This is a genomic window from Flavobacteriaceae bacterium (genome assembly GCA_003443635.1).
In the GTDB taxonomy this organism is placed as follows: Bacteria; Bacteroidota; Bacteroidia; order Flavobacteriales; family Flavobacteriaceae; genus AU392.
Window position 1 is genome coordinate 3,114,257 of the sequence record CP031964.1, and the last position, 115,343, is coordinate 3,229,599.

The window sequence follows — 115,343 nt, forward strand, 5'->3', positions numbered from 1 at the left end:
AAAGTATCCCTATGTGGTAAGAATGGGGTCTAATAATGGGCAGAAAGGTTTTATTAACGAAAATGTAGAGTTTCTAAACGAAGGTAACACTATCTCATTTGGTCAAGATACCGCTACCATGTACTACCAAGAAACACCCTATTTTACAGGTGATAAAATTAAAATATTGAAATCAAAGTTTAATCGTTTTTCTAAAAACAATGCTCAGTTTTTTATTTCCACAATGATGAGAGCTTTTAGTTCTTTTTCTTGGGGCAGTAATAGTTTTAGCGTTGATATTATTAAAGAACAAACTGTATCACTACCTGTAAAAGGCGACCAAATAGATTTTGATATTATAGAAACCATTTTAGCTGAACTTGAAGCGGATTGCATAAAACAGTTAGAGACGCACTTATCGTCATCAGGTTTAAAAGATTATGAACTTACTGAAGATGAGCAAAAATCTATAAATGAATATAATAATCTTGAATGGAAAGAATTTAAAATGGGAATTCTATTTGAAAGATTAAAAACAAAAAAATTACCTTTTAAAGCGAAAGATTTACCGAATCAATTTGTAGGTGATTATACACTCCCTTGTCTCACATCTAGTTTCAATAACCAAGGTTTAAACTATTTTGCATCTAAAAATGGAGCAACCATTTTAAAAAATGTAATCTCGATTCCATCAAATAGCGATATTTATCGAGCATACTTCCAATCAAACGAATTCACTGTTTTATCAGATGCTTATGCAATTCAGTGGATTTTTAATGACGATAAACTATTTCCGAATCAGTATTTATTTACAGTTCAATGCATTAATAAAGTGACAGATTTACCTATATACTCATACAAAAATAAATTAGGAGGTTGGAATGTTGTAAAAGATAAAGACATTCAATTACCTATCAAAAATGGTAAACCCGACTATGAAATAATGGACACTCTAATTTCTGCTATTAAAAAATTGATTATAAAAGATATAGCTTTGTATATTGATAGAAAAAAGAAGGAATTACAACGGTAAGTGGCAACAATACGATGTAAAGCACTAGTCGAGCTCTCCAAAGTTAATTTGGAGGTGAAGTAATAAGTCACTTATTGAATTAAATTATAGAAATGCCCAATATGTTTTGATTACCTTAAAGCAATAGAGAATAGAAGAATCAATGATAAGTAATATTTACCTAATTTCAATAGTACATAAAGAGAAAGGTAATTGCACTTCTGATAGCCTATATGAAATACTCGTTAGAATTAAACCAGATGTAGTATTTTGTGAAGTTTCTCCTAAAATGTTCGAGTCATTTAAAAAAGGATTAATTCAATCTTCACTGGAACTAAATTCAATTAATATGTTATCGAAAAATCATTCATTTTCTTTTGTCGCTATTGATAGTTATCCAGCACCAAATATGAATTTCAGAAATCAAGTAAATGAAATGTTTGATTCAATAGGAAAGGATGAAAAACACACGAACGCTTGGAGAAAAAACAATGAAAACACACATAAATTTGGTTTTGAATATTTAAACAGTAACGAAAACATCATGCTTTTTGATGAATTGGCTAAAAGAGAAAAAGTAATGATAACTCAACTTGGCAATTCGGAATATAAAAACATATACAAGAAGTGGTTGGATTTCCATGATAATCGTGAAAATGAAATGCTAGAAAACATTAACTCATACATTGAGAGAAATAAGTTTGAAAAAGCTGTATTTCTTTGCGGGTCAGCTCATAGAAAGTCATTTATTTATAAGATTGAGCAAATGAACTTTAATTTAAATTGGATTTTTCAACTACCTAGATGAAAGGAGGTATAAAAAATCCAAATACTTAATTTGAAGTCATTAATAAAATGAAATAGATTCTGGTATTAGAGCTTTTGACTTTCAAAACCTTAAGTTTTTTGTGACTGAATTTTATACTTAAAACCACCTATTTATCTTTGTTAAAAATAAATGTAATGAATTTTGAAGAAGCCTTAAAACTTAAATTAGAAAAACAAATACAAAACTCTAGTGATTACATAATTGTCTGTCCACATGCCATAGATGACCCAATTGGAAATGAGAAATTTAGAAATGACATACCAAAATGGAAATTGACTGATCTGGATGCTCAAAATTATTCAACCAACGGAAAATTTGGAATAATGGACATAAACATCAATTCTTTTAATCATTATAGATAGCCGAAATAAAAAACGAAATACCAACAATGCTTTGTGCAAGAAGAAAGTAACAGACTGCAATGAGAGAATCTAACATTATATCTATATTAAGTGCTTATTCAAAACTACCAACAGATATTTTTGAATCGTATTTAAATTATTTTTCAATAAAGATTAAAAATGATGAATTAGATGATTTAATAGTTTTATATAATCATTTAAAATCTCTCACTAATAATATTGAATTATTTGATAAATATTTCATTGGATATTCCATTCCTCAAATTGGTAAAGAGTTTGACTTATTGAGGTTTGATGAAGAAACAATTGTGAATGTTGAACTGAAAAGAGAAAGTGATTTAGAAGCAATTTCTGACCAGCTCAAACGAAATAAATACTATTTAAGCTTTTTAAGAAAAGAAACCCATCTATTTGCCTATATATCTTCCTCTCAAAAACTCTATGGACTTGATAATGGTGATAAATTGGTTGAATTAAACATTAGGCAATTAATTGAAAAATTAGCCTCTCAAAATGTAATTAAACTAGAAAATATAGATAACTTCTTTAACCCTTCTAATTATTTGGTGTCACCATTTAACTCAACGCAAGAATTTGTAAAAAGTAAATACTTTCTAACTGTTCAACAAGAGGATATTAAAAAGCAAGTTTTAAAAGAAATAAATACACAAAGCCATTCAATTATAGCTATTAAAGGAAAAGCTGGAACAGGTAAAACCTTACTAACTTATGATATAGCAAAGGAAATCTATAAATCAAAAGAAATTATTGTTATTCATTGTGGTTTATTAAATAATGGGCACGTTACTTTAAGAGATGATTATGCTTGGAAAATTATTGCAGCTAAAAGTCTGATGCATCAAGATTATTCAAAGTATCATCTAATAATCGTTGATGAAGCACAAAGAATATATAAAAATCAATTGAAACATTTAATTGAACAAACAAAACTACACTCTAAAAATTGTATTTTTTCTTATGATTCTGTACAAACTTTAAGAGGTGGGGAAATTAGAGCAAATACTAGTGCAGAAATTGAAAAACACACGACACTAGATTGTGTTGAATTGACTACAAAAATAAGAACTAATAAAGAAGTTGCTCGTTTTATAAAATGTCTTTTTAATTCAAATGAGGTAATACATAAATTGGATTACTCTAAAATTGAATTAAAATATTTTGAAAATTATAAAATTGCAAAAAAATATCTAACTCAATTAAGGTCTGAGAATTGGAAAACAACAAATTACACGCCATCAAAAGGACATTCTTTACCTTATGATCAACACCGAATTGAGGGTGAGTACGATAATGCACATACTATTATAGGTCAAGAGTTTGATAATGTGGTAGCAGTTATAGATGAATATTTCTATTATGAAAACGATAAACTATCCACACAAAACTATAGAGACAAGCCTTATTATCATCCGTCCAAAATGTTATTTCAAATTGTTTCAAGGACAAGGATTAAATTATGTATTGTAATCATAAATAATCCATTGATTTTAAAGAGGTGCTTGAGCATAATGAGTAAAAATACCAGCACATAATAAAGAGGCGAGTTAAAAAACAAGCAATGTTAAACTAATCTCGAAATAAAGTTTCCATCATAAGCATATATGAGAGGTGGAAATAATAAAGCTATTAATCCACTACTTTAATTATAAAAATCTATTATAAAGGCAGGAAAGGCAACTCAAATCTTAAAGTTTAGTATGGTAAATAGCTTTGTTATTCATTATTAAAAGTATAGTTATTTACTAATTTAAGCTACCCTTCTTACCTCTCTCTAGTTATCATGAAACTCTTTTTAAGTTGAGTTCATTTACATCAGGGTCGCATTTAATCGTATCAATCGCATATTTAGATATTCCTTTCTTCTTCACCACGGAATAACCTAGCATTCTTAAGACCTTACCCAATTGAATTTGGTTTGTATTATTCACCTGAATACCATGTTCTTCATTCAGACTAGCTAATAATTCTGAAGCATTTAAATATAGTTCAGCACTATATCTATCCTTAGCTGGTATAAACTTACTTGTTATCAATTCTTCTAATGGTGAAATGGTTCTAAATCTTTCATTTCTAGCATTAATTTCCTGTATCTCATCCTTATCGAAATAGAACTTAAATTTAGACTTGTAGAGAGCGTATGCTTGGCTATAAATGCCTTTATAGTCTATTTGGCTCTCATAGTCTATTTTATCTACTTTGAAGCACAGAAATCGTCTATTACCTGTCAAATCGGTCAAGAACTTCTCATCATTTAGTGAACCAATAAAAGATGCTCTTCTTACTAAATTTTCATGCATTCTGCCAAATGCTCTTCTAAGCTTAATCTTTGATTTTGTTATTAGCTCCTTAACATCATTGTTCTGTTTTCGAGTTAGGTTCGATAACTCATCTAAATCAATAATTAGGCACTCAGACAAATAAACTAAAGTATCTCTTGAGTGTGGATTAATATTTCCTGAATAAGAATAATTTCTTAATTGTGGAGGTAATAGATTTCTAATGAATGTAGATTTACCTATCCCTTGATTACCTGAAAAAATTATCATGGTATGATTAAAGGTTAAATCGTTAATACCAGAACCGACCATTGCCACAAACCATCGTTTGAAAGCATCAGCAAAAAATTTATCATCGTCAGTTTTTATTTTAGAAGCCAGTTCTGAAATGTAATCGGTTTTGCCATCCCATTCTGGTAAAGTTTTCACATAATCCTTTAATGGATTATATAGTTTAGAAAAGTCTGATTTGAATTTATCATCCAAACTTCCTCTTCCAGTTTTATACTTGTTTACCTTTAGTTCTCTAACTAAGGAGTTTAAGTCAAAGTCTGTCATTTCTTTAAATGATTTCTGACTCTTTAATTTAAATTCTACGCCATTACTATAAACATTATAGCGAAAATCATATTTGTTCTTTAAATACATCTCCATTGGTAATCTTGGAGTTTCTTTTGAATTGTTCTTTTTTGATAGGCTACTATCATTTTTCTGGTTTTTACTGTTTTTTTCCATTGTAATAAAAATTTGTCCCAATATTGATTTGGGGTTATTATTAATTAAATGAAACATCGGAAACAGGAATTGGAAGATTTAGTCTTTTATTTTGACTTCTGTCCGCATTCTAAGCCACCTTGGTCTTACTATGACTAGGTTGGCACACATTAGTGTTCTTGTGTTCTAGATGCCTCGTAGTTACAATTTATACTCTTGTTAGAGTGTTTAATATTCTATCTATGCATAAACACCTCCTTCCATTGCATCATCAATATCTTTTCTTTTGTAATAAACTCTACTACCAATTTTTGTAGCTGGTAAAATTCCACCCTTGTTATACTTCCATAACGTGGCGTAAGAAATTTTAAGCAGGTTTTTTGCCTCCTCTCTTGTATAATATTCCTTATCCCCTTTTCCTGTTTGAATATCAGTTAAATTATTTATTGGTGGGACTACTGACAAAACCACCTCTCTAATTAATTCAATAAACTCTTCTGTAGTCAATTGAAAAACATGCTTATTAATACTCATAATAGTTTGTTTTAATTAAATGTTATACAATTAGTTCAATTTCTTTTTTATCTGAACCGTGATAGAATAAATTGAGTGCACATCAAAATTCTGAAAAGCAAGTAAGTACTTTTTAAAAATCTAAACAACCGTTTAAGAGACTTTAACATACTGTATATCAGTACTTTAAATTAGTTAATTTAAAACAACCCTACTTTTTAAAAAATACTGATAACCAATAAGTTACAACTAATCTTAAATTAGTTAATATGAATAATATATTGAATTAACTAATCCTTTTAACATTTGGTGTTGAATTAGCTAATTCATTAAAAAATCGAGAACGATTTTACGTGTTAAATTTTGTTAATTCTTCTAGTTGGAGTAATTCTCTCAGAAAAAGTGATAAAAAAAGAGCTAAAAACTAGCCTTTTTTCAGTATTAATTATAAATGATTTTTGAAGATTTTAAACAGGAATACATGAACTCTTAAATGCTTCTGTTGAAGTTATTTGAGATACAATTTCTTCCTTTGGATTAAGAATGTACTTCTTGAACTCCCTGAGAGTAGAATGACCACTAAGTTCCATAATAGAATGTACTGGAACTTGAGCTTTATACTTCAAGGAGCAATATGTCCTGCGTGCAGAATGCCCTTTGATTAATTCATATCTCTCTATTTCTTTAGTTTCTAGCTTTCCTCCTCTGGTAATTTTAACTTCTATTTGTCCATTAATATTAGCCTTTTTCCCTATTATCTTAACATAATCATTTAGCTTTTGTTTAGTAATTTTTGGAGGCAGCTTTCCTTCATACCTTTCATTCATAATAGCTTCAATTACTGGCGTGATTTTACACAAAACTACTTTTTCTGTTTTCTCTTGCGTAATCTTAATGTATCTCTCATTATTATGGGGAACAATTTCATGCATTTGAAGATTATGATAGTCACTAATACGTTGCCCAATTTCACAACCTATTATAAATACATCCCTTGCTAGTTCTAAATGAGGCGTATTATGTAAATCCAATTCATACATGCTCTTGAGTTCATCAATCTGCAAAATAATAGCAGTTGTTGCCTCAACCCTAACCTTAAATCTCTTATATTTCAAATTGGAATGATAATCTTCCATCAAAGCTGCCCCCATGAAAACTTTCAGGTTCTTGATTTGCTTACCAATAGTATTTAGCGAATAATGCTTTTCCTCCTTTTCGCTATACTGATAGGTTTTAGAGTTCATATACTCTATAAATTCGGAATAAAATTCAGCATCTAAATCAAAACCAAGCTCTGTACCGTATTCTCCTTGAAATCCTTCTAAATGGCTCAAGGTCTGCTCATACGATTTAACCGTATTGTTTTTATAACCATTCACAGCCTTAGGCAATGACCTTTCTTTTTGCTTTATATATTTTTGAATAAAAGGTATTAAAGTTTTTATTTCGGTTTCATCTTCTTCTATAACTTGCTCCCTCTCATTTCTAAAATCATCTAAACAAGCTTTCATAATAGGATTGGTCAAAGGAATCTGGTTAGAATCACAATTCTTTACATATTCTTTTAGAACCCTTGTTAAATCGTCAATTCGTTCATTTATGGTTTCGGCATTTTCAACTGCACGGACATTTTTAACCTTACCCTTCTCTTTAATCCAATATTTTGGATTTACAGAATAACCTATGGAATACTTAAACCGATTCTTTCTTCCATATGAATAATCAAGGAATATTGGTTTCTCTGGTTTGGTGGATGCTTTAAGTCTAAATACGGGTGCAGCTCCTTTTGTTCTTCTGGATTGAATCATGGTAGAAATCTTTTCGCAAAGATAATAAGTAGGGACAACATTAGGGACAACATTTTTAAATCTAAATAGGTTAATTAAATTCAGGTAAATTTTAAATCCCTATATTTACTGATGATACAGAAGATATTAAAACTGGTCAAATCGCACTAAACTATATTTTGTGGTACTGGAGGTACCACAAAAAAATCCCGAAACTTTATTGTTTACGGGATTTTTTGTTTTTTAATAAAATACCGTTTTAAAAAATATGAAACGTATTACTATTTGTTTCTCCTTTTTTACCAAGGCTATTAAATTTCCAGCTAAAACTCAATAAAAAATATTGTTGTAATACCGTACTTTGAGAATCCTGTATAAAATTTGCATTGGCAGTACGTTGCGCATTTGTATTCTGATTTAATAAATCGTAAACTTTTAAAGTTAATGTTCCTTGATCTTTTAATATAGAGTATGCTAGGGTAGAATTCCAAAATACTGAATTCTGTTCAAATCCAGATGCGACATCTGGATTAAATATATAATTTATATCATTTCTCCATTCTAATCCTTTCGGTAAAAAAGTAGCAGTTCTTAATCCAACTGTATGTCTCAAAAACTCTTGATCATTAAAATCATTTATATCAAATGTTGTTTTTCGATATGACAATCTGTAATTAGGTTGAATTTCAAAAATATCTTTTACAGTATAAGTTAACCTAATATTTGGTGTCACGGAATTGTTTATTGATGCATATTGAATTCCATTATTAAAATTAATAGTTCTTCTACTATTCCCAAACAAGCCTAATCTATATTTAAACGTTTTTAAAGTATCTATTTTTATAGTTTTACTAAACGAAGCGCTTCCAGATACACCACGATTACCATTAACGTTTACATAGGTAGTATTTCTAACAAAATTTTCATCTACAGTAGTTTGCGCGATCACTTGATCAGTAACAAGATCTGCATTTAGAAATAAAAAAATACCTGTTCCTTTTTGAAAATCAAAATTATGATATCCTAAATTAGCTCTATGTGTATTTATAGGCTCTAAATTTGGATTACCAATTGTTGTATTTAATGGGTCTGAAACATTTTGAAAAGGTTGTAGTTGAGATATATTAGGGGGTCTATTTCTTAAATTATAACCTCCATTTATTGATGTTGTATTAGTTAATCTATAATTAAAATTAGAATTTAACTCTAATGCTTCAAAATCACGATTCAAACTTAAATTTGGTCGTAATTGATCACTATTTTCTAATCTTCTAAATACATATCCTGCTCCAGCACTAATTGACCATTTTTCTTTTTGTAACCTTAACCGAATTGAAGGCGTATTTGTTCTATCTATAAATTCAAAATCTGTACTTAAATTTTGATTAAAGTTTGTAAAATCTTGGGTAGTATTATCAAAATCAAATGTACTTTTTAATTCTTCTCTTTTATTGTTTTCAAAAGTATATCTAAGGTCTAAAAATAATTCTTTAGCCTTTAATGGCAACCTATAAGTAATATTAGTTCGTAATCTGTTAAAATCACGATCTTCATCTGTAAATTGATTTCTGATTTCATTAGTCGGATTCAATCCTCTTATAATTGTTTCAGAATTCAAAAAATCTTCAACCTCAATATTATCAAATTCGTTAGTCAAACTAAATTTGAAGAAAGCACCTTTATTACCAAATCGTTTTGTTATGTCAATATCGTTTCTAAAATTCTTTCCTATTGTTTCTACAAACGAATTAGAACTAGATTCGTTATCTGGGTTCGGAAAATTTGTTGCCAATTCGATTACGTTTCTATCATCATCCGATCTTTGATTACGATCAAATCTATTTTCATTTGTAGTATAATTAAAGGATGGATTAATATTAATTAAAAATGTAGAATCTACTTCAATATCAAAACCTAAGTTAAAATCATGATTATTACTGTCATTAATAGAATTTGAATTGGAGTTTGTAAAAAATCTTGAATCTGATAAAATATTTTCACGATTTGTATTTGTTACGTTTTCTGAATTACTATTAGAAAAAAAATAATCTGCAGTAACTTCGATTTTTTCACCAATATCATCTGCATAATTAGCCCCAGCAGTATTAGACCTTGTTATACCTTGACCTCCTCCAAAAGACCTATTATTAATTGCAAAAGAACCATTAGAATTAAAATTTATTGAATTAGCACCTCCAAAAAACTTTTCGATCTCTCCAAAACTAAATCCTGGTGAATTGATATTATTTCCTCCAGATAATATGCTAAGTCGTCTATCATTATCAAAATAATTAAATAACCCTGCATATTCATAGCGATCATCAGTACCTCCTCCAGCAGCAACACGACCAAAAATACCTTTATTTTTTTCTTCGCTTATGGTAAGGTTTATAGTTTTATTATCAACATCACCTTGTTCTCCTGAAAATGCTTCAGATTTAGTTTTAGTATCCGTTATTTGTACTTTATCAATAATTTCCTTTGTTAAATTTCTAGTAGTAATTGTAGGGTCGTCTCCAAAAAAAGGTTTTCCGTTTACTAGTATTTTATTAACTGGTTTTCCGTTTACAGTAATCTGACCAGCTTCATCCACCTCAACACCTGGTAATTGTTTTAATAGATCTTCGACATTGGCATCTTTCTTTGTTTTAAAAGATTTAACATTAAATTCTAAAGTGTCTTTCTTTATTGTAATTGGGGCTCTAGATTTTATAAGTACTGCATCTAAAGTGTTATCATCTATCTCTAAATTAATCATTCCTAAATCTAACTTAGATGAACTCACTTCGATTACTTTTTTATAAGTTTTATATCCAATATACGAAACAAACAAATTAAGTTTAGAATCGCTAGATCTACCTTCTAATGTAAATTTTCCATCTTTATCAGAGATTGTATAAGTTATCAAAGTAGAGTCATTTTCACGTTCTAAATAAACTGTTGCGGATTCAAGCGTCGCTTTATCGTCAGCAGTAATAATTTTTCCAGAAATTTCGAATTGTTTGGTTTGACTAAAAGAAGAGAATACACTAAATAGTAAAAAAATTAATACAATAAATTGCTTCATAATTAGGTTAATGGGTAAGTTAATATGCTTTTAATGTTAATATTGGTTGTGAGCTCAAATATAACTATAAAAACAGTTTTAAAACTAAATAAATAGTTAAATTGTATTTTAAGATGAATGTGGTGTCCCCAAAAACTATTTAACAAAATAAAATTTTGCTTGATTTATATAAGATTATAAAAAGTAAGATTATTATAGTAAAAATAATCGAGAGCTTTAAATATTTAAAGCTCTCGATTTTTCAAGTTAATTCCCTTTTCGCAGATAGATACTACCAGAGCCTGAATTTAATTTCATTTTTACATTCCCATTATTTAGTTGGAGTTTCATATTTTTTAATCCATCTACAATTTCATCTTTCGAAATTTTAAAATCGAGATCACTTAAAATACGGTCACCGGTGGCATCAATATTAAGGTTTGAATTACTAGGTAATTCTACATCAATATAACCATCTTTACTAATAAGAGAATACAACTTGTTTGGCGTTTTTTTATCAAAAATAACTTTAATATTTCCGCCTATAGTATTCACTAAGGTAGGCCCAGTTACATCAGTTAGAGTAATTCCACTATAAGATGATGAAATCTCAACTTCACCACTAAAATCTGATAATTGCCATGGGTTACTAGAAGATCTTACTACAAAGGCTTTAGCTTTAGTTTTCTGGCAGTTTTCTACATTCCAAAGTAATTTTATAGAATTTGGCACTAATAACTCGTATTTATCATAATGATAAAATGTAGTCACTCTACCGCTTACTGTTGTATTATTATTACCAGAAGAATGCACAAAATCTTTTATGACTAACTCACCAGGGCTTTCATTAATGTCTAAATATAAATTGTCAGCAGGATTAGTAGATTTATTACCTAAAGGTTTTAAGCCTTTTTCTCGTTTTTTTTGATCATTACTATTCACAAAATATCTAAAATTGTTTACGAGAACCGAATCTTTATCTTTTCTATCGAATGTAGCTGTTCCTGTAGCAGAAATGCTTCTTCTCTTCTGTGGAAAAGCTGCATTATTATATAATACCCTGTAATTATTATTGGTTACACTCTTAATGATCACTTCATCACCATCATAACCACTAATTTTCATATTAGAAGATGTACAGATTTTTAAAGTACCATTATTAAATTTAATTCGTTTTTCTTGAGCATAGGTTGTAATCACACAACACAATATGCAAATTATTAATATTTTTTTCATGTTTTTATTTTATTGATTTAACATTGCTAATGAAGCATAAGCCGAGCCTTTTACAGAAGGCAATATCTCTTCATCATTTATTATATTTTGTAAGGGTTGTTTAGCACGCTGTTCTCTTAATAAAGCAAGAGATTCCATTAATTTAATTTGCACTAAAGGTTCTTTTTCTTTTTCTAAGGCTTCAATTAATTTTAAACGCATTTCTTGATTATTAGGAAGAGTTAACAAAAAATCTATTGCAGCTATTTTTACATTTCCATTAGCATCTTTAAAAAGCATTTTATATAATGCATTTAAAATCTCCTGGTCTTCTTCTTTTTTATAATTTTCCTCAATTTCATATACAGCTTCAATACGTTGACTCGCAGTATTACCATCTAATGCTAAAACTAGCTGATTTCGTATCTCATTTTTCTTATTAATTGATTTATTATACAAATAACCCAATGAAAACATTAATACTAAGCTTGCTGCAATAGATAAATATGAAATCAATTTCTTACTATTCGATTTTGATTGATGCAACTCTTGTTTTAGTAATGATTCAAATAATTGATCTGAAGCTTTAGGCATCTGTTTATCATTAAAATCATTTCTATGGTTTTTAATAAATTGTTCTAAACTCATGATACTAATTTGTTTTGCAATTTTTCTTTTAAAAGACGTTTACCTCTTACATATTGATTTCTCACTGTACTTTCTTTTAAACCTAATTGTTCTGCAATTTCTTTATGGGTATATTCTTCAATAAGGTATAGCACAAGAATAACTCTGTATTTATCTTTTAACGCATTAATCGCTAGCTTAACTTCTTTTACTTTTAAAGTGATATCTACAGATTCCACAGGTTCTTCCTCATATTCGTAAGATTCATCGACGCTTTGTAACCAACCTAATTTCTTTTTCTGTCTTAAAAAATCTAAAGAACAATTAATTACAATACGTTTTAACCAGGCGCCTAGGTTAAGGTCATTTTCTAACTTAGATATATTTTGAAACGCTTTAATAAAGGCATCATGAACAGTATCTTGTGCATCGTATTCATTCTTTATAATTCTAAAGCTTGTATTGTAAAGCATATCTTTATACAATTGATATACTTGCATTTGCGCTTTTAGATTATTTTTTTGACACGCTTTTATTAATTCCGGATGTTCCAAAAATTAGTTTTCGTTTGGTTAGTTTATATAATAACTCAACTTTTCTGAATTTGTCTCAAAAAATGAATTAAAACTCACTAACTCTAAAACTAATGATTGTTTTATTGTTTAGGAAATTTATCTATGTAAAGTGTATTCTTGGTATTACTTTACTAAAACGCAAAGAAATTTCAATTAACTTTTTTTAAGTTCTAATTGTCTTAGCATTTCTTTAGTGATACTCTCTAAGTCAAATGTATGATTCCAATCCCAATCTTTTCTAGCATTAGAATCATCTATCGATTTTGGCCAACTATCAGCTATTTGTTGTCTAAAATCTGGAGTGTAAGAGATTGTAAACTCAGGAATTTGTCTTTTTATAGATGTAGCAACATCTTCTGGAGTAAAACTTATAGCTGCCAAATTATAAGATGATCTTATTTTTATATCATTAGTATCAGCTGTCATTAATTTAATAGTAGCTTCTACAGCATCATCCATAAACATCATTGGCAACTCTGAAGATTCATTTAAAAAACAGTCGTAATTTTCTCTAGCTACTGCTTTATGATAAATATCTATAGCATAATCTGTCGTGCCTCCTCCAGGTAATGTTTTCCAACTAATGATACCTGGATAACGGATACTTCTTACATCCACTCCATAATTTTTAAAATAGTATTCACACCAGCGTTCACCAACTTGTTTCGTAATTCCATAAACTGTTGTAGGCTCCATAGTAGTATATTGAGGTGTGTTTTCTCGTGGAGTAGTGGGTCCAAATACAGCTATACTTGATGGCCAAAACATTTTGTCTATAACACCTTCTTTAGCCAGATTTAGAACATTAAAAAGCGTAGTCATATTTAAATCCCATGCTTTTTCTGGATATTTTTCTCCAGTAGCACTTAACATTGCTGCCATTAAATATACTGTATCTATATTGTGCTTCTCTATACAAGCTTTTACAGCATCATAATCCATTGCATTAATCATTTCAAAAGGGCCTGCATTTACTAATTCTAAATTATCTTTTCTAATGTCGGAAGCAATAACATTGTCAATCCCGTTAAGAGTTCTCAGTTTTGTTGTTAACTCAGAGCCTATTTGCCCTCCTGCACCTATAATTAGAGATTTTGAAATCATTAATTTAAATAAAAAATTAGCAATCAAAAGTAATACTTTTTTAAAATTCTTTATAAGTTTTTAACTTAAATTACGCAATAATACAATTATACAATATATTTGTTTTTTCTATTGTTTATCCTTTATGTATACATATAAAAAGCTTTCATTTTTTACAATATCAATACTCGTATTAACATCTATTTTAAGTTGTACGAACACATCAAAAAAAAATGATGATATAAAAGACGAACAAATAAATACAGTAATTACTATTACTTCTAAAGATGTAGAAACGTTAGAATATATAGATTATGCATTTAGTAATGCAGCTAGTTCAGTCATTTCAAACTGGGCGAAATTTACAGAATTAGAAAACCATATTCAATCTATTACAACTGGGAATCTATCTGTTTTTAAAGATATTGATAGTAAGACAATTATTAGTAGTCTATTTGCTGATTTAAGAAATGAAATTCCGCTAGCATTAAAAACAACTCCTATATTAGTGAGAATCACAGTTTTAGAAACTTTTTTTTTAAAAATTGAAGATTTAATAAAATATGAACATTCAAAAGGAGATCTTTTAAATGATATAAAAGAAATTTTAGTAGCGAGATCAAATATTATTCTTCTAATAAATAAAAAAGTAGAAAATGACTCTCAAAATATTACTAAACCCTCTTTTTAAAGTTACTGTTTTTTGTTAAATTAGCACATTACTGTAACATTATGGCTTGTAAAGCTTCTAAGTAATGTATAACATTCCAAAAATAATTTTATAAATGAAAACTAAAGTAAAAAAGTTAGGTCTTTTAAGCTGTTTTACCTTTTTAGGTTTAATCGCTTGTAAAGAAGATACCAAAGAGGACACTGCCCAAGTTGAAAAAATACCTGGTATTGTATTAGAAAATATGGATACTAGTGTTAACCCTAAAGATGATTTTTATAATTATGTAAATGGCACATGGGCAAAAACTAACACAATTCCTGATGACAGAACACGTTGGGGAGGTTTTGGTGTATTAAGAAAGTCAACAGATAAAGATGTATTAGAAATTCTAAATACATCTAAAGAATTAGGTTCTTATTCAGAAGGATCTGATCAAAAAAAAGCATTATTAATTTTTGAATCAGAATTAGATACCATAGCTAGAGATAAAGCAGGTATTGAGCCAATAAAACCATTACTTGAAGATATTGATGGCATTAACAACCTTAACGACATGCAAACTGTTTTAGCTACTAGTTTAGGAGTTTCTGCTCCATTTATGGGTTTTGGAGCTTCACCTGATCTTAATGATAGTAGTATGAATATTGCTTGGGTATTTACAGGAGGTTTAGGATTACCAGACCGAGATTATTATTTAGAACAAGATGAGAAATCTGTAGAAATTAGAGCGAAGTATGTAGAGCATATTTCAAGAATGCTTCAGTTTATTGATTATGATGAAACCAAAGCCGATGCAGCAGCTAAAACTATTTTAAAATTAGAAACCAAACTGGCAGAACCTAGATATGATAAAGTACAACGTCGTGATGCTCGTAATTTTAACAATGTTGGCACAATTGAAGATTTGCAAAAAGTGACACCGGCAATTGATTGGAAAAAATATATTGCTGATATTGGAGTTACTAAAGGAGCTGAGAAAATCAACGTCTTTAACCCAAAATATATGGGAGCTTTAAATTCGTTCCTAACATCAACCTCTATAGAAGATATTAAAACGTTGATGGACTGGAGTACTTTTAGAGGAGCTTCAGGGTTTTTAACTACAGAAATAGGAAAAGCAAACTGGGAATTTTATAGTAAATATCTAAGTGGCGCTCAAAAACAACGCGATGCTGAAGAACGTGCTCTAAATACCGTAAATGGAAGTGTAGGAGAAGCTATTGGTCAGTTATATGTACAGGCAAAATTCCCGCCAGAAGCTAAAGCAAAAGCAGAAAAGATGATTGCTAATGTTATTAAAGCATTCCAAAATAGAATTCAAAATCTAGATTGGATGAGTGAAGATACTAAAGTAAAAGCTGTTGAAAAACTCGATAAGTTTACAGTAAAAATTGCTTATCCAGATGAGTGGATAGATTATTCTGAGCTACAAGTAGAAGAGAATAACAGCTATGCTGAAAATATGATGGCTGTTGGTGTTTGGGGTAGAAATAGAAATCTTGCTGACCTTGGTGAGCCAGTAGACCGTTCTAGATGGGGAATGTCACCACAAACGGTTAATGCATATTTTAACCCTAGAAATAATGAAATTGTATTTCCTGCAGCTATTTTACAACCTCCATTCTATAACTATACAGCAGATGAAGCTGTAAATTATGGGGGTATTGGAGCGGTTATAGGTCATGAGATATCGCATGCCTTTGATGACTCTGGTGCACGTTATGATGGTGAAGGAAATCTAAAAAATTGGTGGACCCCTCAAGACCTTGAAGAATTTACAAAACGAGGAGATGCATTAGCAGGTCAGTATAGTGCTATTGAAGTATTAGAAGGCGTAAATATTAATGGTAAATTTACTTTAGGTGAAAACATTGGCGATCTTGGTGGTGTATTAGGAGCTTATGATGGTTTGCAGTTATTCTTTGAAGAAAACGGACGTCCAGAAGATATTGATGGATTTACAGCAGAGCAACGTTTCTTTATGTCTTGGGCAACCGTATGGAGAACATTAATTAGAGACGAAGCCTTAAGAACACAAATTAAAACAGACCCACATTCACCGGGAGTACAAAGAGCAATTCAACCTTTAAAAAATATTGATGCTTTTTATGAAGCGTTTGATATCAAGGAAGGCGATGGTATGTTCTTAGCTCCAGAAAAAAGAGTTAGAATTTGGTAACTCTAATAATAAGTTAAATAAAAAACCCAACTTTAAAAGTTGGGTTTTTTATTTAACTTATTATAAAGATTTAATTTTTAGTTTCTGGTTGCGGGTTTTTCTGAGATTCTAATGCATTTCTACTTATCTGTGCCAGATTAAAATTAGGAGCTAAAGTCAAAGCTTCATCAAATAAAGCTATTGCTGCACCTATATTTGCTTTTTGATCTTCAGAATATTTCAGTATTCCTTTTAAATAAGTAAAGGCAGCTTTAACTGATACTTGATATGGTTGTTGTCTTTCAAAATAAGATCGTTTTTGATCATCTTTTGCATTGGCCAATCCATAATCAATATATTGCTTTGCATCTACAAGATTATTTGTTTGTATTTTTAAATCTGCTAATTCATAAGCAACAAAAACATTTGAATTTCGTTTAAATAATTCTTCAAAAGGAGGTATCGCCCTTTGTGCTTGGTTCAAATTTTGTAAAGATACTGCCTTAACTTCTAAAGCTAGATTTGAATCATTAGCATTCATTTCTATTCCAATAGTATTTAATGCTTGAAGGTGTTTATTATTATTCATATAATATGCAGCTAATGTATCTTTACGCGCTACATTTGGAGATAATACATTTAAATGTGTTAATGCATTTATAATACCTTGTACATCTCCTTGAATTTTCATCTGCTTATAATACGCTTCATAATGCTTTACAAGCTCGTTATTATCTTGAGCATTAACTTGTAAAACAAGCATAAAAATCATTAATCCTAATATTTTTTTCATTATTTGTTAGTTTTTATTTCGTTCCAAATCTAAAAAAATAAGGGTTTAAACACCTATACTTTAACGCTTTTATTTTAAAACTACTTAAATTTTAAGTGTTTGTAAGGGAAATTTGTCTAGGATAGCTCATTAAAAATAAATAACTTTAGGTAATTCTAAAAAATTAAAGCTATGGGTATTAAAAGTTTTCAAGGGGCAAGACGAAAAGCAAGTAATCTTTCAGAAACTATTCCTTTAAAAGTTAAAGATTATATGACTACTAATCTTATAACTTTTAAACCAAATCAATCTATTGAAGATGTTATACAATCACTTATTAAAAATAAGATCTCTGGAGGGCCTGTAGTAAATGACAACAATGAACTTGTTGGAATTATCTCTGAAGGGGATTGTATAAAACAATTAAGTGAAAGTCGATACTATAATATGCCTATGGATAATCTATCTATAGAAAAATATATGATAAAAAATGTTGAAACCATTGACGGTGAGATGAATATATTTGATGCAGCCAGCAAGTTTATCGAAGCAAAGCGTCGTCGTTTTCCTATCGTTTTAAATGGAAAATTAATTGGTCAGATTAGTCAAAAAGATGTTTTAAAAGCTGCCATAAATTTAAAAGGTCAGAACTGGAAATAAATTATCTTTCTCGTCGATTTACTTTATTTTTTGGTAAATCTGTTATAATTAATTTTTGTTTTGCGGTACTTTCTAAAGTTGCAATTTTTGAGTATGGATACTCCGGAATTGGTTCGTTAAGTGATTTCCATTTTGCAATGCCCGCTACAGTAACCTCTTCTCCAATTTCAATCACAGCTTCTGTGTAACGTAATTGTTTATTAAAGCCAAAATAATTAGAGCTATCTATACGATATAGCTTTAATAAAGATTCAAATTCGGGAGTCGGGTCATTAAAAGTACCTGAAGACGTTTTTTTATCAACAACCAAAAAGCTTTTATAGTTTTTAGGATGTTTAGAAGGTTTTATAATCACTAAATCACTTTTTTTCTCAACAAAAAACTCTTGAATTTCTCGTTCATCAATTAATGTTTTCCAATAACTACTTTTTCCGTTACTTTTTCTTTGTTGAATTTTAATTGAGTAAAAAATACATTTTCGTTTACTCAAAGGAGCTATTAAAGGTTCTTTTACATGAAGTGCTTTGCCTGTAATTTTTGTTAACTCGTTTGTTTTTAAACCTCCAATAGGTTTATTAGGTGTTTTTAAAAGTGTACGTATAATAACTTGTTTTAAACTAAAAAAATAAACTAAAAAGATTATTGTTGCTACAACAATAATTATAATTAAAAATAAAATATAGGGTTCTGGAGAAGCTAAAAGAATCATTAATTAATGGTTTTGATCTATTAATATGTAAAGCTTTACACTGAAATGTTACAAAATCTTAATTTATTCAACTCCCTCTTTTAACCAATGCATAAAAATCACTTTCTAAAGGTAAATAACCTTGATCGTATACAAAATAGTATACTGTGCCTGCTTTAGTAGTATAAATACTTGTAAAATAATTAAAGTCAAATCCTTTTTCAATAAGCTTTGCTCGTGAAGTCCTTGTTTTTTGGTTTGGATTAAGTGTTTCCAGTATTCGCCAGTTTTTACGCAATCGATTATTTATATTTCTGATAAGGTTTTTACTGTCTTTATTAAATTTATTGTTATACGAATTACGACAAGCATCACTACAAAACTTCTTATCAATTCGTCCTACAATCTTATTCTCACATTCTAAACAAACTTTTGTTTCCATAAATTATAGCATTTTAAAAACGAGTTCTTTAAATAATTTATAAGCCACCATTGCGGTCATATTATTAACATCTCTTGTTGGATTATATTCCACAATATCTGCTCCTATTATAGGGGCACTTATAGATTGGATGATCTTAATTAGTTCTCTTGTTGAAATTCCTCCAGGCTCGTGATGTGAAACCCCTGGCGCATAAGCTGGATCTAACACATCAAGATCTAAAGAAATGTAAAGTGGGTTTTCTAAAGTTTTTATAAAATCTAAATTAAAATCTTTCATTTCAACAAGCTTCACATTAAATCTCTTAGCCTGTTCTTTTTGATGTGTATTAAGTGTTCTAACACCTACTTGTGTTAATGATTTTATTTTCCCCTTTTCCATTAACCTAGCAAAAGGAGATGCGTGTGAATAAGGGTTGTTTTCAAAATTATCATACAAATCTGCATGTGCATCCAGATGTAGTACATTTAAATTTTTGTATATATTTGTATGTTCTTCAATAATTGGAAATGATATAGAATGATCTCCTCCAAAACAAATAAGTTTATCAGATTCATTTATATCTTTATACACTTGTTCTTTAATAGCCTGATAAACTGCTTTTGGGTTCATATCAAAAAACTGAAGATCTCCTAAATCAATATAGTTTTCTCCATCTTTAATTTCAATACCAGATTCACAAAATGCATTTGCTGAACCATCACTATCCATTAATCGAATACGCGGTGGCGCTAAAGCTGGCCCTTTTAAAAAAGAAGAATTACCGTCAAACGGGATACCTAATAATTTAATCATAATTAATCTTTTACTATTGAAATATATTCTGCAAAAGGGCCCATACTTTCCTTATATTGCTTTGCAAAAACTCTTGTTATTTGATAAATATGCCCTAGATCATGTACCGTCCAAGCAGAAATTAATTGTTTAATCGTTACCGCTCCAAATGCGGGATGAATACCAGCTAGATCAAATTTATCTTCAGTTAATTTTAAAGATTCAAGGTAATTTAAGTTCTCATTTCGTAAATGCTTAAATTCTTGTAATAAATCGTTCAATGTTTTTCCTTTTGAATTTTCAAATTGCGCAAATCGATCATAAGGATCAAACTTTTTATTCTTATTATCATCCAAAATAATGTTCAATCTAGGAATCCAATCAGTTTTTTCGCCATGAATAAAATGTCCTATAATATCGAATGCGTTCCAAGTATCTTTTCCTTCATTTACAAAAATCCAATCGTCTGAAAGGTTAGATAAAAACATTTCGAGCGTGCTTGGTGTTTGCCTTAAAATCTCAACAGATCGATCTATACTAAATTCCATAACATTTTAATTTTCAGACAATATACAATTTATTCGTTTACAAACGACTACAAACGTTTACAAACGATATTAAATATTTAACAACCGAATATCTTTTGGTTACTGTTTCATATTTGCAGAGTCGAAGCATAAGTTTTTCGATGGTATTAACTGTTTAATCTTAAAATTAATTATTATGAACACACTTAGAAACAAAGTACAGTTGATTGGAAATTTAGGAAATGATCCTGAAATTATTAATCTAGAATCTGGAAAGACATTAGCAAAATTTTCTGTAGCTACAAATGAAAGCTATAAAAATGCTAGTGGAGAAAAAATAACAGATACGCAATGGCATAATGTAGTAGCATGGGGGAAAACTGCTCAAATTATCGAGCAATATGTTACAAAAGGAAAAGAAGTCGCTATTGAAGGTAAATTAACTTCTAGAAGTTATGAAACGAAAGAAGGTGAAAAAAGATACATCACAGAAATTGTATGTAACGAATTGCTAATGTTAAGTAAGTAATTTAAGAAAAAGCCGCAAGTTATGCGGCTTTTTTTATTTAAGCTTATCTAATAATTCTTTTGCCTCTTTAAATTTAAAATTTGAAGAGTTAGATCTGATTTCTTCAAGAAGCTTCTTAGCATTAAACTCATCTTTTAACTTTAAATATGCCAATGCTTTAAACCAAAGTCCCTTTGATCTATCTAGAATATTTGAAGTAGAAACTATTTTAAACGCTTCAATAGCCTTATCATTTTCATCTAATTCTAAATATGACATCCCTTGATACAAAAACATTAGTGTATCAACTTCTGTTGAAGTTTTTTTATAAACTTCAAAATCAATTAAAGCCTCTTTATATTTTTTATTTTGAAAAGATAAAACTCCTTTAGACAATTTATTTTGTGTATCGTCTCGTGTTACAAAAGATGGCAAATCATTAACATTATAGTATTCAACATATAAGGTATCTATGAATTGATTAGGGGGAAAAATACTTACTCTTAAAATTATCATTAATAAAATTACAGCAGCAGAAGTCATAAGAACATATTTATTTTTATTAAAAAAACTTTTCTTATGATGATATTTCTTTTTTGCTTCCTCCAATTGGGTTTTTATAACTATGGCTTCTTCACTTTTTAAAAACTCATTAAGTTTCTTCGTGTAATCATTATTTGGGAAGTTTTTATTGGATATTTTTTCTCCTAGGTAATGATTTAAATCATCATAAAGCTCAACTTCTTTTTTTAGATCTTTGTTTTCTAGTATACGTTTCTCGAAACGTAACATCACTTCAGAAGACATATCTCCACCTAAATAAGCTTCTATTTCTTTATAAAACTCGTCTTCCATTATGACACCAAATTTCGATATTTAGAATCTGCTTTTATTAAATCTGCTAATTTCTTTTTACATTTAAATACTCGTTGAAACGCCACATTTTCACACGAATACTTAAACTTTGCAACTATTGTTTTATAGGATACTTTATTAAAGAAATCTTTTAATAAAGCTCTACAATTATCAGTAAGTAATTTCAATTTTTCTTCAAATAAATCCCATTTCTCCTGTTCTAAGATAGAAGTTATTGTATCATTTTCATTCGCTTTTAGTTCAAAAACACCTTCATTTCTTACCTCTTTTTTTCTATTATTTAATTCTTTAAGCCATAAATTTTTACAGATTGTAAATATATACCCTTCAAAAGATGATTTGATTTGAACACTGTTAACTTTAGCTCGAGTGATTAATTGAAATAATGCATTCTGGAATATTTCTTCTGCATCTTGAGCTGTTCCATTATTACGCTTTATATAAACAATTACTCTAGGTAGTAATTTAGTATATAACAATTTTAAAATTAACGGATCACCATTAACAAGCAGTTCTATTTGCGCATCATTAGAAACTAACTGCATACAATATCTTAATTATGGGTAAGATTTTCAATTTATATTAACAAGTAAGCAAAATACAGTATAATTTATTAATTTTAAAACTTATATTTATGAAGAACAAATTTATTTTAACACTAATAATGGTGTTTTTAGCATATGCTTGTAGTACAGACGATGAAACATTCGATAATCAAACCATTAACGAAATTGAAAATTTAAATCAAGAATTTCCAAACGAAGATAATTTAATAATCATAAATGCTTCTGATACAATATCTTCAAGCAATCCATTAAACTTAAACATTACAAATAATTCTATTCCTGAACACGAAAATTCTTTTCCAGGCGGTGAAGATATTGGAGATGTTCCAGACAACGGAGGTAATGAAAGTGATAGCGATAATGGTGGTGATTCTAGTAATACAATTTGTTCTAGTGCTGGAATTCCAACTGCCACAGTTGAAGATTTAGAGCTCGGTATAGTTTTAGCAATAACTTATAGTTCTTCATTATCAATAGGTGAAATAAATTGTGTACGACAAGAATACTTTCAAGATCCGGAACTACTTTGTTTAAGTTTAAAAAGACCCCCTTTTCCAGCTAATGATCCTTATCACGATACATGGGTTATCACAGGCGAAGGTTGTGATTCAGGTCCAGGCGGAGGATCAGCAGGTGGAGGGTCAACAGGTGGAGTATCATCAAGCACTCCTGTTACTAATAAAACACAGAATGATCCTAGAGTTAGCATATCTGTGAATTAATTTATTATATGATTAAAAAAAAACAAAATCAGTATTTTAATTATCTATTAATAAAGTGTTTTTTGTTGATTTTGTTTTTTTTTATATCCAAAAGTTTTTCACAAAATCGGGTTCAATTCAAAAAACTGATTAATTCTCCTATTTCTAAAAGTAAAAAAATACAAAAAGCAGATTCTTTAATTACTATTTTTGAAAGTAATGATATTGATTCTTTGCCCTACATATATAATGATTACGCATATTGGTTATTTGATAACAATGAGATAAAAAAAACTATTCTGCATGAAGAGAAAGCTTTAGTCCTCTCCAAAAAAAAAGTTTTTATAGATACTGCTTTTGTGCAAAGAAGCGCTTCATCTTTAGGGTTTTATTATTCACATAATAATCAATTACAAAAAAGTATTGATGCATACCTTGAAGTCATTCGAATAAATAATAAAACTCGCAGAGCTTCAATAACCTACCTTACATTGGCTGATGTTTATGATGCTTTACAAGATTATCATAAAGCTTATAAATATTATGAATTGGCTATTTCCTTATTAATTAATAGCCAACAAGACAAACATTTTTTAAGAAATGCATATCAAAACTTAACATTTACTTGCTATTCAATAAAAACAAAAGAAAGCCTTAAAAATGGACGAAAATTTGGAAGAGCAGCTGATTCGCTAGCAGCTATTATTGAAACTCCTACAAGCGAATTATTTAAAATTAAATTAAATTTAGCATTAATGTACAACGAGGAGAAAGCCCTAAATTTTAATAGTGCATTACACTATTATAATGAAGCACTCCAAATTGCAAAAAAAGCTAAAGATAGCATCAAAACACGTAGAGTTTATCAAGGATTAGGTGATTTATACAATATTTTTGATCACAATAAATCTATAGAGTTTTACAATAAATCTATAGAGTTTGCTAATAAAAAAGATACTCTTTTTTTAAGTGATGTACATTATGGTCTAGGGCATACCTATAGTTTTAAAAAAGATTATGATATTAGTTTAAATTATCGGCATAAAGCTCTGGACATTTTAACAAGAAATAATTTTCTTAATCCCAAAGAAATAGATTCCACTTTTCTTATCAACTTCCAATATAAGAGGCAACTTTTAATTAATTTACAAGAACTTGCTCAAACCTATTTAAATTATCATGAGGATAAAAAAGATGTAGATGTTCTCGAAAAAGTAGTTGCCTATTTTAAAATGTGTGATACTCTTATAGATGCTTTAAAAGCAGATAGTAGTGATTTTAAATCACGTTTATATTGGCGAGAATTAAGTACGGATATTTATGGAAAAGCTATTAGAGCATGTTACTTAAATAATAATATTGAGGATGCTTTTTATTTTATGGAAAAAAATAAAGCTTTATTGTTATTAGAAGACATCTCTAACAAAAAATTTAAACGTGCTTTACGATTACCTCCTAATCTTTTAGAAAAAAGCAGCATACTAAAGAAAAAAATCACTCTAATAAATAATCGTTTATATAATGAAAATATTCTAACTAAAAAGGAAATTGATTCTTTAAAAAAACAACGTATAGACCTGGGGATCGAACTTTCTTTTCTTGAAAAAGATATTAAGGTTGAAACACTAAATATCGAGACTTCCATATTATCACTTCAAGATGTACAGTATAATTTAAGTAACAATGAGGTGATTATAGAGTATCACATCTCTATCGATGATGGTTATGGTATTTTAACTAATAAAGACAATGGGTATGTTCTATTTATTACTAAAGATGATACTCATTTTTTTGAGATCGATCAGCTTGGAGAACTAAAAAAAGAAATTATAACTCTAATTAATTCTTTTAAAACTCCTTTTAAAACAAATCAAGATATTAAAACATTTAGTGCACTTTCTAATACTGTTTTTAATAAACTATTCCCATCTAAGCAAGTACAGCAATTAATTAAGGGTAAAACAGTTACTATTGTTCCTGATAATTATTTATCGCTACTCCCTTTCGAAACCTTATCAACCAGTTCGGATAATACGTCTTATTTAATTTATAATACAGAAATACACTACCTCTATTCTAATTCTTTTTTAGAAAACACAAAAAAAGAAGGATTTTCTAACAACAAAAGTTTAGCAATAGCTCCTATCAATTTTAAAGATAAAGGCCTATTAACATTAAATCATAGTGAGCAAGAAATAAATAGTATTCAAAATTATTATCCTGGTACAATTTTATCAAATACTAATGCTACAAAAACTAATTTTCTTAATGCACTACCTTCTAGTGGAATTATACATATTGCATCACACGCAAATGCACAAGATAAAAGATCTCCTTGGATCGCTTTTAATGATGAAAACATCACTTTAGAAGAACTGTATTTAACTCAAAATAATGCTTCTTTGGTAATGCTTAGTGGTTGTAACACCTCAATAGGCGAGCAAGAAATTGGTGAAGGGGTGATGAGTCTGGCTAGAGGTTTCTTTTACTCCGGTTCACAAAGTGTCATTTCATCACTTTGGAGTATTGATGATCGCATAACTTCTGAAATCACAAACAGTTTTTATAAAAATTTAAGTGATGGGCAAACAAAATCTAAAGCACTACACAATGCTAAATTAACTTATTTAAACAATCATAATTTATCTGAAGCATCTCCTTATTACTGGGCTTCTTTTATTTTATTAGGAGAAAATAATACACTTAAACCACCCTCTTCTAAATGGTTTTTCTACTTATTTTTTTTCATATTAGCCTGTATAATTCTTTATTTTATTAAAAAAAACAAGCCATAACATTCTAACATTCAGTTAGTTTTTAAATTTATTTGTTTTTTTAACAAAAATCTGAGGTAAGAATTATTTTTTTGATGAACACTTTATTGAAAAGCAATTTTTAATACTGTGAACAATTCCTTAGCAACTCAGGTAGAACTATTATTATTTAACAATGCCATCTCTTGTGATAAAGAAGAGTTATCCTTTCAAATAGAAAGCCATCCTTCCTATCCAAGTCTACATTCCATAACAGGAGTCCTAGATCATTTTAATATCGATAACATCGCTCTGGATGTCCCCATCAATCAAGAAACACTATCGCAACTCCCTAATTGTTTCTTAGCTCAGATCAAAGATGAAAGCGGAATGAGTTTTGTTATTGTGAACAACAATAATGAAGTTTATAATCTCATCTCTGGTGATAAGAAAAAACAAAATGTGTCCTCTAGTGAGTTTCTAGAGAAATTTACCGGCATCATCGTCGCTGTCGAAAAAACAGAAGGTATTGAACTTAAAAAAAATAACACCTCTAAAGTAAATACTATTCTTATCTCTTTATCTCTAATGCTCTTAGCTGGTCTTTTTATTAAAGTGAGCTCCAGCTTAAGTACTGCTGTCTACTTTTTATTATCTGCCATAGGTGTCTATATAAGTAGAGCTATTATAAAACAAGAACTGGGTGAACAATCTCTCTTAGGGGATGCCTTCTGTTCTCAATCTACCAATACAGGCAATAGTTGTAACTCTGTATTATCTTCTAAAGGGGCTCAATTTGGAAGGTATAAGTTAAGTGATTTTAGCATGGTTTACTTTATTGGCCTTGTGTTATCTACATTACTATTAACACTTATTGAAAGTAGTTTAACTATCGTATTTGTTTTTAGCTTAATTGCCATCCCTATCACAGTGTATTCTATTTACTACCAATATGCAGTTGTAAAACAGTGGTGTTTCTTATGTTTAAGTGTTACTGCTGTACTTTGGATTCAGGCTGCTCTTATTCTTTCTCTTAATTATAATTCTATTGTACTTTCTAATATTACTCTAAATGCTCTACTGGTGAGCTCCTTTAGTTTCTTATCTGTGTTTACCATCTGGAATATACTCTCTCCTAATATTAAACTCATCAAAGAACTTAAAGAGTCTAAGATCAAGTATTTTAAGTTTAAAAGAGATTACAGCTTGTTTGAGGCTTTATTAAATAAATCTACAGTTGTAGATACTACTATTACAGGTGCGTCTGAAGTTGTTTTCGGAAATCCTGAGGCACCTTTAAACATTACACTTATCACAAGTCCGTTTTGTGGGCATTGTAAACCTGTACATACCTTAATAGAACAGGTACTAAAAAAACATTCTGAAAAGGTTCAGATACATATTCGTTTTAGTGCTCACCAGGCTAATACGCCTTTAATTAATATTACCAGTAGGTTGTTAGAGTTGTATCATACTGAAAGCAAAGCAAAATGTTTAGAGGCCATGCATGATATTTATGGAGGCTTAACGTCTGAACAGTGGTTTAATAAGTGGGGAGAAACCAATAACAAAGCGCCTTATTTAAATACGCTTAAACTAGCTAGTGAATGGTGTAAGGACAAAAACATCAACTTCACTCCTGAGATCTTAATAAACGGACGTTCTTTCCCTAAAGAATACGAACGTTCTGAACTGATCTATTTTATTGAAGATCTCTATGAAAATGCTAACCTGAAACAAACTAACACTTTACATAAAACTGTATAAGGTATTGAAATTAAAATTTCCATTTTACAAACAAGCCGAGGCTAAAGACTGTGGTCCTACCTGTATCAAGATCATTGCTAAACATTATGGTAAGACCATTAGTGCCCAACAATTACGTGAACTCTCTGAAACCACTCGTGAAGGTTCTAGCTTATTAGGCCTTAGTGATGCAGTGGAATCTCTTGGCTTTCGCTCTCTTGGAGTGAAACTCTCTTTTGAGAAGTTAAAACAAGCCTCCTTTCCCTGTATTGTACATTGGAACAAGAACCACTATATCGTGGTCTATAAAATAAAAAAAGATACTGTGTATGTCTCTGATCCTGCTCATGGGCTATTAACATACTCCAAAACTGAGTTTATCAAGTTCTGGATCGGTAACAATGCCAATGACGCTACTGAAGAAGGCATTGCCTTACTCTTAGAACCCACACCCTTGTTCTACAACGAAGAGTTTGATGAGGATAAACAATCCTTTGGCTTTGGGTTTATCTTAAAGTATGTCTATAAATACAAACGGTTTGTCGTACAACTAGCCATTGGTCTGCTTGCTGGGAGTCTATTACAACTCATCTTCCCATTCTTAACTCAAAGTGTGGTCGATGTCGGTATTAAAAATCAAGATCTCAACTTTATCTATCTCGTACTTGCAGCTCAACTCTTCCTATTTGTTGGTAGAGCTTCCCTGGAAATTATTCGGTCTTGGATTCTTTTGCATCTCAGTACACGTATTAATATCTCTCTGATCTCTGATTTCTTTATAAAGCTCATGAAACTCCCCATCTCTTTCTTTGATGTACGAATGACAGGGGATCTATTACAACGTATTAACGATCATAAGCGTATTGAAAGGATTCTAACCACCTCCTCACTTACCATGTTGTTCTCTTTCTTTAATCTGATCGTCTTTAGTTTTGTGCTGGGCTATTACAGCTTACAGATCTTTAGTGTCTTCTTTTTTGGAAGTTTACTATATGTTGGATGGGTACTCTTCTTCTTTAAACGCAGAAAAGAACTCGATTATAAACGGTTTCATGAAGTCAGTAACGAGCAGAGTAAGGTCATTGAGCTTATTAATGGTATGCAGGAGATTAAACTCCACAATGCTGAAAAACGCATGCGATGGAACTGGGAGTTTGTACAGGCACGCCTCTTTAAGATCTCTACCAAGAATCTTGTCTTAGAACAAACACAATCCGTGGGATCTAATTTTATTAATGAACTCAAGAATATGTTCATTACCATTCTCTCTGCTAAGTTAGTGGTTGATGGAGATATTACGCTGGGGGCCATGCTGGCCATTACCTCTATCGTAGGGCAGCTCAATGCGCCCATCAGTCAGCTTATTAGTTTTATGAGAGATGTCCAAGATGCTAAGATCTCTTTAGATCGTTTAGGAGAAATTCACAATAAAGAGGATGAGGAATTAGCTACTGACGAAAAAGTGAAAACACTCCCTAAACATTCAGACATTCAACTCAATAATATCTCTTTTAGATACATCGGAAGCTTAGAGCCTGTGATTAAAGGGTTATCCTTAACCATTCCTGCTAATAAAACTACTGCTATTGTAGGAGTGAGTGGTAGTGGGAAAACCACGCTGATGAAACTCTTACTCAGATTCTATGAGGTAGAACATGGTGATATATCGATCAATAGTTTTAATCTTAATAATATCTCTCAAAAGGTATGGCGTGAGCACTGTGGGGTGGTCATGCAAGAGGGGTATATCTTTAATAATACTATTGCTCATAATATTGCAGTGGGACAGGATTATGTGGACAAGGATAAATTAGCTCATGCTATTGATGTGGCCAACATCTCTGATTATATTGATAATCTCCCTCTGGGGGTGAATACTAAAATAGGAACTGAAGGAACAGGTCTTAGTACTGGACAAAAACAGCGTTTGCTTATTGCTAGAGCTGTCTATAAAAATCCGAGATTTCTATTCTTTGATGAAGCCACCTCGGCATTGGATGCGAATAATGAAACGGTGATCATGAAAAAACTAAATACTTTTTTTAAAGATAAAACGGCTGTAGTGATTGCACACCGATTAAGTACTGTAAAAAACGCACATCAGATCGTAGTGCTCGATGGAGGAAAGATCGTGGAAATTGGAAATCATCAACAGCTCATCAAACTAAAAGGAAACTATTACAACCTGGTCAAAAATCAACTTGAACTGGGTGATTAAAATATTCTCTTGCAAGGAGTAGACACAAACTGTGAGTGTCTTTAAATGTTCACAGTTTTTTAAACAATTATTAAAATTTTAAATCATGAAAAATTTAAAAAACTTAGGGAAAACCCTAAACAAAAATCAACAAAAGCTAATTAATGGGGGAAATCTTCCTGGTCCTGTTGGAGAAAATGAAGATTGTATTATCCCATCTGGAATAGCTTGTAATCCTCATCCTGGGGCAATGAATGTATGTCGTCACAATGAAGTTTGTGTTCCATATGATGAAGGGTTGGGCCCATGGATCAATATTAATGAATCTTTAGGAACATGCCTATGTGGATTCCCTATTTAATTCATTCTTTATAGATAATTCTTTTATTATTTTAAAGCTATCTTTTGAGAGAGTAAGCTTAAGTTTACTCTCTCTATATTATACTTTAATCATTGTTAATCACTTATTATTCTATAATGAAATTTTATATAAGCGAAAAATGAATATAACCCCTAAAATTATCACATAAAAACCAAAATTCATTTTTAAATTTATCCATCGGTTTATTAATAAATTAAACTTAATAGGAATGGATTCAAGTCATAAGAATTATTAAATGGTTAATAATCTAAATTTAATTTTATAATTATGCCAGAAAACAGTCAACACATAGAACTCCGCAGTGAAGAAGTCCAAGAGATTCTTGAAGCCACTCCCTCTTGGATGATTCGTTGGGGGAACATCTTAGTACTCTCTCTAATTGTAATGCTCCTCTTTATCTCCTGGTTTGTAAAGTATCCAGATATCATTGCTTCTCAAGCACTAATCACAACTATAATCCCTCCTCAAAAAGAATATGCCACAATAAACGGTAAAATAGCATCTGTTCTAGTCTCGGATAATGATACTTTAAGCTCCGATACTCCTCTTGCCATTCTAGAGAACACAGCTAACTATAATGATGTCTTTCTTCTCAAGTCTATTATAGATACTATTGCAGTTAATAATAAATCCTTTGAGTTTCCCATTGCTTCCATTCCTGTTTTAAACCTAGGAGATATTCAACAAAACTACGCTGCCTTTGAACTTGATTTCTTAAGATATATCAATAATAAAAAATATCGACCTTTCTCTAACGAAGAAAATGCAAATCTCATCTCTAAAAAAGAACTCATCTTTAGGCTACAAGTACAAAAAGCACAATACGAATCTGGTAAAGCTGAACTAGCACTTCAAAAAAAAGATCTTGATCGTAATAAGGATATGTTTAGTAAAGGTCTTATCGCTGCTCAAGCTTATGAGAGAGAAGAGGCTAATTATATTCGAGCTGAAAGTAATTTAACAAGTATTAGCAATTCTATCTCTCAAACCAGAGAGGCCATTAGTAATGCTAATAAAGCATCTAAAACCACTACAATTAATAAATCTACAGAAGAGGTGTTGCTATTTAAAACGGCAGTTCAATCTTTTAATCAATTAAAACGTGCTATTAAAGATTGGGAGCTGCGTTATGTCTTACAGTCTAATATTGATGGAAAGGTTTCTTTTTTAAATACTTGGACGGTAAATCAAACTGTTAATCAGGGAGATCTGCTTTTTACTATTATCCCTGAAGAGAATTCTGCCTATATCGCTAAATTAAAAACACCTGCTCAAAACTCTGGAAAATTAAAGGTTGGACAAAGGGTAAATATTAAATTACAGAATTATCCTGATACTGAGTTTGGAACGCTACAAGGGCATATTGAAAGTATTGCCTTATTTCCTGATGAAGAAGGGTTGTATCTGGTAAATACTTCGTTACCTAAAACACTGATCACTTCTTATAAAAAAGAAATCCCTTTTAAACATGAAATGAATGGGAGTGCCGAAATTATTACTGAAGACTTGCGCCTTATTCAGCGTTTCTTCTCCCAACTTAAAAATGTGTTTAACAACTAAAAATATTACTTATGTAATTTTAATTGAATTCGTTTTCGAGGAATATCAACTTCTAAAACTTTTACAATAATTTGTTGATGTAAACTTACATGTTCATTTACATCTTTTACAAAAGAATCAGATAGATTAGATACATGAATTAATCCACTTTCTTTAATACCGACATTTACAAAACACCCAAAAGCGGTTATGTTATTCACAATCCCTGGGAGTAATTGTCCTTCTTTTAAATCCTTAATAGTTTTTATATTTTGATTAAATGTAAATACTTTGGCTTGTGCTCTAATATCTAACCCAGGTTTTTCAAGTTCATTAATAATATCTTTAAGTGTTGGTAAACCAATAGTTTCTGTACAATAGTTATTTAAATTGATATTCTGTAAAACAGATATGTTTCCTATTAATTCTTGTATATTTTTAGAAACATCTTTAGCCATTTGTTGTACAATAGGATAACTTTCTGGATGTACTGCAGAATTGTCTAAAGGGTTTTTAGCATCTTTAATCCTTAAAAAAGCAGCACCTTGCTCAAACGCTTTGCTTCCTAAACGAGGTACTTTTTTAATATCATTTCTAGATAAAAACATACCATTTTCACTCCTGTAGCTTACAATATTTTCTGCAAGCTTTGGTCCAATTCCAGAGACATAACTCAATAACGATTTACTGGCTGTATTTATATTGACACCTACTGAATTGACACAACTTTCTACAACCGTATCTAAAGATTCTTTTAACTTATTTTGATCGACATCATGTTGATATTGCCCTACACCAATAGATTTTGCATCTATCTTAACTAATTCTGCTAACGGGTCTGATAAGCGCCTCCCTATAGATACCGCTCCTCTAACCGTAACATCATAGTTAGGGAATTCTTCTCGTGCTATTTTAGATGCTGAATAAATACTCGCTCCTGCTTCGCTTACCACAAACACTTGAACGTCATTCTTAAAATGTATACGACGGATCAATTGTTCAGTTTCTCGTGATGCAGTTCCATTTCCGATAGCTATGGCTTCAATTTTATAAGCATCTGCTAAAGAACTAATCTTTTTGATGGCTCCAGATGCATCGTTTTTTGGTGGATGCGGATAAATAGTTTCATTATATTTTAAATCGCCTTTTGCATCTAAACATACTACTTTACAACCTGTTCTAAACCCTGGATCAATTGCCAAAATTCGTTTTTCCCCTAGTGGTGATCCTAACAATAATTGCTTTAAATTTTTTGCAAACACATTAATAGCAGCATCGTCTGCTTTTTCTTTTGCCAATTGTAATGCTTCGTTAGATAATGAAGGCAATAACAAGCGCTTATAAGCATCATTTATTGCTAGCTCTATTTGTTGCGCACATTCATTATTTGATTTAATGATTCTATCTTCAATTTTAGATAATACCCTATCGTTATCTATTTCAATCTTAACACGAATAAAACCTTCGCTCTCAGCTCTTAATATTGCCAATAGTCGATGTGAAGGGCAACGCTGTAATGACTCGCTCCACTCAAAGTAATCTTTGAATTTCTGAGCTTTATCATCTTCAAGTTTTGCTTTTATCACTTTTGTAGAAATCATTGCATAACGTTCTAGCTGATAGCGAATATTATTTCTAATATCTGTACGTTCATTAATCCATTCTGCAATAATATGCCGTGCCCCTTCTAAAGCTTCTACTTCTGTAGCAATAGCTGTATTTGTATATTTATATGCAATAGACACAACATCATTAGCATTTTGAGCCATAATGATTTTTGCCAAAGGCTCTAACCCATTTTTGCGAGCAGTTTCTGCTTTAGTTTTTCGCTTCTTTTTAAATGGTAGGTAAATATCTTCAAGTGTCGTAATATCTGAAGCCGAATTAATTTTCTGCTTTAATTCATCTGTTAAGACGTCATCTTCTTCTAACGTTTTTAAAATAGCTATTTTTCTTTTTTCTAAAGCTTCAAATAGAGTTTTATATTTTACTATGTCTCCAATTTGAACTTCATCTAAATTCCCTGTTCGTTCTTTACGATATCTTGAAATAAAGGGAATTGTGCAATCCTCGTTTAATAATGCAATTGTATTTTTAATTCCAGATTCTGGAAGTTGAGTTTTTGATATGATGAAATTTATCATAGTATTAAAATAAATAGACCTATTAGGTTTAAACTTAATAGGTCTATTTTATGTTATAAAATAAGGTTAATAATTTGTTGAGATAAATTTATTAAAAATTAAGCAACTTTTTTAATTAAATCAAAACATGGGCATTTTTTACAACGTTTGGCTTCAGATTTTTTATATTTTTTACAACATTTGCTTTTACACTTACCAATTACACAGCCGCCACAACTTTGTATCTCTATAATTCGTTGCTGTTTAAGTGCTTTATCTTTTTTCTTGCCCATTTTATATTTATAAAACAATGCAAAAATAGTTTATTTTTATTAAATCTAAATAAGTTTTGTTAAAAATTAACTGATAAATAATCCATTTTAGATAACACTAGTATCAATGAATTCAATAATACTAATTTCCTCTCTTTAGAAAGTTGTCTCTTTAATAGTGTAAATTTTATTATCCAGCTAAGAAAAATAATTTTTAAGCATAAACTCAGCTGAAGCATATTTGCCTCTAATATCTCTAATTTTATTTAAAGCATTATCAGCTTTTTGCCTTTCTCTATAAGAAGTTATTCCGCCAAAAAATATACTTAATACAATATTTAAAATTCCTAATTTCGTATCTTCTTGTTCTATATCGAGATTTGGAATTGCTCTTACATAATTTAATATAAACTCATCCTCTATATTAGATTCTAAAAATGATTTTATCTCATCATTATATTGTGAGAATTGTTCGATTTCAACAATATTGGCTTTATTCTTAATAAGTCTATCAGCTTGATTTTGAATATCTACAATTTGCCTTATAATGTTTCGACTCATAAATTAACTAATATGTAGTCCATTTTCAACGTCATTAGTATCAGGGTTTACAAATACTAGCTTTCCCTCTTCATTCTCTGTCATTAAAATCATTCCTTGACTCTCTACACCACGAAGTGCTCTAGGTGCTAAATTTACCAAAACAGTAACTTGCTTACCAATAATTTCTTCTGCTGTAAAACTTTCAGCAATCCCAGATACAATAGTTCTTTTATCTATACCTGTATCTATTTTAAGCTTCATTAACTTTTTAGTTTTAGGCATTTTTATTGCCTCTAAAATAGTCCCAACACGTATATCAAGTTTTGTAAAATCATCAAATGTAATCGTTTCTTTTTGTGGTTCAATTACTTTATTAGCAGCTTCATTAGCTTTCTTATTCGCTTCTAATTTATCTAACTGTATTTGAATTTCTTTATCTTCAATTTTATTAAATAACAACTCTGCTTTTCCTATTTGATGCTTGGATGGAAATAATATTTTATTTAAAGTAATATCATTCCAATTAGATTCTGATTCGAGTTCAGAATGACAAAGTATGCTTTTTAGTTTAGTTGACGTAAACGGTAAAAATGGTTCACTTAATGTTGCTAATGCTGATGCAATTTGAAGTGCAACATACATAATGGTTTGAACACGTTCAGGGTTCTCTTTAATTTGTTTCCAAGGTTCTTCATCAGCTAAATATTTATTCCCTAAACGCGCTACATTCATCAACTCTCCAAGTGCCTCTCTAAATCGGTAACGCTCTATAGAGCTTGAAATCACATTTGGATATGCTCTTAGAGTTGTTAATGTTTCTTCATCAACAGCTGTAAATTCATTTGGAATTGGTACTATCCCATCATAATATTTATTAGTTAATACCACTACCCGGTTTATAAAGTTTCCAAATATCGCTACTAACTCATTATTATTACGTGCCTGAAAATCTTTCCAGGTAAAGTCATTATCCTTAGTCTCTGGAGCATTTGCAGTTAAAGCGTAACGTAACACATCTTGCTTTTCTGGAAATTCTTCTAAGTATTCGTGTAACCAAACGGCCCAGTTTTTTGAAGTGGATAGTTTATTTCCTTCCAAATTTAAAAATTCATTCGCAGGTACATTTTCAGGTAACACATAACTTCCTTCAGCTTTTAACATAGCTGGAAAAATAATACAGTGAAATACTATATTATCTTTTCCTATAAAATGTACTAAAGTAGTATCTTCATCTTTCCAATATGGTTTCCAATCTTTTCCTTCTCGTTCTGCCCATTCTTTTGTCGCAGAAATATAACCTATAGGTGCGTCAAACCATACATATAATACTTTGCCTTCTCCTCCTTCTACAGGCACTGGTATTCCCCAATCTAAATCACGAGTTACTGCACGTGGACGTAGTCCATCATCAATCCAAGATTTTACTTGCCCATATACATTAGGTTTCCAATCTTTTTTATGACCTTTTAAAATCCATTCTTTTAAAAAATCTTCATGCTTATCTAATGGCAAAAACCAATGCTTGGTTTCTTTTAAACTTGGTGTCGCCCCAGTGATTGCAGATTTTGGATTAATTAAATCTGTTGCATTATGACTCGTCCCACATTTTTCACATTGATCTCCATAGCTTTCTTCATTGCCACATTTTGGGCAAGTACCAATTACAAAACGATCTGCTAAAAACTGATTTGCATCTGCATCATAAAATTGTTCTGTAACTTCTTCAATAAATTCTTCTTTATTATATAAAGTTTTAAAAAATTCTGAAGCAGTTTCATGATGAACTTTAGCTGATGTGCGCGAGTAATTATTAAATGATATTCCAAAATCTTCAAATGATTGTTTGATAATGGCATGATATTTATCTACAATATCTTGAGGTGTTACACCTTCTTTTTTTGCTTTAATAGTTATTGGCACACCATGCTCATCACTTCCACAAATAAATGCTACATCATGACCTTGTAATCTTAAGTAGCGTGAATAAATATCAGCAGGCACATAAACCCCTGCTAAATGACCAATATGTATGGGACCGTTAGTATAAGGTAATGCTGCTGTTATGGTATATCGTTTAGGTTGACTCATTTAGTAAACTTTATTTTTATCGTCATTGCGAAAGAGATACAACTGTGGCACTATTTAAAAATAGTGATTTAAATTAAACAGATTCCTGCGCTTTGCTCGGAATGACGAATCATTTTGAAGCCACAAAAGTACACATTTTAACCCCTTTATTGAAAAAAAATGTACATTTACAAAAAGCCTATTTTATGTTTTTTAAACGACTATTATATCTCATTATTTGCATTGCTTTTTTTAATATTAGTAATGTATTTTCGCAATCATTTAATACAGACAATCGTATGCAAAAATTAATACAACCTCCATATTTAAAAATTGGAGATACTGTAGCTATTGTAGCCCCTTCTGGAATTTTAAAAAACAGAATTGAAGAGATTAAACGTGCTACAGATTTGTTAGAGGGTTGGGGGTTACATGTTATTATTGGAAAACATGTTTTTAAACAAGCTAATCATTTTGCAGGAACTGATGAGGAACGTTGCGAGGATTTTCAGAATGCATTAGATAACCCAAAAGTTAGTGCCATCTTATGTGCTCGAGGTGGTTATGGGGCTGTCCGAATTTTAGATAAATTAAATTATTCTAAATTTAAAATCGATCCAAAATGGGTTATTGGGTATTCTGACATTACAGCATTACACAATCAAATTCACAATGAAGGCTTTCAGTCATTACACGCGTTAATGGGAGTGAGTTTAACTAAAAATTTAGAAGAGATTAAAGAAACCGTTGCTTCATTTAAAACTGCCATTTTTGGAAAACAGTTATCTTATACTCTTGAAGGTTCTAAATATAATAAAACAGGAAGTGTTACTGCGCCATTAGTTGGTGGAAATTTAACGATGTTACATACCATGCTTGGTTCAAAAACAAGTATAGATACTTCTGGAAAAATATTATTTATTGAAGAAATTGGCGAATACAAATATCATATCGATCGTATGTTACAAAGCTTAAAACGTGCAGGATATTTTGACAATTGCAAAGGAGTAATTATAGGCGATATGACTAAACTTAGAAAAAATACAACTTTATGGGGAACGTCTATAGAGCAATTGATTTTGGATGTTTTATCTGAGTACAATTTTCCAATTGCTTTTAATATGCCAGCTGGTCATGAAAAAGATAATCGTGCTCTGATTTTAGGAAGAATAGTTAAGTTAGATGTAAATAATGAACGATCTACAGTAGTCTTTGAAGAATAAATAATATATACCGTTATGAAAGCAGAGATTCCTGCTTTCTCAGAAATTTATGACATTTTACGATTTATCAAAAGAAGAACGAGTTGTATTGGTTGAAAAAATAAATCAAGAGATTGTCATTGATTTATCTTCAAATCAGGTTGATCATATTATTCAATATTTCTCTGATGAAGATACTTACATTCGTAAAACAGCTTATTTAGCTATCGGAAAACTTTTTTATGCTCAATCTGAATTACAAAAAATAATTCTTTCTATTTTAAAACAGTTATTAAATTCAGAAGTTGACAAAGTACGTCAAACAGCTATTAATGCTGCTGGAGAGATTGGCAAATTCCATTTTGATAAGGTTCAAGAGTTTTTTGATACTGGATTGTTTGATAAACATCACTCTGTTAGAAATGCCGTAATTGGTTCTGTAAAAAAAATGGGGGAGAAAAATCCAACCCCTATTTTAGCATGGGCAAAAACCTATCTTAAGCATCCAGACAAAGAAATACGCCGTGAAATATGTCACGGTATAGAACTCCGTGGACGTAAACACCCTCAAGATGTTTTACCATTACTAAAAGAATTAGAGTTTGATAACACGCGACGTGTATCCGATACCTTAGTTCATGTATTAGGTCAGATTGCTTATAAAAATGGTTGTTTAAAAACTGTTATCACTCACCTTAATACTTGGAAGAATAAAGAATTGGTTCAAAAAGCTTTAGATGAAATTATAGATGTGCATGATCGTTATAAAAGTTTTGCAGCATTAACACAACAGCAAGCTATTGATTACATTGATTCTAATTATAAATTATAAAAATATTTAAAGCATCTTATTTTATTTTTTTAAATATAAACATATCTCCATTTTGTTTTACAGTAAAACCTGTAATTAGATCTTGTTCATTTCGTGTAAATTTAAAATAAGCACTAGCAACTTTTAATAATAAAATATCTTTTTTTGAAGGTGTTAAAAAAGCACTGCTTTCAGGTTCTTTCGGATCGCTTAAAAGAACTTTACCATCAAATAATTTAATTTCAAAAGTTCTAGAAATTTCTTCGCTATGCATTTCATAAACACCAACATAATCTTTCAACAATTCTTTTGAAATTTCTTTTGAGCTAAAAATTTCCAAGGGTTTATCTATTAAAAGACTAGCTATATAATTAGCTATTTCTTCTGTTCTATCATATTTTGTATTGGCTAATATGGAAACAAAAACATCTTCATTAGGAAGGTGTAATACAGTGCTAGTAAAACCATATAAATTACCTCCATGTTGCACAGTAGGGCTTCCACTTATATTTTTAAGAAAAACCCCATACCCATATCCAGTTCTTTCTCCTGAGTCAATTATTTTTTCTGTGATCAGCTCATCTACAACAAACTTTGAAATTATTGTTTTATCTATTAAAGCCCTATTCCATAGAAACAAATCATTAGTGGTAGAAACCACCCCGCCTGCAGCATACATTGCTGATCCAATAATTTTTGGTGCAGGAAATAAACTATCGTTTTTATGATTGTATCCTATAGGGATTCTTTTCTTTTTAATATTATCGTTATACCAAAGTCCCGTGGAATTCATTTTCAAAGGTTCAAAAATATTTTTCTGCAAATACTCCTTTAAAGATAATCCTGTTACTTTTTCTAAAGCTGCTCCTAATAGCGGGTAATTAGAATTGCTATAATTCCATTTTTCACCAGGCTTAAAACTCAAAGGTTCATCTTTATAATAAGCAATCAACTCTTTTGGCGTATGTTCTTTAGCTAATAAATGAAGTTCATCATCTTCAAGAATGAAGTATTCAGGAATGCCAGAGGTTTGTGATAACAAATGATGGATTGTAATTGGGTGTTTTTTTGAAGGATAATAAGGTACATACTTCTGAATAGTATCTTTCAAAGTCATTTTACCATTTTCTACTAATTGAAGAATGGCTGCAGCTACAAATTGTTTAGTAATTGAAGCTATTTGAAAAACCATATCGGTTTTTAACTTTTGCTTAGATTTTAGTGACGCCAATCCATAAGCTTCTTCAAAGATAATTTTTCCTTTTTTTGCTATTAGAACCACAGCACCGGGTTCATTTTTTGGATATTCAATGGTTAAAAAATCATCAATTGCTTTTAAATGTTTCGTTTCATTTTGAGCATAATTAAAGCTAATAAACAATGTAAAGAATAGGGCTATTAAATTTATTTTCATTTGTTTTATTTTTAGGCAAATGAATTGATTTTACTGTTATTAGTCTATTCAAATCTAGATTTGAGTATAATTTTAAGTTATGCTTTTAGATGTGTTTTCCTGAATTGACTGGGGGATTGATTTGTATTTGCTTTAAATACACGTTGAAAGGTAGCTTGAGAATTAAACCCACATTCAAAAGCTATTCCTGTGATAGTGAAGTTTTCAGAATTATCTGCTAATAATTGTTTTTTAAATTCTTCAATTCTATATGTATTTACATAATCATTAAAGCTCTTATTTAGGTACTGATTTAAAATTGCAGAAATTGTTTTTTGAGGGATTCCTGTTTGTTTCACAACGTCACTGAGTTTAAGTAATGGATTTAAATACAAATGTTCTTTTTTCATTAAGTCTTCTAAAGTTGTAATAGTATTTAAAACTGTCTCATTTGAAAAGCCTTGAGGTTTTGATGTTTTTTTATAGGTTTTAAAACTTATGATATAACCATTAATCCCCAACCAATAAACTAAAACAATTAAAGGTATATATATAGGGTACCAACTAACAAACTTTAGTAATATATTGGATAATGAAGGAATTAAATAAGGGATTAAATGTAAAAGCCATATTACAGAAAAGATTGAAAACCCTAAAATAAAACGTTTTACCCATCTTATTAAATCCTTATTACTTTCATCTTTTTTATAACTTGAAATAAATTGAAATGTTAACCATAAATATATGATTAACGATAACCATCTAGGAATATCTACATAAAGGTTATACCTTTCTATAAAGTTACCCAACGCAATATTACTTTGTGACTTAATTAAACCTAAAAAACCACCAAGAATAAAAAGTATGACAGCAAAATTTGGAATAAAATCTAATAGGGTACTATAAAAATGTTTACGATTAGGTTCACTTATTTTAAATTCTGGATTTAGAATTGTTTTTACATAAAAATAAATTAAAGGTCCAATGGGCATAATAACAACAAGTGGTATAATGGCTTCCAAAATTAACAAAAGTGAAGATGTGCTTGTTACTGTTTCTAATAAATAAGTATTAAAACACGCTAGTGAAATTAGTAAAATAACCCATCCTAACAATTTATTTGCTTTTTTATTAATTCTTAACCTAAATAATAGAATTGATGTTATAACTCCTTGAATAGTGCCAAGTAGAATAATAATGTTTAAAAAATTGAATAATGAATTCATCAAAGCAAAGTTATCTGTTTTTAGTAAATTACTGTTTTTTAAAGATAATTTTATGAGATTCCCGTCTCTCGGGAAATATTATGGCACAACATAACGAGCTTGGTAAAAAAGGAGAACAATTGGCGGTAGATTATCTACTGAAACACAATTATATTATTCGCGAACGTAATTATCGTTTTGACAAAGCCGAAGTTGACATTATTGCTCAGAAAGAAAATATTTTAGCTATTGTTGAAGTAAAAACGCGATCAACTATAGATTTTGGAAATCCTCAAGATTTTGTAAAACCTAAGCAAATTAAAAATTTGGTGAAAGCCGTAGATGAATATGTAGTTACAAATGATTTAGATGTCGAAGTTCGTTTTGATATTATTGCTATTTTAAAAGAGCACAATTCTTATAAAATTGAACATTTAAAAAATGCTTTTTATCATTTTTAATTATTTATTTATCATACAATTTACGAAGCGCTTCGATATCGTAAGGTTTAGCAATAATTTCCTTGTCTTTATCTAAAATATAATATGTTGGCGTAGATCTAATATTATAATTTTTAGCTGTAGTATTTGCCCACTTATCTTTGCCATAAACATGAATAAATTCAGGGTATTTTTGAATTTCTTTATTCCAATTTTTAGGTTCGTCTTCTAAGCCAAATGCAATTACTTTAAAATCGCCTACTTCAAAGGTTCTTAAATAACTTTGTAATTGTGGAATTTCTTTTAAGCAATGCCCACAAGTACTACTCCAAAATACAAGAATATATTTATCAGCACTTTTTAGATCACTTAATTTTTTTGTTATTGTTCTACCTTCTTCTGTAATTTCAAAAGAAAAATCAGGAGCTTTGTTCCCTATAGATAAACTTTTAAATAACGTTAACCCATTAACCAGTTCTTCATCCTTTAAAGATTTAGCGATATCTAATAAATATTTTTCGGCAATATAGTTTGCCAGAGATTCATAATTAGCATCTACCATTTGTTGCCATAAAACTTCTAGCAAATTGCCTTTAATTACTAGCCTTGCTTCTTTCATTGCTAAATAAACAGCGTCAATATTCTCTCTATATGATGTTTCCTGATCTTTTTCACCAGATGACATTCCGAACACAAAATTAAGAATACGCTCGATTAAAAAATCTGAGCTTTGTAATACCTCATCGTTAAAATTTACATGATCAAAAAAATGTGTTCTTATATTTTGCACATAAGTAGTTACATTTTCATAGTGTTCTGGAATATAAGGTGTATTTGCTTCTATAAAATGTAATGCTAATGTTTCTTTAGCAGCTTCTTCATAGCTTGCTTGTGTTTCTTTTTGAGTTTTAAATATAGAAGCTAAAGTTAGAGAGTCTTCACTTTTGCTCTTATAAAAATCTCCTATTTCTTGAGTCACTAACCCCATACTATTTGTATATGAGTTTATTAATGTATTCTCTATAGATGATTGATATTTAATCCCTACACCAGCTGTAAAAGCGAGTTCTACATCTTCTTTTCCATTGTAAATTACATCAAAATTAAATTCGTCTTGAGGTAAAGCATATACTAAACGATACATCCCTTGAGTTGCTGTTGAGTCTAATTTAATTTCAAAATTACCTTGTTCGTCAAAAGCTGTATGTGCTATATACTCTGAAGCTGTAGGTGTTATTTTATATAAAATTACATTATCGAAATCTTTAGGAGGAGAAAAATTACCTTTTATAGAATGTTGCGCAAACATAGCCAAAGGTAAAATCATTAATAGGGTCCCTAATTTTTTAAACATTACTTTTTTAATTTTATAACTCTTTATTTATTTTATCTATTTCTTAAAAGACAATAATCAAGCCAAAATAGGTTGAATTGCTTTTAATGCTTTCTCTATAGTATTTATGCTTTCAAAAGTAAGCAATAATCGTAAACCATTTCGGGTTTGTTTTTCTTTCATTTTACAAGCATTAGGATTTGATTGTACATAATGTAATACTTTTGAAAAGCTAGCACTTTGATAAAATTTGCTTTGCTGATCATTTATAAAATATCCAACAAACTTACCTTGCTTCATTATTATTTTTTCGAAACCAAGTTTTGTCGCTATCCATTTTATTCTCACACTATTTAATAAATCCACTACTTGTATTGGAAATTCTCCAAAACGATCTAATAATTCAGTTTCAAATTTTTGTAACTCCTCTTCTGTTTTTAGAGTATTCAATTCTGTATATAAATTTAAGCGCTCTGCAATGTTATTTACATAATCATCTGGAAAGAGTAATTCGAAATCAGAATCAATAGTAATATCTTTTACATATTCTTTTTCTTCTAAATAATCTTTATATAAATCCTTAAATTCGTCTTCTTTAAGTTCTTCAATAGCTTCTTTTAGAATTTTCTGATAGGTGTCAAATCCTATTTCATTAATAAATCCACTTTGTTCTCCTCCTAATAAATCGCCTGCCCCTCTAATTTCTAAATCTTTCATCGCGATATTAAAACCACTTCCTAACTCTGTAAATTGCTCAAGTGCCGTAATTCGCTTTCGTGCATCACTAGTCATTGCAGAATATTCTGGTGTAATAAAATAGCAGAATGCTTTTTTATTACTACGACCTACACGACCTCTCATTTGATGCAAATCGCTTAATCCAAAATTATTGGCATTATTAATAAAAATAGTATTTGCGTTTGGTACATCTAATCCGCTCTCTACAATAGTTGTACTTACCAAAACATCAAATTCGCCATTCATGAATGCAAGCATTAATTGTTCTAGCTTTTTACCTTCCATTTGTCCATGACCAATCCCTATTTTTGCATCTGGCACTAAACGCTGAATCATTCCTGCAACTTCTTTAATATTCTCGATACGATTATGTATAAAAAATACTTGACCGCCACGTTGAATTTCATAACTCACCGCATCACGAATTGTGGTTTCACTAAATCGTATGACATGACTCTCTATCGGAAAGCGATTTGGTGGAGGTGTAGTAATTACCGACAAATCTCTTGCTGCCATCAAACTAAATTGCAATGTTCTCGGAATTGGAGTTGCTGTTAATGTAAGAACATCTACATTCTCTTTAATAGATTTTAATTTCTCCTTTACTGCGACCCCAAATTTTTGTTCTTCATCAACAATTAATAAACCTAAATCCTTAAACTTTACATTTTTATTTACCAATTGATGCGTTCCAATAACTATGTCGACACTTCCAGTTTCTAACTGCTCTAATGTTTCTCGTTTTTGTTTTGCTGTTCTAAACCTATTTAAATAATCTACAGTAACAGGAAAATCTTTTAATCGAGCACTTATAGTTCGATGGTGTTGGTAAGCTAAGATTGTTGTAGGCACCAAGATGGCTACTTGTTTACCGTTATCTACTGCTTTAAATGCAGCTCGTATCGCAACTTCAGTTTTACCAAAACCTACATCTCCACATATTAAGCGATCCATTGGGCGTTCGCTTTCCATATCCGCTTTAATATCTGCTGTTGCTGTGCTTTGATCTGGTGTATCTTCGTATAAAAAAGAAGCTTCTAATTCATGCTGTAAATAACTATCTGGATTATATTGAAATCCTTTTTCTACTTTTCGTTTAGCATAAAGCTTTATAAGATTAAATGCAATCTCTTTAACTCTTGATTTTGTTTTTTGTTTTAAAGCTTTCCAAGCTTTACTTCCTAGTTTATATACTTTTGGTGGCTTGCCATCACTACCATTAAACTTTGTGATTTTGTGGAGTGAATGTATACTTAGATATAGTACATCTCTCTCTCCATAAACTAGTTTTATAGCTTCTTGCTTTTTACCCTCGACATCAATTTTTTGAAGCCCTCCAAAACGTCCGATCCCATGATCGATATGTGTAACATAATCACCTACATCTAAATTAGTCAACTCTTTTAAAGTAATGGCTTGCTTCTTAGCATAACCATTTTTAATATGAAACTTATGATAGCGTTCAAAAATTTGATGATCTGTATAGCAAATAATTTTATCATCGTGGTTTTGAAATCCTTGATATAGAGATAATACTATTGTTTTATAATGTACTTCAACCTCAACATCTCTAAAAATATCATCTAAACGTTTTGCTTGTTGCTCACTAACACAAGAGATATAATTAGTATATCCTTTTTTATGATTAGCATTTAAATCTTCTATTAATAAATTAAATTGCTTATTAAATGAGGGTTGTGGTGTTGTATTAAAATTTATGTCTTCATTGCTAAACAATGAAGATGTACCAAATTCTACAATTGTATAGTTTAGCAATTGTTTTTTTAACAACTCTGAATTACAAAACAACTCTATTGGTTCTGCATGATTAATTGTTTCTGAAAGTTTAGTAAAAGCTTCGCTCGCTTTACTGAATAACAAATCTGTTCGGTCAAAAAACAATTTTGAGTTTTTAATGAATACCACTGTTTTTGAAGCAATATATTTTAGAAAACTTTGCCTACTTTCTTCTAAAAATTTATTAGCTACATTAGGGATGATACTTATTTTTTTAATCTGCTCTGTTGAAAGTTGAGTTTCAACATCAAAAGTTCTAATACTATCTACTTCATCTCCAAAAAACTCGATACGATAAGGTTGATCATGAGAAAACGAAAATACATCTACAATACCCCCACGTACTGAAAATTCTCCTGGTTCAGTTACAAAATCAACACGTTTAAATTGATATTCAAACAGCACTTCGTTTACAAAATCGATAGATAAATTATCTGTTACAGATATTTTTAGAGTATTACGTTCCAACTCTTTACGTGTTACTACTTTTTCAAAAAGTGCATCTGGATATGTGACAATTACAGCTGGTTTTTTGCGAGAATTAATACGATTAAGTACTTCTGCTCGAAGCAATACATTAGCATTATCTGTTTCTTCTATTTGATAGGGTCTACGATAACTTCCAGGGTAAAACAATACTTCTTTATTTCCTAAAAGTTGCTCTAAATCGTTTAAATAATAAGCCGCTTCTTCTTTATCATTAAAGATGAGTAAATAAGGTTTATCAATTTCTTTAAATGTGTTTGATACTACAAATGAAAATGAAGACCCTACAAGTCCTTTTATATGTATCTTTTTTTCGTTTTCGGCAATAGCAATTTGCAGTTTTTGCAATTGCAAAGACTGTATAAAAGCTTGCGAGGTTATTGTTTTACTCACTCTAAAAAAATTTAGGCAAATATAGTTGAAGTCTTATTAATTATAAATGGGATTTTTTAATTTTTACTAAACATTAACGCATTAGTATTTACTATTGTACCCTTTTTATATTTATAAAAAATACACTAAAAAATATAACATGAAGCATCACTATATAGAATACTAAAAAAGCTAAAATTTTAATTTTAAAAGGGGTTTAGTTTATCTATATTTGCAGCACTAAAAAAACAATACAAAGTATGTCAATTTCAGATTTATTTGATAGTGCGTTTAAGAAACGTAATGAAGATCATTTTGCAGCAATAGTTAGGTTAGCAATGGACGATTGTATAATCACTGATGAAGAGAAAGCATTTTTAGATCGTTTGGCTAGAAATTTAGATATTAGCGATGCGCATTATAAAGGTATTTTAAAAGATTATAAATCACACCCAATTAATCCTCCGACATCTTATAACCGTCGCCTAGAACGTTTATATGATTTAGCAAGAATGGTATATGCTGACCATATTAAAGATGAGCATCAAGTTGTATTATTAAGAAAAATTGCTGTTGGTTTAGGGTTTACTCCAGAAAACGTAAGGTATGTAGTTGATAAAGCGTTGACTTTGGTTAATGAAAATATTGACTTAGATGATTTTATTGTTGAAATAAAAAATATGAATAGATAAGATTAATCAATTCTTATTTAGAATATAAAAAAGGCTAACCATTATTTTTGGTTAGCCTTTTTTATTTAAACTTAAATATAACTTTTATTGTTTTGCATTACGCATAAACTCTTCTGCTTTTTCTACCATATTTTTGCTTCCACAAATAAATGGCACGCGCTGATGTAGTTCTGTTGGCTCAACATCTAAAGTTCGTACAAAACCATCACTTGCTTTTCCATTAGCTTGCTCTGCTAAAAATGCCATTGGATTGCATTCATATAACAGACGTAGTTTTCCATTAGAATTTTTAGAGCTTCTAGGATATAAATAAATACCTCCTTTAATCATATTTCTATGAAAATCAGATACTAAGGATCCTATGTAACGAGACGTATATGGGCGATCTCCTTCTTCTTTTTGGCAATACTTTATATAATCTTTTACACCTTGAGGGAAATGAATATAATTTCCTTCGTTTACAGAATATATATTCCCATTTTCAGGAAATTGCATATTTGGGTGGGACAGATAAAATGTACCTATAGCTGGATTTAATGTAAATCCGTTTACACCATCTCCTGTTGTATAAACTAACATTGTAGAAGTTCCATAAACCACATAACCTGCGGCCACTTGCTCACTACCTTTTTGCAAAAAATCGTCTATGGTAACTGGTGTTCCTAATGGTGTTACACGCCTGTAGACAGAAAAAATAGTTCCTACAGATACATTAACATCTATATTAGACGAGCCATCTAAAGGGTCCATTAAAACCACATATTTATTTTGATTATTATCGTCCTGACTATTAATACTTATAAAATCATCTTCTTCTTCACTTGCAATACCACAAACAATGTTTCTGTTAGTTAAAGTTTGGATAAATTTATCATTAGCATAAACATCTAATTTTTGCTGATCTTCACCTTGTATATTCGTATCTCCTGCTGCTCCAATAATATCTACTAATCCAGCTTTATTCACCTCATAATTCACCACTTTTGCAGCTAATCTGATAGAATTTATTAATCGAGATAATTCTCCTGAAGTATATTTAAAAGAAGATTGATGCTCTATAATAAATTCTCCTAAAGTTTGGTTTTTTTGAGACATTTTTATTGGATTCTTTATTTACAGCAAATATCGTATTTTTTAACAAACAATATCATTTTCGCTTACTTGTTTTTATCTATTTAAACATATTTCATAAATGATAAACTAAGCAATCTAATGAACTTTAAACTATATTTGAATTCATTTTAATAATTTATGGAAATAACAATTAGAGAGGCTAATAAAAGTGACATGCCTCAAGTATTACAATTAATTCAGCAATTAGCAGATTTTGAAAAAGAACCGCAAGCTGTTGAAGTTACTATTGAAGATCTAGAAAAAGATGGTTATGGAACACATCCTGCTTTTAAGTGTTTTGTTGCTGAAACAAAAAACAAGGTTGAAGGAATAGCTTTAGTATACACACGTTATTCAACATGGAAAGGTACTGTTTTACATCTTGAAGATTTAATTGTAAATGAAGCAATGCGAGGTTCTGGCATAGGCACTTTATTATTAGATAAAGTCGTAGTATATGGTGCAGAATTAGGCGTAAAACGCATAAGTTGGGAAGTATTAGATTGGAATGAGAATGCTATTAATTTTTACACTCAAAAAGGAGCTAATGTCATGCGTGATTGGGATGTAGTGCAATTAAACGAAGAAGGTATAAAACATTATATATCTAATATTAACTAATGCAAATATTTAAATTTGGAGGTGCTTCTGTAAAAGATGCTAAAGGTGTAAAAAACATAGCAACAGTATTACAAGCTGTTGGTTATGAAAATACTTTTATTGTAGTTTCTGCAATGGGAAAAACTACAAATGCTATTGAAAAAGTAATCGATAATTATATTAACAACCGTAAAGAATTACAAAGTTCTATTCAAGATATTAAAAAATACCACAATGCTATTTTATTAGATTTATTTGAAAATGAACAACATCATATTTTTAATTCTATTTCTAATTTATTTAAAGAATTCACTCATTTCTTTACTACCAACAAATCTCCTGATTATAATTTTATATACGATCAAGTAATTGGTTACGGGGAGCTTATTTCCACCACAATCGTAAGCGTATATCTTGAAGAAGTTAATATTAAAAATAATTGGTTGGATGTACGTCAATTTATAAAAACAGATAATTTTTATAGGAGTGCTAAAGTAAATTGGGAGGTTACTCAAAACTTTATTTCAAAACATATAAATCGTAGTCAGTTAAATATTACTCAAGGGTTTTTAGCAAGTGATGCTAATAATTTTACTACAACATTAGGGAGAGAAGGAAGTGATTATACTGCTGCTATTTTTGCATATTGCTTAAATGCAGAAAATGTAACTATCTGGAAAGATGTTCCTGGTATATTAAATGCAGATCCAAGACATTTTGAAAACACACAATTATTACATCAAATTTCATATAGAGAAGCCATTGAGCTTGCTTTTTATGGTGCTTCTGTAATACATCCAAAAACCTTACAACCATTACAACGTAAAGAAATTCCTTTACTCGTAAAATCATTTTTAAATCCAAACAATGTAGGTACTCGTGTTAGTAAAGGAGTAGATTTAGAGCCTAAAATACCGTGCTTTATTGTAAAGAAAAATCAAGTATTAATTTCATTATCTTCTTTAGATTTCTCTTTTATTGTAGAAGAAAATATTAGTGAAATTTTTAATTTATTACATCAATATAAAATGAAAGTAGATATGATTCAAAATTCTGCAATTAGTTTTTCAGTTTGTATTGATAATAATTACAATAATTTAGAAAAATTGCTTCAGACTCTTAAAGCCAAATTTAAAGTAACACATTACGATAATGTGTCTTTATATACGGTTCGTCATTATAATGAAAAATCTATTCATTTTCTAGAAGAAAATAAAACTATTTTATTAAAACAATTGTATCAAGAAACGATGCAAATTGTAGTTAAATAAGCCAATACTATTGTATTTTGTTTTTAAGTATATTTGTAAATCATCAATAAAAACGTAAATGGGTTTAGTAACAGCTAAAGAAGTTTCAAAGGCTATAAATGCTAATAAATATGGTTTTTTAGGTACGTGTTTTGGATGGTTTTTAATGAAACTTCTTAAAATATCTACACTCAATAAAATATACAATCGAAATAAGCATTTAAAAAAACTTGAATTTTTAAATGCTATTTTAGAAGAGTTCCAAATAAAATTTGAAATCCCTGAAGAAGATTTAAAACGGTTACCTAAAGATGGTTCTTATATTACAATTTCTAATCATCCTTTAGGAGGCATTGATGGCATTTTACTTCTAAAATTAATGCTAGAGCAGCGTTCAGATTTTAAAATTATTGGTAATTTTTTATTGCATCGCATAAAGCCTTTAAAACCTTATGTTATGCCAGTAAATCCTTTTGAGGATAGAAAAGATGTTAAGTCTAGCCTTACTGGTTTTAAGCAATCTTTACTGCATTTAAAAGAGGGGTGCCCTTTAGGAATTTTCCCTGCAGGAGAGGTTTCTACCTATAGAGATGGAAAATTGGTTGTGGATAGGCCTTGGGCTGAAGCTGCAATGAAATTAGTACAAAAAGCCGAAGTCCCTGTTGTACCTATTTATTTCCACGCAAAAAATAGCAAATTCTTTTATACACTTTCTAAAATTAGCGACACGTTTAGGACTGCTAAACTGCCTTCTGAACTTCTAACTCAAAAACGCCGTGTCATAAAAGTTCGTATTGGACGTCCTATCACTGTTAAAGCCCAAAAAGAGCAAGAAAATTTAGCCGATTTCACAGATTTTTTAAGACGAAAAACATACATGCTATCCAATGCTTATGAAGAAAAATCTAAACGATTAGAAAATATTTCGTCCACATTAAAAACACCTCTTATTCCCAAAATCCCTAAAAAAATTGTAACTCCTATTGATTTTGAGGTTATGATTAAAGAAATTGAGGACTTAAAAGAAGGGGATTACAGGCTTTTAAAAAGTAAAAATTACGAAGTGTATTTAGCTCCTGCTATTAAATTACCTAATATTCTTCAAGAAATTGGTCGTTTACGTGAAATTACTTTTAGAGAAGTAGGAGAAGGTACTAATGAAGCTATTGACCTTGATAAGTTTGACACTTATTACCATCATATGTTTTTATGGGATGATGATAAGAAAATAATTGCTGGAGCTTATCGTATGGGGTTAGGCACTAAGATTTTTGAAAAATTTGGAATTAATGGTTTTTATCTACAAGATCTATTTAGGTTTGAGCCTGAACTTCATAAAATGATGAGCCAATCCATTGAGCTTGGTCGTGCATTTATTATTAAGGAATATCAACAAAAACCAATGCCGCTATTTTTATTATGGAAAGGAATTGTGCATACCACTTTAAGATTTCCAGAGCATAAATATTTAATAGGAGGAGTGAGCATTAGCAATAAGTTTTCAAATTTCTCAAAATCTTTGATGATTGAATTTATGAAATCACATTATTATGACCCCTATTTAGCACAGTACATTCACCCTAAAAAAGAGTTTAAAGTAAAATTAAAAGATGCTGATAAAGACTTTGTATTTGATGCTACCGAAGCTGATCTTAACAAATTTGATCGCATTATAGATGAAATCGAACCAGGTAGCTTAAGGCTACCCGTATTACTTAAAAAATACATTAAGCAAAATTGTAAACTTATAGGTTTTAATGTAGATCCTTTATTTAATAATGCAGTAGATGGTTTAATGTATATTAAAATTTCTGACTTACCAGATAGTACTGTACGCCCTGTTATGGAGGAGTTTCAAGCAGAATTAGAACGTAAATTCATGGCTGGTGATGTGGAATAAAAATATTTTCATAATATCTTTTTTCATTATAGTGGGATTACATACTTATTCTCAAACCATTACTGGAATAATATTAGATAAAAAAACAAATACACCTATAGAAAGGGTTTCAGTGTATTTTGACAATACTACTATTGGTACTACAACTAACTCAAAAGGCGAATTTCAGATCGATAATGAACATAATATTAAATCGCCACTAATTATCTCTTTTATTGGCTATAAAAAAGTTATACTAAATACTATTAATTATAATGAGAGCTATACCATTCTATTAGAAGAAGAAGCGTTTTCATTAGGAGAAGTTATAATTACTAATGATGATTGGCCCAGAGCGTTGAAGCTAGAAGAATTCCGAAAGCATTTTTTAGGAACATCTAAGAATGCAAAATCTTGTACTATTTTAAATGAAGATGATTTAATCTTAAGATATGACAAACAATCAAAACAACTAACAGCCGCTTCTAAACAACCTTTATTAATTAAAAATAAAAATTTACAATATTTAATCACATACGATTTACAAGAGTTTTTTATTGAATACTCATATGTTAGAGGTGAAGAAGAGCGCGTTTACAGATACACTTTCTCTTCAGGAACTAGTTTTTTTAAAAAAACTGAATCTAAAGATAATTCTAAAATTAAAAGAAGGAGAGCTAATGCATTTAAAGGTTCAACACTTCACTTTATGAGGGCTTTAGTTCAACAAAAATTAAAAGACAGAAAATATCAATTATTCGATGGAAGTTTCCAAACACAACCTGAAAAATTTATAACTATTACTCCTATTGATAGCTTAAATGTTTATTTATTAAATGTAATTCCTGATCCAGAAATCATTGCTCATAGAAAAAACAATCCTACAATTTCTTTTAACAATACCGTTCCTCCAAAATCTTTAAATGTACTATATAAACGAAATAGACAATCTATATTTAAACCTAATCAGTTTGAATTTATTGTAGATAAAAACGGAAATCATTTTCCGCCAGATGCAGTAATTTTTAGTGGTGATTTAGGCGAACAACGCTTGGGAGATACATTTCCTTTAGATTATACTTTAGAAGAAGATTAAGAGTTCAAATACTGTCCTACAAACTCTTCAACATAAGTTTTAATTTCATTTCTTGCTTTAAAAAAAGCAGCTTGTTTTTCACTCTTACTACCTACTACTTTTGAAGGATCAAAAAAGTTATGATGTAATCGTACTGCGTTTTGACTTGGAATAAACGGACAGTTTTCATTCGCGTGATCACAAACTGTAAGAATATAATCAAAATTAATATTTGCATATTCATCTACATGATTAGAAGTGTGATTGGAGATATCTATCCCATCTTCTTTCATTATAGCAACTGCATCTTGGTTTAATCCGTGAGTTTCGATACCAGCACTATAAATATTTGCTTTATTTTTTGTAAGTGTATAAAAATAACCGTGTGCCATTTGGCTTCTACAGGAGTTCCCTGTACACAATACAAGTATGTTTTTCATATTTATTTTTCGCAAAAGCGAAAATATTTTTTATTAATATCTAATTCGTTTAATTCTCTATTCTATTTATCTAATAAAAAAATCCTAACTTATATAAACAGATTCCGCACTTTGCTTTAAATGACAGCCAATTCAAAAGTTTCAATTTACACCAATCAGTTTACTTCTTCTTTCAAACAAAAGATTATCTTTCCAAACTCCATCCAAACTCCCTATACGTTCTCGCTTACCTATATAACGAAAACCTGTTTTTTTATGAAGTTCTATACTACCCAAGTTTTCAGGAAAAATACCAGATTGCAAAGTCCAAAACCCTGCAAGTTCACTTTTAGATATCAAAGCATTCATTAATAAACTACCCACACCTTCTCCTCTACTGTTTTGAGAAACATATACACTTACTTCTCCAACCCCTCCATATACACACCTACTCGATACTGGTGAGAGTGCTGCCCATCCTAAAATAGCATTTTTTTTTATAGCTACTATTCTGCAGTGATCTAAATGAGCATTATTCCAAGCATCATATTCGGGTACTTTTTTTTCAAAGGTAGCCATACCTGTCGCTATTCCTTCTTTATAGATTTTAGATACTTCTTGCCAATCTTCTGGTTGCATATCCCGAATTGATATTGATTCCATTATATTGGATTTATTATTAAAAGATTTTTTGATGTAAATTAACAACAGCCACTTCCAGGAGCACAACTATTTTCATTAGTAGAAGCAATTAACTCTACTTCTTCTGGAACACCACAAATACCTTTTGCTTTACAATCTGTTTTTTCAACTGCTAATTTAAAAATCAAATTATTATTTCTGATTTCGAAATCATTAACAAAAAGTTGTGCAGTATGAAATGTAGCATTCCCATATTCAAACTTAACTTCAGCATCCAAAACATAAGGTTTAATACGTCCAACTTTTTTAAGGATTCCTAGTGCTTTAAAGGTAGACATGTACTCTGTTTTTCCTAATTCACTTGGGCTTTCCCAAAGCTGTATTATGGTTTCTTTCCAATTATCTGATTGTGCACCACAATCTACCGAGTCTATTACAATATGTTTTACTTCTGTAATATGATAATTAGCTCCTAACAGAAGATTTGGTGCATACTCAAACAACAAAGACTTATCTTGATGCTCTGATAATAACGATAATAATTGTTCTGTTTTCATTTGTATTATTTGTGTTTTATTAATCTAATTATAGTTAACAACAATTAGATTTTGTTTTATTAAAAAATAAATTAAATAACTCTTGAAATTCCTGAAAGCGCTCAATATTTAAGCAATAACAAATACTCTTTCCTTTAAAATCTCCTTTTAATAACCCTGCATCATTAATTACTTTTAAGTGTTGTGAAATTGTTGGTTGTGATAAACCAATTTCATCTACAATATCATTACAAATACAACTTTCTTGTTTACTGATATATTGCAAAATAGCTACACGAGCAGGGTGTGAAAACACTTTTGCTATTATAGCTAAATCATTAATTTCAGCGTTGTAAATATCTAACTTAGAAGCTCCCATTTAAAATTTGTAATTGTTATATTGCAATATTACGATAATAAATTTGAATAAAAAAGCCAAAACAGCTATCTTGACCTTTTTAATGTATCTATATAATTTGAGGTAAATCTATTATTCTAAAACCAAGGTTTTTTTCCTTTCTGATAAATTTTAAAAAACTCGTTATTAGTTTTGGTTAAATAAATAATTCCTTCTATGAGTGTAAACGCCCAAACTAATAATCCCAAAAAGCCAAAACTAAAAATATTAATACCAATAGTAATTGCTAATAAAATCACACCTTCTTTATAGTAGCCTAGCACAAATTTATGTACTCCTAAACCTCCCAATAAAATCGCTGTGATTCCTGCTAGCACTTTTTTATTTTCTCCAGAAATCTTCTCATATGCATCTTTAGCTTCATCTGTAAACTCCGAAGCTTTTTCTTTTGCATCCCCTGCAAATTCTGAAGCTTTTTCTTTTGCGCTACCTATAGCTTCTTTTGCTTCTTCTGCAAACTCTCCAGCTTTTTTACTTACACGTTCGGCAGCTTTTTTTAATTCTTCTTTTGTATCGCCTAACATTTCATTTAGGTCATCTTGTAAACTTTTCTCGTCAGACATAATTTTGTTTTTTGGTTAAACTTAAATTTAATTAAATACTTATTATTTGCCAAATAATCTTTGTATGAAGCTTTTTGTTTTATTTGAAGTTTCCATTATTGTTTCTTTAGCTTCTTCTGCTAATTCTCTTGCTTTTTCTTTAGTGTTAACAGCAACTTCTTTTATTTCGGTTTTTAAAGTATTTGCTTTATCGATTATAGTATCTTCTATACTACGATCTACTTTATCATTATTTATGTTTAATTCTTCGTTAAAATTATTTTCTTCTGGCATTTTAATTTTATTCCCTCTACAGGAAAGCACTATCTATAGGTTCCCATAATTCTATTTTATTCCCTTCAGGATCAAGTATCCATCCAAATTTACCATAGTCATATTCTTCAACTTCTCCTACGATAGTAACTCCTTCTTCTTTTAAAACTTCAAGTAATTTATGCAAATTTTCAACTCTAAAATTCATCATAAAATGCTTATCACTTGGTTTAAAATATTGAGTATCTTCTTTAAATGGCGACCATTGTGTAGAACAATCTTTTCCTTCTTTATCTTTCCACCAAAACGTACATCCGTAAGCATCAACTGGTAACCCTAAGTGTTTACCATACCATTCTTTAATTTTATCCGGGTTTTTAGTCTTAAAAAACATTCCTCCAAGACCAGTTACTCTATTCTTCATATTATATGTATATTATTTTAATATTTTGTTACAGTATTATCTTTTCTGCATATTATCTTCATAATAAGTAATCCACTCTTCAGCTGTTATTTTTGAAGCTAATTCGCCTATTAATTCATAAGGAATATCTTCAATCTTTTTTAAACGAATACAGCTTTTACCCATGTCTAATTTATATTTACAATGTTTAGAGTACTCTGTCACAAACCAATCGTATAATTCTTTGTTTGCATAAACACCCATGTGATATACTCCAATAAAGTTTTTTTGTGAAGCAATATTCATAAATGGTAGTGGAAGCTTAGGGTCACAATGATATCCATTAGGATATACTGAATGCGGAACGTAATAACCTATCATATTATAATTCATACCTTCTTCAAAACCTTTTGGTAAGTTGTCGAGTATAATTTTTCGTAATTTATTCATTGCTGGTTTTCTATCTTCAGGGATCTGATTTAAATAATCTTCCGGAGATGTTGCGTTATATTTCATATGTTTATGTTATTTACGTTGTAAGATTAATGCTGATATTAAAGATATAATAAATCCTATAACTATAACATTTGCAAACATTAATAGTGCTAAAGCCATTGGTCCTCCATAATTTTGCATTTGCTGAGTTAGCTCGATTTTTTGTTTTTGAAATTCTTCAACAGATAAGGTTGCTTCCATTTCTTTTAAAGAGTGTGCTAAATACTCTTCTTGAAAATTAGGGTTAATTTGGGTCGTGTATATATAATCAATGATCATAAACCCTAAAGCTGCAAATAAAGAAATAAATAATCCAATGGCTATAGCTTTACCAATCGCTACCCTACCATTGTTTTCTTTATCCCTATAATGTTTAATTCCAAAATAAACAAACACTAAAGAAATAACCATTGATGAATACCCTATAATCGCTTGGGTATTAAAATCTAAATTTTTACCTAAAAGAAAACCCGATAAAAATAAAACTGAAGCAATAATAAACGCATACAGTCCAAACTTAGTAATTGTACTTTTCATATTTTATTAATTTAAAAGTTAATACTTCAAAAGTAGTTTGAGGCTCACTTTTTTAAATCATACTAAAGTACCAAAGACATCCAACTTAAGTCTTAAAGATAAGTATTTCTTAAATAATTTGTAGTGATTTTGCAATTTGAATCGCTTGTGTACGTCGCTTAGCATCTAATTTTAATAGTAAATTTGAAACATGTGACTTTATAGTACTTTCAGATAAAAATAGTTTTTCGCCTATTTCTTTATTTGATAATCCTAGAGCAATTTCCTTTAAAACTTCATATTCACGTTTAGTAATCTCTAATGCTTCAATTTTTTTATAATCAATTTCACTTGAAGGTTTCAACTCTTTATGCAGGCTTTTTTTGTTGATATATACTCCTATAAAAAAGAAAACTAGTGCAATAACTGCTATTGCGATTTCTATTTTCAGGTTCCCCGAATCAATTGAATATCGGCTTAATTGAAATAAAATTGCAACTCCTAATACTAAGCCACCAAAAACAAAAATTGTTTTTTTCATTTTGAAAAGTTAATAAAATTTTGCTTTAATTTTATCAACAATAGTTTTTGCCAATTTTTCTTTGCTTTCTATTGTCCATCCTGCAACATGTGGCGTTAATAATACATTTTTAGCATTAATTAAATATTGAAATGCTTCTGGCAGTTTTTCAGAAAATAAGCTTTCAAAAGAAGATTTTTCAAATTCTAATACATCTAAGCCAGCTCCTAGTATTTTTTCTTGTCTTAAAGCATCAACTAAATCTGTAGTGACCACACTTTTTCCTCTTGCTGTATTAAGCAACCAAAATGGTTTTTTAAACTCGCTTATAAACCTTGAGTTTATCATTTTAAGCGTTAATGGTGTTTGCGGGATATGTAAACTTACTATGTCTACTTTTTCTTGAAACTCTTTTAATAATACTTGTTTTGCATTAATATCACCAACATTTGGTTTAATATCATAGCACAATACCTCTACATCAAAGCCTCTTAGTTTTTTAGCAAAAGCTTTACCCATATTACCATAACCAATGAGTCCTACAATTTTACCATCAAGCTCGATACCACGATTATTTTCTCTAAACCATTTTCCTTCTCGCACCTCAATATCTGCCTTATTTAATTTATTAAATAAAGATAATAACATTCCTAGAGTATGTTCTCCTACAGCATTGCGATTACCTTCTGGCGCTGAGATTAGATAAATTCCTTTTTTGTTTGCATAAGCTATGTCAATATTTTCTAATCCTGCGCCTACACGTCCAATAAATTTTAAGTTTGTTCCCTTATCTAAAAAAGTTTTATCAATTGTAAATCGGCTACGAATAATAAGGCCGTCATATTGATAAATTTTTTCTTCTATCTCAGATTTAGAAGATGTATAATCTTCATCATTAATACACCCTAAATCTTGTAATTGATTTATAAGTAATGAGTGATTACTATCTAAATGAAGAATTTTCATAGTATTGCTCAAAAAAACTAATGCTTATATATTTTGTGAGATACTGAAACAAGTTCAGTACACATTATATTTTTGGATATTCGGATACCGTTTTATCTGCTTGTACATCTCCAGTGTGAGCCGTAGATAATTTTTCGAAAAGTAAAATATGCACCTCTTCTCCATCTTTGGTCATAGGGTTATGCTCAACTCCTTTAGGCACTACAATAAGTTCTCCTTCTCTCACAATCTCAGTACGATCTCTAAACTGCATATATAAAGTTCCTTTAGTAACTTGAAATAATTCATCTTCATTTTCATGACTATGCCATACAAATTCGCCATTTATTTTAGCTAAAATTACTTGCATATCATCCACAATTGCAATCTGATGTGGATGCCAATTTTTAGTGAATAATGAGTGTTTATCTTTTATGTTAATTGGTTTCATTTTTATATAATTTTCTAAAATTGTAAAATCAGTTTTGCAATATAAAAAAACAGGAAAATTCCAAAGATATCATTACTAGTTGTAATAAATGGACCAGTAGCAATTGCAGGATCAATTCCTCTTTTGTCTAAAATTATTGGGACAAAGGTACCAATAAGTGCTGCTATAATAATAACTGAAAGCATAGATATGGCAATTGTACTACTAAATTGAAGCGTATACCCCATTATTTCTCCAAAAACTATTACAAGTCCTCCCAATGCTATACCATTAATCAAGCTCAAACCTACTTCTTTTATAAGCCTGTTTAATAAGCTTCCTTTTACGACATCATTAGCAAGACCTTGTACAATAATAGCACTAGATTGTACCCCTACATTTCCTGCCATAGCTGCAATAAGTGGTGTAAAAAAGAAAAGTTTTTTAACTTGAGAATCTCCCATTAAATCTTCAAAATCCTGTAAAATAAAAACACTTGCTAACCCTCCAAAGAGTCCTAAAACTAACCAAGGTAAACGAGCTCGTGTAAGTTGCCAAATACTATCATCTGCTTCTACTTCTTGAGTAATACCTGCTGCTAACTGATAATCTTTTTCTGCTTCTTCTTTAATAACATCTACAATATCATCAATAGTAATTCTACCCAAGAGTTTTTTATCATCATCTATAACAGGAATAGCTTCCAGATCATATTTCTGCATCACTTTAGCAACATCTTCTACATCATCATTAACATGAACATAATCTACTTTTGGGATGTATACTTCTTTAATATTAGCTCTTGTTTTTGCAACTAATAAATCTTTTAAAGATAATCGTCCTAAAAGTTTATTTTCATCATCTACAACATAAATAGAATGAACTCTGGTAACTTCGGCAGCCTGATCTCTCATTTCTTTTACACAACGTGTCACTGTCCAGTTTTCATTTACCTGCACCAACTCTTTTGCCATAAGCCCTCCAGCCGAATCTTCATCATATTTTAAGAGTTCTTGTATATCTGCCTTATGCTCTTCATCTTCAATCTCTGCTATAACCTCTTCTTGTCGTTCTTCTGGAAGTTCGGCAATAATGTCTGCAGCATCATCGGTATCTAACTCTTCTATTTCTTCAGCAATTTCCTTTATAGAAAGGTTTTGGAGTATTCTTTCACGATCATCATCATCCAACTCCATTAAAACATCAGATGTTTTTTCGCTATCTAAAAGTTTTATAATGTATGTAGCCTGATCTTGATTAAGTTCATCTAAAATTTCGGCAATATCTGCATGATGAAATTCATTTAATAGCTTGAGTGTATCTTCATCGCTTCTCGTATCTATTAAATGTTCTACTTTTTCAATAAGTTCATCACTTATTTGAAACTTAGTATTTTCGTTGGCTTCTTTCACAATAAGCTATTGCTAATTTATATCCACCTGAATTAAGGTTGTGAGTTTTATAAACTCAGAAACACTTAATTGTTCTGGACGCTTGCCAAAGATAACATCTTCTCTTAAATTATCACTTAAATTGAATGTTTTTAAACTATTACGAAGTGTTTTTCTGCGCTGTTGAAATGCTGTTTTTACAACTCTAAAAAATAGTTTCTCATCACAAGGTAACTCAGCATTCTCTTTTCTAGTTAATCGCAATACTCCTGAATCTACTTTTGGAGGCGGGTTAAATACACTTGGAAGCACAGTAAATAAATACTCTGCATCATAAAATGCTTGTACTAAAACCGAAAGGATACCATAGGTTTTATTACCTTCTTTTTCACAAATACGTTGTGCTACTTCTTTTTGAAACATTCCGGAAAACTCTGGAATTTGGTTTCGCATTTCCAAGGTTTTAAACACTATTTGTGACGATATATTATATGGGTAATTACCTATAATTGCAAATGACTCATCTTTAAAGATTTCATTTAAATCATACTTTAAAACATCTTTCTCTATAATCCTATCTGATAAGTTTAAATAATTTGCTTTTAAATATTCTACAGATTCTGTATCGATTTCAATCACATACGTTTTGGTTTTCTTTTCGAGCAAGTATTTAGTTAATACTCCCATTCCTGGTCCTATTTCCAGAACATTTTTATACCCTTCGAAACTTAAGGTATCAGCAATTCTTCTAGCGACATCTTCGTCATTTAAAAAATGTTGCCCTAAGTGTTTTTTTGCTTTTACTTGATGATTGTTTGACACAAATAGAAGGAATTTATTTAGTTAAAATCTACTGAATATTCATCTATGATTTCTAACTCAGTTCTAAAACTCAATAACTTATCTGCAAATCGAGATAATCCATCTTGCCTTAACTTTTCGGCATCATTTTGATAATAATTATCTAATGCTTCCCGGGATTTTGCTCTGTATTGTACTGAATAAGTAACACCTCCTAGCTCCTCTTTAACAAGAACCCTCGTAAGCTTAGCTCCTGTAAAATTCCCGGTAGCTAATACTTCTGGGATGTGATTTTTAATCCATGTTAACCACTCTTGATGAATGCTTTCATCAATGTTTGAAGTCACATTATATATGAACATTATTTTTTATTTTGATTTCGAAAATACTAGTTTAAATCGTCGCCACGCAATGTACGATACTTTTTCCTAGCTTCAACAAAATAGATGCTATCTGCGTGATTAAAAATAATTTGTTCGTAAAGTTCTTTTGCTTTTTCTGGTTTGTTAAACTCCCTTATATATAATTCTGCTAAAGCGTAATATGCATCATCTATTAAGATATCTTCTCTAAAATTTTCAATGATAAATTCGTAGTTTACTTTTGCTTTATTAAATTCTTTCTGTTTTTCGAAAAGCTGTGCTTGAAAATATAAGGTTTGATCTATAATCGTTTCTGTTTTATGATTATCTAATACTTGATCAAGTAAAACAATAGCTTTTTCGGTTTTATTCTGAAATGCTAAAAGATCTGCTTTTGCATATAATTTTAAAGCTGTTTGAGTTGAATCTTCTAATTTATTATCTGAGATTAAAAGTTTTAAATCTAAAGCATCATTTGCGATAAGTTGTGAGGTTGAGGATTTTAATATTTTAAGTTGTGATTCTGCCCATTTAAAATCACCTTTATAATAACTTGTTTGTGCAACTTTAAAACGTGCTTGTTGTGATATTGTACTGTTCTTTAAACTTGTTTGTATTTGACTATAATAAATTAATGCTTCATTAAACTTTTCTTGCAGTACTAAAATATCTCCTAGCTTTAATTTTACTTTTGCTTGTTGAAATTTAGATAATCTCGTTTTTAATGTTTCTTTTAAAAAATTAGATGCTTCTTCGGGCTGGTTTAAATAAAATGCTATAAAATGTCCATAAGATATCTGTAAATCCAAGGTTTGTGATCTTATTCCAAATTCACTTAAAAGTGTTTCATACTTTTTATTAATTATACCATAATCTTCTTCAGATTTAGCATTTTTCACTTCAATATCTAATATACTTTCATGTGCTCTTAATACTGTATTAATATCTACCGCATTTTCAATAATATAATTTAAAACTTGATTTGCTATATCAGTTTCATCTTCTTCAATTGTAATATTCGCCAAATCTAAAATTCCTCGTAAAGTTTCAGGATTTCTTCTAAAAATAGCTTTCTCTTGCGCAAATGCTTTATTATAATCTCGTTGTTGTATAAATAGCCAACTTAGCATTTGATTCCAGATAATATTATCTGGTTGTGTTTGTATTTTTTTAAGTAATGCCCTTCTTAATAATTTATTGTTTTCTCCTTCGCTATTTTCAGAAATAAAATCACTAAAAATCCGCTTAGATTGATTTATATATCCTGTGCTCTTTTCTACAAAATTAATATAGCTCGTAAACATTTTTTCAATCTTACCTTGCTCTCCGTAAATACGTGCTAATTGTATATTAAAATTTGCATCTGGCCTCACACCCATAGCACGTTCATAGGCTTCAGCAGCAAAATCTATTAATGCATGTTCTTCAAATCTTCGTGCAACATAAAATGTATAAGCAGGGTTTTCTTCAACTCTTAAAATAGATAGCTTATAGTTTTCTTCTGCTTTTTCTTGGTTTCCTTTTAATTGATAATTATAGCCTAGTTCTACTAAAAATTGTGGGTCTCTGTTTTTAAGAACTTGTTCTAACAATATAGTTTCTGCAATACTGTACTGCTCTAATTGCTGATGAACTTCAACAATTTTAAGTAAATAGATTGGGTTATTTCTCGATTTATCATATAATTTCTGGTATGATAGTAGTGCTTTTTCAAATTCACCACGATCAAAATAATCTTTAGCTAAAGCTTCTCCTCTATAATCTTTATCAATTATAACTTTTGTTTGAGAAAAACTCAAAAAGCAACCAAAGAATATACTTATAAAAAATAAACCTCTTATAAACCTCATTTTGTAAATATAGTAAATGTGGATTTTAATTATTGTGAATGTTTTTATAAAAAAATGTGCCCGAGCATAGCTCGAGCACAAGCATCTAAAATAAATTTACTATTAACCAAATTTTAGAAAATTAAAATCTAAATGTCCCCTACGGATTTAAGTAAACATATCCTAAAAAGCGTAATTATTGGTGGATGTCCTCCTTTTACAATACTACTTTAACAACTAAAATTATTAAAGTCGCAAGTAAAAAAATGCGTTTGAAATTTTTCATAATGTAGGTCAATTAGTTTGGTGAGGCTAACTTCTACATTATTTTAAATAAAACAAAGAAAAAATGCAAAAACTCGTTAAACAGCATTGATTTTTTGCATTTCATCGATAATTATGTTAAAAAATAGAAGTTTAATCAATGATTTTAAATCCTGTATATGGGATTAAAGCTTCTGGGATTTCTATACCCTTATATGTTTGATAGTTTTCTAAGATCCCAGCTAAAACTCTAGGTAGAGCTAAAGAGCTTCCGTTTAAAGTATGTGCTAATTCACTTTTACCATTACTATTTTTAAAACGCAATTTTAAACGATTTGCCTGAAAAGTTTCAAAATTAGAAACAGAACTAATTTCCAACCAGCGATCTTGCGCTGTAGAAAATACTTCAAAGTCAAACGTTAGTGCTGATGTAAATCCTAAATCTCCTCCACATAATCTTAAAATACGATATGGTAATTTTAATTCTCGAAGAATATTTTTTACATGCTCCACCATTTCATTAAGAGCATTATAAGAACGACTTGGATGCTCTACACGTAAAATTTCAACTTTATCAAATTGATGCAGCCTATTTAACCCTCTCACATGAGCACCATAACTTCCAGCTTCACGACGAAAACACGGTGTATAGCCTGTGATAGCTTTAGGCAACTCTTTTTCGGTTAATAAATTACCTCTAAATAAATTAGTCGCTGGTACTTCTGCCGTCGGAATTAAGTATAAATTATCACCATTACTATTAATATGATACATCTGCCCTTCCTTATCTGGTAATTGACCTGTACCTGTTGCAGAATCTTCATTTACTAAATGAGGTACTTGTACTTCTCTATAGCCTGCTTCTGTATTTTTATCTAAAAAATAATTAATTAATGCACGTTGTAATTTTGCTCCTTTTCCTTTATACACTGGAAATCCTGCACCAGTGATTTTATTCCCTAATTCAAAATCAATAATATCATATTTCTTAGCTAGTTCCCAGTGAGGCAATGCTTTTTCATTTAAAGTTGGTATCTCTCCTTCTCGAAATACTTCTTCATTATCTTCATCTGTATTCCCTGCTGGGACAGATTCGTGAGGTACATTAGGAATTTTATACAGTAAATCTTGTAATCTTTGAACCTTCGTATTTAGTTGCTCAGTTAATAGCTTTGTATCTTCTTTTAATTTACTTGTACGTGATTTTAATTCGTTTGCTTTTTCAACTTCTCTAGATTTAAAGAGTATTCCTATTTCTTTTGAAATAGAATTAGATTCAGATAAGGTATTATCTAGCTCTGTTTGTGTACGTCTACGATCTTCGTCTAAAACAAGAACATCATTAATCATTTGTCCAGCATCAATATTACGTTTTGCTAAACGTTTTACAACTAAATCTTTATTCTCTCTAATAAAAGCAACTTGCAGCATTTGTTGGAATTTTAAGCGACAAATTTAAGGAATTGCGAAGATATTTAATCTTGTTTTGAAAGTAAAATCCAATCACTATGTTTAAAAATATTCCATTTAACACTTGTTAAATCTACTGCTGGATCAATTAACTGTTTAAACTTTTTTCCATTTACTCTTACCCTGCAATTTACATATACTGCAACATCAACTCCTTTAAGAGCAAATTCCTGTTTTAAACGTTGAGAGAATTGCCATATCACATCTGGTTTTGTAGATGCAATATGTTTTTGTTTTCTAGTTAAATAATCATCTAACTTAATAAGAATTACATTATTCGTGTTTTTATCTACCACTTTATAACTAGCATATCCATTTTTTCCTCTAAGCATCATTCGCCAAGACATTCTGTGTGCTTCTTCCGTCCATAGCACATCGTCTTTAATCGTCCAATGCCTAAGTGGCAATAGTATTTGGATGCTAAAATAAATTATTAATAATGTTATAAAGTAGGGTTTGTAATTTGGCACAATTACTTCTGCTTTATCATAAAATTCTTTCTTCTTTAAAAAAATGTTTTTGATAGTTCGTGGTGGATAAAAGAATAAGATAATAGCAATAGACATATATGGAAAGATCCCTATTTGAAATACTATAGAATTAAATAAATGAAAAAATAAGGAAGCAATAAATGCTAATTTTCGAGTTGGTTTCCATAATAATAATGGTACCACCAATAAATCGAAAGTTATACCTAAATAAGCTAAAGCATAATGCACCCATTTTTGCTGAAGCAAATCACCAATTATATAATAATCTTTTCTGGCACGCATTAATAATTCTATGACCGAAGTATCCAACCAATCTGGATACCATTTTGCAACAGATGCGAAAGTATAAACAATCCCCATTTGTAAAATAAAAATAAAGCTACACCATTGTGGCATACTATCTTTTTTAATATCGGGGTTTTGCTTTGCGTCAATAGATAAATATTTATTTGCAGGCAGGATACACATTATTAAACACAATATGATTAACAAATAATAATGATTATTATAAGATGCTTTTTGCATTAAATAAGTACTAGTCCATAATATTGTAAACATAATAATGCTAAATCTATACTTATACCCCAACATTACAAACAAACCAAATATGCCCATAATAAGATAATAAGCATACATCCAATCTCCCGGTAAAGGTTGTAACCACTCAAAACCAATAAACGAAAACGTAAACTCAGGTTCGATTAAAGTTCTTTTAACCCATCCTGTAAAAATGGCACCAACGGCTTCTAAAAAAATTAGTAATCCAAAAATTATTCTAAAAACAATTAGGGCACTGTTATCTATATATTTAAATAAAAATCGACTATTCATTTTTATCATTTACAAATTCTTGAGCTATTATTTTGTCTTTAGCTAATTGAGTTTTAAGAGCATCTATTGATTCAAATTTTTGTTCATTCCTAAGGCGTTCTAAAAATTGAATTTCAATAGTCATATCATATATATCTTTTTTAAAGTTAAAAAAGTTAGCTTCAATAGATTCAAATTCACCATTAACGGTTGGATTAATACCTATGTTTAACATTCCGAAAACCTCTTTATTATCAATTATAGATTTAATAATGTAAGCTCCTCGCTTTGGAATTAATTTATAATTCTCTTTAATTTTAATATTAGCTGTAGGGTATCCTAATTGTCTGCCGATACCTTTCCCTTTTATTACAGTGCCAGACAACATAAAATTATATCCTAAATATGTATTTGCTTTTTTAATATTACCTTCTAACAACGCTTTTCTAATTTTAGTCGAGCTAATTGCTACATCATCAACTTCTTGTACTGTTATTTCTGAAACTTTAAAATTATAATTATCTCCAAAACTTCTTAAATCATTAATATCCGCCGATCTATTTTTTCCAAATCGGTGGTCGTATCCTATAATAATATGATCGATATTTAATTTATTAATCAAAACTTCATTAACAAATTCTGAAGCCGAAAGTTTGGAAAACTCTTCGGTAAACTCTTTTACAACAAGATGGTTTACCCCCAAGTTTTTAAGCAATACAGCTTTCTCTTCAAGCGTATTAATTAATTTTATAGTCTTATCTTTTTGAAGCACCATTCTTGGGTGTGGAAAGAATGTTAAGATTATAGCATCTAGATCATTCTGTTTTGCATCTTCAATTAATTTTGAAATTATTTTTTGATGGCCAATATGCACACCATCAAAAGTACCTATAGTAATAACGGATTTTTTATTCGAGATATACGATCTGTAATCTTTAAGGTTTTGCATTAAATGAATTATTTTCCGTTATAACTATTCATCGTGTTATTAACTCCCGAAAGTCCAAACGATTTTATAATCTCTATGCTTTTATCTAAGCGTTCTGGTAATTTACTGTTTTCATCTTCATTCCATTCTCCCAGCACATAATCAATTTGTCTTCCTTTACTAAAAGTGTCACTAATACCAAATCTAAAACGATTGTATTTCGTGGTATTTAATTTATCTTGGATATCTTTTAATCCATTGTGACCACCATCACTGCCTTTTGTCTTTACTCTCAAGCTTCCAAAAGGTAAATTTAAATCATCTGTAATCACCAGTAAATTTTCTAAAGGAATTTTTTCTTTTTCCATCCAATATTTAACAGCCTTACCACTTAAGTTCATGTAGGTACTTGGTTTAATAAAAATAAAGGTGCGTCCTTTTAACTTATAGGTAGTTTTATCTCCTAGTCTATCTGTCGTAAAAGTTAACTCTTCTTTTAAAGCAAAATACTCTAATATTTTAAATCCTATATTATGCCTTGTATTGACATATTCAGAACCAATATTACCGAGACCTATAATTAAAAACTTTTTCATTGGTGGTATCTCTTCTTGTATTCGTTTTTTATTTAATCCTAAAATGCGCCACAAAGTATTATACATTATAGCGTAAAAATAAAAAAGCATCCTGAATTTACAGAATGCTTTTTATTTTATATACAATAAAATTGTTTATTCTTGAGCTGCTTCAGCTGCTGGTGCTTCTGCTCCTTCTGCTGCTACATCTTCATCTTCGTCTTCATCTTCATCATCTACAGAAACTCTAGAACGCTTCACTTGGCATACTACTGTATTATCTGAGTGTAAAAATCTGTAAGTATCATTTTCTAATTCTGCAAGATATAATTTACTTCCTATTTTTAATGGTGTAATATCTACATCTATAAAATCCGGAAGATTAACAGGCAATGCTTTAACTCTTAATTTACGTCTGTTTTTTCTTAAGTTCCCTCCGTTTAATACACCTCTAGAGTTTCCAGAAAAACGTACTGGAATATCCATTGCGATTTCTTTATCTTCAAATAATTGATAGAAATCTATGTGTAAAATTTTGTCGGTTACCGGGTGAAATTGAATGTCTTGAAGCACAGCATTAAAAGTTTCACCACTTTCTAAGGCAATCACAACGGTATGCGCATTAGGCGTATATACCAATTTAGAGAAAGCCAATTCACTTGCAGAGAAATGTACTGATTGGTCTCCTCCGTATAATACGCAAGGTACCTGTCCAGCATTACGTAAGGCTTTTGTTGACTTCTTGCCTACGCTTTCTCTTTTAGATCCATTGATTGTAATTGATTTCATTGAAAAAATTTATATTAATATTTATTTACATTAAAAACTTTGAGCTTATCGATTTATTCTCGTGAACTTTAGTCATCACTTCAGCAAATAAATCTGAACAGCTTAACACTCTAATCTTATCACTTGGTTGCGATAAGGGGATTGAATCTGTTACGATTAACTCCTCTAACTTAGAGTTATTAATTCTTTCGTAAGCACTTCCAGATAAAATTGGATGTGTACAAATTGCTCTTACACTTAACGCACCTCGTTCCATCATCACATCAGCCGCTTTAGTTAGTGTACCCGCTGTATCTACCATATCATCAACCAAGACTACATTTTTGCCTGTTACATCTCCAATTAGTTCCATATGAGAAATTACATTAGCTTTTTCTCTTTGTTTATAACATATTACTACATCACTTTCTAAAGCTTTAGAGTATGCATAGGCTCGTTTAGAGCCTCCCATATCTGGTGAAGCAATTGTTAAATTATCTAACCCTAAACTTTTTAAATAGGGTAAAAATATTGTTGATGCAAACAAATGGTCTACAGGTTTTTCAAAAAACCCTTGAATTTGATCTGCATGTAAATCCATTGTAATAATACGAGTAGCACCAGCTGTTTCTAACATTTTAGCAATAAGCTTTGCAGCAATAGGTACTCTGGGTTTATCTTTTCTGTCTTGTCTAGCCCATCCAAAATATGGCATTACTGCTGTTATATGTCTTGCAGAGGCACGCTTGGCTGCATCTAACATTAACAGCATTTCCATTAAGTTCTCTGAACTAGGATTTGTAGACCCTATTAAAAATACTCTTGACCCACGGATAGATTCTTCAAACGATGGTTGAAACTCACCATCACTATATTTAGAAGTAATTACATTCCCTAAAGTAACTCCAAAAGATTTGGCTATTTTTTCACCAAGTGCTTTACTTTGTGAGCAAGCAAATATTTTAGCTTCTGGGAATCCGGTAGACATTATATTTTATTGTTTTATAGGCGATTAAACCCTGTTAATTAAAATGAGGTGCAAATTTAGACATTTATTTGAACTGAAAAAGTATAAAAGCCACTTATTTTAACTGTTTAACGTAATTAATTTTATAATTTTGCAATCCAAAATGCTCAAGTGGCGGAATTGGTAGACGCGCTGGATTCAAAATCCAGTTCTTTCGAGAGTGTGGGTTCGATTCCCACCTTGAGTACAAAAGCTTTTATCTTTATTAGATAAGAGCTTTTTTAGTTTTCAAACTATATAAATGTTATTCCTTATATTTTAAAATAAAAATAAAGTTTATGTGTTTAAAGTACTTAATCCAATAATAATGTTACTATTGCAGCTACGATGTCTTGTCTAAAATCTTCATTATAATCACAATTTGCTAATAATACAATTCCCGTTTGATGTTCTGGAAGCATTAATAAAAAACTTCGAAAACCTTTATCCCCTCCAAAATGTCCAATAGCTCGTTTGTCATTTAAATTATATAATTGAAATCCTAAACCAATATTTTTATAATCCTTAAACGATGGTATTATCATTTGTTTTAATTCTGATTTGGTATCTAAATCTCTCAAAATGTTTAACATCCAATAACTTAAATCTTTTGATGAAGCATTTAAAGTACTACTGGGTGCATGTTCTCTAGTATAAGGGTATACTTTTCGAATGTAAATAGAATTGTCAAACCATTTTGAATGTGGGTGTGTAGTTTTACTATTTGGAATAGAAAAATAGTTAAAACTACTAGATTTCATTTTATATGGGTTTAAAACGTAATGTTGTATAACACTTTCAAAAGATTGTTTTGTAACTTCTTCAATCACATAACCTAGAATATCATAACCAAGATTACTATAATTATATTTAGTTGAAGGCGTATGTCTGAGCTTTAATTTAGTACTTAAAACATAACCTTTAAGACTGTTCTTCTCACGATTTTGATTACCCCAATGATAATTATTAATATCAGGTAAGCCAGATGTGTGATTTAATAAACTTTTAATAGTAATAAATTTAACTTGCTCATTAGTATATTTTAAATTAGGAATGATATCTATTAATCTATCATTTAACCTTAACTTATTATTTGCAACCAGTTGCATTATCATTTGTGCGGTAAGTAACTTACTAATAGATGCAGTATGAAACACAGTGTTTTCTGAAATAGTATCTTTTTCAACAATACTTTTTAAACCATAACCTCTTGTGTAAAAAATAGAATCACTTCTTACTATTCCAATAGAGATCCCCGGAATATTGTAGACATTCATTTTAGAAGCTATAATGGAATCTATTTTTGAAACAATTGTATTAGTTGATCCGATTGAAATATTCTGCTGGAAAGGAGTTGTACTAGAGGAACAGCTTATCATAAAAATTAAACCAATAAGAGAGAGTTGTTTTATAAAAGTGCTTTTCATTATTTATAAAGATTTCATATCGTTATAAATCGAGAATTCTTCTTTTTGAATATGTTTTATAAAAACATTCGCAATCTTTTTAACTTCATTTGCGAATTCTCCAAATGTTCTTGCTCTAGCATTTATAGAGGCATCGATAACTAAATTGTAATTAGGAAAAAGCACTAAGAAATTCATTGATCCTTTACTCACACCTCCGTGATTTACCATCCATATTGTAGAACCATTTAAGAGGTGTTCATCATTAAGGTTTAGATACGAACGCCAGCCAACTGCATATTCTTGTTCATTAATTTCTCCTGAAATTAATTTTATAGGCATCCAGAACTCTTTTATAGTGCTCCTATTTATAAAAGTAGAGTCATTAAGATATGCATTCCCCATTTTTACCATATCGGTCGGAGTAGATATAAAGCCACCACCAGCCCATTTATAACTTAAATTCACATCATGTTTGATACCTATGGTTCGATATTCACGATAATACCCATTATCAATATCATAGAATGTTGCAAAATGTTCTGTTTTGGGTTTTGTATGATCAGCGTAAGTATTTTGCATATTTAAAGGTTGAAAAACATATTGATTCATATATTCCAAGAAAGGTTGATGCACTGCTTGCTCCAATACAACGCTAGCTAAATTCACATCAAAGGTTGAATATTTGAATGATGTCCCAGGTTCATATAACATTTTATAGCTATCAAACACTTTTAACCCTTCGGAAGCTGAATTGAATTGATAACAATTGCATAAAGTATACTTAGCAGATTTCATCCCGAAATCTTCATAATTACCAATACCAGCAGTATGACTTAATAATTGTCGCATCGTAAAATCCCATCGTTTTTTCGTCCAATTGCTAATGGTATCTCCAATAATAGCATCTAGGCTAATGAACCCTTTATCAATTGCTCTTGCTACTCCGGTAGCAGTAACAGATTTAGAAGTACTCCCTATACGGTATTGGGTCTTTGGAGTTGCTGGAATTTTTAAATCTAGGTCTTGATAGCCTGTAGCTACAGACCAAATAACCTTTCCATTATGCCCTATTGCAATAGAAAATGATGGCACGTCCAAACGAGATGTAACTCCTTTTAATAATATTTTTGCTTCAGTTATAGAGGTTTTATATTCAGTTCTATTAATCTCCACAGTAATAGGGTCCAATTTTCTATCTGAAAAAGCGGTTAATGTGAAAAAATAATAGATACTCCATAACAACCATAAAGAAAATAGGGTCCCAAAAATTCTTAGAAAGCGACGACTGGTTTTATTCAATTTAATCTTCTTCATCTTTAATACATTTTGATGCAAAGCTGAAGAATATGAATACACCGTTTCTAATAATTCGACGAAACCATTTTAGATAAAGACATATCTTTTTTTAAAGTAGATAAATCTATTTGGTCGACGATTAGACTAAATTTGTCAACATTGGATAAAATCTTGTCGATTAATTTTAGTTTTAGAGGGTGATTATGCTATTTTAGAATCAGGTTTAAATATATTTTGAATAAAAACAAATGCTTTAGAAATCATTTTATATTCTGGGGAGTGTTAATTTCTAGCTTCACACTCATTCAGTTTTTTAAGGATGGTAATGACCAATCATTTTATATTATATTATTTCAAAATATAAAACGTTTGCCTGCGATGATATTAACAGCATATGGGTTTAATGATATATTACTGCCTCGCTTTTATAATCGTAAGAAATATGTTCTGTTTGGGATTTTAACAACCTTATTATTTTATATAGGTAGTGTATTTGACCGTATTGTAAATGTTCATATTTATGAACCATTAACCCGAGAAAAACCATTCCCTCAAGAAAGTATCATTCAAATTTTTAGTGATGTAGACTTTCTTTTTTATTCGTATTTGACTCCTTTATTAATATCTACATTTATAATGACACTAAATCGGGTGATTGAAGAAAAACACCGTATAGAGAAACGAAATATCGAATTGGAAAGAGATCGACGTATATTAGAGTTGCAAATGCTCAAATCTCAAATCAATCCACATTTTTTATTCAATACACTTAATAATTTATATGCGTTAACATTACAGAAATCTGACAAAGCTCCGGAATCTATTGCCAGACTTTCCGATATGTTAGATTATATGTTATACCAATGTAATGATAGATTTGTACCATTACATAAAGAAGTTGAGTTATTGCAAAATTATATCGCTTTAGAACGTTTAAGATATGGAGAAGATATACAAATTGAGTTCAATAATAGTTGTAATGGATTCATACAAATAGCGCCTTTTATTCTTTTGTCTATTGTAGAAAATGCATTTAAACACGGTGCAGGTAATACACTTCAAACGCCTAAAATTCAAATTGATATTTCACAAGATGGAGATATTTTATATTTTAAGGTAAAAAACACTAAAAGCGATTTGAAAATTAATGAGAAAAATAATGGCATAGGAATAATCAATATCAAACAGCAGTTGGATTTATTATATCAAGAGCATACATATCGCATTTTAGAGGAAAGTAACAATTATTCTGTAGATTTAACCATAAATACAACACTTATCAATGATTAGATGTATTGTCGTTGACGATGAACCCTTAGCAAGATCATTAATAGAATCTCATATTAGTGAAGTCCTGTTTTTACAATACTTGGGATCTTTTAAGAATGCCATTTTAGCAGCAGGTTTTTTATCTAAAAATGAAGTCGATCTTATCTTTTTAGATATACACATGCCTAAACTTACAGGGATTGATTTTCTGAAAACATTAGCAAATCCACCTAAAGTTATTTTTACTACAGCATATCGCGAATATGCCATTGAAGGATTCGAATTACAAGTGTTAGATTATTTGCTAAAACCGATAACTTTTGATCGCTTTTTCAAAGCCGTAAATAAGTTAAATATTCCAAATGAGATCACTACAACCTCAAATAAATCTGCTGATACTTATCCGAATCATATATTCATAAGCATCAATAAGAAGCAAATCAAGGTTATTCTTAAAGATATCTATTATATTGAAAGTTTAAGAGATTATCTTAAAATTCATATCAAAGACAAAACCCATGTAGTTAAAGAAAAGATTAGTGACTTTATTGAAACTTTACCTAATGATCAATTTTTGAGATTACACCGGTCTTATATTGTAAATATAGCCCACGTAACAGCATTCACACAACAAGATGTTGAAATAGATACAATTGAGATTCCTATTGGTGGAAAATATAAAGAACATGTACTATCCATATTAAAAAGATAAAAACACTTAAGAATCACAAATTACATTATTCAAGATACTTTTAAGATATCTATAATTATTTAAGAATATATAATGTATGCTTTAGTATAATTTAATATTTGTACATTAAATGAGTCTTTTTATAAGATTCAAAATTTGGTTCGAGAATAGGTCAATGTTCTGTACATAGCTTTCTTTGTTTATTGACATTGGAGGCTTTTTATGTTTAAATGTACGATTAATTACGGTAAATTTCTCTCTAGCTATTTTTTTATTGAATTATAAGCTTGACCGGCTATGAGTAGTTGCATTTTTAAAGTTACATTTTTTCCGCTGTACTTAGTGATATTTATTTTTATATAAATAGTTGCCTAAGATGGAAAGCCTAGCATATCTCTCATTAATAATATAAGTAATGTTATCTTCTAGAAAGACACATTCTGTAAAACTATCAAAAGCAGTGAGAACACCTCTGTTATTACTATTAAACACTAAACCACAATTATTTTTATACGGTGTTACCACACGTTTTTTATTCCTTTTTTTTCAATTCAGATGTTTTCACAACAATTGTATTTCCCCAAATATCTCCTAATCGTTGATTTTTATCCGTTTTTTTTATTGTTATAATTCCGATTAGTCCAAAAAAGAGCAAATCGATTGGGTCAAGTAAATGTCTTTTCAAAGATTGTTCGAAAGTCAATTTTTCATCTGTTCCGCTAAAAGTTGAGTTATCATTTGATCTACAGATTGATATAGGTTTTAGATCAACTAAAGAATTTCCAAGTGTTGCTCCGAACCATTGTTCAAGTCCGATTGTCATTATTCCCCAAAATAGAATTGGTCCTAATACAGGTAATCCATTTAAGTATAATTCTCCTTCAGAATCTGGCTCTCCAAATGCAAGCAGAAAAATAAAGTAGAAAATACAGATGATTAAATAGTCAACAATTCCTGCCAAAATCCGTTTTCCAATATTAGGAACTGTTTTCAATTCAGTTGGTAAGTTTATTTCGTTCATAGTTGTTTCTCAAATGTGCGGTAAAGGTTTATAAATTTCTTTTTTTACGGGGTGTACTTGTGCTCCTGTATGGACATCTCATTTATTTTTTGATTTAGCTCTCTGAGCTCATTGATTTTAATAATCAGTTCGGTCTTTAACTTAACTAGATTTTCATTTTCAAAAACACAGTCATCTTATAAATCAATCATTTCATTTGTTTTTCTTCTCACTTTCAAAATACATAAGGCAAAAAAATATTTATTGAGTTTACCATCTACCAATTGAAAAAGTTTTCTTAGGCATTTTTGTAAAATCATTATTCATTATATTTTTCATTATTTGTTTTCCTGCTTCGTCAGCAGGCAAAAATACTTTCACAGGAATACCAAACACAGTTTGGTAAGTGATACGGTTAGATAGAATGATTATTGTGATTTGCTTTTCGGGATACATTGCTACATGAGAATTGCCTCCAGACCCCCCACCACTATGGGTGATTATTTTACCGTAATCTGTAGAACCTACTCCCCATCCATAGCGATTCTTGAATACTCTTTCTTTAATTTCTGAACTGAAAAAATTGCCAGTAATAGTATTTGTCCATTTTAGCATATTGTCTGTTGTAGATAATATACCTCCATTACCTAAAGTACCTCCATATAAAATAGAAGCATTAAGAGAGGTATAATTAGTTTTGGTATTATTTAAATATCCAGTGTAATATAAGTTCTCTGATAGATAATTGTCGCCATAAAAACCTGATGAATTCATACTTAGCTTTGAAAAGATATTGTCTCTCACATAAGAATGATAACTTTGATTGGTAATTTTCTCAATTATGAGTGCTAAGACAGCATAACCTGCATTAGAATATTCATGTTTTTTCCCTGGTTGAGCCACAAGTTTACTACTTAATATTTTTTGTAATGCCTGTTCTTTGGTTAGAGCATCAAAGTCATCAGCAAAGTAATCGGGAAGTCCTGATCTATGTTTCAGTAATTGATGAATAGTAATGGCTTGTTTGTCTGCGGGAACATTTTGAAAAAAATCGGTAATTTTTTGTTCTGTATCTAGTACATTTTGCTCAACTAATTTCATTATCGCTGCTGCAGTAAATGGTTTGGTTATAGACCCAATGTCCAAAATGGTCTCGGATTTCATTGATAATTGTCTTTCATCCGATGCACTTCCGTAGCCCTTATTAATTAAAACGTTCCCTTTCCTAGAAATTAAAACAACTCCGTGAAAATTTTTCTCCTCGGTCAGATAGGTAAAGTATTTGTCCACTTTATCTTCAAGTGGTAAGTTCTCATCAAGTACAAAATGAGTTCCACAAGAAGTTAAAGTTAGCAGTAAAAGAGAATAAATGATTGAATACAATTTCATGTTTTTTCTGTTTGTTTTTATGTTTTTTCTGCCTGTTAATTTTTCGTATTGTCAGTCATTATAAGTAGAGACGTAAAATTGTATGAGATAGTTGCCTCAACCTTCAATAATTTGTTTTTCTAATTTGTGGCTAACGGCCTTGTATATGAAAAGTAGTGGATTTAGGCACTACTTTTTCAATTTACGACTGGCCTTATTTTATTGTTTATCTTCTGATTAAGCACTTAAATCGTTATTTTTCCAGCCATTATAATTTGAAAATGTCACATAATCCCAACCTGTTTCATATTCCAATTCCTTATTGATTCTTTATTTCATAGACTTATTCTGCGATATATAATAACAGTTCAAAGTTCATATTTTTCGGCATTTCATTTGGCTTTTTAAAACGAACAGAAATATATACTCATGTAGCGAGGAACAGTTTTGATGTTATTAAAAACCTTTTAGACGCGTAAGAATTTTTGTATATTTGAGTGTATATATAATAGGGATATATACACCAGTAAACATATCCCTACGTTGTGCATAATATGAAAAAACCATTTTCGCCAATATTGATAATTCTGTTTTTACTGATTTTAAGTTCTTGCGGAACAAATTACTCAACGTCTGAATTGGAATCGAATTTTACGAATGACCAAATTTCTGACTTAACTAAAATTGTTGAGTTCTTTAAGGGAAATGTTTGTGCTAATAAAAATGCTGATTTAAACTCTTGTTACAAACAAGTGAACCACGATTCCATGCAAGCAAACGGAACTGGAATTTGGACAAAAATGGATTTTAATGATCAAACAAAACTTTACGAAAGAATATCTGAATCAACTTTCAACGAAATATGGATGTTTTGCGAATCAACATTTTATCCGAGTAAAATAAAAGCAAAAAGCCTTTGTGCTGTAGCTACTGGAAAATACCAAAAATATCTATCTGATTTAGGAAAAACTAATCCAAGAATTGCAAAATACGCTGAAAGAATCGAAGCTTCTGGAGATTTTAATGGTTTGGATTTACAATATCAAGAAATCCTTAATGATAACAACGCATTTGATTTAAATAACCCAAATATTCAGTTGATTTTAGCAATACATTATTTATCAATTAATGATCAAGTTACAAGGAATAAAGATTTGATTGAATTACCAAAAGAACCAAAATTTGAATAAAATACTATGTATAACAACGTGTATTGTTCACAATACAGCGTTAAACCAAATTGAATCTCCTACATTTTTATAACTATCACCTTTGCGGACTTACGCTTAGAACTGTACACAACTTCTGCAAAATGCAATTTGATTCTGTTTCTTGAACTCTCAAGACAATTAATTTGACAAAGCACGATTGCCATGCAATCTCTTTGATAACCAATAATTTGAGACCCTTAACTTTACATTTAGTCATATTCTCAAATTATTGTTATTCAAATTTAGTATCTTTTCATTCGCAATACAGAATTGCGTGAAGCGCTGTGCTAGGCACAATTAACAAATAAAATCAATATCTAAAGTTTTAATACAGCTTTATGTTACAAATCATCGATTTAAATTCAAAATCCAAATATTTTATAAACATAGATAGATAGTTAAATAAATGGAAATTACACCAAAAAAAGGCTTTAAAGGTTTCATTGAAAATTGGCAAAGTGATTTAATTGCTGCGGTAAGTGTCGCCCTCATTGCTTTACCCCTTTCATTAGGTATTGCTTTGGCAGCCGGTGCACCCGCAATGTCAGGTATCCTTTCCGCAATTATTGGCGGTGTTGTAACAACTCTTTATCGAGGTGGTCACATATCGGTCAACGGACCTGCCAAAGGAGTTATTGCTGTCATACTTTTGGGTATTGTACTGATGGATGATGGTTCTGGGCAAGCATTTAATTATGTATTGGCAGCAGTGGTTGTTTCGGGTGCACTTCAAGTATTATTGGGATTATTGAAATTGGGGCGATTAGCAGATATATTTCATTCTTCCGTGATTCATGGTATTTTGGCAGCCATCGGAATTATCATCTTCGCAAAACAAATTCATGTTGCCTTAGGTACGCATTCAGATAGTCCGAGTATTATCCAAAACCTTATCGATGCGGTTGTATACTTACCTCAAGCCAATCCTTTTGTGGTAATTATTGCTTTGGTTGGCTTACTTTTATTATTGTTTCATTCCAAAATCAGTTATAAGTTTTTTCATATTTTACCTGCACCAATGTGGGTTATTGCTCTTTCCATTCCATTTGTTTATGTTTTCAATTTCTTCGACCAACATACGCTTTCATTCTTTGGAAAGGCATACGAAGTAGGACCTAATCTACTGTTGGATATTCCCAATAATATTATGGATTCAATAATGCATCCTAATTTTAGTAAAATTAATACCATTGAATTCTGGACAACCGTAGTATCCATTTTAATCATAACAAGTATTGAATCATTAGCCATTGCAAAAGCTGTTGACAAAATTGACCCTTATAAACGAAAAACGGATTTGAATAAGGATTTAACAGGTATTGGAGTGAGTACAATGGTAGCTGGCATGATTGGAGGTTTACCTATTATTGCTGTGATTATTAGAAGTACGGTCAATATTCATAATGGTGCCAAGACAAAGTGGTCCAATATGTATCAAGGACTTATATTATTAATTTTTATTGTGGTTTTAAGTCCAATAATGAGGCAAGTACCGCTATGTGCATTTGCAATTTTACTAGTTTATACAGGGTTTAAATTAGCTTCGCCTGCCGTCTTTAAACAAATTTATAATCAAGGAATCGAGCAATTAATATTCTTTGTTAGTACTATGGTTTTAACGCTTTACACTAATTTATTAATTGGATTACTTGGTGGATTATTATTGGCCATGTTTAGTCATATGCTACTGGCAAAGATGTCCATACCTCAATTTTTTAAAATGGTTTATCGATCGGGTTCAAATTTGGTTATAAAACCAGATGGCAGCTATGATATAAAAGTGAAAGGGATTGCAAATTTTTTAGGCATCTTAAAAATCGATAAAATGGTAGCTCAAATTCCTTCTGGAGCAGACGTGAATATTGATTTATCGGAAACAAGATTGGTAGGCATTACTTATATGGATTATATAGTAGATTATCTAAAGATACAAAAGAATACAGGTGGTAATGTCATAATTAACGGACTGGATTCTCATGTTTCATCCTCTACCTATAACAGAGCTTTAAAAATTGCTTTAAATAATCAAGTAGAAAAATTATCAGCAAGGCAAAATCGATTACAAAATTTAGCCAATGAAAAAGATTATCAATACACGAGTCAAGTAGATTGGAATACTACCTATCTAAAGAAATTTCACTTTTTTGAAATTAGACCTATCGAACGCAAATCTAATTGTCTCAAAGGAATATTTAAAGATTTAAATGTGCCTTGGGAAATTGCTGACGTAACTTTTAGTGAAGGGGCAGCTTTTACGGCGGAAACCTTTAATACTACACTGATGGTTTTAAAACTGCCTAAAAAAATACCCATTTTCACAATGGAAAAAGAAGGAGTATTTGACAAAATAATTGACCGTGTGAGAGCATATACAGGCTATAAAGATGTTGATTTTGAGATGTATCCCGATTTTTCCAGAAAATTTCTCCTTATGGGAAATAAGGAAGCAGAAATTAGATTATTTTTTACAGATGAAATCATTCGTTTTTTCGAAAGTCATCAGATTTATCATTTAGAAAGTAATGGTGAAGCACTAGTTATTTTTGATAAAATTAAATTGGCAAGGACAGATGAAACCATTGCGTTTATAGATTATGGTAAAGAATTAGCTACGCTATTGGATTTAATAGATTAGTAACAAAATAAAAAACAGCACCCAATAATGGCTATAAGTAATTGCTTCGCAACGAAATGATAGTCTACCGTTGTGAACAATTAAAAATTAATAGATTGACAAGAATGTCATAAAAATGTCACAAACAAACCGTTATCAAAAAGATAAATTCATAAGTAGTTTTGTCAAAAAAATAAACTAAAATTAATTATGAACGAAATCGGAAAAAAAATTAGAGATATAAGAAAGAAAAAAGGATTATCTCAAGAAGAGTTAGCTGAATCTGCAAAAGTGAATTTAAGAACAATTCAGCGAATTGAAAATAATGACAGTGAACCTCGTGGAAAAACTCTGAATTTAATTTGTGAAGTTCTTGACATAAATGCAGAAAACATTCTAGGTTATGGAAAACAAGAGGACAAAAGTTATCTAATAATCTTTCATCTTTCAGTAATAGTATTTTTAGCAATTCCAGTTGGAAACATAATTCTTCCTTTGATTTTATGGGTTAACAAAAAAGACAAAGTAATCGGATTAAAAGAAATTGGAGCAAATCTTTTAAATTTTCAAATAATCTGGTCAATATTAGCTTTTATTTCAATAAGTACTTTTGCGTTGTTTAAAATAATGCATTATGGAACTTATAAAATTCTGTTTTATGTGTTTATTGGACTTTACACTTTGAATATAATATTACCGATATTGTTTGCTATTAAAACCAATAAAGGAAAAACTGAAAAACTTTACCCAAGTATAATAAAACTGATAAAATAACTAGTGACAACACTGTATATAATTTATCACTAGTGTTCTTTAATTTCCAAAAAATGTTTCTCTTTAATTACCTGATCTACAGGTATATTTTCAATTTTACATTTTAACCAGGAGAGAATATCTAAATACAAAAATGCACGTCTTTCGTAAGGATCTTCTTCATAAGGCTTTAGTTTTTCGTATAGACTTGCGAATTGTTTTTTTAATTGATGTGGATAAACATCTCCTAAATTTCTTAAAAATATTATTATCTCTTTTTGCACTTCATATAAATCTTTCATTTTTATTAAAAACTTATATGTACTCTTAATAAGTAGTTCTAAATTATAATCTAATCCAGCTTCATAATGAGCTATTAAGTTAAGTATTCTAGAAAAACATAATAGATCTTCACGCATTGAAAGAGATTTATTAGAGGTAATCTTTTCTAGGTATAAAATACATTTTCTATACTCTCCAGCTCCAAAATACAAACAAGCAATTTTATAATAAAATACCATAATATGATGCTCGTCAATTCTATTTTTATGTTTTTTTAAGCCTTCTAAAACTTCATCAACAAAAGCTAAACCTTCTTTAAAAGAACCTTTCATAAAATATAGATTAAACTTATTAGTATAAGTATATAAAAAAGTAAGGCTTACTATATTTTCGTTTTTTGGAAATTCTTTTTCTTTAGAAAAATTCTCAAGATTAATTAATGCTTGTTTAAATTTATAATATTGTCTGTTAAAAAATAAAGCTTCTAGCAAATAGTGATTCCCTTTTAGAAAAAAAACAGGATTAATAGCAATCATATTTTTATTGTCATAAAACAAATTAACCCATTTAGACGAATATTTATAACATGCTAAAAAATCTTGAGTTAAAAAACTATACCATAAATAAGATTGATAGAGCCATAATTTTTCTCTAAACTCTAACTCCTTAATATTATATTCTGGGAGGTTGTCATTAAAATAATCTCTAACTTGCTGATGTTCTTCTTTATTTTTAACATACCCTGTTTTTAAAAACATTCCGTATAATTGAAGTGATAAATTTGACAATTTACTCGTTAAAACGTTTTTCTCACTAAACTCTTTTGCTTGTGTTATTAATTCATTAGCTCTACCACTTATGCTCCTAGTAATGTATTGTGATTCTATTACTTTTTCTAATTCAACAATCTCATAAGCTAAATTTTTCTCTTGATTTAAAATAGCTACTTCTTTCGATTTCCCTAAGATTTTCAAACTCTGCTTATACAAACCTTTGTGATACAATATTGAGGCGAAATCCAATTGCTCTCTAATTTGGGATCTTACATTTTGATGTAATGGATTAAGTTTTAAACTAATAAGGATTTGCTTGTATAAGTGAACTTTTACATTTGCGAGTTGTTGTTTTTTGACAATTCCTTTTTTTAAAATTTCTGTTTCATTATACGTTAAAGATTTTTCTAGAAAATTAAATAAATTTAAAAATTTAGAGTCCGAATTAATATCTAAACGACCTACGTAAAGCTTGAATTGTCTTTTTTCAGATTTAGTAAGTGACTTTATTAATAAAAATAAATTATCTTTTTGGTATTTAGTCATCAAATAAAATTAAAGTTAATCAATTACTAATCAATTGTTTGAGTTGTTTTTTTCAATTTGAACATCGTACAATCAGTTCAAAAATCTCTTCCTTAAATAATTCCAAAATATAAATTAGCCTCACAATACAAAAATATATTTTGATAAATGTCAATTATTAATACTTCTAATGTTCAAATTTTTGATACAACTCTTAGAGATGGAGAACAAGTTCCCGGTTGTAAATTAAATACTGAACAAAAATTAATTATAGCTGAACAACTTGATCGACTTGGTGTTGACGTTATTGAAGCTGGATTTCCAATTTCAAGTCCTGGCGATTTTAAATCGGTCGAAAGAATTTCTAAAATTGTTAAAAACGCAACAGTTTGTGGGTTATCCAGAGCTGTTAAAAATGATATAAAAGTAACTTCAGAGGCTTTAAAGTATGCTAAAAAACCAAGAATACATACAGGCATAGGCACTTCTGATTCTCATATAAAATTTAAATTTAAATCTGATCGTCAGTCAATTATAGAACGTGCTTTTGAAGCTGTAAAATATGCAAAATCTTTTGTTGAAGATGTGGAGTTTTATGCAGAAGATGCTGGACGTACTGATAATGATTATTTAGCTAAGATTTGCGAGGCTGCCATTAAAGCTGGAGCTACAGTTTTAAATATTCCAGATACTACTGGTTATTGTTTACCTAGCGAATATGGAGAGAAGATCAAATATTTAAAAGAGAATGTAAAAGGTATTGAAAAAGCAATTTTATCTTGCCATTGTCATAACGATCTAGGTTTAGCTACTGCAAACTCTATAGAAGGGGTTATTAATGGAGCTCGACAAATAGAATGTACTATTAATGGCATTGGAGAACGCGCTGGAAATACTGCTTTAGAAGAAGTCGTGATGATTTTAAAACAACATCCTTATCTTAATTTAGACACCAATATTGAAACTTCTATGCTTTATGAAATAAGCCAATTAGTTTCTGATAATATGGGAGTACATCCACAACCTAATAAAGCAATAGTAGGCGCCAATGCATTTGCTCACAGTTCTGGAATTCATCAAGATGGTGTTATTAAAAATCGTGAAACATACGAAATCATTAATCCTAAAGATGTTGGCGTCACAGAATCTGCAATAATACTTACGGCCAGAAGTGGAAGAGCTGCTCTTGCCTACAAAGCAAAAAACATTGGTTACGAATTAACTAAACTTCAATTGGATGATGTTTACATGTCATTCTTAAATTTTGCCGACAAGAATAAAACCATTAATGATACTGACATTCATCAAATCATTGAATCTAGTAATGTTTACCAACAAATAGTTTCTGCATAATGAAAAAGACATTATTTGATAAAGTTTGGGATACACATATTGTTGATTCAATTAAAAACGGACCGCAAATATTATATATTGACAAACATTTAATCCACGAAGTTACAAGTCCGCAAGCTTTTAAAGAATTAGAAGAACGTAAAATTCCAATTTTTAGACCTCAACAGATTGTAGCTACTGCAGATCATAACACACCAACACTAAATCAGCATTTACCTATACAGGATAAATTATCTAAAAAACAACTTGAGCAACTCTCTTCAAACTGTACCAAAAATAACATCTTGCTTTTTGAATTAAGTCATAAATACAATGGTATTGTACATGTTATGGCGCCAGAATTAGGCATTACCCAACCTGGAATGACTATAGTTTGTGGTGATAGTCACACCTCAACACATGGTGCTTTTGGAGCAATAGCTTTCGGCATTGGTACAAGTCAAGTTGCTCAAGTTTTTGCTAGTCAATGTTTATTACTAACAAAACCTAAAAGTTTACGTATTACAGTAAGTGGTACTCTTAATAAAGGTGTGCTTCCTAAAGATGTTATTCTCTATATTATTTCTAAAGTAGGTACTAACGCAGGTACAGGATATTTTTGTGAATATGCAGGGAATGTGTTTGAAAATATGAGTATGGAAGGGCGTATGACCGTATGTAATATGAGTATAGAAATGGGAGCACGTGGTGGAATGATTGCGCCAGATGAAACTACTTTTGAGTATGTAAAAGGAAGAAAGTTTGCTCCAAAAGAAAGTGCTTTTGACCAAAAAGTAGCTTACTGGAAAACTTTACCTACAGATGTAGGCGCCACCTTTGATAAAGAATACTTTTTTGAAGCAGAAGATATAGAGCCAATGATAACTTATGGTACAAATCCTGGAATGGGAATTAAAGTTTCAGGAACAATCCCAACATCAGAGGATATCTCGTTAAAAAAGTCATTGAAGTATATGGACTTTAAAGTTGGTGAATCTTTAATAAATAAACCTATTAATTATGTATTTATAGGCAGTTGCACTAATTCTAGAATTGAAGATTTTAGGATTGCAGCTAATTATATAAAAGGAAAACAAAAAGCGAAAAATGTAACAGCTTGGCTTGTTCCTGGTAGCAAACAAGTAGAAGCACAAATTGTAAACGAAGGTTTAAAAACAGTTTTTGAAACTGCTGGATTTGAATTACGCCAACCTGGATGTTCTGCTTGTTTGGCTATGAATGATGATAAAATCCCGCAAGGCGAATATTGTGTATCTACTTCAAATAGAAATTTCGAAGGGCGTCAAGGGCAAGGGTCGCGAACAATTTTAGCAAGCCCCTTAATTGCAGCAGCCACAGCTATTGAAGGTAAAATTATTGATATTACAAAACAATTAAACTAATGGAAAAATTTACAACGCTAACCTCTAAAGCAGTACCATTAGCCATTGAAAATATAGATACTGATCAAATTATTCCTGCTCGATTTTTAAAAGCTACAGATCGAAAAGGGTTTGGTGAAAATGTCTTTAGAGATTGGAGATATAAAAAGGATGGTGATATAAACACTGAATTCATACTAAACAACGATCGTTATTCTGGAAACATTTTAGTAGCTGGTAATAATTTTGGTTGTGGTTCTAGTAGAGAACATGCAGCATGGGCATTAGCTGATTATGGGTTTAAAGTTATCGTTTCTAGCTTTTATGCAGATATCTTTAAAGGAAATGCTTTAAATAATGGGTTATTACCCGTAGAAGTGTCTTCAGGTTTTTTAAGTGTACTTTTAGAAACCATAACTTTAAATCCGGATACTCATATTAAAGTTGATTTAGAAGCTCAAAAAATTTCAATTTCTGATACTTTATCAGAATCATTTGAAATTGACACTTATAAAAAAACTTGTTTAATTAATGGTTATGATGACATTGATTATTTGCTAAGTAAAACATCAGAAATTGAAATTTTTGAAACCAATAAAACTTATTAAAAAATGATATTAAAAATAGCTGTTCTACCAGGTGATGGCATAGGTCCAGAAGTTACTACACAAGCTGTTAAAGTATTAAAAGCTATCGCATTAGAATTTGACCATACTTTTAGCTTTGATTACGCTCCAGTAGGAGCCATAGCTATCAATAAATATAACTCTCCTCTTCCTGATGATACACTTAATCTGTGTAAAGCTTCTGACGCTATTTTATTTGGAGCTATTGGAGATCCAAAATATGACAATGATCCGTCTGCAGAAATAAGGCCAGAACAAGGGCTTTTAAAATTAAGAAAAGAGTTAGAGCTATATACAAACATCAGACCCGTAAAAGCTTACGAAACACTTTTAAATAAATCGCCTTTAAAGCGTAACATTATAGAAGGTACCGATATAAGCATTTACAGAGAACTTACTGGAGGTATTTATTTTGGAGAGCGTAAACTAAGTGATGATGGAAATACAGCTTCAGATTTATGCAAATATTCTCGTTTAGAAATTGAACGTATTGCTTATTTGGCTTTTAAAGCAGCACAATCTAGAAAAAACAAATTGACTTTAATAGATAAAGCTAATGTTTTAGAGAGCTCACGTTTATGGCGAAAAGTAGTTACAGAAATAGCTGAAGATTTTCCAGATGTAACTCTTAATTTCTTATTTGTAGATAATGCAGCAATGCAAATGATATTAAATCCAAAACAATTTGATGTGATTTTAACAGAGAATATGTTTGGGGATATTATTAGTGACGAAGCTAGTGTAATTGGTGGGTCAATTGGATTATTGGCGTCAGCTTCTGTAGGAGACCGTTATGCATTGTTCGAACCTATTCACGGATCATATCCTCAAGCAACAGGTAAAAATATTGCCAATCCCGTAGCTTCCATTCTGTCTGCAGCGATGTTGTTAGATCATTTCGAGTTATATAATGAAGCAGATATTATCAGAAAAGGAGTAGAAAAATCATTACAGTTACATATTACAACTCCCGATTTAAATACTGAAACAGATACGATAACCACAAGCAAAGTTGGTGATTTTATTGAAGATTTTATAAGTAATCCAGAAGATTCAAATCATAATTTTTTAAATATACATTTAGGAAAATCCACTATTATTTAGTTTAAAAAGGTTAGTATTAAAAAATTTTGGTGGATTCCTAATTATTAATTAGCGCACTTTTTTATAGTGCGCTTTTTATTTTATTGAAGTAAATATTCTTTTAAATCTTTATAATTTTTAATTTGAATACTTCTTTTACTACGACTCATGATTTCAGAAATTTGAGAAGGAATAGGTAAACTATCAGCTATTTTCGCAGGCATTACATCTAAAAACTTAATAGGATGAGCGGTTTCTAAAAACACACCTTGAATATTTTCTTTATCTTTTAAATAATCTCGTAAAGCCAAGTATCCAATAGTTCCGTGTGGGTCCGAAATATAATTATTTGTTTCAAATAAATATTTAATTCCTTCTATCGTATCATCATCTGTATAACTATATCCTGAAAGATGTTCTTGTAACAATTTTATATTGTTTTGATACAGATGTTTAATGCGAATAAAATTACTAGGTGCACCTACATCCATAGCATTAGATATTGTTTGTATAGATGATTTAGGGTTATATTTTCCAGTTTCCAAATAAGAAGGAACTACATTATTAATGTTAGTACCAGCTACAAAATGATGTATTGGTAATCCTAATTTTTGTGCCATCATACCAGCACAAATATTACCATAATTTCCACTAGGTACTGAAAATACTAATTTTTTATTTAAAGATTTCAATTCTTTATAAGCAAAGAAAAAATAAAACATCTGTGGCAACCATCTCGCTACATTTATTGAGTTTGCAGAAGTTAAGGTTTTAACGCCATTATAGTCAACATCTAAAAATGCTTCTTTCACCATTGATTGGCAGTCATCAAAGGTTCCGTTAACTTCTAAGGCAGTAATGTTTTTCCCTAAAGTGGTCAGTTGTTTTTCTTGTATGTCACTTACTTTACCACTAGGGTATAAAATAACGACTTCTACTCCTTCAACATCTAAAAACCCGCTTGCTACTGCTCCACCTGTATCTCCAGAGGTAGCCACTAAAACTGTAATTTTTTCTCGAGAAAATTTATTCTTATTAAAATATCCTAAACATCTTGCCATAAAACGTGCACCTACATCTTTAAAAGCCATCGTTGGTCCATGATACAGTTCTAAAGCCACAATATTCCCTTCAATTTTTACAATCGGAAAATTAAAGCTAAGAGTATCTTTTATTAGTGCTTTTAAATCTACTGAAGGGATATTATTTCCGACGAATTGTTTGATCACTTCAAAAGCAATACTGGTATTATCTAGACTTTCTATTGTATCAAAAAATGATTTTGGCAAAGGGTTAATTTCTGACGGAAAATACAATCCCTTATCTGGAGCTAGACCTTTTATTACAGCTTCTTTAAAGGAAACTTTTGGTGCATTATAATTTAAACTAAAGTAATCCATAATTAATTAAGTATTCTTACTCCTTGTTTGCCAATTTTAGACACGTATACATTAAATTCTATATTCTTATTTTTATACACATCTGTCATTTTTTCTGCGATTGTATTCGCCAATTTTTCGCCTTTAGATAATGCAAAAACAGATGGTCCAGATCCTGAAATTCCTGCACCCAAAGCTCCATTATTTATCACTATTTGTTTTATCTCATCAAAATAAGGAATTAATTTTTTTCTAATAGGCTCCACGATAACATCCTCTAAAGATCTCCCTATTAAATTATAATCATTACAATATAAACCACTAATTAACCCTCCTACATTTGCCCATTGTGTAGTCGCATCTGTCAAAAGTATTTCTTTAGGAAGCATTTTACGTCCCTCTTCTGTTTTAAGTTCTATTTGTGGATGAATTATAGTAACAAATAAATCTTCTGGTGTTGGAATAGAGATAATATCCAAAGGAGAATTACTTCTTATTAATACAAAGCCTCCATTAAGTGCAGCAGAAACATTATCTACTATTGGCGAACCACAAGCAATTTCCTCTCCTAGTTTTGAAAACTTTACTAGTTCTAATTGAGAGTACTTATTCTCTAATAATTTATTTATTGCAAATGCAGCTCCAGCACTACTTGCTGCACTACTACCTAAGCCACTTCCTGGTTTGTATTTTTTAAAGATTTGGATATCTACTCCAAAATCTGCTTGACTGTCTTGGAGCATTTTTTGAGCTACAAAACCAGCAACATTTTTATCAATATTAAATGGTAAATCAGCTCCTTCAATTTTAGAAATAGTAACTTTTTTCGAATTGTTTTTACAAAAAATCATTTCGTCTCCTAAGTTTTCTAAAGCAAATGCCATTATATCAAAACCACAGGAAATATTTGCAACTGTAGCTGGAGAAAAAATTGTTATTTTTTTCATCTTGTTATTTTTTTGCTAAGCTTATAATATCTCCAAATAATCCAGAAGCCGTTACTTCTGCTCCAGCTCCAGCTCCTTTAATTATAAGAGGTTGGTCTACATATCTAGCAGTGCAAAATAACACAATATTATCTTTCCCATCCAAATTATAAAACGGATGATTTTTATTTACCTGTTGCAGACTTACTTTTGCCTTTCCATTATTAAATTCTGCTACATATTTAAGTTGCATATTATTTTGTGTGTTTTTCTCATATAATGATTTAAAATATTGTGTTTCTCCCTTTAAAGCTTGATAAAAATCATCTACAGTATTAGCTTCAATGCAAGATTTAGGTAAAAAGGTTTCATTTTCTATATCTTCAAGGTTTAATTGATGGTCGCTCTCGCGAGCAAGAATTAATATTTTACGAGCCACATCAATCCCACTTAAATCAATTCTTGGGTCTGGTTCTGTATATCCTTCTTTCGCTGCCCTTTTTACGACATCATAAAAACTAGTTTCAGAATTAAAATTGTTAAATATAAAATTCAAACTCCCTGACAACACTGCTTTTATTGATGTAATTTTATCTCCTGAATTAACTAAGTTATTAAGTGTTCCAATAACAGGTAAAGCGGCTCCAACATTCGTTTCAAATAAAAATGAAGCATTATATTTTCTAGATAATTCTTTATAACGTTGATATCTTGAAAACTCTGAAGAACAAGCAATTTTGTTACAAGCGACAACAGAAATACTATTACTTAAATAATTGCCATAACTATAAGCAACATCTTTATTTGCTGTAATATCTACAAAAATACTATTGCGTAAATTCATTTTTGCTACGGTACTTAACCATTCATCATCATTTTTACTTTGTCCATTTTTTAATTGTTCTTCCCAGTTTAAAAGACATACTCCTTCTTCATTAAAAATCATTTTTTGTGAATTACTCATTCCTACCACTCGAAGATCAATGAGTAAACTATCTAATAAATATTGATATTGATTTTGGATTTGATTAATTAATCTTTTACCAACATTTCCAACACCTACAATAAACAGGTTTAGCGTTTGAACTTGTTTTTCAAAAAACTTATGATGTAATATATTAAGTGCTTTTTTTACGTTTTTTGCTGCAATAACTGCAGAAATATTCCGCTCTGAAGCACCTTGTGCGATAGCGCGAATATTTATATTATTTTCTCCTAATGAACTAAACATTTTCCCACTTATTCCTTGATGGCTTTTCATTTTTTCTCCCACAATGGCTATAATCGCTAAATCATTTTCTACAATAACAAGGTTAATTTTATTTAGTGAAATCTCATATGCAAAAATCGAGTTAATTACTTTCTTAGCCATGTGAGCGTCTTTGGTCACAACTGCTATACAAATAGAGTATTCTGATGATGCTTGAGTTATTAAAATAATGTTTATATTTTTATCTGCAAGTGCACTAAATAATCTACTTGAGATTCCAGATATTTTAGATATGCCCGCTCCTTCTATAGTCAATAAACTAATATCACTTAAATGACTAATTCCTTTTACTGGTCCGTGTTTAGAATTAACTTTTTTGTTAACCACAGTACCTAACGCCTCTGCATTAAATGTATTTTTTATATTAATTGGAATATTTTTATCTAGAACAGGTTTAATTGCTGGTGGATAAAGTACCTTACTTCCAAAATGCGATAATTCCATGGCTTCTTCATATGAAATCTCTGCAATAGGAAATGCTTGTTTAACTATTTTTGGATTTGCAGTATACATTCCATTAACATCTGTCCAAATTTCTAAAATAGAAGCATTTAATGCTCCTGCAATTATAGCTGCACTATAATCTGATCCATCTCTACCCAAGGTAGTTGTATCTCCTTTTTTATTTCTAGAAATAAAACCTGGCATTACTGTTATCTGTTTAGAGTTTAAACCAAAATAGTCTTGAATGTTCTTTTCAGTTTTTTCAAATAATAACTCGGCTTTAGTAAAATTTGAATCTGTTAAGATCAGCTCTCTACTATCTTTTAATTGTGAATTAGAGGTTTCATTTTTTAAACTTTCAGAAATAATAAAAGACGATAATAACTCTCCAAAACTTAATATTCTATCCTTTGTTTTATTTGAGAATTCATTAATTAAATATATTCCTTGCAAAATACTTCTTAATTCTTCTAAATATGAATTAAGTCTATTTATTGAAGATTCGCTAAGATATAACTCTAAAGCTATAGACAAATGCTTTTCACGAATCTCATTATATATTTCAAGGTAATTATCATTTTTATTATTAGCTAACTCTCCTACTCTAACTAACAAATCTGTAACTTCACCTAAAGCAGAAACTACAACAACAATAGCATCGTTTTCACTTTTAGCTTGAAGGATAGAGATTACTTTCTCTATAGAATCTGAACTGGAGACTGATGTCCCACCAAATTTTAATACTTTCATTTTATTTTTAATTAAGTGCATAAAAAAAGCCTTTCATAAAGAAAGGCTTATATAAATACAACAATATACTCCCTTCCTTTATGGAATAGATGTAATAATTGTTGTTGTAATATTTGATTGTCTCATTATAGTACGAATATATAATTATTCTCTTTATTAATTTTACTATTATGTCCTTATTTTTAGTGCTTTAAACCAAAAATTGAAATAAATCTGGTTTGTCATTTAAATAATCTCCGTAAAAATTATGGAGTTTCATTTTTGCAATTAGTGATTCTAAGTTTTTAGCATCTTTTAATTCTAAACCAACAACTGCTGCTCCATTTTCTCGATTTGTTTTTTTTGTATATTCAAAATACGTAATATCATCAGTCTGATTTAAAATATCAACTACAAACTCTCTTAGTGCGCCAGCTCTCTGAGGAAATTTAATAATAAAATAATGTTTTAAGCCTGCATATAGCAATGCTCGTTCTTTAATTTCAGCAGTACGAGTAATATCATTATTGCTCCCGCTAACTACACAAACAATAGTTTTACCCTTAATCTCTTCAGCATACTCATCTAAAATCGAAATACTTAATGCTCCAGCTGGTTCAACTACAATAGCATCTTTATTATAAAGATCTAAAATGGTTTGACATACTTTACCTTCTGATACAGTAACCATTTCATCTAAATTAGTTTTACAAATTTCGAAATTTAGATCTCCAACATATTTCACAGCAGCACCATCTACAAATTTTTCAATATGATTTAGTTTAGTATTTTTATTATTTTTTATAGATGTCGACATTGAAGGAGCCCCTTCTGGTTCTACTCCTATAATTTTCGTTTCTGGAGAGAGCTGTTTAAAAACTGTACTTAAACCTGATGCTAAACCTCCTCCTCCAACTGGCACAAATATATAATCGATTGGCAACTCAGTTTGATTAAAAATTTCCAATCCTACTGTAGCTTGACCTTCAATTATTTTTACATCATTAAATGGATGAACAAATGCTTTGCCTAATTTATTGCACTCTAATATAGCTGCTTGATATGAATCATCAAATGTATCTCCCTCTAGTACAATAGTCACATAGTTTTCTCCAAACATCTTCACCTGCTCTATTTTCTGTTTAGGTGTTGGTGTTGGCATATATATAACTCCTTTAATTTTAAGCAATCTACATGATAAAGCTACTCCTTGTGCATGATTTCCAGCACTAGCACAAATGATTCCATTTTTAGTTTCAGCATCTAATAATGATGCTATTTTATTGTATGCTCCTCTAATTTTATACGATCGTACTTGTTGCAAATCTTCACGTTTAAACAATACATTACAATCATATTTTTCAGAATACCTAAGGCTTTTAACCAAAGGAGTCACAGAAGCAATTCCTTTTAAACGTTTGGCAGATTCTTTAACAGAACTTAAAGTTGGGTAATATGTTGTTTTTACTTCCATATTGAATGATTAAGCTAAAACTAAACTCTCAGGTTTAATTGTTGCTTTTATTGATTTCATAGCTGTCATCGAAGCTCTTAAACGTTTACCAACTTTTTCTATCAAATGATTTCTTATTGCATCATTGACAGTAATCAGTTCTAAATTGTCAACCGTATTAAATAATGAAAATGGTTTTCCTATCGTACTTGCATCTATAGTTTTCATGAATTCTAATAACAATGGTCTACATGCGTGGTTAAATAAATAACACCCATATTCTGCCGTATCAGAAATTACTCGATTCATTTCAAAGAGCTTTTTTCTAGCTATGGTATTTGCTATTAATGGCAATTCGTGAAGTGATTCATAATATGCTGAATCTTCAATTATCCCTGCATTTATCATCGTTTCAAAAGCCAACTCTACTCCAGACTTTACAAAGGCTACTAATAACAATCCATTATCAAAATATTCTTGTTCAGAAATATGATCGGCTGTTACATTTGTTCTTTCAAATGTTGTTTCTCCTGTTTCTGTTCTCCATTTTAATAAATCTTTATCATTATTCTCCCAATCTTTCATCATTGTTTTCGAAAAATGACCGGAAATAATATTGTCCATATGTGTTTCAAACAATGGTCTTAATATTGTTTTTAACTCTTCAGATAATTGATATGCTTTAATTTTTGCAGGATTAGATAGTCTATCCATCATATTAGTAATTCCGCCATGCTTTAAAGCTTCTGTTATAGTTTCCCATCCATACTGAATCAATTTTGCTGCATAACTCGCAGGAATTCCATTTTCTATCATTTTATTAAAACACAAAATAGATCCCGTTTGCAATACACCACATAAAATGGTTTGTTCTCCCATTAAATCTGACTTTACTTCAGCGATAAAAGAAGATTCTAAAACACCAGCTTTATGCCCTCCTGTAGCTACAGCATAAGCTTTTGCTTGTGCCCAACCCTTATTTTCAGGATCATTTTCTGGATGTACAGCAATTAATGTAGGCACTCCAAATCCACGCTTATATTCTTCTCTTACTTCAGTACCAGGGCACTTTGGAGCCACCATAATTACTGTAATATCTTTTCGAATCTGCATCCCTTCTTCAACAATATTAAATCCATGCGAATAACTTAAAGTTGCTCCTTGTTTCATTAATGGCATAATAGCCATTACAACAGTAGTATGCTGTTTATCAGGCGTTAAGTTTAACACTAAATCTGCTCTAGGTATTAACTCTTCATATGTACCTATTTTAAATTTATTACTAGTCGCATTTACATATGAAGGTCGTTCCTCATCTATTGCTGCTTGCCGTAAAGCATACGAGATATCTAAACCAGAATCTCGCATATTTAAACCTTGATTCAATCCTTGAGCACCACAGCCTACAATAACAATTTTTTTATTTTTTAGTACATTAATGCCATCTTCAAATTCTGAAGCATTCATAAATCTGCATTTTCCTAACTGTTCTAATTGTTGTCTTAATGATAGTGTATTAAAATAATTTGTCATTGTTATATTTTTATTGATTAAATGCTTTTAATATTTGTGATATTTCCATTGATTGTTTAGTGATTGCAATACGTCCTGAACGTGTAAATTGCATTATTGAAAAGGGGTAAAGTTTATTATATATTTCCCCTATTTCTTCTTTACTTCCTGACCTTTCAATCACAAAAAAATCCTTATTTACCGTAACAATTCGAGCGTTATTTTCAATAATTAAATTTTGAATTTCACTACCTTTAAACAATAAGTCAGATTTTAATTTAAATAAACAAGATTCCTGATATACAGTCTCTTCTTCTGTGTGATAATATGCCTTTATCACTTCAATTTGTTTTTCTATCTGACCAATAATTTTTTTGATTTGCATTTCGGTAACCTTAACCAAAATGGTAAATCTTGAAACACCATCAATCTCAGAAATTGATGTATTTAAACTTTCAATATTAATGTGTCTTCTCTGAAAAATAGCTGAAATTCTATTTAGTAATCCGATGTTATTTTCAGTATACACTGAAACCGTAAATAGTTTGATTTTTTTATCCATAATTATTCTAATCTTATATCCGATACCGAAGCCCCTGAAGGAATCATTGGAAATACATTATCTTCTTTTTCTACACATACTTCTAAAAAATATGCTTCTTTACTTGTAATCATTTCTTTAACAGCATCTTTTAATTGATCTCGTTTTATAACTTTTTTAGCTGCTATAGAATACCCTTTGGCTATAGCAACAAAATCAGGATTTGTCATTTCGGTAGACGCATAACGTTTATCAAAAAATAATTGCTGCCATTGCCGAACCATCCCTAAAAACTCATTGTTTAATACCACAATTTTAACAGGGATTTGCTGTTGAAACACAGTTCCTAACTCTTGAATTGTCATTTGATAACCACCATCTCCAATGATTGCAATTACTTCTCGATTTGGCGATGCCATTTTTGCTCCAATTGCTGCTGGTAAAGCAAAACCCATAGTACCTAAGCCTCCTGAGGTAATATTACTTTTAGTAATATTAAACTCAGCATATCTGCACGCAATCATTTGATGTTGTCCTACGTCACTTACAATAGCAGCTTTCCCTTTAGATTGTATATTAATCTCCTTTAATACTTCTCCCATTGTTAAGCTTTCCTTATTTGAATACAGGCTTTTACTAATAACTTTTTCAAATTCGATTTTATATAAATCTTTAAACTTCTGATGCCATTGCAAATGAGAATTAGAGTTTAATAGTGGTAGCAATCTTTTTAAGTTTTCTTTTGCATCACCTAAAACTGCTATATCGGTTTTTACATTTTTATCAATCTCGGCAGGATCAATTTCAAAATGAATTATTTTAGCTTGCTTTGCATAAGTATTTAAATCTCCTGTAACCCGATCATCGAAACGCATACCAATAGCAATTAATACATCACACTCATTCGTTAAAATATTAGGAGCATAATTACCATGCATTCCTATCATTCCTACATTTAAAGAATGAGTAGTTGGAATTGCCGATGCACCTAAAATTGTCCAAGCTGAAGGAATTCCTGTTTTCTCAATTACAGCTTTAAATTCATTTTCGGCTTCACTCAAAATAACACCTTGCCCCCAAACAATTAATGGCTTCTTTGCTAAATTGATTAGTTTAGCAGCCTCAACTAAAGTTTTATTTTCTACTTTAGGTATTGGATTATAACTTCTAACACCTTTACATTTTTCATATTTAAAATCGAGTTCTTCAAACTGTGCATCTTTTGTAATATCAATTAGAACAGGGCCAGGTCTTCCGTTCTTAGCAATATAAAATGCTTTAGCAATAACCTCTGGGATTTCTGATGCCTTAGTGATTTGATGATTCCATTTGGTTACTGGAGTAGAGATTCCAATAATATCTGTTTCTTGAAACGCATCACTCCCTAATAAATGTGAGGGCACTTGTCCAGTAATACAAACGATGGGTGTCGAGTCGATCTGAGCATCTGCAATCCCTGTGATGAGATTTGTTGCTCCAGGTCCTGACGTTGCTATTGCCACACCTACTTTACCGGAAATACGAGCATAACCTTGAGCTGCATGTGTAGCCCCTTGTTCATGTCGTGTTAACACATGATTAATTTTATCTTGGTATTTATATAATTCGTCATAGACAGGCATAATAGCTCCTCCTGGATATCCATATAAAATATCGACACCTTCAGCCAATAAGCTTTTTACAATTGCTTCGCTTCCCGAGATTCGAATCGTTTTTTTAGTGTCTACTGCTTTTAATGTTAATGCTTCTGTATTCATTATGTCCTAATTTTATTAGAATTCATCTGTTACGCATCCTTTTGATGCTGATGAGACTGTTTTTGCATATTTATATAAAACTCCTTTTCCAAATTTTAGATCTGGTGCTTTCCATTGTTGTCTTCTTTCTTGTAATTCTGCTTCAGATACTTCAAGAGAAATACTATTTGTTTCAGCATCAATAGTTATAGTATCACCATTTTTCACAAAAGCTATCGTTCCACCTTCTTGTGCTTCTGGAGTAATATGCCCTACTACAAAACCGTGAGTGCCTCCAGAAAAACGACCATCTGTAATTAACGCCACATCTTTACCTAAACCAGCTCCCATTATAGCGGCAGTAGGCTTTAGCATTTCTGGCATTCCTGGACCTCCTTTTGGGCCTTCATAGCGAATTACGACAACATTACCTTTTTTAACTTCCCCATTTTGAATTCCATTATTAGCATCATATTCACTTTCAAATACTTTTGCTTTACCTTTAAAATTTAACCCTTCTTTTCCAGTGATTTTTGCAATACTTCCTTCTTCAGCCAAATTGCCATATAACATTCTTAAATGTCCTGAGGTTTTAATTGGATTCTCTACTGGTTTTATAACTTTTTGATTTTCTTTTAAATCATCAGCATCTAATAAGTTCTCTGCTATTGTTTTTCCTGTAACGGTTAAACAGTTTCCATGAATCAATCCTTTTTTTAATAAATATTTTAATACAGCAGGAATTCCTCCAATTTTATGTACATCCTCCATTAAATATTTCCCGCTAGGTTTTAAGTCTGCTAAAAAAGGTGTTGAGTCACTTATAGTTTGAAAATCTCTAAGTGTAAAATCAATATCTGCTGCTCTAGCAATTGCTAAAAAATGTAATACAGCATTTGTAGATCCACCTAAAACAGTAACTAAACGAATTGCATTTTCCAAAGACTTTCTTGTAATAATATCTGAAGGTTTAATATCTTTTTCAAGTAAATTTCTAATTGCTTCACCTGCACTTACAGATTCTTCTTTTTTGGCAGCACTCAAAGCTGGGTTAGACGAATTATAAGGAAGTGCCATCCCCAAGGCTTCAATAGCAGAAGCCATTGTATTTGCCGTATACATGCCTCCGCAAGCTCCAGCTCCAGGGCAAGCATTCTCTATAATATTTTGATATTCAGTTTCTGTTACTGTTCCTGCTACTTTACTTCCCCAAGCTTCAAAAGCCGATACAACATCTAACTTTTGTCCATCATGACATCCAGAATCTATTGTCCCTCCATAGACTAAAATTGAAGGTCTATTTAATCGAATCATGGCCATTAAAGCTCCTGGCATATTTTTATCACACCCAACTACTGTAATTAATCCATCATAACTCATTGCTTGCACTACAGTTTCCATAGAATCTGCAATAATATCTCTTGAAGGCAATGAGTAACGCATTCCAGGGGTTCCCATAGAAATGCCATCACTAACACCAATTGTATTAAAAACCAATCCAATTACATCTTCATTTTTTGTACCTTCTTTAACCAGTTTAGCTAGGTCATTAAGATGCATATTACACGGATTACCTTCATAGCCTGTGCTCGCAATGCCAATAATAGGTTTATAAAAATCTGCTTTAGTTAAACCAATCGCATGTAGCATTGCTTGTGCTGCTGGTTGTGTTGGATCTTGTGTAACTGTCTTGCTATGTTTATTTAACTGCTTCATTATTTTTTATCGCTCTATTAAGTATTGTTGTGTCCAAAATTAAAAGTTCCTGATTTTTATTTTCTTTATTATTTCATATTTAGTTTGAGGTTCACTTAATTTTTATTTATATTAACTAATTAATTATCAGTTGTTTAAAAAATATTTTTTATGACGCTCTAAAATTAATTTTTTATAAAAAAAGCCTATATCTTTAACTGATACAGGCTTTAGGTTTACTAAATAATTATCTGTATCAACTCAAGTTGAGTTAATAATGACAATAATTATGACTGTTATTTGATTCATTTTAATGCAATAAAAAAGCCTTCCGTTTCAGGAAGGCTTTTAAAATTTTATTTAAGTTTTATATACCATTCCCTTATCATCGAAATATAATCGCAATGACAATAATTGAAATAGTATTTAATATTTGTTTTTTCATTTAACGTTACAAATATTCAGTAATTAAAATTTAATAACCAAATATTTATTCAAAACTTCTCTCTAATCTTATCTAAACACAGATTATGAATACTTCCAATATGTGTGTGCGATTTTGAATTATCTGGAATATAGCTTCCATTCTGTACTTGATTCCCTATTTGTTGATAAGCTTCTCTAAAAGATATTCCATCTATTACCAAATTGTTGATATTATCTACCGTAAATAGGTATTTATATTTATCATCATTTAGATCGATTTCTTTGACAATAACTTGTTGGATCGCATAATTAAAAATCTCTAAAATACTTTCCATCTCAAGAAAAGCATTTATCATATTTTCTTTTAGTAATTGAAAATCTCTATGGTATCCACTTGGTAAATTATTTGTGATCAATACCATTTCTGTATGAAGTGCTTGAATTTTATTACACTTACCTCTAATTAACTCAAAAACGTCTGGGTTTTTTTTATGAGGCATAATGCTACTCCCAGTAGTAAGTTCATCTGGAAATGAAATAAAATTAAAATTCTGACTCATGTACAAACAGATGTCCATTGCAAAACGAGATAAAGTATTACTTAAACCTCCAAAAGCAGCAGCAATAGTTCGTTCACTTTTCCCTCTGCTCATTTGTGCAGCTACAACATTATATTTTAAAGTCGAAAACCCTAATGTTTTTGTTGTAAATTCTCTATCAATAGGGAATGAACTTCCATAACCCGCCGCAGAACCTAATGGGTTTTGATCTATTGTTTTTAAAGCAGCATTAAACATATACATGTCATCTATTATCATCTCTGCATAGGCAGAAAACCACAATCCAAATGATGATGGCATTGCAACTTGTAAATGAGTATATCCTGGTAATAACTTTGCTTGATGTATTTCTGCTAGCTGTAAAAGCGTTTCAAAAAGAATTTTAGATTTTTTTGTTAGTTGCTGTAAATTATCCTTATAAAATAATTGCAATGCCACCAGAACTTGATCATTTCTAGAACGTGCTGTATGTATTTTTTTACCAACTTCCCCATATCGTTTTGTGAGCTCAAATTCTATTTTAGAATGTACATCTTCAAATTGAGGTTCAATTACAAATTTATTATGACCTATTTGCGATTGCAAATCATTTAAGCCTGCTTCTAATTGTTGTAATTCATCAGAAGTAACAATATTTATTTTCTCTAGCATTTTAGCATGTGCTAAGGAAGCTTGTATATCATATTTTGCGATATGCATATCTATTTCTCTATCATTACCAACTGTAAACTGCTCTATTTTTTTATCGATTGTAAGCCCTTTATCCCAAAGTTTCATCTCTTAAAATATTTATTTGTTAGTGTTATTTCTTTCTTCATTTTTTATATTCTGATTTATTTAAACGATTACCTGATTCAACAAATCAACATAAATTTGTATTCCTTCTTCTATTTCATGTATATAAATAAATTCATCTGCCGTATGTGAACGTTTACTGTCTCCAGGACCTAATTTTAGTGACGGGCAACTTAAAGTAGCTTGATCTGATAATGTAGGAGAACCATAAGTTGTTCTTCCTAAGTTAATTCCAGCTCTAACTAATTCGTGGTTTACAGGAATTGACGATGAATTTAATCGTAAGCTTCGTGGTACAATACTTGAACAAGGAGAGCTAAGTGTTAATATATCTGCGATTTCTTGATTAGAATATTTATCGTTCACTCGTACATCAATCACCAAGTTTACTTCAGCTGGTACAGCATTATGTTGTACTCCTGCATTAATTTGAGTCACCGTCATTTTCACTTCTCCTAATTGTTTAGATAGTTTTTCAAACTTAAAATTCTTAAACCAATCTAAAACTTCAATGGTATTATAAATAGCATTATTTGTGTTTATATGAGCAGCATGGCTTGGCGTTCCTTTAACCTTTGCGTCAAAAACTACTAAGCCTTTTTCGGCAATAGCTAAATTCATTAAAGTAGGTTCTCCAACAATGGCAACATCAATATTCGGAATAATATTCAACATGCTATTTAACCCATTAGACCCACTGTTTTCTTCTTCCGCAGAAGCTACAATTACCAGATTGTATTTAAGATTTTTGATGTCATAATAATATGTAAACGTTGCTAATAAGGATACCAAACATCCGCCTGCATCATTACTTCCTAAACCATATAACTTCCCATTTTCTATAACAGGTTTAAATGGGTCTTTTGTATAACCCTTATTAGGTTTTACTGTATCATGATGTGAGTTTAGTAATAATGTGGGCTTCATTTCATCAAAATATTTGTTTGTAGCCCAAACATTATTTTTTATTCTCTTAAACGGAATTCGATTTGTATTAAACCAATCTTCAATACAAAGAGCTGTTTGATCTTCTTCAGTTGAAAAAGATGGGGTTTCAATTAATTTTTTAAGTAATGAAACAGCATTTATTATTAATTTCTCTTGTATCATTAGGCTTGAATTGTAGTGAATTTTGACTCTGAATTAAACAACATTTCTGGTTTGCCTATGCACACCTTTTCAACATTATGTTTAATTGCGTGAAAACAGTTTTCTAATTTTGGCAGCATTCCTTCTGCAATAATCCCTGTATTTATTAATGAAACATAAGTTTCTGTATCAATATATTCTATAACCGAAGTATCGTCATTAACATTTTGTAATACTCCATTTTTTTCAAAACAATAATATAACTCTACATTATATTGTTTTGAAAACCCTATGGCAATTTCTGATGCCATTGTATCTGCATTAGTATTTAATAATTGTCCATTAGCATCATGTGAAATTGCACAGAAAACAGGTATTATACTTTCTGTTAATAATAGTTGAATTACTCTAATATTTACTTTTACAACATCTCCTACATATCCAAAATCTATTTTCCCAACTGGCCTCTTTTTCGAAACAACTGTATTCCCATCTGCGCCAGAAAACCCTATTGAATTACACTTATAAGCTTGTAATTGAGCTATAATTGTTTTGTTAACCTTTCCGGCGTATATCATTGTAATTATATCTAAAGTAAATGCATCTGTAATACGTCTCCCATTAACGATCTTAACTCCAACTCCAATTTCATTAGTAAATTGTGTCGCCAAAGTTCCACCTCCATGAATTAGAATTTTTGGTCCTTCAATTTTTGAAAACTCTTCTAAAAATGATTTCAACGCAATTGCATTATCTATAATGTTTCCTCCTATTTTTATAACTTTTAATGTTTCCATTATTCTAGATTTTCTAAAATTTGTTTTAATACAATTTGTGCAGAAAATGTTCTGTTATTCGCTTGATTTATAACTATAGATTGTTTGTTATTCAATACATTATCTTCAACAACTACATTTCGTCTTACTGGTAAACAGTGCATAAATTTTGCATTTCCTAATTTTTTTTGTGTCATCATCCAATTAGAATCTTGAGATATAACTTGTCCATAATTGGTATAACTACTCCAGTTTTTTACATAAACGAAATCTGCATCTTTTAAAGCATCTTCTTGATTATAATTAATTGGAGTGTTTCTAGTTATTGTATTATTTAACTCATACCCTTTTGGGTGTGTAATTGTTAAATTAACATCTAAATTTTGCATCATCGTAATAAAAGAGTTAGCTACTGCTTGTGGTAATGCTTTAGGGTGTGGCGCCCAAGACAGAACTACTTTTGGTTTTTTATTGGATTTTAATTCTTCTATAGTAATTGCATCTGCTAAGGCTTGTAATGGATGTGCTGTAGCGCTTTCCATATTTACAATAGGAACTGTTGTATGTTTTTCAAAACTGTTTAACACATACTCTGATTCATCTTTTTCCTTATCTGTTAAGTTTGGAAATGCTCTTACAGCAATAATGTCGGCATACTGAGAGATAACTTGTGCTGCTTCCTTAATATGCTCTGAAGTATTTAAATTCATAACCGTACCATCTTCAAATTCTAAATTCCAAGCATCATTTACATTTAAAACCATTACTTGCATCCCTAAATTTTTTGCTGCTTTTTCTGTGCTTAATCGAGTTCGTAAACTTGAATTAAAAAAAAGCATCACTAAGGTTTTGTTTTCTCCTAATGCTTTAAATTGAAAAGGAGTTTTCTTTAATTGAATGGCTTCTTGAAGTGTTTCAGAAAGATTTTCTATATCTGATATTGTTGTATATTTTTTCATCTGTTTAAATTTTATTGTTTTTCATCTGTCAGATGTAATTCTAATTTTAATACTTTAATAAACATATCAATATGCTTTTTTTGAACGGTTAACGGTGGAAGGATTCGTAACAGATTTGGGTTTTTAGCGCTTCCTGTAAAAATGTGATATTTATAAATAAGTGCTTTTCTTAATTCTGCAATTGGGAAATCAAATTCTAAACCTAACATTAAACCTCTTCCTTTGACCGTTTTTATTTTTGAAATAGATTTTATTTCTTCTAAAAAATATTCAGATATAGCTTTAGCATTTTTCATTAATTCTTGAACTTCCATAACTTTTAAAACCGATAGAGAAGCTATACATGCCAGATGATTTCCTCCAAAAGTAGTTCCTAGTTGCCCAAAAGAAGGCTCAATTTTAGGGTGTATTAAAATTCCTCCTATAGGAAAACCATTCCCCATTCCTTTAGCTATAGAGATAATATCTGGTTCGATATTATATTTTTGAAACGCAAAAAAATCACCTGTTCTCCCAAATCCAGATTGTACTTCATCGACTATTAAAACTGTATTATAAAATTTACAGAGCTTGCTTAAGCCTTGGTAAAAATCTGCTGTGCTCTCATCTAAACCACCAACACCTTGAATTATCTCTATAATTACTGCACAAACATCTTTTTTGCTCAATGCTTTTTCTACAGCTTCTAAATTTCCTAATTCGATAAATTCAACTTTTTGTTGTGCATTTAACGGTGCAATAATTTTTGTGTTATCTGTTGCTGCGACTGTGGCAGAAGTACGTCCATGAAATCCATTTTTAAAAGCGATAACTTTCTTTTTCCCTGTATGAAATGATGCCAATTTTAATGCATTTTCATTGGCTTCAGCTCCCGAATTACATAAAAAGAGATCATATGTCTCACATCCAGATAATTTCCCTAATCTTTTCGCTAATTCTACCTGTAAAGGGTTTTGTACAGAATTACTATAAAACCCTAATTTACTAACTTGATTACTAATATTTTTGACATATTCAGGGTGTGAATGACCAATTGAAATCACAGCATGACCTCCGTACAAATCTAGATACTCTGTTTTGTTTTTATCATACACAAAAACATCTTCTCCTTTTATTGGAGTAATATCAAATAATGGATATACATTAAATAAGTTCATGATTAAATAATTTTAAAAGTAATTTGCTTTTAATTGTAATCCTTCAGTTTCTGGAAAGTCAAACATTAAATTCATATTTTGTATCGCTTGACCTGAAGCACCTTTTAAAAGGTTATCTATAATACTTGTGATTAATAACTTGTTTTCGTGTTTGTGTAAATAAATAAAGCATTTATTTGTATTAACTACTTGCTTTAAATGCAGCTCTTTATCTGACATGATGGTAAATACAGCTCCATTATAATACGTATTGTAAATGGATTGAGCTTCTTGTAAACTACCATTAAAATTAGTGTAAGCTGTAGCAAAAATACCTCTCGAAAAATTACCTCTATTAGGCATGAAACAAATTTTAGAATGAAAACTATTCTGCAATTGATTCACTGTTTGATTCACTTCCCCTAAATGCTGGTGTGTAAAAGGTTTATAGTATGAAAAATTATTATCCCTCCACGAAAAATGTGTTGTTTTTGACAATGAAACTCCTGCTCCTGTTGCGCCTGTAACAGCGTTTACATGAACATCTTCATTTAATAGCTCTGCTTTTGCTAATGGTAATAGAGCCAGCTGTAATGCTGTAGCAAAGCAACCTGGATTTGCAATATATTTTGCTTTTGCAATTTTTTCTTTTTGTAATTCTGGTAAGCCATAAATGAATTCATTTTCTTGAAAAACAGCATCTGGTTTTAATCTAAAATCATTACTCAAATCAATGATTTTTGTATGATTTGAAAGCTGATGTGTTTCTAAAAAAGTTTTAGAATTTCCATGTCCTAAACATAAAAACAATACGTCTATATCTGAATTAACAGTATTTGTAAATTTTAAATCTGTTGTACCTAATAAATCTTGATGTACATCACTAATATAATTTCCTGCATTAGAAGTACTATATACAAAATTGATATTCACTTTTGAGTGAAAAATTAATAATCTAATTAATTCTCCAGCCGTATATCCTGCTCCTCCAATAATTCCTGCTTTTATCATAATGTGTTTACGTTTTGATATATTTTACTTTGATTCCCATAGATTTTAATAAAACCTTTGGCTTCATCTGCAGTCCATCCTTTATTTTCTTCGCCATAGCTTCCAAATTTTGCATTCATTAGATCGTGCTCTGAATTAATTCCATCTAAAGTGAAATGATATGGTTTTAGTGTTATAAATACATCTCCCGATACTTGTTTTTGACTACTCTTTAAAAAGGCTTCAATATTTCTCATCATAGGATCTAAGTATAAGCCTTCATGTAAATGTGTTCCGTACCAATTAGCCATATAATCTTTGTGTTGCAATTGCCATTTGGTAAGTGTGTGTTTTTCTAACAAATGATGTGCTTTAATAATTATAGTTGCCGCTGCAGCTTCAAAACCCACTCTTCCTTTAATTCCAACGATAGTGTCTCCAACATGGATATCTCTACCAATAGCATAACTTGAAGCCAATTCATTTAGCGCTTCAATATTTTTATAAACTTCATTTTTAATTCCATTAATTGCAGTGAGTTCTCCTTTCTTAAAAGTGAGTTTTATTTTTTCATCTTCCTCTTTAACTAATTGAGATGGATAAGCGTTTTCTGGTAATGGTTTATGAGATGTTAAAGTTTCCTCTCCACCTACACTAGTTCCCCAAAGGCCTTTATTAATAGAGTATTTTGCTTTTTGCCAAGACATATCAATATTATTTTCTATTAAAAAATTAATTTCTTCTTGTCTTGATAATTTTTGATCTCTAATAGGGGTAATAATCTCTATTTCTGGCGCTAAGGTTTGAAAGATTAAATCAAACCGAACTTGATCATTACCTGCTCCAGTACTACCATGAGCAATATATTTAGCGTTAATACTCTTAGCATATTCAATAATTTCAATAGCTTGTATAATACGTTCTGCACTTACAGATAAGGGATAAGTGTTATTTTTTAGCACATTTCCATAAATAAGATACTTTACTACATCATTATAATATCTCGGAATAGCATTAATATTTTTATAGGTTTTAACTCCCATTACATACGCTTTTTCTTCAATAGATCTAATTTCTTTTAAAGTGAATCCGCCAGTATTAACACTTATAGCGTGTACTTCAAAACCTTTATCTTTTGATAGATGTACTGCACAATAAGAAGTATCTAAACCACCGCTATACGCCAGTACTATTTTTTTCGAATTTTTCATTTTTTATTCTTTTTTAAAAGCAGAGCTTGTTTCATACTTTTTAACCTTGTAAAGGCTTTTTCTTTTATTTCTTTAGATGGTTTTTCTTTTGAATTTGGATCGTACAACATTCCTGTGCATAAACACATACTTTGCTCAGTACGTTGTAATACGTCATAATTTTTGCAAGTTTGACAGCCTTTCCAAAACGATTGATCTGTTGTGAGCTCTGAAAACGTAACAGGTTTATAGCCCAAATCACTATTCATTTTCATAACTGCAAGACCGGTGGTAATTCCAAAAATCTTCGCTTCTGGAAATTTTGAAATAGAATGTTTAAAAATTTTCTTTTTTATTCGTTTTGCAAGACCTTGATTTCTATAATTAGGATGTACAATTAATCCAGAATTTGCTACAAATTTGCCATGACTCCAAGATTCTATATAACAGAAGCCAGCAAATGTTTTTCCATCTAAAGCAATAACTGCATTGCCTTTTTCCATTTTAGAAATAACATATTCAGGTTTCCTTTTTGCAATACCTGTACCTCTTACTTTAGCAGCTTCAGAAATTGTTTCGCAAATAATATTTGCATAAACACTATGCGATTTATCAGCAATAATGATGTTCATTATCTTGATTTTGAATTAAACTATTTTTAAGAATTATAATTTTGAGAAATAAGAACCGGACTCACCTAAGCTCCAAAAACAGATAACACCCCTAAGGGCGACGCAAGAAAAAGCGGCGTACAAAAGTCTTGTTATTCTTTTGAATAACTAAGCTTTGAAAAAATGATATTAAATTTGATTTGTACAAAATGAAAAAATAAAATGACGTGATTACTGAGTGCTAAATTGAAGAAAATTAGCGGCGGCGATTGCGTAAGCGCAATGTAATAGATTTTGTACGTATTTTATTTATTTGAGTATTCATTAGTACAAACCTACATCTTTTGTTTAACACAGCCAAAATTTTTTATATCAATTTTTAAAACTTGAGTATCAAAAATGTCTTAATTAATTTTAAGAAAATGAAAGATATAAGATGTTTTTTATAAGAGTTTATACGTCCGTTAAACTACTGTTTTTCTTATATATCTTTTAACACGTTTTTTGTAAACTTATACTTAATTTACCGACCAATGCATACGCATTAGATTTTAACTTTAAAATAAAATTAAATGTCTAAAACATATTACGACCCAGCCGATTTAAGAAAATTTGGAAAAATCACCGAGTGGAGTGAGGATTTAGGGAATAAATTTTTCGAATATTACGGTAAAGTTTTTGAAGAAGGAGCTTTATCTTCTAGAGAAAAATCTCTTATTGCACTTGCTGTTTCCCATGTAGTTAAATGCCCTTATTGTATAGATGCTTATACAAAAGATGGTTTACAAAAAGGTGTTACAAAAGAAGAGATGATGGAAGCTGTACATGTCGGAGCAGCTATTGAAAGTGGCGCAACACTTGTGCATGGAGTACAAATGATGAATAAATACGAAAAATTATCAATGTAGATAATGTGGTAAATACTAGATATATTTACAAACTCAATCTACAGATAAAACATAATCCTGAAAATGGCAATAAAGTCTTTACAAAAGAGAGAAAGTGATTTAGCTAATGTTAATAGGCAATTAGAAATCCTATCTAATGGAATCTTTAAATCTGGAGAACTTCCTACATTTAAAGATAAAATAGCAGAGTTAGGGCATTTTCCATTAAAACCACGTAAGCTCGAAATATTACAGATAAATGTTGGTTATATGTGTAATCAAGTCTGTGAACATTGTCATGTAGATGCTGGTCCAGATAGAAAAGAAATTATGACGATCGACACAATGAAGCAATGTCTTGAAGTCATAAAAACTACTGGTGCTCACACTCTAGATTTAACTGGTGGAGCCCCAGAAATGAATCCTAATTTTAGATGGTTTGTAGAAGAAGCTTCAAAAGCAGGTATTAAAGATTTTATAGTACGCTCTAACTTAACTATTATTAGAGCCAATAAAAAATACTACGATTTACCCGAGTTCTTTAAAAAACATAACGTACATGTTATTTCTTCCATGCCACATTGGACTAGAGGAAAAACTGATAAACAACGTGGCGATGGTGTTTTCGATAAATCTATAAAAGCATTACAAGAACTTAATGCTGTAGGTTATGGTATGCCTGATAGTCCTCTAAGATTAGATTTAGTTTACAATCCTTCAGGAGCTTTTTTACCAGGAGATCAAATGGCAATGGAAAAAGATTTTAAAACTGCTCTATTAGAAGATTTTGATATTCAATTTCATAACTTATTTGCTATTACTAATTTGCCTGTAAGTCGCTTTTTAGATTATTTAATTGCCTCAGAAAACTATGAAGATTATATGTACTCCCTTGTAGAAGCTTTTAACCCTTCTGCAGTAGCAAATGTTATGTGTACGAATACAATTTCTATAAGCTGGGATGGATGGCTATATGACTGTGACTTTAATCAAATGTTAGATTTAAAGGTCGCTAGTAAAGTGAAGCATATTAGCGAATACAACGAAGAATTACTTCAAAACAGAAATATTATTATTTCACAACACTGCTATGGCTGTACAGCTGGCGCAGGTAGTAGTTGTCAAGGTACTGTAGCTTAATCTAAAGCTAAAAATATGAAGCACTTCGTACTATACATATTCATTTTATACTCAACATTATCAATAGCTCAGGAATCTATTTCTGAAGTGTTAGTAAAATATAATAATGAAAGCATTCCATATATACATGCTCAAAAATTGCATCATACAAATGTTATTTTATTAGATGCTCGTGAAATAGAGGAATATAATGTTAGTCATATAAAGGATGCTATTTATGTTGGTTATAAAGATTTTAAAATTAAAGATGTCGAAAAAGAAATAAAAAATAAGAACGAGAAAGTTGTTGTTTACTGCTCTTTAGGTGTTCGTTCTGAAGATATTGCCGAAAAACTAAAAAAAGCAGGTTACACAAATGTTTATAATTTGTTTGGCGGGATTTTTGAATGGAAGAATAATGATTATGATGTATACAATTCAAGCAATAAAATAACTGAAAATGTACATGCATTCTCAGAAGAATGGAGCAAATGGTTAACTAAAGGTCAAAAAGTATATGAATAAAACTTTAGCAATGGTTTTTACACGTAATCCTGAGTTAGGAAAAGTAAAAACGAGATTAGCGAAAACAATAGGTAATGAAGGTGCTTTAACAATATATAAAGCTCTATTAAATCATACCGAAAATACAATTAGGAAGGTTAATAGTGATAAAGCTGTATTTTATTCTGTTTCCATTAATGATGATGATATTTGGAATAATACAATCTATCAAAAACATCTACAAAAAGGAAACGATTTAGGAGAAAGAATGAAAAATGCTTTCGCTAATGCTTTCAAAAGCGGGTACGATAAAGTGGTTATAGTTGCTAGTGACTTGTTTGATATCACATCAAATCATATTAATGAAGCTTTTAAGCAATTAGACACATCGGATGTTGTTATCGGGCCTTCACCAGATGGTGGTTATTATTTGTTAGGGATGAATTATCTACATTCACAGGTTTTTGAGCAAAAAGAATGGGGAACAGAAACAGTTCTTAATGCCACGTTAAACGATATGCAAAATATAGATGTACATTTGCTGGAGGAAATTAATGACATTGATACTTTTGATGATATTAAAAATATTCCTGAGTTAACAGAATTATTAGAGTTAGTTAATAGATGATTAAATATATAGACGAAACCACCCAATACTTACAAGAAAAAGGATTTAATAATCCAGAAATAGGAATTATTTTAGGAACCGGTCTGGGACAACTTATTAATGAAATAGAGGTTATAAAAGAAGTAAGTTATAATCACATTCCAAACTTTCCTACAGCAACTGTAGAGTTTCATAAAGGCAAACTTATTTATGGGATTATTGCCGATAAAAAGGTAGTCGTAATGCAAGGGCGTTTCCACTTATATGAAGGTTATAGCTTGCAAGATGTTACATTTCCAGTACGGATTATGGAGAAACTTGGCATAAAAACGTTACTCGTTTCTAATGCTGCTGGAGCTATTAATCTCAGTTTTAAAAAAGGAGAATTAATGTTAATTGATGATCATATTAATTTACAAGGTGGATCTCCATTAGCTTTTAAAGGTGTTGAAGAATTGGGAGAGCGTTTTACAGATATGAGTGCTCCATATGATAAAACAATTAACAACACTTTTGGAGAACTAGCAAAACAACATAATATTACACTCCATAAAGGCGTTTACGCTAGCGTTGTTGGACCACAATTAGAAACAAGAGCAGAATACCGAATGTTGAAAACTATTGGCGCAGATGCTGTAGGCATGAGTACTGTTCCAGAAATAATAGTAGCAAATCATTTAAAATTAAGAGTGGCTGCAGTGTCAGTTTTGACAGATGAATGCGACCCAGATAACTTGGACCCTGTAAACATTACCGAAATTATTGAAATGGCAGGTAAAGCAGAACCAAATATGATTACACTTTTTAAAGAATTGATAAAGACCTTATAAATATGAGTTATTTAGAAACTACACACGATGTATATAAAGAAGCAGCTTTAACTCCAGATGTTGGATTATGCTGTACTACAAACCCTATTTGGGAACTTCCGGGGTTAAAAATCCCTAAGATTATGCAAGAAATGAACTATGGTTGCGGAAGCACTGTTCATGCTAGAGACTTAACAAATAACCCAAAAATGCTTTATGTTGGTGTTGGTGGTGGTATGGAGCTTTTACAGTTCTCATATTTTAATCGTCAAAAAGGAGGTGTTGTTGGTGTAGATATAGTAGATGAAATGCTTGAAGCTTCTCGTAAGAATTTTATTGAAGCGGAAGAGCAAAACGATTGGTTTAAGAGTGAATTTGTAGATCTTAAAAAGGGAGATGCACTTAATTTACCTGTTGAAGATAATAGTATTGATGTTGCCGCTCAAAATTGCTTATTTAATATTTTTAAGGCTGAAGATTTAAAGAGAGCTATTGAAGAAATGTATCGTGTTTTAAAACCTCACGGACGTTTAGTAATGAGTGATCCTACTTGTGAACAGCCAATGAATGAAGAGTTGCGAAGTGATGAGCGTTTACGTGCTTTATGTTTAAGTGGTAGTTTACCTATATCTGAGTATATAAAGGCACTTACTGATGCTGGTTTTGGAACTATAGAAGTTAGAGCAAGAAAGCCTTATAGAATTCTTGATCCAAAAAATTACCCTACAGATGAATTAATATACATTGAATCTATTGAAGTAGCTGCAATTAAAGATCCAATGCCAGAAGATGGTCCTTGTATTTTTACAGGGAAAGCTGCAATATATTATGGTGAAAATGAATATTTTGATGATAAATTAGGGCATGTTTTATTGAAAAATCAGCCTTTAGCAGTATGTGACAAAACAGCTACAGCATTAAAAGATTTAAATAGAGATGATATATATTTTAGCGAATCTACTTTCCATTACGATGGAGGAGGATGTTGCTAAAAATAATTAATAATAGAGATTAAAAAAGCTTCTAAAACTAAATGATTTTAGAAGCTTTTTTGTTTGTTTTTAATATAAACTCACTTAATACGATGTAAGTTAATTGGCTAATTTTAGACTTAACTTAAACAAATAAATTTATAATACCATACTTAAAAGCTATCATATAAAATGAAACATTTAAATATTTTATTCATAATAGTATCATTATTTTTTATTTCATGTTCAGCTTCAAAACGTGTTACTCAAAACACAAAACACAAAACTGAAACAACAATAGCTAAAACTGAGCCTATAGTTAAAAAAATTGAGACTCCTAAAGAAGAGGAAGAACCTCAAGAAGAAATTATTCTTGAGACCGTTAATAAGGAAATAGAAAAAAACCCAAAAGAAAACATAAAAGAGCCTATTAAAAAAGTTACTGAGTCAATTGAATTATTTAATCATGTTTCTTGGAATAATTTAATTTATCAGAATGTTGCCTCTAATGGAGATGTGAATTACAAAGGGTTTAAGAATAATTGGGGTGTTTTAAGAGAATACATAAAAACATTAGGAGAACAACTTCCTGAAGATGCTTGGAGTAAAGAAGAAAAGTTAGCTTATTGGATGAATGCATACAATGCAATGACTATAGATCTTATATTACGCAATTATCCATTAACAAGTATTAAGGATATTAAAGATCCTTGGGATCAGCGTTTATGGAAGTTAGGGACAAAATGGTATAATTTGAACGAAATAGAGCATCAAATACTTCGTAAAATGGGAGATCCACGTATTCATTTTGGAATTAATTGCGCATCATTTTCTTGCCCTCCATTATTAAATGAAGCATTTACGTCTACAAAAGTAAATGAACAATTAGATCGTTTAGCTGTACGCTTTATAAATGATCCCGAAAGAAATACAATTACTCCAAATAAAATTAAAGTTTCAAAAATATTTTCTTGGTTTTCTAAGGATTTTAAACAAGATGGAAACTTAATTTCTTTTTTAAACAAGTATGCAAAAACACCTATCTCTCCTAAAGCAAAAAGGAGTTTTGCTGATTATAATTGGAATTTGAACGAACAATAATTACATTGCATTAAGTGTTATTTATATGGCATTACAAGATAATATTGTAATTATTTTTTAATGAAAAACACTCTATCTATCATTATTCCGATATTAAATGAAGCTAAGTGTATTGGTTTACTCTTAAATCATTTAACGCAGAATTATACAGAAGAAAACATCTCTGAGATTATTGTAGTTGATGGAGGAAGTTGTGATGATTCGCAAGAAATTGTAAATTCTTATAAAAAAGGCAACGTTTTCTTATTAAATTCTGAAAAAGGGCGTGCAAAACAGATGAATTTTGGAGCAAAAAATGCAAAAGGAAGTATTTTATATTTTTTGCATGCCGATTCATTTCCTCCTAAAGATTTTGATCAATATATTATTTCTGAAGTACTTAAAAACAATAATGCTGGATGCTTTAAAATGAAATTTGAAAGTAATCATTGGTGGCTAAAGTTAGCTGGATGGTTAACTCGTTTTTCTTGGAGAGCTTGTAGAGGTGGGGATCAAAGTCAATTTATAACAAAATCCTTATTTGAACAACTTGGTGGGTTTGATGAACGTTTTATAGTTTATGAAGATAATGATTTAATAAATAAACTGTATTCTAATAAAGAATTTGTAGTAATTCCTCATTGCTTAACAACCTCAGCAAGACGTTATAATACAAATGGAATATGGAAACTTCAATATCATTTTTGGATAATTTATATAAAAAAATGGTTTGGAGCTTCAGCTGATGAATTACATCAATATTATCTTAAAAATATCTCCTGAAACTAAATTTGCCCATTAGAAATAATTCCTAATTGATTTTTATTTGTCAAATTAAGAGAGATGCTAAAAAAAGGATTATCTCCATCCCTCTTCTTTAAAACTTCATTTAGTTCCCACCAATCTTCAGATTTTGTATTTACGGCTAAAATAAATACAATTTTTTCGCCTTTATCATTCATCATAGGGATATAGTAACATTTATAATTTATAGCAGCAATATTATGATCTGTATTTTGATAGTCACTCACTTGAAAGACATTATATTCATAGATAGCACTATATATAAGTGAGTCTATAAGTTTAATATCTTTCTTTTCTAATTCAGCAGTTTTCCTTTTATTAAAAATAAAATTAAAATCTTCTGGATGTGCTATTTTAGCTTGAGATTTAGCATAATCCATTGTAACAATTTTATAATCGATTTTACTTTTATATGAGAACAATTTAGTACTCATATAAATCCCTCCAATTAATAATACAATTAGGGCAACTATAAATTTAAGTGCTTTTTTCATCATTAAAAGTT

Annotated in this window: 106 protein-coding genes and 1 tRNA gene (1 of these 107 cut by a window edge); 40 read left to right on the plus strand and 67 right to left on the minus strand. The window is 30.3% G+C overall.

Annotated features, from left to right (window positions below; translation table 11 throughout):
• The 4 genes from D1817_14305 to D1817_14320 all read left to right on the plus strand — a co-directional run.
• Window positions 1–1,012 carry the 3' portion of a restriction endonuclease gene (locus tag D1817_14305; protein ID AXT20997.1) on the plus strand. 176 nt of this gene lie to the left of the window's left edge, so only the last 1,012 of its 1,188 coding nucleotides appear in the window; its start codon lies beyond the left edge, outside the window; its stop codon occupies window positions 1,010–1,012.
• A 142-nt stretch (window positions 1,013–1,154) separates the two neighbouring features.
• The gene (locus D1817_14310) at window positions 1,155–1,799 is read left to right on the plus strand and encodes a hypothetical protein (protein ID AXT20998.1); all 645 of its coding nucleotides are present in this window, start codon (window positions 1,155–1,157) and stop codon (window positions 1,797–1,799) included.
• A gap of 155 nt (window positions 1,800–1,954) precedes the next feature.
• Window positions 1,955–2,182 (plus strand): hypothetical protein, encoded by a 228-nt coding sequence (locus D1817_14315; protein ID AXT20999.1) that lies wholly within the window; start codon window positions 1,955–1,957, stop codon window positions 2,180–2,182.
• A gap of 59 nt (window positions 2,183–2,241) precedes the next feature.
• Window positions 2,242–3,735, plus strand: a complete 1,494-nt coding sequence (locus D1817_14320; protein AXT21000.1) for an ATP-binding protein — start codon at window positions 2,242–2,244, stop codon at window positions 3,733–3,735.
• A gap of 246 nt (window positions 3,736–3,981) precedes the next feature.
• On the opposite strand, the gene D1817_14325 is transcribed toward D1817_14320, so the two are convergent.
• From D1817_14325 to D1817_14360, 8 genes are all read right to left on the minus strand, one after another.
• Window positions 3,982–5,271, minus strand: a complete 1,290-nt coding sequence (locus D1817_14325) for a virulence-associated e family protein (GenBank protein ID AXT21001.1) — start codon at window positions 5,269–5,271, stop codon at window positions 3,982–3,984.
• A 162-nt stretch (window positions 5,272–5,433) separates the two neighbouring features.
• Window positions 5,434–5,727 carry a DNA-binding protein gene (locus D1817_14330; GenBank protein ID AXT21002.1) on the minus strand — a complete coding sequence of 98 codons (294 nt, stop codon included), beginning with the start codon at window positions 5,725–5,727 and terminating at the stop codon, window positions 5,434–5,436.
• A gap of 446 nt (window positions 5,728–6,173) precedes the next feature.
• Entirely contained in the window at window positions 6,174–7,514 is a 1,341-nt protein-coding gene (locus D1817_14335) for a hypothetical protein (GenBank protein ID AXT21003.1), read from the minus strand.
• A gap of 238 nt (window positions 7,515–7,752) precedes the next feature.
• A complete protein-coding gene (locus tag D1817_14340; GenBank protein AXT21004.1) occupies window positions 7,753–10,560 on the minus strand; it encodes a TonB-dependent receptor in 2,808 nt (935 codons plus the stop codon).
• Between the two features lie 246 nt (window positions 10,561–10,806).
• The gene (locus tag D1817_14345; GenBank protein ID AXT21005.1) at window positions 10,807–11,739 is read right to left on the minus strand and encodes a hypothetical protein; all 933 of its coding nucleotides are present in this window, start codon (window positions 11,737–11,739) and stop codon (window positions 10,807–10,809) included.
• A gap of 45 nt (window positions 11,740–11,784) precedes the next feature.
• Window positions 11,785–12,402, minus strand: a complete 618-nt coding sequence (locus D1817_14350; GenBank protein ID AXT21006.1) for a HEAT repeat domain-containing protein — start codon at window positions 12,400–12,402, stop codon at window positions 11,785–11,787.
• Window positions 12,399–12,881: a sigma-70 family RNA polymerase sigma factor gene (locus D1817_14355; GenBank protein ID AXT21007.1), complete on the minus strand. Its 483-nt coding sequence runs from the start codon at window positions 12,879–12,881 to the stop codon at window positions 12,399–12,401. The genes D1817_14350 and D1817_14355 overlap by 4 nt, the downstream gene beginning before the upstream one ends.
• Window positions 12,882–13,109: 228 nt before the next feature.
• Complete coding sequence (locus tag D1817_14360; protein AXT21008.1) at window positions 13,110–14,060, minus strand: NAD-dependent epimerase/dehydratase family protein; 951 nt, start codon at window positions 14,058–14,060, stop codon at window positions 13,110–13,112.
• 124 nt (window positions 14,061–14,184) lie between these two features.
• Here D1817_14360 and D1817_14365 point away from each other — a divergent pair, with 124 nt between their 5' ends.
• Window positions 14,185–14,730: a hypothetical protein gene (locus D1817_14365; protein AXT21009.1), complete on the plus strand. Its 546-nt coding sequence runs from the start codon at window positions 14,185–14,187 to the stop codon at window positions 14,728–14,730.
• Window positions 14,731–14,824: 94 nt separating this feature from the next.
• On the plus strand, window positions 14,825–16,891 hold the full coding sequence (locus tag D1817_14370; protein ID AXT21010.1) for a M13 family peptidase: 2,067 nt from the start codon (window positions 14,825–14,827) through the stop codon (window positions 16,889–16,891).
• 70 nt (window positions 16,892–16,961) lie between these two features.
• Here the strand turns inward: D1817_14370 and D1817_14375 are convergent, their stop codons facing one another.
• The gene (locus D1817_14375) at window positions 16,962–17,663 is read right to left on the minus strand and encodes a hypothetical protein (GenBank protein ID AXT21011.1); all 702 of its coding nucleotides are present in this window, start codon (window positions 17,661–17,663) and stop codon (window positions 16,962–16,964) included.
• A gap of 171 nt (window positions 17,664–17,834) precedes the next feature.
• Between D1817_14375 and D1817_14380 the strand changes: the two genes are divergently transcribed.
• Window positions 17,835–18,302, plus strand: coding sequence for a CBS domain-containing protein (locus tag D1817_14380; protein ID AXT21012.1), 468 nt, complete (start codon window positions 17,835–17,837; stop codon window positions 18,300–18,302).
• A 1-nt stretch (window position 18,303) separates the two neighbouring features.
• On the opposite strand, the gene D1817_14385 is transcribed toward D1817_14380, so the two are convergent.
• From D1817_14385 to D1817_14400, 4 genes are all read right to left on the minus strand, one after another.
• Window positions 18,304–19,011 (minus strand): hypothetical protein, encoded by a 708-nt coding sequence (locus D1817_14385; protein ID AXT21013.1) that lies wholly within the window; start codon window positions 19,009–19,011, stop codon window positions 18,304–18,306.
• Between the two features lie 67 nt (window positions 19,012–19,078).
• Window positions 19,079–19,432: a hypothetical protein gene (locus D1817_14390; protein ID AXT21014.1), complete on the minus strand. Its 354-nt coding sequence runs from the start codon at window positions 19,430–19,432 to the stop codon at window positions 19,079–19,081.
• Between the two features lie 3 nt (window positions 19,433–19,435).
• Window positions 19,436–20,227, minus strand: coding sequence for an agmatinase (gene speB, locus D1817_14395; GenBank protein AXT21015.1), 792 nt, complete (start codon window positions 20,225–20,227; stop codon window positions 19,436–19,438).
• Between the two features lie 2 nt (window positions 20,228–20,229).
• Window positions 20,230–20,754, minus strand: a complete 525-nt coding sequence (locus D1817_14400; protein AXT21016.1) for a DinB family protein — start codon at window positions 20,752–20,754, stop codon at window positions 20,230–20,232.
• Window positions 20,755–20,929: 175 nt separating this feature from the next.
• Here D1817_14400 and ssb point away from each other — a divergent pair, with 175 nt between their 5' ends.
• Entirely contained in the window at window positions 20,930–21,262 is a 333-nt protein-coding gene (gene ssb / locus D1817_14405) for a single-stranded DNA-binding protein (protein ID AXT21017.1), read from the plus strand.
• A 33-nt stretch (window positions 21,263–21,295) separates the two neighbouring features.
• Here the strand turns inward: ssb and D1817_14410 are convergent, their stop codons facing one another.
• Together D1817_14410 and D1817_14415 are read right to left on the minus strand one after the other, a co-directional pair.
• Window positions 21,296–22,096, minus strand: a complete 801-nt coding sequence (locus D1817_14410; protein ID AXT21018.1) for a hypothetical protein — start codon at window positions 22,094–22,096, stop codon at window positions 21,296–21,298.
• Window positions 22,096–22,662, minus strand: a complete 567-nt coding sequence (locus tag D1817_14415; GenBank protein AXT21019.1) for a sigma-70 family RNA polymerase sigma factor — start codon at window positions 22,660–22,662, stop codon at window positions 22,096–22,098. The genes D1817_14410 and D1817_14415 overlap by 1 nt, the downstream gene beginning before the upstream one ends.
• Before the next feature lie 119 nt (window positions 22,663–22,781).
• Here D1817_14415 and D1817_14420 point away from each other — a divergent pair, with 119 nt between their 5' ends.
• The 6 genes from D1817_14420 to D1817_14445 all read left to right on the plus strand — a co-directional run bounded on the left by D1817_14420 (window position 22,782) and on the right by D1817_14445 (window position 32,022).
• Window positions 22,782–23,405, plus strand: coding sequence for a hypothetical protein (locus D1817_14420; GenBank protein ID AXT21020.1), 624 nt, complete (start codon window positions 22,782–22,784; stop codon window positions 23,403–23,405).
• Between the two features lie 8 nt (window positions 23,406–23,413).
• The gene (locus tag D1817_14425; GenBank protein AXT21021.1) at window positions 23,414–26,179 is read left to right on the plus strand and encodes a CHAT domain-containing protein; all 2,766 of its coding nucleotides are present in this window, start codon (window positions 23,414–23,416) and stop codon (window positions 26,177–26,179) included.
• Between the two features lie 108 nt (window positions 26,180–26,287).
• The gene (locus D1817_14430) at window positions 26,288–27,904 is read left to right on the plus strand and encodes a hypothetical protein (protein ID AXT21022.1); all 1,617 of its coding nucleotides are present in this window, start codon (window positions 26,288–26,290) and stop codon (window positions 27,902–27,904) included.
• Window positions 27,897–30,101: a peptidase domain-containing ABC transporter gene (locus D1817_14435; protein ID AXT21023.1), complete on the plus strand. Its 2,205-nt coding sequence runs from the start codon at window positions 27,897–27,899 to the stop codon at window positions 30,099–30,101. Before D1817_14430 ends, D1817_14435 begins: the two co-directional genes overlap by 8 nt.
• Before the next feature lie 85 nt (window positions 30,102–30,186).
• Entirely contained in the window at window positions 30,187–30,441 is a 255-nt protein-coding gene (locus tag D1817_14440) for a hypothetical protein (GenBank protein AXT21024.1), read from the plus strand.
• 288 nt (window positions 30,442–30,729) lie between these two features.
• Window positions 30,730–32,022, plus strand: a complete 1,293-nt coding sequence (locus tag D1817_14445) for an HlyD family efflux transporter periplasmic adaptor subunit (protein AXT21025.1) — start codon at window positions 30,730–30,732, stop codon at window positions 32,020–32,022.
• A gap of 5 nt (window positions 32,023–32,027) precedes the next feature.
• On the opposite strand, the gene D1817_14450 is transcribed toward D1817_14445, so the two are convergent.
• The 3 genes from D1817_14450 to D1817_14460 all read right to left on the minus strand — a co-directional run bounded on the left by D1817_14450 (window position 32,028) and on the right by D1817_14460 (window position 37,027).
• Window positions 32,028–34,145 carry an RNA-binding transcriptional accessory protein gene (locus D1817_14450; protein AXT21026.1) on the minus strand — a complete coding sequence of 706 codons (2,118 nt, stop codon included), beginning with the start codon at window positions 34,143–34,145 and terminating at the stop codon, window positions 32,028–32,030.
• A gap of 449 nt (window positions 34,146–34,594) precedes the next feature.
• A complete protein-coding gene (locus D1817_14455; protein ID AXT21027.1) occupies window positions 34,595–34,957 on the minus strand; it encodes a hypothetical protein in 363 nt (120 codons plus the stop codon).
• Between the two features lie 3 nt (window positions 34,958–34,960).
• Window positions 34,961–37,027: a methionine--tRNA ligase gene (locus tag D1817_14460; GenBank protein AXT21028.1), complete on the minus strand. Its 2,067-nt coding sequence runs from the start codon at window positions 37,025–37,027 to the stop codon at window positions 34,961–34,963.
• Between the two features lie 278 nt (window positions 37,028–37,305).
• Between D1817_14460 and D1817_14465 the strand changes: the two genes are divergently transcribed.
• Both D1817_14465 and D1817_14470 read left to right on the plus strand, forming a co-directional pair.
• Window positions 37,306–38,229, plus strand: a complete 924-nt coding sequence (locus D1817_14465) for an LD-carboxypeptidase (protein AXT21301.1) — start codon at window positions 37,306–37,308, stop codon at window positions 38,227–38,229.
• 49 nt (window positions 38,230–38,278) lie between these two features.
• The gene (locus D1817_14470; GenBank protein AXT21029.1) at window positions 38,279–39,040 is read left to right on the plus strand and encodes a HEAT repeat domain-containing protein; all 762 of its coding nucleotides are present in this window, start codon (window positions 38,279–38,281) and stop codon (window positions 39,038–39,040) included.
• 16 nt (window positions 39,041–39,056) lie between these two features.
• Here D1817_14470 and D1817_14475 read toward each other — a convergent pair whose 3' ends face one another.
• Both D1817_14475 and D1817_14480 read right to left on the minus strand, forming a co-directional pair.
• Window positions 39,057–40,433 (minus strand): hypothetical protein, encoded by a 1,377-nt coding sequence (locus tag D1817_14475; protein AXT21030.1) that lies wholly within the window; start codon window positions 40,431–40,433, stop codon window positions 39,057–39,059.
• A gap of 77 nt (window positions 40,434–40,510) precedes the next feature.
• Window positions 40,511–41,638, minus strand: coding sequence for an AraC family transcriptional regulator (locus D1817_14480; GenBank protein AXT21031.1), 1,128 nt, complete (start codon window positions 41,636–41,638; stop codon window positions 40,511–40,513).
• Window positions 41,639–41,718: 80 nt separating this feature from the next.
• Here D1817_14480 and D1817_14485 point away from each other — a divergent pair, with 80 nt between their 5' ends.
• Window positions 41,719–42,078 (plus strand): endonuclease, encoded by a 360-nt coding sequence (locus D1817_14485; protein AXT21032.1) that lies wholly within the window; start codon window positions 41,719–41,721, stop codon window positions 42,076–42,078.
• Between the two features lie 4 nt (window positions 42,079–42,082).
• Here D1817_14485 and D1817_14490 read toward each other — a convergent pair whose 3' ends face one another.
• Both D1817_14490 and mfd read right to left on the minus strand, forming a co-directional pair.
• On the minus strand, window positions 42,083–43,411 hold the full coding sequence (locus tag D1817_14490; protein AXT21033.1) for a TlpA family protein disulfide reductase: 1,329 nt from the start codon (window positions 43,409–43,411) through the stop codon (window positions 42,083–42,085).
• A 57-nt stretch (window positions 43,412–43,468) separates the two neighbouring features.
• Window positions 43,469–46,804, minus strand: coding sequence for a transcription-repair coupling factor (gene mfd, locus D1817_14495; protein AXT21034.1), 3,336 nt, complete (start codon window positions 46,802–46,804; stop codon window positions 43,469–43,471).
• A gap of 239 nt (window positions 46,805–47,043) precedes the next feature.
• On the opposite strand from mfd, the gene D1817_14500 reads away from it, so the two are divergent.
• Window positions 47,044–47,475, plus strand: coding sequence for a TerB family tellurite resistance protein (locus D1817_14500; GenBank protein ID AXT21035.1), 432 nt, complete (start codon window positions 47,044–47,046; stop codon window positions 47,473–47,475).
• A gap of 84 nt (window positions 47,476–47,559) precedes the next feature.
• Here the strand turns inward: D1817_14500 and D1817_14505 are convergent, their stop codons facing one another.
• Window positions 47,560–48,570 carry a class 1 fructose-bisphosphatase gene (locus D1817_14505; GenBank protein ID AXT21036.1) on the minus strand — a complete coding sequence of 337 codons (1,011 nt, stop codon included), beginning with the start codon at window positions 48,568–48,570 and terminating at the stop codon, window positions 47,560–47,562.
• 156 nt (window positions 48,571–48,726) lie between these two features.
• Between D1817_14505 and D1817_14510 the strand changes: the two genes are divergently transcribed.
• The 4 genes from D1817_14510 to D1817_14525 are packed head-to-tail and all read left to right on the plus strand — an operon-like array spanning window position 48,727 to window position 53,413.
• The gene (locus tag D1817_14510) at window positions 48,727–49,209 is read left to right on the plus strand and encodes a GNAT family N-acetyltransferase (protein AXT21037.1); all 483 of its coding nucleotides are present in this window, start codon (window positions 48,727–48,729) and stop codon (window positions 49,207–49,209) included.
• Window positions 49,209–50,459 carry an aspartate kinase gene (locus D1817_14515; GenBank protein ID AXT21038.1) on the plus strand — a complete coding sequence of 417 codons (1,251 nt, stop codon included), beginning with the start codon at window positions 49,209–49,211 and terminating at the stop codon, window positions 50,457–50,459. Before D1817_14510 ends, D1817_14515 begins: the two co-directional genes overlap by 1 nt.
• A gap of 58 nt (window positions 50,460–50,517) precedes the next feature.
• Complete coding sequence (locus D1817_14520; protein ID AXT21039.1) at window positions 50,518–52,338, plus strand: GNAT family N-acetyltransferase; 1,821 nt, start codon at window positions 50,518–50,520, stop codon at window positions 52,336–52,338.
• Window positions 52,328–53,413, plus strand: a complete 1,086-nt coding sequence (locus D1817_14525) for a carboxypeptidase-like regulatory domain-containing protein (GenBank protein AXT21040.1) — start codon at window positions 52,328–52,330, stop codon at window positions 53,411–53,413. The genes D1817_14520 and D1817_14525 overlap by 11 nt, the downstream gene beginning before the upstream one ends.
• On the opposite strand, the gene D1817_14530 is transcribed toward D1817_14525, so the two are convergent.
• The 22 genes from D1817_14530 to D1817_14635 form a co-directional block, all read right to left on the minus strand.
• Window positions 53,410–53,832 (minus strand): arsenate reductase ArsC, encoded by a 423-nt coding sequence (locus tag D1817_14530; protein AXT21041.1) that lies wholly within the window; start codon window positions 53,830–53,832, stop codon window positions 53,410–53,412. The genes D1817_14525 and D1817_14530 overlap by 4 nt on opposite strands.
• Window positions 53,833–53,973: 141 nt before the next feature.
• Window positions 53,974–54,474, minus strand: coding sequence for an N-acetyltransferase family protein (locus D1817_14535; GenBank protein AXT21042.1), 501 nt, complete (start codon window positions 54,472–54,474; stop codon window positions 53,974–53,976).
• Between the two features lie 38 nt (window positions 54,475–54,512).
• Window positions 54,513–55,010 carry a hypothetical protein gene (locus D1817_14540; GenBank protein AXT21043.1) on the minus strand — a complete coding sequence of 166 codons (498 nt, stop codon included), beginning with the start codon at window positions 55,008–55,010 and terminating at the stop codon, window positions 54,513–54,515.
• A gap of 34 nt (window positions 55,011–55,044) precedes the next feature.
• On the minus strand, window positions 55,045–55,368 hold the full coding sequence (locus D1817_14545; protein ID AXT21044.1) for an ArsR family transcriptional regulator: 324 nt from the start codon (window positions 55,366–55,368) through the stop codon (window positions 55,045–55,047).
• A 116-nt stretch (window positions 55,369–55,484) separates the two neighbouring features.
• Complete coding sequence (locus tag D1817_14550; protein AXT21045.1) at window positions 55,485–55,970, minus strand: NINE protein; 486 nt, start codon at window positions 55,968–55,970, stop codon at window positions 55,485–55,487.
• A 42-nt stretch (window positions 55,971–56,012) separates the two neighbouring features.
• On the minus strand, window positions 56,013–56,243 hold the full coding sequence (locus tag D1817_14555; GenBank protein AXT21046.1) for a hypothetical protein: 231 nt from the start codon (window positions 56,241–56,243) through the stop codon (window positions 56,013–56,015).
• Window positions 56,244–56,259: 16 nt separating this feature from the next.
• Entirely contained in the window at window positions 56,260–56,646 is a 387-nt protein-coding gene (locus tag D1817_14560) for a VOC family protein (GenBank protein ID AXT21047.1), read from the minus strand.
• A 36-nt stretch (window positions 56,647–56,682) separates the two neighbouring features.
• The gene (locus D1817_14565) at window positions 56,683–57,141 is read right to left on the minus strand and encodes a DUF1801 domain-containing protein (GenBank protein ID AXT21048.1); all 459 of its coding nucleotides are present in this window, start codon (window positions 57,139–57,141) and stop codon (window positions 56,683–56,685) included.
• A gap of 9 nt (window positions 57,142–57,150) precedes the next feature.
• On the minus strand, window positions 57,151–57,657 hold the full coding sequence (locus D1817_14570; protein AXT21049.1) for a DUF4199 domain-containing protein: 507 nt from the start codon (window positions 57,655–57,657) through the stop codon (window positions 57,151–57,153).
• 109 nt (window positions 57,658–57,766) lie between these two features.
• Window positions 57,767–58,177, minus strand: a complete 411-nt coding sequence (locus D1817_14575) for a DNA-binding response regulator (protein AXT21050.1) — start codon at window positions 58,175–58,177, stop codon at window positions 57,767–57,769.
• A 9-nt stretch (window positions 58,178–58,186) separates the two neighbouring features.
• The gene (locus tag D1817_14580) at window positions 58,187–59,122 is read right to left on the minus strand and encodes a hydroxyacid dehydrogenase (GenBank protein AXT21051.1); all 936 of its coding nucleotides are present in this window, start codon (window positions 59,120–59,122) and stop codon (window positions 58,187–58,189) included.
• Window positions 59,123–59,186: 64 nt separating this feature from the next.
• Window positions 59,187–59,552: a cupin domain-containing protein gene (locus tag D1817_14585; protein AXT21052.1), complete on the minus strand. Its 366-nt coding sequence runs from the start codon at window positions 59,550–59,552 to the stop codon at window positions 59,187–59,189.
• A 14-nt stretch (window positions 59,553–59,566) separates the two neighbouring features.
• Window positions 59,567–60,943, minus strand: a complete 1,377-nt coding sequence (mgtE, locus tag D1817_14590; GenBank protein AXT21053.1) for a magnesium transporter — start codon at window positions 60,941–60,943, stop codon at window positions 59,567–59,569.
• 12 nt (window positions 60,944–60,955) lie between these two features.
• A complete protein-coding gene (gene rsmA, locus D1817_14595; GenBank protein AXT21054.1) occupies window positions 60,956–61,744 on the minus strand; it encodes a 16S rRNA (adenine(1518)-N(6)/adenine(1519)-N(6))-dimethyltransferase RsmA in 789 nt (262 codons plus the stop codon).
• A gap of 17 nt (window positions 61,745–61,761) precedes the next feature.
• Window positions 61,762–62,085 carry a DUF4286 family protein gene (locus D1817_14600; GenBank protein AXT21055.1) on the minus strand — a complete coding sequence of 108 codons (324 nt, stop codon included), beginning with the start codon at window positions 62,083–62,085 and terminating at the stop codon, window positions 61,762–61,764.
• Between the two features lie 26 nt (window positions 62,086–62,111).
• Window positions 62,112–63,935, minus strand: coding sequence for a hypothetical protein (locus D1817_14605; protein AXT21056.1), 1,824 nt, complete (start codon window positions 63,933–63,935; stop codon window positions 62,112–62,114).
• Window positions 63,936–64,331: 396 nt separating this feature from the next.
• Entirely contained in the window at window positions 64,332–65,609 is a 1,278-nt protein-coding gene (locus D1817_14610) for a serine--tRNA ligase (protein AXT21057.1), read from the minus strand.
• 44 nt (window positions 65,610–65,653) lie between these two features.
• Window positions 65,654–66,970, minus strand: coding sequence for a hypothetical protein (locus D1817_14615; GenBank protein AXT21302.1), 1,317 nt, complete (start codon window positions 66,968–66,970; stop codon window positions 65,654–65,656).
• On the minus strand, window positions 66,963–67,898 hold the full coding sequence (locus D1817_14620) for a bifunctional riboflavin kinase/FAD synthetase (protein AXT21058.1): 936 nt from the start codon (window positions 67,896–67,898) through the stop codon (window positions 66,963–66,965). Before D1817_14620 ends, D1817_14615 begins: the two co-directional genes overlap by 8 nt.
• 8 nt (window positions 67,899–67,906) lie before the next feature.
• Entirely contained in the window at window positions 67,907–68,473 is a 567-nt protein-coding gene (locus tag D1817_14625) for an aminoacyl-tRNA hydrolase (GenBank protein ID AXT21303.1), read from the minus strand.
• A 135-nt stretch (window positions 68,474–68,608) separates the two neighbouring features.
• Window positions 68,609–69,241, minus strand: a complete 633-nt coding sequence (locus tag D1817_14630; protein AXT21059.1) for a 50S ribosomal protein L25/general stress protein Ctc — start codon at window positions 69,239–69,241, stop codon at window positions 68,609–68,611.
• Window positions 69,242–69,266: 25 nt separating this feature from the next.
• Window positions 69,267–70,208: a ribose-phosphate pyrophosphokinase gene (locus D1817_14635; protein AXT21060.1), complete on the minus strand. Its 942-nt coding sequence runs from the start codon at window positions 70,206–70,208 to the stop codon at window positions 69,267–69,269.
• Window positions 70,209–70,352: 144 nt separating this feature from the next.
• Between D1817_14635 and D1817_14640 the strand changes: the two genes are divergently transcribed.
• Window positions 70,353–70,437: transfer RNA gene (locus D1817_14640), tRNA-Leu, on the plus strand.
• Window positions 70,438–70,540: 103 nt separating this feature from the next.
• Here D1817_14640 and D1817_14645 read toward each other — a convergent pair.
• Both D1817_14645 and D1817_14650 read right to left on the minus strand, forming a co-directional pair.
• Window positions 70,541–71,653: a class A beta-lactamase-related serine hydrolase gene (locus D1817_14645; protein AXT21061.1), complete on the minus strand. Its 1,113-nt coding sequence runs from the start codon at window positions 71,651–71,653 to the stop codon at window positions 70,541–70,543.
• 3 nt (window positions 71,654–71,656) lie between these two features.
• Window positions 71,657–72,949 carry a class C beta-lactamase-related serine hydrolase gene (locus D1817_14650; GenBank protein ID AXT21062.1) on the minus strand — a complete coding sequence of 431 codons (1,293 nt, stop codon included), beginning with the start codon at window positions 72,947–72,949 and terminating at the stop codon, window positions 71,657–71,659.
• 360 nt (window positions 72,950–73,309) lie between these two features.
• On the opposite strand from D1817_14650, the gene D1817_14655 reads away from it, so the two are divergent.
• A complete protein-coding gene (locus tag D1817_14655; GenBank protein ID AXT21063.1) occupies window positions 73,310–74,221 on the plus strand; it encodes a histidine kinase in 912 nt (303 codons plus the stop codon).
• Entirely contained in the window at window positions 74,214–74,912 is a 699-nt protein-coding gene (locus tag D1817_14660; GenBank protein AXT21064.1) for a DNA-binding response regulator, read from the plus strand. The genes D1817_14655 and D1817_14660 overlap by 8 nt, the downstream gene beginning before the upstream one ends.
• 511 nt (window positions 74,913–75,423) lie before the next feature.
• Here the strand turns inward: D1817_14660 and D1817_14665 are convergent.
• Both D1817_14665 and D1817_14670 read right to left on the minus strand, forming a co-directional pair.
• A complete protein-coding gene (locus D1817_14665) occupies window positions 75,424–75,912 on the minus strand; it encodes an RDD family protein (protein AXT21065.1) in 489 nt (162 codons plus the stop codon).
• Window positions 75,913–76,161: 249 nt separating this feature from the next.
• Window positions 76,162–77,280 carry a class A beta-lactamase-related serine hydrolase gene (locus D1817_14670; GenBank protein AXT21066.1) on the minus strand — a complete coding sequence of 373 codons (1,119 nt, stop codon included), beginning with the start codon at window positions 77,278–77,280 and terminating at the stop codon, window positions 76,162–76,164.
• Between the two features lie 617 nt (window positions 77,281–77,897).
• Between D1817_14670 and D1817_14675 the strand changes: the two genes are divergently transcribed.
• The 3 genes from D1817_14675 to D1817_14685 all read left to right on the plus strand — a co-directional run bounded on the left by D1817_14675 (window position 77,898) and on the right by D1817_14685 (window position 81,858).
• Window positions 77,898–78,449 (plus strand): hypothetical protein, encoded by a 552-nt coding sequence (locus D1817_14675; protein ID AXT21067.1) that lies wholly within the window; start codon window positions 77,898–77,900, stop codon window positions 78,447–78,449.
• Between the two features lie 427 nt (window positions 78,450–78,876).
• Window positions 78,877–81,105, plus strand: coding sequence for a SulP family inorganic anion transporter (locus D1817_14680; GenBank protein ID AXT21068.1), 2,229 nt, complete (start codon window positions 78,877–78,879; stop codon window positions 81,103–81,105).
• Window positions 81,106–81,294: 189 nt separating this feature from the next.
• Window positions 81,295–81,858 (plus strand): helix-turn-helix domain-containing protein, encoded by a 564-nt coding sequence (locus D1817_14685; protein ID AXT21069.1) that lies wholly within the window; start codon window positions 81,295–81,297, stop codon window positions 81,856–81,858.
• Between the two features lie 29 nt (window positions 81,859–81,887).
• On the opposite strand, the gene D1817_14690 is transcribed toward D1817_14685, so the two are convergent.
• Window positions 81,888–83,438: a hypothetical protein gene (locus D1817_14690; protein ID AXT21070.1), complete on the minus strand. Its 1,551-nt coding sequence runs from the start codon at window positions 83,436–83,438 to the stop codon at window positions 81,888–81,890.
• A 156-nt stretch (window positions 83,439–83,594) separates the two neighbouring features.
• Here D1817_14690 and D1817_14695 point away from each other — a divergent pair, with 156 nt between their 5' ends.
• Genes D1817_14695 through leuB form a run of 4 tightly spaced genes read left to right on the plus strand, consistent with a single transcriptional unit; the run spans window position 83,595 to window position 87,861 of the window.
• The gene (locus tag D1817_14695; GenBank protein ID AXT21304.1) at window positions 83,595–84,770 is read left to right on the plus strand and encodes a 2-isopropylmalate synthase; all 1,176 of its coding nucleotides are present in this window, start codon (window positions 83,595–83,597) and stop codon (window positions 84,768–84,770) included.
• Window positions 84,770–86,152: a 3-isopropylmalate dehydratase large subunit gene (leuC, locus tag D1817_14700; protein AXT21071.1), complete on the plus strand. Its 1,383-nt coding sequence runs from the start codon at window positions 84,770–84,772 to the stop codon at window positions 86,150–86,152. The genes D1817_14695 and leuC overlap by 1 nt, the downstream gene beginning before the upstream one ends.
• Window positions 86,152–86,739 (plus strand): 3-isopropylmalate dehydratase small subunit, encoded by a 588-nt coding sequence (gene leuD, locus D1817_14705; GenBank protein ID AXT21072.1) that lies wholly within the window; start codon window positions 86,152–86,154, stop codon window positions 86,737–86,739. The genes leuC and leuD overlap by 1 nt, the downstream gene beginning before the upstream one ends.
• Before the next feature lie 3 nt (window positions 86,740–86,742).
• Window positions 86,743–87,861 carry a 3-isopropylmalate dehydrogenase gene (gene leuB / locus D1817_14710; GenBank protein ID AXT21073.1) on the plus strand — a complete coding sequence of 373 codons (1,119 nt, stop codon included), beginning with the start codon at window positions 86,743–86,745 and terminating at the stop codon, window positions 87,859–87,861.
• An 80-nt stretch (window positions 87,862–87,941) separates the two neighbouring features.
• Here the strand turns inward: leuB and D1817_14715 are convergent, their stop codons facing one another.
• From D1817_14715 to D1817_14790, 16 genes are all read right to left on the minus strand, one after another.
• Window positions 87,942–89,240, minus strand: a complete 1,299-nt coding sequence (locus D1817_14715; protein ID AXT21074.1) for a threonine synthase — start codon at window positions 89,238–89,240, stop codon at window positions 87,942–87,944.
• A 2-nt stretch (window positions 89,241–89,242) separates the two neighbouring features.
• On the minus strand, window positions 89,243–90,166 hold the full coding sequence (locus D1817_14720) for a homoserine kinase (protein ID AXT21075.1): 924 nt from the start codon (window positions 90,164–90,166) through the stop codon (window positions 89,243–89,245).
• Between the two features lie 4 nt (window positions 90,167–90,170).
• Entirely contained in the window at window positions 90,171–92,609 is a 2,439-nt protein-coding gene (locus tag D1817_14725) for a bifunctional aspartate kinase/homoserine dehydrogenase I (GenBank protein AXT21305.1), read from the minus strand.
• Window positions 92,610–92,799: 190 nt separating this feature from the next.
• On the minus strand, window positions 92,800–94,062 hold the full coding sequence (locus D1817_14730; GenBank protein AXT21076.1) for a threonine dehydratase: 1,263 nt from the start codon (window positions 94,060–94,062) through the stop codon (window positions 92,800–92,802).
• 9 nt (window positions 94,063–94,071) lie between these two features.
• Window positions 94,072–95,574 (minus strand): ketol-acid reductoisomerase, encoded by a 1,503-nt coding sequence (locus D1817_14735; protein ID AXT21077.1) that lies wholly within the window; start codon window positions 95,572–95,574, stop codon window positions 94,072–94,074.
• A gap of 10 nt (window positions 95,575–95,584) precedes the next feature.
• A complete protein-coding gene (ilvN, locus tag D1817_14740) occupies window positions 95,585–96,115 on the minus strand; it encodes an acetolactate synthase small subunit (protein ID AXT21078.1) in 531 nt (176 codons plus the stop codon).
• 2 nt (window positions 96,116–96,117) lie between these two features.
• Window positions 96,118–97,851 (minus strand): biosynthetic-type acetolactate synthase large subunit, encoded by a 1,734-nt coding sequence (ilvB, locus tag D1817_14745; protein ID AXT21079.1) that lies wholly within the window; start codon window positions 97,849–97,851, stop codon window positions 96,118–96,120.
• A gap of 15 nt (window positions 97,852–97,866) precedes the next feature.
• Window positions 97,867–99,546, minus strand: a complete 1,680-nt coding sequence (ilvD, locus tag D1817_14750) for a dihydroxy-acid dehydratase (protein AXT21080.1) — start codon at window positions 99,544–99,546, stop codon at window positions 97,867–97,869.
• 473 nt (window positions 99,547–100,019) lie between these two features.
• The gene (gene argH / locus D1817_14755; GenBank protein AXT21081.1) at window positions 100,020–101,288 is read right to left on the minus strand and encodes an argininosuccinate lyase; all 1,269 of its coding nucleotides are present in this window, start codon (window positions 101,286–101,288) and stop codon (window positions 100,020–100,022) included.
• A gap of 60 nt (window positions 101,289–101,348) precedes the next feature.
• On the minus strand, window positions 101,349–102,416 hold the full coding sequence (locus D1817_14760) for a M20/M25/M40 family metallo-hydrolase (protein ID AXT21082.1): 1,068 nt from the start codon (window positions 102,414–102,416) through the stop codon (window positions 101,349–101,351).
• A complete protein-coding gene (argB, locus tag D1817_14765) occupies window positions 102,416–103,192 on the minus strand; it encodes an acetylglutamate kinase (protein AXT21083.1) in 777 nt (258 codons plus the stop codon). The genes D1817_14760 and argB overlap by 1 nt, the downstream gene beginning before the upstream one ends.
• Window positions 103,192–104,130, minus strand: coding sequence for an acetylornithine carbamoyltransferase (locus D1817_14770; protein AXT21084.1), 939 nt, complete (start codon window positions 104,128–104,130; stop codon window positions 103,192–103,194). The genes argB and D1817_14770 overlap by 1 nt, the downstream gene beginning before the upstream one ends.
• A gap of 11 nt (window positions 104,131–104,141) precedes the next feature.
• The gene (locus D1817_14775; protein AXT21085.1) at window positions 104,142–105,287 is read right to left on the minus strand and encodes an aminotransferase class III-fold pyridoxal phosphate-dependent enzyme; all 1,146 of its coding nucleotides are present in this window, start codon (window positions 105,285–105,287) and stop codon (window positions 104,142–104,144) included.
• 12 nt (window positions 105,288–105,299) lie between these two features.
• Window positions 105,300–106,277 (minus strand): N-acetyl-gamma-glutamyl-phosphate reductase, encoded by a 978-nt coding sequence (locus D1817_14780; GenBank protein ID AXT21086.1) that lies wholly within the window; start codon window positions 106,275–106,277, stop codon window positions 105,300–105,302.
• Window positions 106,274–107,467, minus strand: a complete 1,194-nt coding sequence (locus tag D1817_14785) for an argininosuccinate synthase (GenBank protein AXT21087.1) — start codon at window positions 107,465–107,467, stop codon at window positions 106,274–106,276. Before D1817_14785 ends, D1817_14780 begins: the two co-directional genes overlap by 4 nt.
• Window positions 107,464–108,078, minus strand: coding sequence for a GNAT family N-acetyltransferase (locus tag D1817_14790; protein ID AXT21088.1), 615 nt, complete (start codon window positions 108,076–108,078; stop codon window positions 107,464–107,466). The genes D1817_14785 and D1817_14790 overlap by 4 nt, the downstream gene beginning before the upstream one ends.
• A 551-nt stretch (window positions 108,079–108,629) precedes the next feature.
• On the opposite strand from D1817_14790, the gene D1817_14795 reads away from it, so the two are divergent.
• The 8 genes from D1817_14795 to D1817_14830 all read left to right on the plus strand — a co-directional run bounded on the left by D1817_14795 (window position 108,630) and on the right by D1817_14830 (window position 114,817).
• Complete coding sequence (locus D1817_14795) at window positions 108,630–108,965, plus strand: 4-carboxymuconolactone decarboxylase (protein ID AXT21089.1); 336 nt, start codon at window positions 108,630–108,632, stop codon at window positions 108,963–108,965.
• Window positions 108,966–109,028: 63 nt separating this feature from the next.
• Window positions 109,029–110,084: a radical SAM/Cys-rich domain protein gene (locus D1817_14800; GenBank protein ID AXT21090.1), complete on the plus strand. Its 1,056-nt coding sequence runs from the start codon at window positions 109,029–109,031 to the stop codon at window positions 110,082–110,084.
• Window positions 110,085–110,099: 15 nt separating this feature from the next.
• The gene (locus D1817_14805; GenBank protein AXT21091.1) at window positions 110,100–110,588 is read left to right on the plus strand and encodes a rhodanese-like domain-containing protein; all 489 of its coding nucleotides are present in this window, start codon (window positions 110,100–110,102) and stop codon (window positions 110,586–110,588) included.
• Window positions 110,581–111,195: a glycosyltransferase gene (locus D1817_14810; GenBank protein AXT21092.1), complete on the plus strand. Its 615-nt coding sequence runs from the start codon at window positions 110,581–110,583 to the stop codon at window positions 111,193–111,195. The genes D1817_14805 and D1817_14810 overlap by 8 nt, the downstream gene beginning before the upstream one ends.
• A complete protein-coding gene (locus tag D1817_14815; protein AXT21093.1) occupies window positions 111,192–112,004 on the plus strand; it encodes a purine-nucleoside phosphorylase in 813 nt (270 codons plus the stop codon). Before D1817_14810 ends, D1817_14815 begins: the two co-directional genes overlap by 4 nt.
• 2 nt (window positions 112,005–112,006) lie before the next feature.
• Window positions 112,007–112,975 (plus strand): methyltransferase domain-containing protein, encoded by a 969-nt coding sequence (locus D1817_14820; GenBank protein AXT21094.1) that lies wholly within the window; start codon window positions 112,007–112,009, stop codon window positions 112,973–112,975.
• A 171-nt stretch (window positions 112,976–113,146) separates the two neighbouring features.
• Window positions 113,147–114,055, plus strand: a complete 909-nt coding sequence (locus D1817_14825; protein AXT21095.1) for a DUF547 domain-containing protein — start codon at window positions 113,147–113,149, stop codon at window positions 114,053–114,055.
• A gap of 60 nt (window positions 114,056–114,115) precedes the next feature.
• Window positions 114,116–114,817: a glycosyltransferase gene (locus D1817_14830; protein AXT21096.1), complete on the plus strand. Its 702-nt coding sequence runs from the start codon at window positions 114,116–114,118 to the stop codon at window positions 114,815–114,817.
• A gap of 2 nt (window positions 114,818–114,819) precedes the next feature.
• Here the strand turns inward: D1817_14830 and D1817_14835 are convergent, their stop codons facing one another.
• Window positions 114,820–115,332, minus strand: coding sequence for a hypothetical protein (locus D1817_14835; protein AXT21097.1), 513 nt, complete (start codon window positions 115,330–115,332; stop codon window positions 114,820–114,822).
• Window positions 115,333–115,343 lie beyond the last annotated feature (11 nt).

Bases quoted from the DNA above. Each gene is read 5' to 3' on its own strand.
- D1817_14310 (AXT20998.1), top strand. From the start codon at position 1,155: ATGATAAGTAATATTTACCTAATTTCAATAGTACATAAAGAGAAAGGT.
- D1817_14315 (AXT20999.1), top strand. From the start codon at position 1,955: ATGAATTTTGAAGAAGCCTTAAAACTTAAATTAGAAAAACAAATACAA.
- D1817_14320 (AXT21000.1), top strand. From the start codon at position 2,242: ATGAGAGAATCTAACATTATATCTATATTAAGTGCTTATTCAAAACTA.
- D1817_14325 (AXT21001.1), bottom strand. From the start codon at position 5,271: ATGTTTCATTTAATTAATAATAACCCCAAATCAATATTGGGACAAATT.
- D1817_14330 (AXT21002.1), bottom strand. From the start codon at position 5,727: ATGAGTATTAATAAGCATGTTTTTCAATTGACTACAGAAGAGTTTATT.
- D1817_14335 (AXT21003.1), bottom strand. From the start codon at position 7,514: ATGATTCAATCCAGAAGAACAAAAGGAGCTGCACCCGTATTTAGACTT.
- D1817_14340 (AXT21004.1), bottom strand. From the start codon at position 10,560: ATGAAGCAATTTATTGTATTAATTTTTTTACTATTTAGTGTATTCTCT.
- D1817_14350 (AXT21006.1), bottom strand. From the start codon at position 12,402: ATGAGTTTAGAACAATTTATTAAAAACCATAGAAATGATTTTAATGAT.
- D1817_14355 (AXT21007.1), bottom strand. From the start codon at position 12,881: ATGCAAGTATATCAATTGTATAAAGATATGCTTTACAATACAAGCTTT.
- D1817_14360 (AXT21008.1), bottom strand. From the start codon at position 14,060: ATGATTTCAAAATCTCTAATTATAGGTGCAGGAGGGCAAATAGGCTCT.
- D1817_14365 (AXT21009.1), top strand. From the start codon at position 14,185: ATGTATACATATAAAAAGCTTTCATTTTTTACAATATCAATACTCGTA.
- D1817_14370 (AXT21010.1), top strand. From the start codon at position 14,825: ATGAAAACTAAAGTAAAAAAGTTAGGTCTTTTAAGCTGTTTTACCTTT.
- D1817_14375 (AXT21011.1), bottom strand. From the start codon at position 17,663: ATGAAAAAAATATTAGGATTAATGATTTTTATGCTTGTTTTACAAGTT.
- D1817_14380 (AXT21012.1), top strand. From the start codon at position 17,835: ATGGGTATTAAAAGTTTTCAAGGGGCAAGACGAAAAGCAAGTAATCTT.
- D1817_14385 (AXT21013.1), bottom strand. From the start codon at position 19,011: ATGATTCTTTTAGCTTCTCCAGAACCCTATATTTTATTTTTAATTATA.
- D1817_14390 (AXT21014.1), bottom strand. From the start codon at position 19,432: ATGGAAACAAAAGTTTGTTTAGAATGTGAGAATAAGATTGTAGGACGA.
- speB (AXT21015.1), bottom strand. From the start codon at position 20,227: ATGATTAAATTATTAGGTATCCCGTTTGACGGTAATTCTTCTTTTTTA.
- D1817_14400 (AXT21016.1), bottom strand. From the start codon at position 20,754: ATGGAATTTAGTATAGATCGATCTGTTGAGATTTTAAGGCAAACACCA.
- ssb (AXT21017.1), top strand. From the start codon at position 20,930: ATGAACACACTTAGAAACAAAGTACAGTTGATTGGAAATTTAGGAAAT.
- D1817_14410 (AXT21018.1), bottom strand. From the start codon at position 22,096: ATGGAAGACGAGTTTTATAAAGAAATAGAAGCTTATTTAGGTGGAGAT.
- D1817_14415 (AXT21019.1), bottom strand. From the start codon at position 22,662: ATGCAGTTAGTTTCTAATGATGCGCAAATAGAACTGCTTGTTAATGGT.
- D1817_14420 (AXT21020.1), top strand. From the start codon at position 22,782: ATGGTGTTTTTAGCATATGCTTGTAGTACAGACGATGAAACATTCGAT.
- D1817_14425 (AXT21021.1), top strand. From the start codon at position 23,414: ATGATTAAAAAAAAACAAAATCAGTATTTTAATTATCTATTAATAAAG.
- D1817_14440 (AXT21024.1), top strand. From the start codon at position 30,187: ATGAAAAATTTAAAAAACTTAGGGAAAACCCTAAACAAAAATCAACAA.
- D1817_14445 (AXT21025.1), top strand. From the start codon at position 30,730: ATGCCAGAAAACAGTCAACACATAGAACTCCGCAGTGAAGAAGTCCAA.
- D1817_14450 (AXT21026.1), bottom strand. From the start codon at position 34,145: ATGATAAATTTCATCATATCAAAAACTCAACTTCCAGAATCTGGAATT.
- D1817_14455 (AXT21027.1), bottom strand. From the start codon at position 34,957: ATGAGTCGAAACATTATAAGGCAAATTGTAGATATTCAAAATCAAGCT.
- D1817_14460 (AXT21028.1), bottom strand. From the start codon at position 37,027: ATGAGTCAACCTAAACGATATACCATAACAGCAGCATTACCTTATACT.
- D1817_14465 (AXT21301.1), top strand. From the start codon at position 37,306: ATGCAAAAATTAATACAACCTCCATATTTAAAAATTGGAGATACTGTA.
- D1817_14470 (AXT21029.1), top strand. From the start codon at position 38,279: ATGACATTTTACGATTTATCAAAAGAAGAACGAGTTGTATTGGTTGAA.
- D1817_14475 (AXT21030.1), bottom strand. From the start codon at position 40,433: ATGAAAATAAATTTAATAGCCCTATTCTTTACATTGTTTATTAGCTTT.
- D1817_14480 (AXT21031.1), bottom strand. From the start codon at position 41,638: ATGAATTCATTATTCAATTTTTTAAACATTATTATTCTACTTGGCACT.
- D1817_14485 (AXT21032.1), top strand. From the start codon at position 41,719: ATGGCACAACATAACGAGCTTGGTAAAAAAGGAGAACAATTGGCGGTA.
- D1817_14490 (AXT21033.1), bottom strand. From the start codon at position 43,411: ATGTTTAAAAAATTAGGGACCCTATTAATGATTTTACCTTTGGCTATG.
- D1817_14500 (AXT21035.1), top strand. From the start codon at position 47,044: ATGTCAATTTCAGATTTATTTGATAGTGCGTTTAAGAAACGTAATGAA.
- D1817_14505 (AXT21036.1), bottom strand. From the start codon at position 48,570: ATGTCTCAAAAAAACCAAACTTTAGGAGAATTTATTATAGAGCATCAA.
- D1817_14510 (AXT21037.1), top strand. From the start codon at position 48,727: ATGGAAATAACAATTAGAGAGGCTAATAAAAGTGACATGCCTCAAGTA.
- D1817_14515 (AXT21038.1), top strand. From the start codon at position 49,209: ATGCAAATATTTAAATTTGGAGGTGCTTCTGTAAAAGATGCTAAAGGT.
- D1817_14520 (AXT21039.1), top strand. From the start codon at position 50,518: ATGGGTTTAGTAACAGCTAAAGAAGTTTCAAAGGCTATAAATGCTAAT.
- D1817_14525 (AXT21040.1), top strand. From the start codon at position 52,328: ATGTGGAATAAAAATATTTTCATAATATCTTTTTTCATTATAGTGGGA.
- D1817_14530 (AXT21041.1), bottom strand. From the start codon at position 53,832: ATGAAAAACATACTTGTATTGTGTACAGGGAACTCCTGTAGAAGCCAA.
- D1817_14535 (AXT21042.1), bottom strand. From the start codon at position 54,474: ATGGAATCAATATCAATTCGGGATATGCAACCAGAAGATTGGCAAGAA.
- D1817_14540 (AXT21043.1), bottom strand. From the start codon at position 55,010: ATGAAAACAGAACAATTATTATCGTTATTATCAGAGCATCAAGATAAG.
- D1817_14545 (AXT21044.1), bottom strand. From the start codon at position 55,368: ATGGGAGCTTCTAAGTTAGATATTTACAACGCTGAAATTAATGATTTA.
- D1817_14550 (AXT21045.1), bottom strand. From the start codon at position 55,970: ATGTCTGACGAGAAAAGTTTACAAGATGACCTAAATGAAATGTTAGGC.
- D1817_14555 (AXT21046.1), bottom strand. From the start codon at position 56,243: ATGCCAGAAGAAAATAATTTTAACGAAGAATTAAACATAAATAATGAT.
- D1817_14560 (AXT21047.1), bottom strand. From the start codon at position 56,646: ATGAAGAATAGAGTAACTGGTCTTGGAGGAATGTTTTTTAAGACTAAA.
- D1817_14565 (AXT21048.1), bottom strand. From the start codon at position 57,141: ATGAAATATAACGCAACATCTCCGGAAGATTATTTAAATCAGATCCCT.
- D1817_14570 (AXT21049.1), bottom strand. From the start codon at position 57,657: ATGAAAAGTACAATTACTAAGTTTGGACTGTATGCGTTTATTATTGCT.
- D1817_14575 (AXT21050.1), bottom strand. From the start codon at position 58,177: ATGAAAAAAACAATTTTTGTTTTTGGTGGCTTAGTATTAGGAGTTGCA.
- D1817_14580 (AXT21051.1), bottom strand. From the start codon at position 59,122: ATGAAAATTCTTCATTTAGATAGTAATCACTCATTACTTATAAATCAA.
- D1817_14585 (AXT21052.1), bottom strand. From the start codon at position 59,552: ATGAAACCAATTAACATAAAAGATAAACACTCATTATTCACTAAAAAT.
- D1817_14600 (AXT21055.1), bottom strand. From the start codon at position 62,085: ATGTTCATATATAATGTGACTTCAAACATTGATGAAAGCATTCATCAA.
- D1817_14605 (AXT21056.1), bottom strand. From the start codon at position 63,935: ATGAGGTTTATAAGAGGTTTATTTTTTATAAGTATATTCTTTGGTTGC.
- D1817_14610 (AXT21057.1), bottom strand. From the start codon at position 65,609: ATGCTGCAAGTTGCTTTTATTAGAGAGAATAAAGATTTAGTTGTAAAA.
- D1817_14615 (AXT21302.1), bottom strand. From the start codon at position 66,970: ATGAATAGTCGATTTTTATTTAAATATATAGATAACAGTGCCCTAATT.
- D1817_14620 (AXT21058.1), bottom strand. From the start codon at position 67,898: ATGCAAAACCTTAAAGATTACAGATCGTATATCTCGAATAAAAAATCC.
- D1817_14625 (AXT21303.1), bottom strand. From the start codon at position 68,473: ATGAAAAAGTTTTTAATTATAGGTCTCGGTAATATTGGTTCTGAATAT.
- D1817_14630 (AXT21059.1), bottom strand. From the start codon at position 69,241: ATGAAATCAATTACAATCAATGGATCTAAAAGAGAAAGCGTAGGCAAG.
- D1817_14635 (AXT21060.1), bottom strand. From the start codon at position 70,208: ATGTCTACCGGATTCCCAGAAGCTAAAATATTTGCTTGCTCACAAAGT.
- D1817_14645 (AXT21061.1), bottom strand. From the start codon at position 71,653: ATGAAAAGCACTTTTATAAAACAACTCTCTCTTATTGGTTTAATTTTT.
- D1817_14650 (AXT21062.1), bottom strand. From the start codon at position 72,949: ATGAAGAAGATTAAATTGAATAAAACCAGTCGTCGCTTTCTAAGAATT.
- D1817_14655 (AXT21063.1), top strand. From the start codon at position 73,310: ATGATATTAACAGCATATGGGTTTAATGATATATTACTGCCTCGCTTT.
- D1817_14660 (AXT21064.1), top strand. From the start codon at position 74,214: ATGATTAGATGTATTGTCGTTGACGATGAACCCTTAGCAAGATCATTA.
- D1817_14665 (AXT21065.1), bottom strand. From the start codon at position 75,912: ATGAACGAAATAAACTTACCAACTGAATTGAAAACAGTTCCTAATATT.
- D1817_14670 (AXT21066.1), bottom strand. From the start codon at position 77,280: ATGAAATTGTATTCAATCATTTATTCTCTTTTACTGCTAACTTTAACT.
- D1817_14680 (AXT21068.1), top strand. From the start codon at position 78,877: ATGGAAATTACACCAAAAAAAGGCTTTAAAGGTTTCATTGAAAATTGG.
- D1817_14685 (AXT21069.1), top strand. From the start codon at position 81,295: ATGAACGAAATCGGAAAAAAAATTAGAGATATAAGAAAGAAAAAAGGA.
- D1817_14690 (AXT21070.1), bottom strand. From the start codon at position 83,438: ATGACTAAATACCAAAAAGATAATTTATTTTTATTAATAAAGTCACTT.
- leuC (AXT21071.1), top strand. From the start codon at position 84,770: ATGAAAAAGACATTATTTGATAAAGTTTGGGATACACATATTGTTGAT.
- leuD (AXT21072.1), top strand. From the start codon at position 86,152: ATGGAAAAATTTACAACGCTAACCTCTAAAGCAGTACCATTAGCCATT.
- leuB (AXT21073.1), top strand. From the start codon at position 86,743: ATGATATTAAAAATAGCTGTTCTACCAGGTGATGGCATAGGTCCAGAA.
- D1817_14715 (AXT21074.1), bottom strand. From the start codon at position 89,240: ATGGATTACTTTAGTTTAAATTATAATGCACCAAAAGTTTCCTTTAAA.
- D1817_14720 (AXT21075.1), bottom strand. From the start codon at position 90,166: ATGAAAAAAATAACAATTTTTTCTCCAGCTACAGTTGCAAATATTTCC.
- D1817_14725 (AXT21305.1), bottom strand. From the start codon at position 92,609: ATGAAAGTATTAAAATTTGGTGGGACATCAGTCTCCAGTTCAGATTCT.
- D1817_14730 (AXT21076.1), bottom strand. From the start codon at position 94,062: ATGGAAGTAAAAACAACATATTACCCAACTTTAAGTTCTGTTAAAGAA.
- D1817_14735 (AXT21077.1), bottom strand. From the start codon at position 95,574: ATGACAAATTATTTTAATACACTATCATTAAGACAACAATTAGAACAG.
- ilvN (AXT21078.1), bottom strand. From the start codon at position 96,115: ATGGATAAAAAAATCAAACTATTTACGGTTTCAGTGTATACTGAAAAT.
- ilvB (AXT21079.1), bottom strand. From the start codon at position 97,851: ATGAATACAGAAGCATTAACATTAAAAGCAGTAGACACTAAAAAAACG.
- ilvD (AXT21080.1), bottom strand. From the start codon at position 99,546: ATGAAGCAGTTAAATAAACATAGCAAGACAGTTACACAAGATCCAACA.
- argH (AXT21081.1), bottom strand. From the start codon at position 101,288: ATGAAACTTTGGGATAAAGGGCTTACAATCGATAAAAAAATAGAGCAG.
- D1817_14760 (AXT21082.1), bottom strand. From the start codon at position 102,416: ATGATACAAGAGAAATTAATAATAAATGCTGTTTCATTACTTAAAAAA.
- argB (AXT21083.1), bottom strand. From the start codon at position 103,192: ATGGAAACATTAAAAGTTATAAAAATAGGAGGAAACATTATAGATAAT.
- D1817_14770 (AXT21084.1), bottom strand. From the start codon at position 104,130: ATGAAAAAATATACAACAATATCAGATATAGAAAATCTTTCTGAAACA.
- D1817_14775 (AXT21085.1), bottom strand. From the start codon at position 105,287: ATGAACTTATTTAATGTATATCCATTATTTGATATTACTCCAATAAAA.
- D1817_14780 (AXT21086.1), bottom strand. From the start codon at position 106,277: ATGATAAAAGCAGGAATTATTGGAGGAGCAGGATATACGGCTGGAGAA.
- D1817_14785 (AXT21087.1), bottom strand. From the start codon at position 107,467: ATGAAAAATTCGAAAAAAATAGTACTGGCGTATAGCGGTGGTTTAGAT.
- D1817_14790 (AXT21088.1), bottom strand. From the start codon at position 108,078: ATGAACATCATTATTGCTGATAAATCGCATAGTGTTTATGCAAATATT.
- D1817_14795 (AXT21089.1), top strand. From the start codon at position 108,630: ATGTCTAAAACATATTACGACCCAGCCGATTTAAGAAAATTTGGAAAA.
- D1817_14800 (AXT21090.1), top strand. From the start codon at position 109,029: ATGGCAATAAAGTCTTTACAAAAGAGAGAAAGTGATTTAGCTAATGTT.
- D1817_14805 (AXT21091.1), top strand. From the start codon at position 110,100: ATGAAGCACTTCGTACTATACATATTCATTTTATACTCAACATTATCA.
- D1817_14810 (AXT21092.1), top strand. From the start codon at position 110,581: ATGAATAAAACTTTAGCAATGGTTTTTACACGTAATCCTGAGTTAGGA.
- D1817_14815 (AXT21093.1), top strand. From the start codon at position 111,192: ATGATTAAATATATAGACGAAACCACCCAATACTTACAAGAAAAAGGA.
- D1817_14820 (AXT21094.1), top strand. From the start codon at position 112,007: ATGAGTTATTTAGAAACTACACACGATGTATATAAAGAAGCAGCTTTA.
- D1817_14825 (AXT21095.1), top strand. From the start codon at position 113,147: ATGAAACATTTAAATATTTTATTCATAATAGTATCATTATTTTTTATT.
- D1817_14830 (AXT21096.1), top strand. From the start codon at position 114,116: ATGAAAAACACTCTATCTATCATTATTCCGATATTAAATGAAGCTAAG.
- D1817_14835 (AXT21097.1), bottom strand. From the start codon at position 115,332: ATGAAAAAAGCACTTAAATTTATAGTTGCCCTAATTGTATTATTAATT.